Origin of the sequence: Sphingomonas sp. TDK1 (assembly GCF_001650735.1) — a bacterium.
Lineage (GTDB): Bacteria > Pseudomonadota > Alphaproteobacteria > Sphingomonadales > Sphingomonadaceae > Sphingomonas.
The window spans coordinates 54415-139461 of record NZ_LXVY01000045.1; the positions used below are offsets into that span (position 1 = coordinate 54415).

The following is an 85047-nucleotide window of genomic DNA, read 5'->3' on the forward strand; positions in this document are numbered from 1 at the left end:
GGGCGGCGTCGCCTATCGCCGCATGCTCGACGACGCTGCGGACTCGCCGATCGTGCGGATCGCCGGTTCGCGCGACCAATGGTTCGGTGCGCTCGGTCTCGCCTACACATTCTGAACGGACACACAAAATGCGCCGAACGGTTGCATTCGGACACGCTTCCGAATTGCCCCGCCCGGATCGCCACTGTAGCTAGTAGGCCGATCAGGTCTTTTTCGCTGTATCTAGTGAGTCTTCGTCGCGGAAGGGGCCGTAACAGGGGGGAAGGCATGAAACTACATGCAGTAGCTGGCGTTCTGGGTTTCGCTGCCGCATCGATCGCGACGCCGAGCCTGGCGATGACGATCGATACCACCGGTCCCTATGTTTCGCAGGTCTATTCCTTCGGTGCGGGCGCTACGCCCACCTATGGCCAGACCTTCACCGTCGGACGCGAGAACGCGCTGAACGCCTTCACCTTCTTCCTTGGCGGTGGTCCGGTCAATGTCCGCGCCTATGTCTATGCCTGGACCGGCCACCGGGCGAGCGGCGGGGCGTTCTACGCGAGTGACGTCCGCAGCTTCGGCGGCACCAAGGGCACGTCGTTCGACGCGCTCACCTTCAACGTCGGCGCGGTCGACCTTGCTGCCGGCCATCGCTATGTCGCGTTTCTTACGACGGCAGGCGTCGACCAGCCCGGCAATGCGAGCTTTGCCTGGATGCCGACCGCTGGGTCCTTGGGCAGCGACGCCTATGCCGGCGGCGATTTCGTCTACACCAACGGCACCCTGGCCCAGACGCTCGGCCGCAACTGGGACGATAGCGCAGGCGCCTATGGCGACGTGCAGTTCAAGGCGGATTTCAGCGTCGGGGCCACGTCGGGCGTACCCGAGCCGGCCGCCTGGGCGATGATGATCGGCGGCTTCGGCCTTGCCGGTGGGGCGCTGCGCCGCCGCCGTGCGCGGACATTGCTGCGCCTCGCCTGATCTTCCTAACCTTTGGTAGGCATGCGGCGCGTCGGGATTGCCGGGCGCGCCGCGGGCCTGTACACGACGAACCATTCCCCGGGGGACCGCTGATGCAGCGGTTGAGAGGAAGGCCGCAGCCTTCGACCCGCTGAACCTGATCCGGTTGACACCGGCGTAGGGAGGGAGGGTCTTGTTTCCCGAGGTCCATCTGCTCCCCGCGTACCGCCCGAAGGAGTAGACGAGCATGGCCGACATTCCCGCCAAGACCGAAATCGGCGTCACCACCGGCCCGATCCGCGGCAGCCGCAAGATTCACGTCGGCAAGCATCGCGTGGCGATGCGCGAGATCCACCTCGAGCCGGGCAGCGGCGAGGCGCCGGTGCGCGTCTACGACACCTCGGGCCCGTACACCGATCCCGATGCCCGCATCGACATCATGGCCGGCCTGCCGGCGATCCGCCGCGACTGGATCCTCGGCCGCGGCGATGTCGAAGCCTATGACGGCCGCCAGGTGAAGCCCGAGGACAACGGCCTGAAGGGCCCGGACCGCTCGGCCGGCGTGCCGCAGTTCCCGAACGTGGTGCAGCGCCCGCTGCGCGCCAAGCCGGGCATGAACGTGTCCCAGATGCACTATGCCAAGCGCGGCATCATCACGCCCGAGATGGAATATGTCGCCGAGCGCGAGAATCTCGGCCGCGAACGGCTCGCCGAATATGTCCGCGACGGGCAGGACTGGGGCGCCGCGATCCCCGATTACGTGACCCCCGAATTCGTCCGCGAGGAGGTCGCGCGCGGGCGGGCGATCATCCCGAACAACATCAACCACCCGGAAAGCGAGCCGATGGCGATCGGTCGCAATTTCCTGGTCAAGATCAACGCCAATATCGGCAATTCGGCGGTCGCCAGCGACGTGGCGAACGAGGTCGACAAGATGGTCTGGTCGATCCGCTGGGGCGCGGACACGGTGATGGACCTCTCCACCGGCCGCAACATCCACGACACCCGCGAGTGGATCCTGCGCAATTCGCCGGTGCCGATCGGCACGGTGCCGATCTACCAGGCGCTGGAAAAGGTGGGCGGCATCGCCGAGGACCTCACCTGGGAGATCTTCCGCGACACGCTGATCGAGCAGGCCGAGCAGGGCGTCGACTATTTCACCATCCATGCCGGCGTGCGGCTGCCCTATATCCCGATGACCGCCAAGCGCGTCACCGGCATCGTCAGCCGCGGCGGCTCGATCATGGCGAAGTGGTGCCTCGCGCATCACCGTGAATCGTTCCTCTACGAGCGGTTCGACGAGATCACCGAGATCATGAAGGCCTATGACATCGCCTATTCGCTGGGCGACGGCCTGCGCCCCGGCTCGATCGCCGACGCCAATGACGAGGCGCAGTTCGCCGAGCTCTACACGCTGGGCGAGCTGACCAAGCGCGCCTGGGAACAGGACGTGCAGGTGATGATCGAGGGCCCCGGCCATGTGCCGATGCACAAGATCAAGCAGAACATGGAAAAGCAGCTCGAGGCGTGCGGCGAGGCGCCCTTCTACACGCTCGGGCCGCTGACCACCGATATCGCGCCGGGCTATGACCACATCACCAGCGGCATCGGCGCGGCGATGATCGGCTGGTACGGCACGGCGATGCTCTGCTACGTCACGCCGAAGGAGCATCTGGGGCTTCCCGACCGCGACGACGTGAAGGTGGGCGTGGTCACCTACAAGCTGGCGGCGCACGCGGCTGATCTCGCCAAGGGCCATCCGGCGGCGAAGGTGCGCGACGATGCGCTGAGCCGCGCGCGCTTCGAGTTCCGCTGGCGCGACCAGTTCAACCTGTCGCTCGATCCGGACACGGCCGAGCAGTATCACGACCAGACGCTGCCGGCGGAAGGTGCGAAGACCGCGCATTTCTGCTCGATGTGCGGGCCGAAATTCTGCTCGATGAAGATCACGCAGGAGGTGCGCGACTTCGCCGCCAAGCAGAACGCGTCGGCCGATACCTTCCTGGCGGCAACGCCGGCGACGGTGGATGCCGAGACGGGCATGGCAGAGATGAGCAAGGTGTTCCGCGAGACCGGCAGCGAGCTCTACATGGGTGCCGGCGGGCGCGAGCACGACTGACCGGGACGGGGGCGGCGCAGGCTTGCCGCCCCCTTTGCCCGCTGCGTCCCGCCTTGGGACGAGAAAAATCGTTTCCTCTGGAACCCTGGGGCGATTTGCCGGTTCACGGCCGCGTGGATTAATAGAATATTAACCATGATGGCGCAGGCCGATCGGGTCCCGCGCCTCCGTATTTACACGGCGGCGGCCGGGAGAGGATGCCCCAAGGGGCACAACACAGGGGGCGACATGATGAAGGCTTGGATCGCAGCGTTTGCACTGGTTTGTCTCGCCGCGCCTGCCGCAGCGCAGACCTTTTCGAACTCCGGCACGATCAGCATTCCGGACAGGGTCGGCAACGCCAACGGCTATGCCGACAGCGTCATCAATGTGTCGGGCCTCAATGGTCGCCTTTCCGGCCTGTCGCTCACGCTGACCGGAATCAGCCACAGCTTCTCCAACGATCTCGTCTTCGGCCTGGTCGCGGAGAATGCGGGGATCGGCTTCATCTTCTGGAGCGAGGCCGGCTTCAACAACGCGCTGTCCAACGTCACGGTGAGCTTCAGCGACAGCGCCGCGGGCTTCCTGCCCTATTCGCTGGCGACGACCGCACCGATCACCGCGGGGACCTATCTGCCGTCCAACTGGGCCGGCTACGGTGTCGCCGGCGTGAACAATGCGGTGTTCTTTTCCGACTTCTACGGCATCAACCCCAATGGCGACTGGCGCCTGATCGCGCTGGATACGGGCGAAGGGGATGTCGGGTCGGTCGGCGGCGGCTGGAGCCTGACCATGTCGACCACGCCGGTCGGCGGCGCCGTGCCGGAACCGGCGAGCTGGGCGATGCTGATCGGCGGCTTCGCGCTGGCCGGCAGCGCGCTGCGCCGGCAGCGGACCAGCCGGGCCGCGCTCGCCGCCTGATCCTGCCGCGGCGCTGCCGGTGCCACCGCCTCACGGCGTGGCCGGCAGCGCCCAGTCGATCGGCTTCTGGCCGATGCACTCCAGAAACGCGTTCGTCCGGCTGAACGGACGCGACCCGAAAAAGCCGGCATGCGCCGACAGCGGCGACGGGTGCGGCGATTTCAGCACGAGGTGCCGCCCGCCCTTCTCGATCGAGTCGACAAAGGCCGCCTTTTTCTGCGCATGCGCGCCCCAGAGCAGGAACACCACCGGCTCGGGCCGGGCATTGACCAGCCGGATCACCGCATCGGTGAAGCGCTCCCAGCCCCGCCCCTGATGCGCCGCCGCGCGCCCCATCTCCACCGTCAGCACCGCGTTGAGCAGCAGCACGCCCTGCCGGGCCCAATGCTCGAGAAAGCCGTGTCGCGCGCGCGGGATGCCGAGATCGGTTTCCATCTCCTTGTAGATGTTGACGAGGCTGGGCGGCGTCCGGACACCCGGCTGGACGGAGAAGCACAGCCCGTGCGCCTGCCCTTCGCCATGATAGGGGTCCTGCCCCAGGATGACGACGCGCACCTGCTCCAGCGGCGTCAGGTCGAGCGCGCGAAACCAGTCGCTGCCGGCCGGGAAAATGCGTTTCCCGGCGGCTTTCTCGGCACGCAGATAGTCCCGCAGCGCGGCCATATAGGGTTGGGCGAACTCTTCCTCGAGCGGGGCCAGCCAGCTCGGGTGCAGCTTGATCGTGGACATGGCGCCCTCTGTCCGGTGCGCGGACAAGCGTGTCAATCACAGGCTATTGACAGCGTTGACGCAAACGATAGCTTTCGTGGACAACAAGCATGAAGCAACGACAACCAAAGAGGAGGGGTGCCATGACATCATGGCTGATCGCGTTCGCATATGGTGTCGGCATGGTCGCGTCGCCCGCGCCGGCCCAGGCGCAACCGCAGAGCGACGTTTCCAAGCAAATCATCAACGCCCCGGCGCCGGAAAGCTTCGCCGTCTATGGCCTCCCCGCGCAGCCTGCGGTGGTGAAGGACAAGAATGTGCAGGGCGGCAGGGCGCTGCGCGTCGCGATCCCGGCGGCGTCGGACCAGCCCTGGACGATCGGGCTGACCTCCACGGTCACCCAGCCCGTCAAGAAGGGCGACAAGCTGGTGGTCGCGGCATGGATCCGCGCCGCCACCCTGCCGGACGGCGCAACCAGCGCCAAGATCGCCGCGCTCCAGATCAATCTGTCGAAGGCGCCCTACACGCCGGTGTTCAAGGGCGAGGCCGAAGCGACGGCCGCGTGGAAGATGGTGCACGCCAGCGGCATCGCCGATCGCGATTATGCCGCGGGCGAACTCACCGCCTCGATGCAGCTCGCCACGGGCAAGCAGGTGCTCGACGTGGGGCCGATCCTGGTGCTCGACCTCAACAAGTGATCCGCCGCAGCGTCTCCGGATCACGGCTGCCGGCATAGAAGGCATCGAGACAGGCGGCGAAGATGCCGTCCGGCTCGATGTCCGCCGCCTCGAACAGGGTCATCGAGGAACGGACCTTCATCGCGTCGATGTCGCCGAGGATCGCCTCGGCGCGGCGTTTGCCGGCATGGGCGAGCAGCGTCCGTGTCAGGTCCCGCAACCGCGGGCCGAGCAGCGGGTGCGCCAGATAGGCGCGCGCCTCTTCCAGATCGGCAATGGCATAACGCTGCGCCATGTCGCTCCGGCCGAGCCCCGCGATCTGCGGGAAGATATACCAGATCCAGTGGCTGGTCTTGCGGCCGCGCTGGAGTTCCGCACGCGCGACCGCAAAGTCTGTCGCCTGGGCGGCGACGAAGCGGTCGAGCGGGTCCATGGCAGTCTCCTCGTCAGCTGCGGATCGCCGTCACCAGATAGTTGAGCGCCTCGTTCTCGGTCACCACGAAACCACGGGTGGGCGAGAAGCTCAGGCCCTGGCGGTCGATCACCTTCAGGCCCGAATCCGCGAGCAGCGCCTCAAGTTCCTCCGGCTTGAGGAAGCGGCTCCAGTCGTGCGTGCCCTTGGGAATCGCGCCGGCGCCTTCGGCGAGCGTAATCATCGCCAGCCGCGAGAGCGGCGTGCGGTTGGGCGTGGAAAGCACCATGAGCCCGCCCTCGGCCAGCGCGCCGGCAAGCCCGCGCACGAAGCCGGCGGGATCGCTGACATGCTCGATCACTTCCATCGAGGTGACAAGATCGAAGCTGCGACCGGCCAGATCCTCGATCCCGCCATGGACATAATCGATCGGCAGGCCGGACAGTTCGGCATGCGCGCGCGCCGCGCCGATATTTTCCGCCGCCGCATCCACCCCGGTTACCCGCGCGCCGAGGCGGGCGAGCGGCTCGCACAAAAGGCCGGCGCCGCAGCCCACATCGATGGCGGCCTTGCCGGTCAGCGGCATGAAGTCCGCCGAATCACCTGCCCAATGTTCGTCGATCGCGCGGCGGATATAGCCCAGCCGCGCAGGATTCAGCCGGTGGAGCATGGCGGAGGAACCCTTTGGATTCCACCAATCGGCCGCCAGACGACCGAAATGTTCCGCTTCTCGGGGGTCAATCGTAGCTATTGTTGCGTTCGGCATCGCTGGCTCCTATCAGGCACGCCCATCTCTCCCAAGGGCAGGAAACAAGCAACCAGCCATGGCGCGTATCGTAATGAAGTTCGGCGGCACATCGATGGCCGGGATCGAGCGTATCCGCAGCGTCGCTGCCCGCGTCAAACGCGAGTGGGAGGCGGGCAACCAGGTCGCGGTGGTCGTCTCGGCGATGGCAGGCGAGACCGATCGCCTGGTCGGCTTCTGCCGCGAGGCCTCGTCGCTCTACGACCCCAAGGAATATGACGTCGTCGTTTCCGCCGGCGAGCAGATCACCAGCGGCCTGCTGGCGATCGCGCTGCAGGCGATCGGCGTGCCGGCGCGCTCCTGGCTCGGCTGGCAGCTGCCGGTGCAGACCTCGGACGCCTTCGCCAAGGCGCGCATCGAGGAGATCGGCACCGACGCGCTGCTCGCCAGCATGGGTAACGGTGAAGTCGCCGTTATCCCCGGCTTCCAGGGCGTGCACGAGGACCGGATCACCACGCTCGGGCGTGGTGGATCGGACACCTCGGCGGTGGCGGTGGCAGCGGCGGTGAAGGCCGATCGCTGCGACATCTACACCGATGTCGACGGCGTCTACACCACCGATCCGCGCATCGTGCCCCGCGCACGCAAGCTGAAGCGCGTGACCTATGAGGAAATGCTCGAACTCGCCAGCGTCGGCGCCAAGGTGCTCCAGACCCGTTCGGTCGGCCTGGCGATGAAGGAAGGGGTTCGCGTGCAGGTGCTCTCGTCCTTCACGGGCGACGACGCGCCGATGGCAGATACATTGCCCGGGACGATGATCGTGGGCGAAGAGGAGATTCAGGACGTGGAACGCCAGCTCATCACCGGCATCGCGCACGACAAGAACGAGGCCAAGATCACCCTGACCGCAGTGCCGGACAAGCCCGGCGCGGTGGCATCGATCTTCACGCCGCTTGCCGATGCCAGCATCAATGTCGACATGATCATCCAGAACATCGCGCACCAGAGCGCCGGCAGCGCCAGCGCGACGGACGTGACGTTCACGGTGCCGGCGGCGGATCTCGCCCGCTCGCTGGAGATCCTGGCGCAGCAGAAGGAAGCGATCGGCTTCACCGGCATCAGCCACGACACGCGCGTGGCCAAGGTCTCGGTGGTCGGCGTGGGCATGCGCAGCCATGCGGGCGTCGCCGCGACGATGTTCCAGACGCTGGGCGCGCGCGGCATCAACATCCAGGCGATCACCACCTCCGAGATCAAGGTCTCGGTGCTGATCGAGGAAGACTATACCGAGCTCGCGGTGCGCGTGCTGCACACGGCCTATGGCCTCGACGCGGAAGACGTCGCGGCGTGATCCGGCGCTCGGCAAGCGGCGCGCGCCTCTTGCCGAGTCCGTACCCCGGCGGCTAGGTCCGGCGGCATGACCATCTCCTCCACGATCGGCGCCGAGCGCCTGGCGCGACGCATGGCGCGCGGTTGCGAATTCCTGGGCAGCGAGGTTGCGATCCTCTGCGGCGCGATGTCGTGGGTGTCGGAACGCAATCTGGTCGCCGCCATTTCCAATGCCGGCGGTTTCGGCATGATCGCCTGTGGCGCGATGAGCCCCGAACTGCTCGACGCGGAAATCGCCGCGACCAAGGCGCTCACCGCCAAGCCGTTCGGCGTCAATCTGATCACCATGCACCCGCAGCTGTTCGACCTGATCGAGGTCTGCGCGCGGCACGAGGTCGGCCATGTCGTGCTTGCGGGCGGCCTGCCGCCGGCGGGTTCGCTCGACGCCATCAAGGGCCGGGGCGCCAAGCTGATCTGCTTCGCGCCGGCGCTCAGCCTGGCCAAGAAGCTGATCCGCTCGGGCGTCGACGCGCTGATCGTCGAAGGCATGGAGGCCGGCGGCCATATCGGCCCGGTCTCCACCAGCGTGCTCGCGCAGGAAATCCTGCCCGAGGTGGCGGAGCAGGTTCCCGTCTTCGTGGCGGGCGGCATCGGCCGCGGCGAAGCGATCGCCGGCTATCTCGACATGGGTGCGGCGGGCGTGCAGCTGGGCACGCGGTTCGCGGCGGCGACCGAGAGCATCGCCCATCCCAATTTCAAGAAGGCGTTCATCCGCGCCTCCGCCCGCGACGCGATCACCAGCGTGCAGATCGATCCGCGCCTGCCGGTGATCCCGGTCCGCGCGCTCAAGAACGCCGGCGGGGAAGCCTTTATCGTCAAGCAGCGCGAAGTGGCGCAGGCTCTGGACGAGGGCGGCGTGGCGATGGCCGAGGCGCAGTTGCAGATCGAGCATTATTGGGCCGGCGCGCTGCGCCGCGCGGTGATCGACGGCGATGTCGAGCATGGCAGCGTGATGGCGGGCCAGTCGGTCGGCATGGTCACCAAGGAAGAGCCGGTCGCGACGATCATCGAGACGCTGATGGCCGAAGCGGCGCATGCGCTGGAGAAGCGCGCGGCGTAAGGCTCTAATTCCTCCCCCCGCCTGCTGGGGGAGGGGGACCTGGTGGTGCCCGGGAGGATACGCTTTCCGCGCTTTTGCTGCGCACCCGGCTTGGCGGGGGTGCGCACAATCTGTTACCGCTGACATATGGCCTTGACCGCAGCCGCCTCCGCCCGAGAAATCCTCACCCGCCTGCACGACCTGATGGCGAAACGGCTGCCGGTCCAGTCGAAGCTCAACGCCGTCGTCAACATCATCGGCGAAGCGCTGCACAGCGAGGTCTGCTCGATCTACCTGCTGCGCGAAGGCGTGCTGGAGCTGTTCGCGACGCGGGGGCTGGCACAGGAAGCCGTGCACGTCACCAAGCTGGGGCTGGGCGAGGGGCTTGTCGGCACGATCGCCGCGCATGTCGAGACGCTCAACCTCGACGAGGCGACCAGCCACCCCAATTTCGTCCATAATCCCGAGACGGGCGAGGACCGTTTCCACAGCTTCGCGGGCGTGCCGATCATCCGGCGCGAACGGGCGGTGGGCGTGCTCGCCGTCCAGCATGTCGATCCGCGGCGCTATGCCGATATCGAGATCGAGGCGCTGCAGACCGTCGCGATGGTGCTTTCCGAGCTGATCGCCAATGCCGAACTGATCGATGCGGCGGGCGGCACCTCGACGCGCCTTCAGCCCACCGCCTCGGGCACGATCCGCGGCTTCCGGCTTGTCGAGGGCATGGCGCGCGGCGTCGCGGTGTTCCACCAGCCGCGCATCCTCATCGAACATACCGTTGCCGAGGATACGGAGGCGGAGCGCCACCGCGTCTATGCGGCGTTCGACAAGATGCGCGAGCAGATCGAGCGCATGACCAGCCAGGCCGAATTCGGCAGCGGCGGGGAGCATGAGGAGATCCTCGCCACCTACAAGATGTTCGCCTATGACGAAGGCTGGAGCCGCCGCATCAACGAGGCGATCGATTCCGGCCTGACCGCCGAGGCGGCGATCGAGCGCGTGCAGCAGCGCACCCGCCAGCGCATGCGCGAGATCGACGATCCGCTGCTCCGCGACCGGATGCACGATCTGGAGGACCTCTCCAACCGGCTGCTGCGTATCGTCTCGGGCCAGCTCGGCACCGCCGCACAGCTCGGGTTGCGGCAGGATTCAATCCTGATCGCGCGGAACCTGGGGCCCGCCGAGCTGCTCGAATATGACCGGCGCCGGCTCAAGGGCGTGGTGCTCGAGGAAGGTTCGCTGACTGCGCACGTCACCATCGTCGCGCGCGCGATGGGGGTGCCCGTGCTGGGCCGTGTCCGCGAGGTTCGCCGGGAAGTGGCCGAGGGGGACCTGCTGCTGCTCGACGTGGGCGAGGAAAGCGTGTTCGTCCGCCCGTCGCTCGCCATGGAGGAAGCGTTCGAGGCCAAGCTGGCGCTCAGCCAGAAGCGCCGCGCCGCCTTCGCCCAGCTGAAGAATGTCGCGCCGGTGACCAAGGATGGGCACCGGGTGACGGTGATGGTCAATGCCGGGCTGCGCGATGACGTGGCAGCGCTCGACCTTACCGGCGCCGACGGCATCGGCCTGTTCCGCACCGAGTTCCAGTTCCTCGTCTCCGCCACGCTGCCGCAGCGCGAGGCGCAGCGCCGGCTGTACCGCGACGTGCTGGAGACGGCGGGCGACCGGCCGGTGGTGTTCCGCACCGTCGACATCGGCGGCGACAAGGCGCTGCCCTATCTGAACCATGACGAGGATGGCGAGGAAGAGAATCCCGCCATGGGGTGGCGCGCGCTGCGCCTCGCGCTCGATCGCGACGGCCTGATGAAGGCGCAGGCCCGCGCGCTGATCGAGGCGGCGGCGGGGCGGACGCTCAACGTGATGTTCCCGATGGTATCGGAGCCCTGGGAGTTCGACGAGGCGCGCGCGCTGTTCGAGGCGCAGCATGCCTGGCTCGCCGCGCGCGGGCGCAAGCTGCCGAACGAGATCCGCTATGGCGCGATGCTGGAAGTACCGGCGCTGGCCGAGGTGCTGGACCTGCTGCTGCCCAAGCTGCAGTTCCTTTCGATCGGTACCAACGACCTGACGCAGTTCCTGTTCGCGGCCGACCGCGCGCACCCCAAGCTCGCGCTGCGCTATGACTGGCTCAGCCCGGCGATCCTGCGCTTCCTGAAGCGCGTCAGCGACCAGGCGCGGGCTGCGAACGTGCCGGTGGCGGTGTGCGGCGAGATGGGCGGGCGACCGCTGGAGGCGCTGGCGCTGATCGGCCTCGGCATCGACCGGCTATCGATCACGCCTGCCGCCGTCGGACCGATCAAGGCAATGCTGCGCACCCTGGATCGCACCGCGCTGCTCGCGGCCATGACCGAAATGCTGCGGCACCCCGAGGCGCCGCTGCGCGAGGTGCTGACGACATGGGCGGAGGCGCAGGGCGTCGAACTGGCCTGACCAGGCAAGCCAATCATTGCGCGGCGGCGTTGACAGTGGCACGGCCGGGAGGGCATCCCCTGCACGATAAGGCGGTCGTTCCAGGGTCTAACGCGTCCGCCGGAGGAAAGAATGCAAGGCGAAACGCCCGAAGAGTCCACCTCGTCCACCGTGCGCCCCGGCGAACGCCTGCGTGCCGCACGCGAAGCCTTGGGACTGGACCTGCCCGAGATCGCCGCGCGCACCCGCATCCCGCAGCGCCATCTCGAGGCGATCGAGCAGGGCACCTATTCGGGGCTGCCGTCGATCACCTATGCGACCGGTTTCGCCAAGGCCTATGCGCGGGCGGTGAATATCGACGAAGTCGCGATCGCCCGCGACGTGCGCGGCGAGCTGGGCCAGATCGAACGCCCCGTTCTCACCCCCGAATATCCGCTGCAGGAACCGTCGCGCGCAGCACCCGGCGGTATCGTGTGGTTCGGCGTCATCGTCGCGCTGGTGCTCGTGGCGGGCATCGGCATCTGGTACGGCACCAACTGGTTCCGCGGCGGCGCGGCGCAGGGCGACGGGGTTGCCCAGCAGTTCGAGGTCGCGCCTACCCCCACGCCGAGCGCGCCTGCTCCCGCGCCGAGCCCGACGGTTCCCGCCGTCGAGCATGTGACGCTGGTCGCACGCGGCCCGGCCTGGATCCGCGTGACCGACGCGACCGGCAAGCGGCTGGCCGAAAAGGAACTGACCGCCGGCGAGCGCTATGAAGTGCCCGACGACGCCGATCATCCGCGCGTCCGCACCGGCCGCCCGGACCAGCTGCAGGTCTTGCTGAACGGCAGCGAGATCGCACCGCTCGGCACAGAGGTAAAGGTCGTCGAGGCCGAACTGACCTCCGCGGCGCTCCGAGCACGCGGCCAGCCGGGCGCCACCCCTTCGCCGACGCCGGGCGCGGCGGCCGCGGCGGCCATGCCGCTGCGCGAACGCGCGCCGCGCCGTCGCGATCGCACGTCGCCCCCTTCGGAGGGCATCGCGACCCCGTCGGCGCCCACGGGCGGCACGACACCCGGCGGCGACACGCCGAACCCCTGAGGGGGTGGCGCAAGCGGGCGCCGCTTGGCTATAGCGGCGCCACGCCTCCGTTCCCCGGGGGGCGCTGAGGGAATTATCGACGATGCGTATTGCTCTCGCAGCGGCACTGGCCTTTGCCGCGTTCGGCTTCAACGGCTCCGCGATGGCGCAAGCCCAGGACGGCAATGTCGGCCAGCGCGTCGACAAGCTGGAGCGCGAGATGCGCGCGGTGCAGCGCAAGGTCTTCCCCGGCGGTGCCGGCATGACCGTGGAGCCCCAGATTACCCAGCAGGTCGACACGACCCCGCCGGGCGTACCCGCCACGACCCCGCTCGCCGACCTGACCGAGCGCGTCGCCGCCCTGGAAAGCCAGATCCAGACCATGACCGGCCAGATCGAGCAGAACCAGTATCGCCTGCGGCAGCTCGAAGAGTCGTTCGGCGCCTACAAGGCCGCGACCGATGCGCGGGTGAAGGCACTCGAGGCGCCGCCCGTCGCGACCGACGCCGCGCCGACCGACGGCGACGTCGCGGCCTCGGGGGATTCCGGGCCGGCGCCGGCACCGGCCACATCGGCCAGGCCGACCGGCGATCGCGCGGCCAAGGTGGCGGCGGTGGAGAAGCCGAGCACGGGGGATGCGGGCGAGGACCTGTACCTCTATGGCTTCCGCCTGTGGCAGGCGAAGCTCTATCCGGAAGCGGCCAAGGCGCTGGAGCAGTACAAGGCCAAATATCCGACCGGCAAGCGCGCCAGCTTTGCGCGCAACCTGCTCGGCCGCGCCTATCTCGACGATAACAAGCCCAGCCTCGCCGCGGTGGCGCTGTACGAGAACTATACTAAGGACCCGAACGGCGAACGCGCGCCGGACAGCCTCTATTATCTCGCCCAGGCGCTGGTGAAGCTGAACAAGCCCTCCGGCGAGGTCTGCAAGGTGTATGACGAGCTGAACAAGGTCTATGGCCCCGGGCTCTCGGCAGAAATGCGCGCTGGCGTCGCCAAGGGCCGTGCGGATCAGCGCTGCAAGTAACGCGTCGCCGATCGACGCAATCGCGGGCGCGACCGTCGCCCGCTTCCTCGCCGACTGGCGCGCGGTCGCCGGGCAGACACCCGGCGCCGGGGCACCGGTCGGCGTTGCCGTTTCGGGCGGCGCGGACAGCCTCGCATTGCTGCTGCTGGCGCGCGCGGCCTTCCCGGGCGGCGTCGTCGCGGCCACGGTCGATCATGGCTTGCGCACCGAATCCGCCCGGGAAGCCGCGTTCGTCGGCATGCTCTGCGCGCGTATCGGCGTGCCGCACGCCGTGCTTCCGCTTCGCCCCGAAATGCTGGTGCGCGGCAATCTCCAGGATCGCGCCCGCGCGATGCGCTATCGCGCCCTGGCCGATTGGGCAGCGACGTGCCGCGCGCCCTGGGTCGCGGTGGCGCACCAGCAGGACGATCTCGCCGAAACCTTCCTGCTGCGAGCCCGCCGCGGGGCCGGGCTGGGGGGCCTTGCCGCGATGCTGCCCAGCCGACCGCTTCGCGTCGCCGATTCCACCCTGCTCGTCCGGCCGCTGCTCGGCTGGTCCCGCACCGAGCTCGCAGCGATCGTCGATGCCGCCGGCATCGACGCCGTCGAGGATCCATCGAACCGGCATCCGCGCTTCGATCGCAGCCGCATCCGCAGCCTGCTTGCCGACAGCCCCGACCTGCCGCCCGCACGCCTCGCGCGCGCCGCGGCCAATCTGCGCGACGCCGAGACTGCGCTCGCATGGGTCATCGATCGGGAATGGCGCGCGCGCGCGGAGACCGCGGACGCCCAACTGCTCCTCGATCTGGACGGCCTGCCCGCCGAACTGCGCCGACGCCTGGTGGCTCGGGCGCTCAAGATGGTAAACGACGTCCCGCCTCCGCGCGGTTCCGGGCTTGACCGCCTCATCGCGGCGGTCGATGCCGGAGCGGTGGCGACATTGGCCGGAGTCGTGGTGCGGCCGGGGCCCCGCTGGCGCTTCGCACCAGCCCCCCCGCACCGATCACCGTGATCGACGTTGTTCCATTGTCATTAACGCCGCCATGCCTATCTTAGGGCTGGAAAGGTACCGGGTACACGATGAGCGAAAACGGCAAGCAGCAGGGTCCGGAAAACGGGGGGAACAACCCCTGGATGAAGAGCCTGCTCATCTGGGTGGGAATCCTCGCAGCCCTGGCGTTGTTCGTCACGCTGTTCGACACCCGCACCGCGCAGCCCACGGGCAATGCGATCCCCTATTCGACCTTCCTCGACAAGGTGCAGTCGGGCGATGTGAAGGACGTCAACATCTCGGTTGGCTCCGGCGTCATCACCGGTACCACCAGCGAGGGCAAGTTCCGCACGAACAACCCCGGCGACGCCAAGCTCGTCGAGACGCTGCGCGCCAAGGGCGTGGTGATGAACGCGCGTCCGGAAGATTCGCCGTCGATCTGGCAGTATATCCTCGTCCAGTCGCTGCCCTTCCTGCTCTTCCTCGGCATCGCCTTTTTCGTGCTGCGCCAGATGCAGAAGAATTCGGGCTCCGGCGCGATGGGCTTCGGCAAGAGCCGCGCCCGCCTGCTGACGCAGAAGGAAGGCAAGGTCACCTTCGACGACGTCGCGGGCATCGACGAGGCGCGCGACGAGCTGCAGGAAATCGTCGAGTTCCTCAAGGACCCGTCGAAGTTCGCACGGCTCGGCGGCAAGATCCCCAAGGGTGCGCTGCTGGTCGGCTCGCCCGGTACCGGCAAGACGCTGCTTGCCCGCGCGATCGCGGGCGAGGCGGGCGTGCCCTTCTTCACCATTTCGGGTTCGGACTTCGTCGAGATGTTCGTCGGCGTCGGCGCGAGCCGCGTCCGCGACATGTTCGAGCAGGCCAAGAAGTCGGCGCCGTGCATCGTCTTCATCGACGAAATCGACGCGGTCGGCCGTTCGCGCGGCGCAGGGCTGGGCAACCAGAATGACGAGCGCGAGCAGACGCTGAACCAGCTGCTGGTCGAGATGGACGGCTTCGAGGCGAACGAAGGCATCATCATCGTCGCCGCGACCAACCGCCCCGACGTGCTCGATCCGGCGCTGCTGCGTCCGGGCCGCTTCGACCGCCAGGTGCAGGTGCCGCGCCCCGATATCGAGGGCCGCGTGAAGATCCTGCAGGTCCATATGAAGAAGGTGCCGATCGCGCCCGACGTCGATGCCCGCGTAATTGCGCGCGGCACGCCGGGCTTTTCGGGTGCCGATCTCGCCAACCTCGTCAACGAGGCGGCGCTGCTCGCGGCCCGTCGCGGCAAGCGGCTGGTGGCGGCGCAGGAATTCGACGATGCCCGCGACAAGGTGCTGATGGGTGCCGAGCGCCGCAGCATGGTGATGACCGACGACGAGAAGCGGATGACCGCCTATCACGAAGCCGGCCACGCCCTGGTGTTCGCGCACGAGCCGACCGCCGATCCGATCCACAAGGCGACGATCATCCCGCGCGGCTTTGCGCTGGGCATGGTGCAGCCGCTGCCGGAGCGCGATTCGTACAGCTATCACCGCGACAAGATGCACGCCGATATCGCCGTGGCGTTCGGCGGCCGCGTCGCCGAGGAACTGATCTTCGGCTATGACAAGGTCAGCTCGGGCGCCTCGAACGACATCATGCAGGCGACCCGTCTCGCCCGCGCGATGGTCACCAAATGGGGCCTGTCGGACACGCTGGGCCCGCTCGACTTCTCCGAAAGCGAGGACAGCTTCACCGGCTATTCGGTGCAGCGATCCAAGCCGATGTCGGACGAGACGGCGCGCATGATCGACGCCGAGGTGAAGCGCTTCGTCGAGAAGGGCCTTAACCGCGCGCGGCAGATCCTGGGCGACCATACCGACCAGCTCCACACCATCGCGCTGGCGCTGCTCGAATATGAGACGCTGACCGGCGAGGAGATCAAGAAGCTGATCGCCGGGGAGACGCTGGATCGCGGCGATCCCACCGGCACGCCGGGCATGCCGGCGGTGGGCGGCACCTCGATCCCCAAGACGCGCAAGCTCAAGGATCCGTTCGGCAATCCGGCACCGCAGGGGGCGTGAGCCCTCCGGCAGCGCTAGGGCCAGCGTCGCTAGGATAGAAAACGCTCCCGGGACCCCTTCCCGGGAGCGTTTTTCCTATGCGACGACGGTTTCTGGCCGCGGGCGGACGGATGCTCATGGCGGCGCCCGCGCAGACGATGAGCGTGGCCGAGTTTCTCGCCAAGGGGCACGCGCTCCAGGCCAAGGGTGCGATGGCGATGGTCTCGTCGGACATCGGCCTGCTGAAGCAGGAGATCAACGGCGCTTCCACCGCCTATCGCGGCAACCTTGCGGCGGCGGCCGCGGCGGGCAGGAAGCCGAGCAGCTGCCCTCGCCCAAGGGCACGGTGAAGATGGGCAGCAACGACCTGATCGCAGCGTTCGAGAAGATACCGCCGGCGCAGCGGGGGACCAGCGTCAGGGCCGCCTTCGCTGCCATGATGCAGCAGCGTTTCCCCTGCGCCTGATCCGTCAGGCGTGCGACTCCATCCGCCTTGCCTCAGGTGCCTGCACAGGGCTGCGCGGTTACAGCAGGCCGAGCCCCGCCAGCTCTCCCATCAGCGACGCGGGCAGCGTGTCGACGCCGCCGTCCGAATCGCTCAGGTCCGGCGGCGCATCGGTTGCTTCCAGATAGCGCCAGCCCTGGTGCGCGCGCTTCGGTCGCGCCTGGACGAGGATCAGCTGCGGTTCGAGGAGGATGGCGGTGCGCCCCCCTTCCGCTTCGCCGAAGCCCAGGATCGGCGAGCGGCCGATCAGCTGGTGCTTGAGGATCCAGAATAGCGAGCCGCCGTCGATTTCCGCATGCCGCTTCGGCAGATAGCGCGTGGTGAGGGCGACGCCCCCGAGGGCGGCACGCGCCTCCAGCCGGGCACGAAGGACGTCGACGCTGTCGCAGGCAAAGGCGACCTTGGTGAGATGGAGTGGCACGCAGGGGATTTGGGCGGTCCGTGCCCCGCGATCAAGTCAGCTGCCGAGGCCGACAAGCGTCGCGAGACCCAGGAACGAGAAGAACCCCATCACGTCGGTCATCATCGTCACGAACACCGCCGAGGCGACCGCCGGATCGACGCGCAGCCGATCGAGGGTCACCGGGATCAGCACGCCTGCCATGCCGGCGATCAGATTGTTGATCACCATCGCCATCGCGATCACCGCTGCCAGCCAGGGGATGCCGTAGATCAGCATGGTACCCGCGCCGATCGCCAGTCCGAGCGACAGGCCGTTGGCCGCGGCGATGCGCAGCTCGCGCAGGATCATGCGAATGGTGTTCGATTCGGTCAGCTGGTTCGTCGCGATCGCCCGCACCACCACCGCCAGCGTTTGCGTGCCCGCATTGCCGCCCATGCCGGAGACGATCGGCATCAGCACCGCCAGCAACGCGAACTTGGCGATCTCCCCCTGGAACAGCCCCACCACCGATGCCGCGAGGATCGCGGTGCCGAGGTTGACGAACAGCCAGGTCAGGCGCGTCTTGACCGTCAGCAGCACCGGCTCGTTGATGTCGCCCTCGCCGGCGCCGGAGAGGCGGAGAATATCCTCGCCGGCTTCCTGCGAGATGATGTGGACGATGTCGTCCACCGTGATCATGCCGACCAGCCGCCCGCTCAGATCCACCACCGCCGCCGAGATCAGCGCGTATTTCTGGAAGCGCAGCGCGACTTCCTCCTGGTCCATGTCGACCGGGATCAGGGTCTGCTCGCGCTTCATCACGTCGCTGATCGTGATGCCGCGCGGGGTGCGCAGGATCCAGGAGAGCTCGCAGGTGCCGATCGGCTTGTGCGAGGGATCGACGACGAAGATTTCCCAGAAGTCCGTGGTCAGCGAATCATTGCCGCGCAGGTAATCCAGGACATGACCGACGGTCCAATGCTCGGGCACCGCGATCAGCTCGCGCTGCATCAGGCGGCCGGCGGACTCCTCGGGGTAGGACAGCGCCTCTTCGATCGCGGCGCGATCGTCGGGGTCGAGCGCGCGGAGCACCTCGCGCTGGTCCTCGACATCCATGTCCTCGATGATCGCGACGGCGTCGTCGGTATCGAGCTCGGCGGCGAGGTCGGCGACCTGGTGCGGCTCCAGCGCGTCGACCAGCGCCTCGCGCACCCAGTCGTTCATCTCGGCGAGCACGTCGCCGTCGATCAGGTCGGAGATGGCGGTAACGACGTCCGCGCGCTGCTCCGACGGGACCAGCTCGATCAGGTCGGCGATATCGGCGGGGTGGAGCGGCGCGACCAGCGCATGCGCGGCCTCGTTGTCGCCTTCGTCGACCGCGTCCAGAACCGCGCTGACGAATTCGGGCTTCAGCCGATCGTCCTCGTCCAGCTGGCTCTCTGGCGCGGTGGCCTCTTCGTGCAGTTCGGTCTCGCTCACCGTCCGACCTCCCGTGCTGCGGCTCTTGTCGCGGCGCTGCCATCCCCAGCGCGGATTTGCAAGTCGGCAGCGCACCGCTTAGGGCTTCGTTCCAGTTTTAGAGAAGAGGTGCCCCATGGCCGAACCCACGACGCTCATACTCACGCTCGATACCGGCGATGTTCGCATTCGCCTTCGTCCCGACCTGGCGCCCAAGCATGTGGAGCGCATCGCCGGCCTTGCTGACGAAGGCTTCTATGACGGCGTGGTCTTCCACCGCGTGATCGACGGTTTCATGGCGCAGGGCGGCGATCCCTCGGGCACCGGCATGGGCGGTTCGGACAAGCCGGATCTCGCCCAGGAATTCTCGAAGGAGCGCCATGCGCGCGGCGTCTGCTCCATGGCGCGTACGATGAACCCGAACAGCGCCAACTCGCAGTTCTTCATCTGCCTCGACGATGCCAGCTTCCTCGACGGCCAGTACACCGTCTGGGGCGAAGTGGTCGAAGGCATGGAGCATGTCGACGCGCTCCCCAAGGGCGAGCCGCCCGCGAGCCCCGGCAAGATCGTCAAGGCGCGCACCGAGGCTTGATGCTGCAAGACCCTCTTCTCGCCGGGGAGGGGGGGCCCGTCGGCGCGGGCGGGGCGGGAGCGGGGCAATCGTCTATTGCCTCGCTTCACGCATCATCGAATGGCGCGCCCGACGAGCCCCGCGGTGCGCGCTCCCTCCGAATGACGCTCATCTTGCAAACCATTCGCAATCTCAATAATCCCTAAAAGGGTGGATTTCGCGCGCGCGCTGTGCTTATGCGGGCGCGATCCTTTCCCCGTTCCCTTGAAAAGGCGGACTGCTCCCATGAACATCCACGAATATCAGGCCAAGGAACTGCTCGCGAAGTTCGGCGTGCCCGTGCCGGCCGGCTTTGCCGCGATGAGCGTCGAAGAGGCCGTCGAAGCCTCGAAGAAGCTGCCTGGGCCGCTCTATGTCGTGAAGGCGCAGATCCATGCCGGCGGCCGCGGCAAGGGCAAGTTCAAGGAACTGCCGGCCGAAGCCAAGGGCGGTGTCCGCCTCGCCAAGACCGAGGACGAAGTCCGTCACGCCGCGACCGAGATGCTCGGCAACACGCTGGTGACGATCCAGACCGGCGCTGCCGGCAAGCAGGTCAACCGCCTGTACGTCACCGACGGTGTCGACATCGCCAAGGAATTCTACCTCGCGCTGCTGGTCGATCGCGCCACCGGCCGCGTCGCCTTCGTCGTCTCGACCGAAGGCGGCATGGACATCGAAACCGTCGCGCATGACACGCCGGAGAAGATCCACACCTTCGACGTCGATCCCGCGACCGGCTTCATGCCGCACCACGGCCGCGCCGTCGCCAAGGCGCTCGGCCTTGAGGGCGATCTCGCCAAGCAGGCGCAGAGCCTGGCCGGCAAGGTGTACGACACCTTCCTCGGCACCGATGCCTCGCAGATCGAGATCAACCCGCTCGCCGTCACCGACGACAACAAGCTGATGGTGCTCGACGCCAAGGTCGGCTTCGATTCGAACGCGATGTACCGTCACAAGGACCTGATGGAGCTGCGCGACGAGACCGAAGAGGATCCGATGGAGCTCGAGGCGTCGAAGTACGACCTCGCCTATATCAAGCTCGACGGCGACATCGGCTGCATGGTCAACGGCGCCGGCCTGGCGATGGCGACGATGGACATCATCAAGCTGAACGGCATGTTCCCGGCCAACTTCCTCGATGTCGGCGGCGGCGCCAACAAGGAGAAGGTCACCGCGGCGTTCAAGATCATCCTGAGCGATCCGGCGGTGAAGGGCATCCTGGTCAACATCTTCGGCGGCATCATGCGCTGCGACATCATCGCCGAGGGCATTGTCGCGGCCGCCAAGGAAGTGAACCTCTCGGTGCCGCTGGTCGTCCGCCTCGAAGGCACCAACGTCCAGCAGGGCAAGGACATCCTGGCCAATTCCGGTCTGCCGATCGTCGCCGCCAACGACCTGGGCGATGCCGCCCAGAAGATCGTGGCGGAGGTCAAGAACGCGGCGTGAGCGACGCGGCCGCCTCGGCTGTGAAGACGGTCGATGGCGGCTGCCGCTGCGGCCGCGTGCGGTTCCGGGTGACGGGCGATGCGCTCGTCACCATGGCCTGCCACTGCACCGGCTGCCAGCGCATGACCGCCAGCGCCTATTCGCTGAGCGGCCTCTACCCGGCGGAAGCGTTCGCGGTGACGCAAGGCGAACCCGTACTCGGCGGCCTGCACGGCGCCACCCGGCATTTCTTCTGCGAGCATTGCAAAAGCTGGCTGTTCACCCGGCCCGAGGGTCTGGACGCCTTCGTGAACATTCGCACGACGATGCTCGATGCGCCGATGTCCGCCCCGCCCTTCCTCGAGACCTGGACCGAGGAGGCGCTGCCCTGGGCCGAGACTGGCGCTTCGTACAGCTATCCAAAATTCCCGCCTCCGGAATCCTTCGGCACGCTGATCCCTGCGTACGCCGAATCGCTTGCGAGCGGTTGACGTTCGCGTAAACGTAACCCAATTGGCAGGGGATAGCCCTGACAGACAGGAAGGATGCGAATGAAGGTCCTGGTACCGGTCAAGCGCGTGCTTGATTACAACGTGAAGCCCCGCGTGAAAGCGGACGGGACGGGCGTCGATCTGGCGAACGTCAAGATGAGCATGAACCCCTTCGACGAGATCGCGATCGAGGAAGCGGTGCGGCTGAAGGAGAAGGGCGCGGCGACCGAGATCGTCGTCGTCACGATCGGGGTCGCCAAGGCGGAAACCGATGTGCTGCTGACCGCGCGCGCGATGGGTGCCGATCGCGGCATCCTGATCCAGACCGACGAGACGGTGGAGCCGCTGGCGGTGGCCAAGCTGCTCGCCAAGGTCGCGGAAGAGGAGCAGCCCGGGCTGATCATCCTCGGCAAGCAGGCGATCGACGACGATTCGAACCAGACCGGCCAGATGCTCGCCGCGCTGCTCGGCTGGGCGCAGGGCACCTTCGCCTCGAAGGTCGAGATCGCCGGTGACCGCGTGCATGTGACGCGCGAGATCGACGGTGGGCTTGAGACCGTGGACCTCAAGCTGCCCGCGATCGTCACCACCGATCTGCGCCTCAACGAGCCGCGCTATGCGACGCTGCCGAACATCATGAAGGCGAAGACCAAGCCGGTCGCGAAGAAGACCGTCGCCGACTATGGCGTCGACATCACGCCGCGCCTCACGACGCTGAAGGTCGTCGAGCCGGCCAAGCGCCAGGCCGGCATCAAGGTGGGTTCGGTCGACGAACTGGTCGAGAAGCTCAAGGGCATGGGAGTCGCGTGATGAAGACGCTGGTTTGGGTCGAACACGACAATCAGAGCGTCAAGGACGCGACGCTCTCCACCGTCACCGCAGCTGCCAAGCTGGGGGAAGTGCATCTGCTCGTCGCCGGCAAGGGCGTTTCGGGCGTGGCGGAAGCCGCCGCGCAGATCGCCGGCGTGGGCAAGGTCCATGTCGCCGATGATGCCGCGTATGAGCATTTCCTCGCCGAGAATGTCGCGCCGCTGATCGTCCAGCTGATGGATGCCCACGACGCCGTGCTGTTCCCGGCGACCACCACGGGCAAGAATGTGGCACCGCGCATCGCCGCCGCGCTCGACGTGATGCAGATCTCGGACATCCTCTCGGTCGAGGGTGCGGACACCTTCACCCGGCCGATCTATGCCGGCAACGCGATCGCTACCGTGCAAACCAGCGACAAGAAGCTGGTGATCACCGTGCGCGGCACCGCGTTCGACAAGGCGGCGACGACCGGCGGCAGCGGCACGGTGGAAGCCGTCGCAGTCGCAGGCGACAAGGGTCTCTCGACCTTCGTCGGCGCCGAGATCGCCGCCTCGGAGCGGCCGGAGCTGACCAGCGCCAAGATCATCGTCTCGGGCGGTCGCGCACTCGGCTCGTCGGAGCAGTTCCACGCGCTGATCGATCCGCTGGCCGACAAGCTCGGTGCCGCGGTCGGTGCCAGCCGCGCGGCGGTCGACGCGGGCTATGCGCCGAACGACTATCAGGTCGGCCAGACCGGCAAGATCGTCGCGCCGCAGGTCTATGTCGCGGTCGGCATCTCGGGGGCGATCCAGCACCTCGCCGGCATGAAGGATTCGAAGACGATCGTCGCGATCAACAAGGACGAGGACGCCCCCATCTTCCAGGTGGCGGATATCGGCCTGGTCGGCGACCTGTTCACGCTGGTGCCGGAGCTGACCGACAAGCTCTGAGCCGGTGACCTTCAAGGAAAAGGGCGGTCCACCGATGGTGTGACCGCCCTTTTTCGTAGGTTGGTTGAGGTGATAGGCCCGCCGGCAAGAAGGGTCGCCGGCGGGCCGGGGCCTCGCCCAAAGGGGGGAGCGCGCGAGACCCCTCGACAGCCTCAGGGCATGAGGACGCTGTCGATCACGTGGATCACGCCGTTCGACTGGTTGACGTCGGCGATGGTGATCTTGGCCTTGCCGCCCTTGGCGTCCTGGATCCACCAGCCGCCGCTCGGGCCCTTCATGATCGTGATCGGCTCCCCCTCGACCGTGGTCAGCGTCGCCTTGCCGCCATGCGCCTTGGCGTTCGCGGCGATCTGCGCCGCGCTCATCTTGCCGGCGACGACATGGTAGGTGAGGATCTTGGTCAGCGTCGCCTTGTTCTCGGGCTTCACCAGCGTGTCGACGGTGCCGGCGGGCAGCTTGGCGAAGGCGGCGTTGGTCGGCGCGAAGACGGTGAAGGGGCCCGGACCCGACAGCGTCTCCACCAGGCCGGCAGCCTTCACGGCGGCGACCAGCGTGGTGTGGTCCTTCGAGTTCACCGCATTCTGGACGATGTTCTTGGTCGGATACATCGCGGCACCCCCGACCATCGGGAATTTCTGCACGGCGGCAACCGCGCCGGTGGCGAGCAGCGCGGCACCGACGATTCCGGTGACCGAGGCGAGACGGGTCTTGCGCATCTTCTAGCTTCCTCTTGCTACGCACCCCTCTTTTGCGGAGATGCGTGGGAGCTACGGGGGGCGCCGCCCCCCGGATGCAGCGACTCTTAAAGAATCGTGATTTTTCCTGCCGCGACCGGCGGGCCGCTGGGGCCGGCATGCGGCGCGGTGGCGGCGTCTTCCATCGTCACCGCCAGCGTAGCGCCCTCGGCAAGCAGCTGGCGATGCGCCGGCGCCACCGCCATGTCGCGATTGCCCTGCGAAGCGACCAGGCCCAGCGACACCGGCTTGCCCCCCGCCGGGATCACCCACAGCTCGGGCGCGCGGCGGCTGGACGGCATCGCCTCGGTACGGACGTGGAGCATGCCCTGCTCGGCATCATAGCGCGCCGCAAAGGCCGCGCCCGCCGTGCCGGTGATCTGCGCGACGACGACCGGCGGCGGCGGCAGCACCACCGGCTGCGGCACCGGGCGGAGCAGCAGGATCGCGAGCAGCACCGCCGCGGCCGCGCTCGTGGCGATCGCCGTCGCGCGCCAGCGCCGCAGCGCGACGACCGCGCCGTGCGCCTCGCCGGGCAGTCGCGCCTCGATCCGCTCCCACAGCCCGGCCGGGGCGGCCACGTCGACCCCGCCGAGCGCCAGCGGCGCGAAATCGAGCACCCAGCGCTCCACCGCTACGGCGAATGCAGGGTCCGCGAGCTGGCGCCGACGCGCGGCGGCGAGATCGTCTCCCTCCAGCAGCCCCAAGGCCAGCTCGGCAGCAAGCGCGATATCTTCCTCTTCGGGGCGCAGCGGCTCAGCCATCGCCGAGGCACCCGCGCAATTGCAGCAGTCCGCGCCGGATCCAGCTCTTCATCGTGCCCAGCGGCACCGCGGCAGCGGCGGCGAGTTCGGGATAGGTGCGGCCCTGGAAGAAGGCGGCGCGGATCGCCCCACGCGGCTTTTCGTCCAGCGCTTCGATACAGTCGAAGATACGCGCCTGCGTCTCCCCCGCTTCGAGCAGCGCCTCGGCGGTAGGGCGGCCATCGGCAAGCTCCAGCGCCGCCTCGACCGGGGCGGTCTCGCGCAACCCGCGCGCACGACGCCAGTCGATCGCGGTGTTGCGGGCAATCGTGCACAGCCAGGTGATGGGGCTGGCGCGCGACGCATCAAAGCGCCCTGCCCGATCCCAAACCTTCAGATACACGTCCTGCATCACATCCTCTGCGGCCTCGCGGTCCTGGCAGATACGGAGGCAGACGCCCATCAGCTTCGCCGCTGTCAGATCATAGACGGTTTTTAGCGCCTTGCGGTCACCGCCCGCGACCTCGCCAAGCGCGTGAGCGAGCCGGGCTCGCGCGCCGTCGCCGGCCGAAGGGATGGGAGAAGCCACGCGCGCAACCTAGCGTATCGCGCAGGCAGGGCAAGCCGGCGTGATTGACGACATCATGCCGTACCGCCACGCTCCACGCCCAGGGGGACCGATGACCGATCCGAAGACGCAGCTCGACCGCAGCCTGGGTACCGCCGGCGTGCTGTTCCTGACCCTGTCGATCACCACGCCCGCCTCGTCGCTGTTCGTGATCGTGCCGGGGATGTTGCAGATCGCCGGCACCGGCGCGCTGATCGCGCTGGGGATTGCGGGGCTGGTCTGCCTTTGTACCGCGCTGATCTATGCCGAGCTGTCCTCCGCCTTCCCTGTGGCGGGCGGCGAATATGTGATGGTCGGGCAGACGCTCGGGCCCGGGGCGGGGTTTGTGATGCTGGGCGTCAACGCCTGCAACAATCTGCTCTTCCCGCCCGTCGCCGCACTGGGCATCGCATCGGTGGCATCCACCGTGCTGCCTGGGTTGCCGGCCGTGCCGCTCGCGATCGCGGTGCTGATCGCCTCGACGCTGCTGGGCGTCCTCAACGTCCGGTTCAACGCGGTGCTGACCGGCAGCTTCCTGGCGGCCGAGGTCGCGGCGGTGCTGGTGATCCTGGCGCTCGGCCTGCACGCGCCGTTGCGCGACCTCGCCACGTTGCTGCTGCACCCGGTGGCGCCCGTCGGCACGGCGCTGGTGCCCGCCACGGCGGCGAATATCGGCCTTGCGACCTCGATCGCGGTTTTCGCGCTCAACGGCTATGGGGCCGCCGTCTATTTCGGCGAGGAAATGCACGCAGCGCCGCAGCGGATCGCCCAGTCGATCCTCCTGGCCCTGCTCGGCGCACTGCTGCTGGAGGTGGTGCCGATCCTCGCCGCGCTGATCGCCGCGCCCGATCTCGCCGGCTTCCTCACCGCCGAGGATCCGTTCGGCGGCTTCGTCCGGGCTCTGGGCGGCGCCGTTCCCAGCCTGTGGGTGACGATCGGCATCGCCATCGCGATCGTCAACGCGGTGATCGCCTGCATCCTCGCCAACGGCCGTTTCTTCTTCGCCACCGCGCGCGACGACAGCTGGGGCCGGCCGCTCGATGCCTGGCTGGCGGCGATCCACCCACGCTTCGGATCACCCGCGCGCGCGACGCTCGCCTCGGGGGCGATCGGCATCGCGGCCTGCTTTCTGCCGCTCCGGCTGTTGCTGGTACTGAGCGGCACCGGCCTTATTGCCATCTATGCCGGCCTCGCCTTTGCCGCGATCGCCGGGCGACGCCGCGCGACCACCGCGCATGCGCCGTATCGCATGCCGCTCCACCCGATCGCCGCGGTGGTGACGCTGCTGGTGCTGGCGGCCATCGCGTGGCTGAACTGGCTGGATCCGGAGGAAGGGCGGCCCGCACTGCTCGCTACCGCCGCGCAAATCCTCGCCTCCCTGCTCTATTACGCGCTGGTCCTGCGGCGACGGGGCTGGGTCGCACGCCTTTCTGCCCGTCCTTGATTGCGCGCAAAGCATTTGCACTTGCACGGCTTTTCGATTGACGCTGCACTGCAGCAAACCCATTTGCGAACCGTGCACGCTCCCGTTCAACGCTCCGCCACCCGCGCGCCGGGTCTGGTCCACTTTGCGCTCGCCATGGGCGGATTCGCCATCGGCACCACCGAATTCGCGACGATGAGCCTCGTGCCCTATTTCTCCAAGGGTCTTGGCATCGACGAGCCCACCGCGGGCCATGTGATCAGCGCCTATGCGCTGGGCGTGGTGGTCGGCGCACCATTGCTGGCGGTCGCGGCGGCGAAATGGTCGCGGCGGACGTTGCTGATCGCGCTGATGGCCAGCTTCGCGCTGTTCAACGCGCTGAGCGCGCTGGCGCCGACCTATCACTGGATGCTGCTGTTCCGCTTCCTGAGCGGCCTGCCGCACGGCGCCTATTTCGGCATTGCCGCCCTCGTGGCGGCGTCGCTGGTGCCCTATGACCAGCGCTCGCAGGCCGTCGGGCGAATCATGCTCGGGCTGTCGGTCGCCACCGTATTGGGGGTGCCGGCGGCCAACTGGCTGGGGCAGGCTGTGGGTTGGCGCTGGGGCTTTGCGGTTGTCGCTGCGCTGGCGCTGCTGACCGTCGCGCTCGTCGTCTGGCTGGCACCGAAGGACCGTCCGGAGCAGGGCGCAAGCCCGCTGCGGGAGCTCAGCGCCCTGGCGAACGGACAGGTGTGGCTGACGCTCGGCGTCAGCGCGATCGGGTTCGGTGGACTGTTCTGCGTCTACACCTATGTCGCCTCGACGCTGATGCACGTCACCGGCACGCCGCCCTGGGCGGTGCCGCTGGTGCTGGGCGTGTTCGGCATGGGAATGATCGCCGGCAATATCGTCGTGCCGCGCTTTGCCGATCGCGCGCTGATGCCGACGGGCGCCGCGCTGCTGCTCGCCAGTGCCGTCGCGCTGTCGCTCTATCCGCTGGCGGCGCACTCGCTGGTGTGGATGTCGATCGACGTGTTCGCGATCGGCTTTGCCGGGGCGCTGGGCCCGGTGCTCCAGACCCGGCTGATGGACGTCGCCGGCGAGGCGCAGGCGCTGGCGGCCGCGCTCAACCACTCCGCATTCAACACCGCCAACGCGCTCGGCCCCTGGCTGGGCGGGCTCGCGATCGCCGCCGGTTACGGCTGGACGTCGACCGGCTGGGTCGGCGCGCTGCTGGCGCTGGGCGGGTTGGCGATTTTGGGCGTGGCGGTGCTGGTCGATCGCAGGACCGCGTAACCCGCCACCGCGGACAGGACCGAGCCGAGCAGCACGCCGATCTTCACCTCGTCGACGAGCAGTTCGTTGCCCGGAAAGGCGAGGCCGCCGATGAACAGGCTCATCGTGAAGCCGATGCCGGCGAGCAGCGACACGCCGTAGATCTGCCGCCAGCCGGCATTGCCGGGGCGCTTGGCGATGCCCGTCTTCACCGCCAGCCAGATGCTGCCGAAGATGCCGAGCTGCTTGCCGAGGAACAGCCCCGCGGCGATGCCGAGCGGCAACGGCTCCAGCAGGATCGAGGGCGACAGCCCCTCGAACGACACGCCGGCGTTGGCGAAGCCGAACAGCGGCACGATCAGGAACGCCGACCAGGGATGCAGCGCATGCTCCAGCCGGTGGAGCGGCGAGTCCACCGCGTCAGGCGCGGCGGGGGACTTGACGAGCGGGATGGTCATCGCCGCGGCGACGCCGGCGATGGTCGCATGCACGCCCGACTGGAACACGAGCACCCACAGCACCACTGCCAGCGCCAGATACACGGCAAGGTGGCGCACGCCGAAGCGGTTGCAGGCGATCATCACGCCGAGGACCACGGCTGCGCCGGCGAGCGCGATCAGGTCGATATGCGCGGTGTAGGCCACTGCGATGATCGCGACGGCGCCCATGTCGTCGACGATCGCCACCGTCGTCAGGAACAGCTTGAGCGCGGCGGGTGCGCGGCTGCCGAGAATCGCCAGCACGCCGATCGCGAAGGCGATGTCGGTCGCAGCCGGAATCGCCCAGCCGCTGGTCACGCCCGGCGTACGGCCGGCGATCAGCAGATAGACCAGCGCCGGCACCGCCATTCCCGCGGCAGCGGCAATCACCGGCAGGCGACGGCGGTCCCAGCTCGCCAGTCGCCCGTCGACGAACTCGCGCTTTATCTCGAGCCCGACGAGCAGGAAGAACACCGCCATCAGGCCGTCGTTGATCCACAGATGGACCGTCATCGGACCGTAAAGCGGCGCGATCACCGGGCCGGTCTGCAGGTGCAGCGTGTGGAAATAGATTTCGGAGACGCCGGACAGATTCGCAGCCAGCATCGCCAGCGCCGCGGCGGCGATGAGGGCGATACCCCCCGCAGCCTCACCATGGAGGAAGGCACGCGTCGCCGATCGGATATGGCGGATTCGGCGTCGCATCAATTCGGACCTCCCTGACAGTCAGCGTATCCTCCCCCCGCCAGGGGGAGGTGGCCCGCGCGAGCGGGTCGGAGGGGGAGGATGCCAGCACAGAGGCCGTCGTGCTTCCTCCCCCTCCGTCGCCTTTGGCGCCACCTCCCCCTGGCGGGGGAGGAAACGCTTATCTTACGCGCCCAATCAGGCCACCTTCGCCAGCGCCTCGGCGATCAGCTTGCGGCTGTTCGCGATGCCGTACAGCGCGATGAAGCTGCCCATGCGCGGGCCCTGTTCGGAGCCGAGCAGCGTCTCGTACAGCGCCTTGAACCAGTCGCGCAGGTTCTCGAAGCCGCCGGTCTTGCCGATCTCGTACACCTGGTCCTGGATCGCTTCCGCGGTCGCGTCGGCGGGCAGGGCAGCGAGTTCGGCGTCGAGTCGCTTCAAGGCGTCGATCTCGACCCCCACCGGCGCACGCTTCTTGAGCGTCGGGGCGACGAAATCGCGGGCATAGGCAAGCGCATAGCCGATCAGACGGTCGAGCGCCGGATAGGTTTCCGGATTCGCGTCCGGGACATAGTTCGTAAGATAGCCCCAGACCTGCTCCTTGGTCGCCTCGCCCATCACGCCGACCAGGTTGAGCAGCAGCCCGAAGGTGACCGGCAGCGTCTCCGCCGGCGGCTCGCCATTGTGGATATGGTGGACCGGGTTGCCCAGCCGCTGCTCCACCGCCTGGCCGGCATAATTGCCACGGAACTGCCAATATTCATCGATCGCGCGCGGGATCACGCCCAGATGCAGCTGCTTGGCCTTTTTCGGCTCGCGATAGGCGTAGAAGGCGATGCTTTCCTCCGGGCCATAGGTCAGCCATTGTTCGAGGCTGAGGCCGTTGCCCTTGGACTTGGAGATCTTCTCGCCCTTCTCGTCGAGGAACATCTCATAGTTGAAGCCTTCGGGCGGACGGCCGCCGAGCACGCGGGCGATCTTGCCCGACTGGGTGACCGAATCGATCAGGTCCTTGCCCGCCATCTCGTAATCGACGTCGAGCGCGACCCAGCGCATCGCCCAGTCGACCTTCCACTGGAGCTTGGCCTTGCCGCCGAGCACCGACTGGACGATCCGCTCGCCCTCATCCTCGAAGGCGATCAGGCCCGCCTCGGCATCGACCACCTCGACCGGCACCTGCAGCACGATGCCCGACTTGGGGCTGATCGGCAGGACGGGCGAATAGGTCGCCTGGCGCTCGGCGCGGAGCGTCGGCAGCATCACGTCCATGATGCCCTGATAGTGCCGCAGCACGCCCTTCAGCGCGTCGTCGAAGCGGCCGCCGGTGTAATAGTCGGTCGAGGAGGCGAACTCATAGTCGAAGCCGAACTGGTCGAGGAATTCGCGCAGCCGCGCATTGTTGTGATGCGCGAAGCTTTCGTACTTTTCGAACGGATCGGGCACCTCGGTCAGCGGCTTGCCGAGATGTTCGCGCAGCATCGCCTGGTTGGGCACATTGTCCGGCACCTTGCGCAGGCCGTCCATGTCGTCGCTGAACGCGATCAGGCGGGTGGGGACGTCGCACAGGCTCTCGAAGGCGCGGCGGACCATGGTGGTGCGCAGCACTTCGTTGAACGTGCCGATATGCGGCAGCCCCGAGGGGCCATAGCCGGTCTCGAACAGCACATGGCCTTTCTCCGGCGCGCCACCCTCAGCAATCTGGGGATAGCGTTTCAGCAGCTTGCGCGCCTCTTCATAGGGCCAGGCCTTGGAGACGAGCGCAGCTGCGCGGAGTTCGGGGGTTATGGTGCTCATAGTCCCCTGCCTCTGCCGTTTTCAGCCCGGGGATGCAATTCCTGCGATCCTCCCCCGCCAGGTGGAGGATCAGGTCAGAGGCCCAGGCCCACCGCGCTCCAATAGGTGATCCCCGCCGCGACATAGGCGAGCGCGAACAGATAGCCGATCATGAAGGCCGGCCATTTCCACCCGTTGGTCTCGCGCCGGGTGACCGCGATCGTCGAGATGCACTGCGGCGCGAACACGAACCACATCAGGAAAGCGAGCGCGCTCGGCAGGCTCCAATGCTTCTGGAGCTGTTCGCGGATCGACTCCTCCCCCGCTGCGTCATCGGGATTGTCGACGGCATAGACGGTGCCGATCGCCGCGACCGCGACTTCGCGCGCCGCCATCGCCGGGATCACCGCCAGCGCCATGTCGCGGTTGAAGCCGATCGGGGCGACGATCTTCTCCAGCCCGCTGCCGATCCGCCCGGCGATCGAATAATCGACCTTGGAGATACCGCTGCCTTCAGGCGGCTTGGGGAAGCTCAGGAGCGCCCACAGGATGACTGTGGTGTAGAGAATGATCGTGCCGGCACGCTTCAGGAAGATCAGCGCCCGCTGCCAGAGCCCGAGCAGCACGTCGCGCGCGCTCGGCCATTGGTATTTCGGCATCTCCATCATGAAGCCCGAGGTCGCGCCCTTGGTCACCGTGCGCCGCAGCACCAGCGCGACGACGAAGGCGCCGAGGATACCCAGGATATAGAGCGCGAACAGCACGAGCCCCTGCAACCCCATGCCGGGCAGCACCGCGCGATCGGGGATCAGCGCGCCGATGATGATGGTGTAGACCGGCAGGCGCGCGGAGCAGGTCATCAGCGGCGCGATCAGGATCGTGGTCAGCCGGTCCTTCTCGTCGGATATGGTGCGCGTCGCCATGATCCCCGGCACCGCGCAGGCGAAGCTGGAAAGCAGCGGGATGAACGCACGGCCCGAAAGCCCCACGCTCGCCATCACCCGGTCCATCAGGAAGGCGGCGCGCACCATATAGCCGGTCGCCTCCAGCACCAGGATGAAGGCGAACAGGATCAGGATCTGCGGCAGGAACACCACCACCGCGCCGACGCCGGCGATCACGCCGTCGACGATCAGCGAACGGAATATGCCGTCGGGCAGTGCGGTGCCGACTTCGGCGCCGAGCCACTTCATCCCGTCCTCGATCCAGCCGATCGGCACCTGCGACCAGGCGAACACCGCCTGGAACATCAGGAACATCGTGCCGAGCAGGATGATCGGCCCGGCGACCGGATGGAGGAACAACGCGTCGAGCCGGTGCGTCCAGCGACGCGCGGCGGTTTCCGACACGGTGACGGCGGTGGCGATCTGGCGAGCGCGGCGCTGGAGCAGGACGATGTCGTGCTGCACGCCTGCCGAGGGGCGGATCTTGGTCACGCCCTTGACCATCTCGCCCATCCGTTCCTTGAGCGCATCGAGCCCGCGACGGCGCACCGCGACGGTGGCGACGACGGGGACGCCAAGCTCGCGTTCAAGCGCTTCCGCGTCGAGCTTCAAGCCGTCGCGCTCGGCAAGATCGACCATGTTGAGCGCCACCACGATCGGCAGGCCCAGCGCGATCAGCTGGAGGGTGAAGCGGAGATGGTTGTCGAGATTGGACGCGTCGACCACGGTGAGGATCGCGTCGGGCAGCCGCTCGCCCTGCTGGCGGCCGAGCAGCACGTCGCGGGTCACCTGCTCATCGGGACTGCCGGGGTCCAGGCTATAGGCGCCGGGCAGGTCGACCAGCTCGATCGGGCGGCCATCGGGCAGCGCCATGCGCCCCGAATGGCGCTCGACGGTGACACCGGGATAATTGCCGACCTTTTGCCGCGCGCCGGTCAGCGCATTGAACAGCGCGCTCTTGCCGGCATTGGGATTGCCGACCAGCGCAACCAATGGCGTGGTGTTCATGCGTGCTTGGCCAGCGGCGTCACATGAATCGCGGCGGCGACATGGCGGCGGAGAGCCACAGTCATGCGGCCGATCCGGCAGGCGAGAGGGCCCCCGAACAGCCCGGAACGGTGGAGCAGCTCCACTTCCACCCCTTCATCGAGACCCAGTTCGCGCAGGCGGCGCGCTTCGGGTTCAGCAAGTCGATCCCAGTCGACACCGGCAACGGTGCCGGGGGCATGGCGATGCAGCTGGGCAAGACGTACGGGCACGGGGATCGCAGCAGGGGCGTTCATGCTGCGAGTGATTATCAATTACGCAGCCGCTTGGCTAGACCTTGAACGCCATGGGATCAGGCCCAACATCGGGGGCAGGGTGTAGCGCGGTATACCCCGCAGCCACGCCCGAACGCCGTTATTGATAGCCGCCTTCTTCCTCGCGCTCTTCGGCGGCGTCCTTCTGCGCCTCTTCCATTGCCTCGGCTTCGTCGTCCTGCGGCTGCTGCTGTTCCGGATCGTGAATCATGCGGGGCCTCCTGGGGTTGCCCATGATCAACGAAGTGCCGCCGTAAAGGGTGCTTCGGTCATTCGAGTCGACGGATGAGCGCTTGGGCACCTGCCGGCGCGCGCACCTTGCCGCCATGGATGAAGAAGACGAAGGTTTCGCGCGGCTGCACCGGGGCGGGCTCGGGCGCGAAGGTGGGCAGTCCTTCGGGCTGGCCGCCCGCCGCCCAGCGTTTGGCGGCCTCCACCCAACGCGGCAGATCCGCCTCGGGGTAGCAGAAGACATTGTCGTCTTCGCCTGCTTCCAGCCGCGCATAGACGAAGTCGCCGCTGACATCCGCGATTGCCGGATATTGCGGCGAGTCGGCAAAGACGATTCCCACGCCCGCCGCACGGCACAACGCGACGAACTCGGGCGTGTGGAAACTGTCGTGCCGCACCTGCACCGCGTGGCGCAGCTTCACACCGTCCTGCGCGGCCGGCAGCAGCTTGAGGAAGGCGCCGAAATCCTCGGCATCGAATTTCTTGGTCGCCATGAACTGCCAGAAGATGGGCCCGAGCTTGTCGCCCAGCTCGGTGACGCCCTGGCCGCAGAAGCGCGCGATCGATTCGCCCGCCTCGGCCAGCACCTTGCGATTGGTGACGAAGCGCGATCCCTTCACCGTATAGACGAAGCCCTCGGGCGCCGCCGCCGCCCAGCCCGCGAAGCTGGCGGGCTTGAAGGTGGAGTAATAGGTGCCGTTGATCTCGATCGCGGTGAGCGCCGCCGCGGCATATTCCAGCTCGCGCTTCTGCGGCAGCTTGTCCGGATAGAAGGTGCCGCGCCACGGCTCGAACGTCCAGCCGCCGATGCCGACGCGGATAGGGGCGGGGGTGGCGGACATCGGCTTCTCCTAAGACCATGGCACGACTCGCCATTTTTCCCGGCCTTAGTATCGTGCCGCCCTATGCTGCGAAACCACGCACCTGCCGACCAGCGCCTTGCCGACCGCGCCTATTCCCGAATCTTCGAGATCATCCTTGGCGGGCTGAACATCGGCGACCGACTGCCCTCCGAATCGCGGCTGGCGGAAAGCTTCGGCATGTCGCGCACGGTCGTCCGCGAGGCGCTGGTGCGGCTGGCGGCCGACGGCATCACCGAGGCGCGGCGCGGCGCCGGCTCCTATGTGATGCGGCGCCCGTCGCTCCGGCTGGGCGCACATATGGCATTCGACGAACTCTCCGCGACGCTCGGCACCTATGAGGTGCGATTCGCGCTGGAATCGGAAGCCGCACGGCTCGCCGCGCGCCGCCGCTCGCCCGAGCAGCTGGCGGAAATCGAGGCGGCGATGGCCGATCTGCGCAGGGCGTTGCTCTCCAGCGATCCGGCGCATGACGAGGATTGGCGCCTCCACCGCGCGATCTTCCGCGCCACCGCCAATCCCGCCTTCGAGAAGGCATTCGAGCATCTCCACGAGGAAACCATGCGAATCATGCGCGCCGGCGTCGACATCGCCCGACTGCGCGAGGCCGAGCCGATCGCGGCGATGGTGCGCGAGCACGAGACGATCGTCGAGGCGATCCGCGCGCAGGACGCCGACGGCGCGGCGCTGGCGATGCGCTGGCACCTGTCGGAAGGGCGCAAGCGGCTGATGCCCTGAGCCGTCAGGGGCGGACGCGTGTCCAGGTCTGCGACTTGCACACCGCGCCGAGCAGCGCGCAGCCCTTGCCGACGATGGTATTCTCGTCGATCACCGTCACCGTACCGGAAAAGCGCTGGTGGATGTCCGGGACGAACACCGTGCCCTTCCAAAGCCCCTCGCGAACGATCTTGAAGTTCTGGAACAGCTGCGTGCCGACCAGCTGCTCGGTTCCACCCCGCCGCGCATCGGCCTTGGCCTTCTCACTGGCCCAGATCACCGTCGCGCACATTCCATTGGTACCGCATGGTGCCGCACGGACATGGACGCTGTTGCTGGGATTGCGCCAAACGCTCGGCTCCGGCTGATCGGCGGGGGCACCCAGCGCGATGGCGGCAACGAGGAACAACGACAGGGGGGGCATAGGACAACTCCCGAATCAGGGATCTGGCCTGTAGCATGCTACGCGATCGTATCCAGGACGGTGCGTCCCGATGTATCATGATGGCGGAAAACGGCGCTATCGCCGGGACCGCTGGAGCGGGCGAAGGGATTCGAACCCTCGACCCCAACCTTGGCAAGGTTGTGCTCTACCCCTGAGCTACGCCCGCTCTGGCGTCGTGGCCGGGAGCGTTTCGAAGCGCTCTCGGCGGGTGAGGCGGGCCAACTAACAGCGGGTTTCATCATGCGCAACCCCCAATTTGCACTTTTTGGAAAAGGCTTGGCGGTTTGCCCCCGAACGCCCAAATAGGGGCCAATCCGCCCGTGCGTCCGTCCGACGCGACGGCACCCGTTTCGCTAAGGAGCGCATTTTGGCCACGCTTGGTTTGAGCCCCGCCGACAAACAGGCAGTCGACGCCTTCCGCAAGGACGTCGTCGAGCCGTCGATGTCGAAGCTCGTCGTCATCGATTTCTGGGCAGAATGGTGCGGGCCGTGCAAGGCGCTGGGCCCGGTGATCGAAAAGGTCACCGACGACTATGCCCCCAAGGGCGTGATGCTGGCCAAGATCGACGTCGACAAGAACAACTTCATCGCCAGCCAATTCCAGGTCCGCTCGATCCCGACCGTCTATGCGATGTTCCAGGGCCAGCTGGTCGCCGACCTGACCAGCGCGCGCACCGAATCGCAGCTGCGCACGATGCTCGACCAGATTCTCCGTCAGCTGCCGATCAGCGGCGAAGAAGCCGAGGCAGAGGCCGAGCTTGAGCCGCTGATCGCGATGGGCGAGCAGGTGCTGGCCGACGGCGATGCCGAGCGCGCGCTCGCGATCTTCGACCAGATCGCCGAAATGGCACCGGACCATGCGGTGGTTGCCGCCGGCCGCATCCGCGCGCTTACCGCACTCGGCCGCCATGACGACGCGCAGGCCGCGCTGGACGCGATCCCGGACGACGGCGCCAAGGCCCCCGAGGTCGAGCGCGCCCGCGCTGCGCTCAGCCTCGCCCGCGAAGCCCAGCCGGTCGGCGACCTCGCCGGTCTCGCCGCGCGCGCGGCTGCGAACCCCGAGGACATGGATGCGCGCTACGAGCTCGCCGGCGGCCAGATGGCGGCGGGCGATCGCGAGGGCGCGGCCGAAACGCTGCTCGCCATGGTCCGCGACGACCGCGCCTGGAACGAGGGCGCCGCACGCCAGCGGCTGCTCAAGCTGTTCGAGGTCGTCGGGCTGGAGGACCCGTGGGTCGCGGCGCAGCGCCGCAAGCTTTCGCAGATCCTGTTCGGATGAAGACGACGCGGCTCTCGGTGTTTCCGCTGGCAGGTGCGCTGCTGTTCCCGCGCATGCACCTGCCGCTCCACATCTTCGAGCCGCGCTACCGCGCGATGGTCTCAGAGGCGCTCGCGCGCGATCGTCGCATCGGCATGGTCCAGCCGCGCGACGACAAGGACCCGCCGACGCTGTTCGATATCGGCTGCGTCGGCCGGATCGCCGATGTCGAGGCGCTCGACGACGGGCGCTACAACATCGTGCTCGAAGGGCTGACCCGCTTCACCATTGTCCGCGAACTGGAGGTGGGCACGCCCTTCCGCCAGGTCGAGGCGGCACTGGAGATAGCGGGCGAATCCGAATCACTGTCGCTGGCCGGCCGCGCCTCGATCGAAATGGAATCGCGCCGCTTCGCCGATGGCCTGGGCTATATGGTGGACTGGGAGGCGGTGACCCGGCTCGACGATGAATCGCTGGTCAACGGTATCGCCCAGATCGCGCCGTTCGACGCCGCATCGAAGCAGGCGCTGCTGGAGGCCCCCCGGCTGGAAGACCGTGCCGAGCTGATCGTCCAGCTGATGCAGTTCTTCGGCCGCCACGGCGAGGACAGCGCGACGCTGCAATGATCTGCCCGTTTTTCGGGCAGCCACGCGTCGCAAAATTCACCAGTTCGTAATATTCGGCGTCGCCAAACGCACATCTTCCCTGTGCGTTCCATTTGGCATGCCTCTTGCGAAGTGGCTCCCCGGGACAACCGCCAGAGGGGGCGACATGAAGCTCATCATCGCCATCATCAAACCCTTCAAGCTCGACGAGGTGCGCGAGGCGCTCACCACCGTCGGGGTGACGGGCATGACCGTTACCGAAGTGAAGGGGTTCGGCCGCCAGAAGGGCCAGACCGAGATCTATCGCGGCGCCGAGTACAGCACGAACATGGTGCCGAAGATCAAGATCGAGGTCGCCGTGGGCAGCGATCTTGCCGACCGTGCCGTGGAGGCGATCCAGGCAGCGGCGAGCACCGGCGCGATCGGTGACGGCAAGATCTTCGTCCTCGACATGGGCCAGGCCGTGCGCATCCGCACCGGCGAGACCGACGAGACGGCGCTGTGAGCAAGGGGGTAGCAATGAAGCAAGGATGGAAGACCGCCGGGCTTGGGCTCGGCGTGGCCGCGCTCGTCGCGGCAATGCCCGCCTGGGCACAGACCCCGGCACTGATCAAGGCGCCCACCGTCGCCCAGCAGGCGACGATGGTGAACAAGGGCGACACCGCCTGGATGCTGATCTCCTCGGCGCTGGTGCTGATGATGTCGGTGCCGGCGCTGGCGCTGTTCTATGGCGGCCTGGTGCGCACCAAGAACATGCTGTCGGTGCTGATGCAGGTGTTCATGATCGTCTCGGTCGCCGCCCTGGTGTGGGTCAGCTGGGGCTATTCGATCGCGTTCACCAGCGGTGGCGACAACCACTTCTTTGGCGGCCTGTCCAAGGCGTTCCTGGTAGGGGTGAGCGCAAGCACCTATGGCGCGACCTTCTCGAACAACGTCTACATCCCCGAATTCGCGTTCGTCTGCTTCCAGATGACCTTCGCCTGCATCACGCCGGCGCTGATCGTCGGTGCCTTTGCCGAGCGGGTGAAGTTCACCCCCCTCATCATCTTCACCGTGCTGTGGATGACGCTGGCCTATTTCCCGATCGCGCACATGGTCTGGTACTGGGCGGGCCCGGACTTCCTCGTCGACGCTCCGACCGATTACGGCTTCCTGTGGGGCAAGGGCGCGCTCGATTTCGCCGGCGGCACCGTCGTCCACATCAATGCGGGCATTGCCGGCCTGGTCGGCTGCCTCGTGATCGGCAAGCGTGTGGGCTTCAAGAGCGAACCGATGCCGCCGCACTCGCTGACCATGACCATGATCGGCGCCTCGCTGCTGTGGGTGGGCTGGTTCGGCTTCAACGCCGGTTCCAACCTCGAATCGAACGGCGTCACCGCGGTCGCCTTCATCAACACCTTCGTCGCCACCGCTGCTGCGGCGGTCAGCTGGGCGGTGATCGAGCAGGTCGTGCACAAGAAGCCCTCGCTGCTGGGTGGCGTGACCGGTGCGGTCGCCGGCCTCGTCGCGATCACCCCGGCCTCGGGCTATGCCGCGCCGATGACCTCGATCGTGCTGGGCCTGGTCGTGTCGCCGATCTGCTTCTTCTTCGTCACCACGGTGAAGAACAAGCTCAAGTATGACGACTCGCTCGACGTGTTCGGCGTCCACTGCGTCGGCGGCATCGTCGGTGCGCTCGGCACCGCGATCGTCGCCAACCCGGCGCTCGGCGGCCAGGGCATCATCGACTACACCAAGTTCCCGGCGGTCGCAGCACCCAGCTACGACACGGCCGCCCAGCTGATCATCCAGGCCGAAGCCGTGGGCATCACCCTGTTCTGGTCGGGCCTGGTCTCGGCGGTTCTCTTCTACGGCCTGAAGCTCACCATCGGCATCCGTCCTTCCAAGGAAGTGGAAGTCGAAGGGCTCGACATCAACGAGCACGGCGAGCGCGCCTACAACTATTGACGACATCGGGCGCCGCGCAGGTCTCTCCTGGCGCGGTGCCCCACCGAGGTTCCTCCTGCGGACGCCTGGGCTGGTGGGCAACCACCAGCCCATTTTTTGTGTTCGGGAGAAGCCGGCGCACCGCGACCAGAAGACGTTCGCCTCCCGCTTGCGGGAGGGAAGCGTTAGGGTGGAAGGCTTACTTCCCCGACAGCTGCTCGAGCGCGGGGCGAATGCTGGAAAGGTCGTAGCCCGCACCCGCGCCCTTCGCGACCAGCGCGTCGGGCTCGCCGCCCTTGTAGGCGCTGGCCAGCGCCCAGAGATTGCACGACCGCGTGCCCGAGCGGCAATAGGCCAGCACCGGCCCGTCCACCGAGCCCAGCGCCTCGGCCATCGCCTCGACCTGCGCCATCGAGAAGCCGCCGGGAGTCACCGGGATCTCGGTATAGCCCAGCCCCGCCGCTTCGGCCGCTTCGGCGATCTCACCACCGGTCGGCTGGCCGAATTCCTCGCCTTCGGGGCGATTGTTGATGATGTGCACGAACCCCGCTGCCGCGAGTGCCGGTACGTCCTCCGGCCGGATCTGCGGGGCCACCGAGATGCGGTCGTCGATCTTGTTGGGCATGGCAGGTCCTCCTTCTGATTCCAGCGCGAGGCTGTAGCGCGGGGCGCTGTCCCTAGGAAGCCGATCAGAACTGGCGGAGGACGTCCAGGAAGTCCTGTCCATAGGCATCGAGCTTGCGCGCACCCACGCCCGAAAGCTGCCCCATCTCCGCCAGCGACGACGGGCGCACCATCGCCATGTCGCGCAGCACCGAGTCATGGAAGATCACATAGGGCGGCAACCCGGTCTCCTGCGCGATCTCGCGACGCTTGGCGCGCAGCGCTTCGAACAGCGGGTTGCCGACGGGATTCGGGACCGTGCCCTTGGCCCCGCGGCGACGCCGCTCGCGTTTGGGCGGCAGGACCAGCTCCAGCTTCGCCTCGCCCTTGAGGATCGCGCGCGCCTCGGGGCCGAACTCCAGCCCGCCATGCTCGTTGGTGCGCAGCGCATCGCGGAGCAGCAGCGCGCGCGACACGGGTTTCAGCATCGCCACTTCGTCGCCGTCGACGATCCCGAACACCGAGAGCTTCTCGTGCCCGTTCATCAGGCTGCGTTCGGTCGAGACGCCGGTGAGGATGCCCTCGATATAGCCAATGCCGTAGAGCATGCCGGTACGAAACACCGCCGAGAGGAATTTCTGGGCGGTCACGCTGACGTCGATCGCCGCCGGGGGATTGAGGCAATTGTCGCAATTGCCGCAGGTCTCGGGTGCATCCTCGCCGAAATGCCTGAGCAGGATGCGGCGGCGGCACCCCGCCGTCTCGACCAGCGCGCCGAGCGCGGTCAGCCGGGTGCGCTCGCCGGGCTGGCGGGCGGGCTCGACCTCGCCGATCCGCTGGCGGGCGCGGGCGAAATCGTCGGCGCCCCAGAAGAGATGCGCGACAGACGGGTCCCCGTCACGACCGGCGCGGCCGGTTTCCTGATAATAGGCCTCGATCGACTTGGGCAGCCCGGCATGCGCGACGAAGCGCACGTCGGGCTTGTCGATCCCCATGCCGAACGCGACCGTGGCCACGACGACCATGTCCTCGCTCGCGACGAACTGCGCCTGATTACGCCGGCGCACGTCGGGATCGAGCCCGGCATGATAGGGCAGCACCGGCCGCCCGGTTTCGGCCGCCAGCTTCTCGGCGAGCTGCTCCACGCCCTTGCGCGTCTGGGCATAGACGATGCCGGGGCCCGGATTTTCGGCGACGATGTCGATGATCTGCCGCGTCGTGTTTTCGCGCGGGGCGATATGGTAGCGGATGTTCGGCCGGTCGAAGCCGGCGACGATCAGCCCGTCTTCCGGAATACCCAGCTGCTCGAGGATGTCCGCACGGGTATGCGCGTCGGCCGTGGCGGTCAGCGCGAGACGCGGCACGTCCGGGAAGCGATCGAGCAGCGGGCGCAGCAGCCGGTAGTCGGGGCGGAAATCATGCCCCCATTCGGACACGCAATGCGCCTCGTCGATCGCGAACAGGCTGAGCGGCGCCTGGGTCAGCAGGTTGCGGAAGCCCTCGCCCGAAGCCCGCTCCGGCGCGATGTACAGCAGGTCGAGCTGTCCGGCGCGGAAGCGCTCGATCGTCTCGGCACGATTGTCGTCGACGGAAGTCAGCGTGGCCGCGCGGATGCCAACGGCCTCGGCCGCACGCAGCTGGTCGTGCATCAGCGCGATCAGCGGGCTGACGACGACGCAGGTGCCCTCCAGCATCACCGAGGGCAGCTGGTAGGTGAGCGACTTGCCCGCGCCGGTGGGCATCACCGCAAGCGTACGCTGCCCCGCCATGACCCGGTCGACCACCGAGCCCTGCACGCCGCGAAAGGCGTCATAGCCGAAAACCCGGCGGAGATGTTCAATGGGATCGGGGTGCATGGCTGCCATCAGACTGCTCGGCACCTGCTTGTGCTGTCGAGCAAATGTTAACTTGTCCTACCGTATTAGCCCGAATGTGCCGGGGGGCGCAAACGCAGGAAGACGAACGATGCCACTGGATCCCTCGGATGAACCCGCCCGCCTCTCCGAGCTCAAGGGCTATGGCGTACTGGACACCCCTAACGAAGCCGAGTTCGACGCGATCGTCCGCGAGGCCGCCGCTGCGCTGGGCGTGCCGATAGCGCTGATTTCGCTGATCGACGAGAACCGGCAATGGTTCAAGGCGCGCGTCGGGCTGGAGCCGCAGGAGACGCCGCGCTCGATATCCTTCTGCACCCATGCGATCCGCGGGCCCGACGTGTTCGTGGTCAACGATGCCAAGGCCGACCCGCGCTTTGCCGAAAACCCGCTCGTCACCGGCGACCCGAACATCCGCTTCTATGCCGGCGCACCCTTGCGCACCGCCAGCGGCAAGCGGATCGGTACCTTGTGCGTGATCGACAGCACCGCCCGCCCGCAGCTGACCGAGCAGGATACTGCCCGGCTGACGCTGCTCGCCGAGAAGACGATGGAAGCGCTCGAACGCCGCCGCCAGCGCCGCAATGCCGCCCACGCGGCCTGAAGCGAAACAAACACCCACAGTTTTCGGCAGCGCGGCCCTTGCCGCTGCCCCCCTTGATCCGGCAAAGCGGCGGCGATGACCGTCAGCGTGGACATGGGCGTCGACGGCACGGGCGGACCCGTGCCGGTCGATCTGGAGGAGTTGCTTGCGACCCGATTGCTCGTCCAGGGCAATTCGGGCTCGGGCAAGTCGCACCTGCTCCGCCGCCTGCTCGAACAATCCGCGGGTCACGTCCAGCAAGTGGTGATCGACCCGGAGGGCGATTTCGTCACCCTCTCCGATCGCTACGGCCATCTCGCGATCGAGGCAGTCGACCATAGCGAGCGCGACGTCGCCCGCTTCGCAGCGCGCATCCGCGAACATCGCGCTTCGGTAGTACTGAGCCTCGAGGGGCTGGAGGCGGAAGGCCAGATGCGCTGCGCCGCCACCTTCCTCAACGGCCTGTTCGATGCGCCGCGCGACCATTGGTATCCGGCCCTCGTCGTGGTCGACGAGGCCCAGCTGTTCGCCCCTGCCGGCGGCGGCGAAGTGGCGGAGGAAGTGCGCCGCGCCTCGCTCTCGGCGATGACCAACCTGATGTGCCGCGGCCGCAAGCGTGGGCTGGCGGGCGTGATCGCGACGCAGCGCCTGGCCAAGCTCGCGAAGAACGTCGCGGCGGAAGCCTCGAACTTCCTGATGGGCCGCACCTTTCTCGACATCGACATGCAGCGCGCCGCCGACCTGCTCGGCATGGAACGCCGCCAGGCCGAAGCGATCCGCGATCTCCAGCGCGGGCATTTTCTGGGGCTGGGCCCGGCGATCACGCGCCGTCCGGTGGCGATCCGCATCGGTGCGGTGGAAACCAGCGCGCGCAGCTCGAGCCCCAAGCTGACCCCGCTGCCCCAGGCACCGACGGGCGAGATCAAGGATCTGTTGCTTGCCCCCGCCGAGCCCGAATGGGTGCCGCCGGCCCCGCCGCCCGCGCATGCCTATGCCCAGCCGGAAACCGTGCTCGAGCAGCTTGCCCGCTCCGCCCCGGCGCCGATGGAAATCGAGCCCGATCACGATCCCGAGGAAGTCGCCGGCCTCGTCGCCGACGTGCTGCGCGCGATCGTCGAGGACGAGCAGTCGACGCTCCGTTCGCCCGCCGTGCTGTACCAGGATTTCCAGGTGCGCTGCCGGATGGTGGGACTGACCCGTCCGCCGCTCGACCTTTCGGGCTTCGTCCGTCGCCTTTCGGCGGCGCGGGCGGGCATCCATGGCGACCCCGACGACGAGTGGGCACAGGCGCTGGAAGCGGCGCGGGCACTGCCCGACGACATGCTCGCCCCGTTTCTGCTCGTTGCCAAGGCGGCGCGCGAGGGCCAGCCCTGCCCGAGCGACACCGATATCGCGACCAGCTACGGCACCAGCTCGCTCGGCCGCGCGCGGCGGCTGATGCAGTATATCGAGAGCAAGGGGCTGTTCGTCACCCGCGTCGACCTGTCGGGCAAGCGTTCGATCACGATTCCCCGGCTCGGCTGGACGACGCAGGCCTCGGACGGTTGATTGCTAGCGGCGGTGCAGCCGGGCGTTGAGCGCGAACATGCACAGCGCCCAGATCGCGCCGAAGCACCAGCCGGCCAGCACGTCCGACGGCCAGTGCACGCCCAGGAACACCCGGCTGCAGCCGATCAGCAGCACCAGCAGCACCGAAAAGCCGAGCAGATAGGCACGCGCCCAGCGGCTGGTCTGCGTCTGCGCGACCATCATGCCGAGGGTAAGATAGACGGCGGCCGAGATCATGGCATGGCCGCTCGGGAAGCTGGCACTGGACACATGGGCGAGGTGGGGGACCACATCGGGCCGCGGACGGTGCAGGAAGATCTTGAGCAGCGCGTTGATCGTCGACGCGCCGACCAGCGATCCGCCGAGCAGCAGCGCTTCGGACCGCTTGCCGAACGCGAACAGGAAGATCAGCGTGCCGGCACCTGCGAGCCACAACACGGTATAGCCGCCGAGCGCACTGATATCGATTGCCGACTGGAGCAGCCAGGCGGGGCCGATCGGCGTCGCAAGGTCGTTCGGCGTACGAAATGCCAGCAGCAGGGCAGGATCGAAGGCAAAGCCGCTGGCGAAGCGCAGGCAGAGGAAGGCGGCGAGCCCCGCCAGCGACAGGCCCAGCAGGGCGAGCGCCGGCCAGAGCCATTGCCGGTTGGATTGCTGAAGCGGGTTGGAATCGGTCATGCTGCTCGCGGGAAAAAGAAAAGGCCGCCGACCACGCCATGGTCGTCGGCGGCCTTGGGTGCGGCAGCTTAGCCCTTCGGCCCGCGGCCTTCCAGCATGCCGGGCGCGATGAAGCCGATCGGCTGGATGGCCGAGGCCTGCTGCTTCAGCTTGCCCTGCATCGCCGCATAGTCGCTCTCCATCTCCGGCGTGACGGTCGCACGCGAGTCCGTCAGCGCTTCCTCGAAATGCGCCATCGTCACTTCGCGCGTCTCCAGCGACTGGCGGAGCGCGACCAGGCCGGCGCGGCGAACAACGTCTTCCAGATCGGCGCCGGTATAGCGCTGGGTCTGCTCGGCGATCGAACCCAGGTCGACATCGGCCGCGAGCGGCATCTTGTCGGTCTGGATGCGCAGGATGCGCTCGCGCCCGGCCTTGTCGGGCACGCCGACATAGACCAGCTCGTCGAACCGGCCCGGGCGAAGCAGGGCAGGGTCGATCAGGTTCGGCCGGTTGGTCGCGCCGATCACCACCACCGACTGGAGCTCCTCCAGCCCGTCCATCTCCGCAAGGATGGTGTTGACCACACGCTCGGTCACCTGCGGCTCACCCATCGCACCGCCGCGGGCGGGGACCAGCGAGTCGAGCTCGTCGATGAAGATCACGCAGGGCGCGACCTGGCGGGCACGGGCGAACAGCCGGGCGATCTGCTGTTCGCTCTCGCCATACCATTTGGAGAGCAGGTCGCTCGACTTGGTGGCGATGAAGTTCGCCTCCGCCTCGCGCGCCACGGCCTTGGCGAGCAGCGTCTTGCCGGTGCCCGGGGGCCCATAGAGCAGGAAGCCCTTGGCGGGCCGGATGCCGAGGCGCCGGAACGCATCCGGATCCTTGAGCGGCAGCTCGACGCCTTCCTTCAACCGCATCTGCGCATCGTCGAGCCCACCGACATCTTCCCAGCGAACCGTCGGCGCCTGCACCATCACTTCGCGCATCGCCGAGGGCTGGACGCGTTTGAGCGCCTCCAGGAAATCGTCGCGGGTGACCGACAGCGTGTCGAGCACGTCCGCGGGAATCGTGCCTTCCTCGAGGTTGAGGCGCGGCATGATCCGCCGCACCGCCTCGATCGCGGCCTCGCGGGTCAGCGCCGCAAGGTCTGCGCCGACAAAGCCATAGGTGGTGCGCGCAAGCTCGGCGAGATCGACGTCCTCGCTCAGCGGCATGCCGCGCGTGTGAATGCCCAGGATCTCGCGGCGCCCGCGATCGTCCGGCACGCCGACGACGATCTCGCGATCGAACCGGCCCGGACGGCGCAGCGCCTCGTCGATCGCCTCGGGGCGATTTGTCGCGGCGATCACGACGATGTTGGCGCGCGCCTCCAGCCCGTCCATCAACGTCAGCAGCTGGGCGACGAGACGCTTTTCGGCCTCGCCGGTCACTTGGCCGCGCTTCGGGGCGATCGAGTCGATCTCGTCGATGAACACGATAGACGGCGCGTTCTTCGCCGCTTCCTCGAACACCTGCCGCAGCCGCTGCTCGGATTCGCCATAGGCCGAGCCCATGATCTCCGGCCCGTTGATCAGGTGGAAGCTGGCGTCGCTTTCGTTGGCGACCGCGCGGGCGAGTCGCGTCTTGCCGGTGCCGGGGGGCCCGTGCAGAATCACGCCCTTGGGCGGATCAACGCCCAGGCGCTGGAACAGCTCAGGGTAGCGCAGCGGCAATTCGACCATCTCGCGCAGCTGGTCGATCGTGCCGGCCATGCCGCCGATATCGTCATAGGTCACATCGGCGCGGCGGCTTTCCTTGGCCTCCTCATACTCGGCGCGCAGTTCGACCTCGGTATTTTCGTCGATATGCACCACGCCGCGCGGGACGGTGGAGAGCACCGTCAGCCGGATCTCCTGCAGCGCATAGGCCGGGGCGCGGACAAACTGCTGAACATTGGGCGGTACATCCGCGCGCTGGTGACCGACGGTCGCGATCGTGTCGCCGGACGTGAGGGGACGCGTGAAGAAGGTACGCTTCAGCGCCTCGCCGGTGCCGCGCAGGCGCAGATTGGCTTGGGCGGGACCAAACACGACTCGAGTCGCGGGCTTCGAATCGGCACGGCGCACCTCGACGAAGTCGCCCGAGCCGACACCGGCATTGGCACGCTGCAGGCCATCGATACGGAGCAGCTCCAGGCCTTCGTCTTCGGAATAGGGGAGAACGGCGCGCGCAGGGGTGCTGCGCTTGCCGACGATCTCGATCACATCACCCTCGGTGATGCCGAGCGCGGCCATCAGGCTGCGCGGGATATGGGCCAGTCCGCGGCCGCTGTCTTCCGGGCGCGCATTGGCGACCTGGAGCCTGCGGGTGCGGGATTCGTCATCGGCCATTCTGGGTTCCTTCGTGGCTAGGCACGAAAGCTAGGAACGGCGAAGGCAAAAAAAAGGGCCGCCTCAAAAAGGGCGGCCTTGGAAAGTTTTAGGAGAGGATGCCTGAAAGGCCTGCTCTATGTGCAGCGCGGTACGGTTTTGTGCAAGTGCGAAAATTACACCGCGTAGATGCATGGGTTGCAATCGCGATTGTCCGGAGCGATATTCCTCGCCACCGGGAATGGGTTGTTTGAGGGTTGATTGCCCTTGGGAACCTCTTGCTGCACCGCACCAAAGAAGAGAGTCGGATCGATGCGACGCCTTCCGCCGCTCACCGCGATAGAAGCCTTTGTCCAGGTCGCCCGCCTGGGCTCGATCAAGGCCGCCGCCGAGGAACTGGCGCTGTCCTCGCCCGCGCTCAGCCGGCGCGTGCAGGCGCTCGAGCGCTTTATCGGCAAGCCGCTTTTCGAGCGGCGGCACCAGTCGCTGCGGCTTAACGACGATGGCGATCGGCTGCTCAGCCTGATCGCGCCGGCGCTAGACACGATGACCGACGCTATCGAGACCATGACCAGCGGCAGCGAACTGCTGCGGCTGCGCCTGGGCGTGCTACCGCTCTATGCGACGCAGCAACTGTTGCCGCGCTTGCCGGAACTGAAGCAGCGCCACCCCGAACTGCATCTCGACGTCGATACGGGCAGCCACGGCATGGCCCGACTGGGCGACGGCCTCGACGCGGCGATCGTCATCGCCCGCGACATCGACCCCGGCTATTATTCGCGGCGGCTGGACCGCAACCGCGTGCACGTCATCGGCGCGCGGACACTGGTGGAGGGGCCCAATCCGGTGCGCGATCCCACCGACCTTTCGCGCCTTACCGCGCTGGTCCACCGCGAAATGCCCGAGACCTTTACCGCCTGGCGGATGGCAGCCGGTTATCCCGATCTGGAACCGGCGGCGATCGACCTGTTCGATTCGGGCAATCTGATGCTCGAAGCGGCGGCCCAGGGGCTTGGGGTCGCCTTCATGCTCGAATCGCACTACCAGTCCGCTCGTGACGAGCGGCTGGTGCAGCTGTTCGACCTGACGGTGGAAAGCCATTACAGCTACTGGTTCGTCTGTCGTCCCCGCGCGCTCACGCTTCGGCCGGTACAGATTTTCCACGACTGGCTGATCTCGGCGATGGGGGCGGATCTTCTGGATATGCCGCAAGGCTGACCCTGCCTCTTTGGGCAAAGTCAATGGAATGCCGCGGCAGGATCGCCTACATGGGGCCCATGTCGACGCTCAACGCCGTCCTGATCTTCTTCGCTACCGTGCTGGGCATGGAGTTGTTCGCCTATGCGGCACATCGCTGGATCATGCATGGGCCCGGCTGGTTCCTGCACGAAAGCCACCATCGCCCGCGCACCGGCAATTGGGAGCTGAACGATCTGTATGCCGCGATCTTCGCGGTGCCGTCCTTCGTGCTCCTCCTGGGCGGCGTCCAGCTCGGCTGGTGGCCAGGCTATACCTGGATCGGCGCGGGCATCGCTGCCTATGGTGCGATCTATTTCGGCTTCCACGACCTTATCGTGCACAAGCGGATCCGGCACCGGTACATTCCGCGGTCCAGCTATATGAAGCGGATCGTTCAGGCGCACCGCCTGCATCACGCGGTGAACACGCGCGAAGGCACGGTGAGCTTCGGTTTCCTGTACGCGCCCAAACCAGAGGACCTGAAGGCCCAGCTGCGCAAGAGCGGCGCGATCGTCCAGCGGGTGACCATCCCGGATTGAGCCTTTCTCCGGATTGACGGAGGGCCGCCCCGAACCCACATTTCGGGCCTATGGAACAGCTGAATCTCCCCGAATCCGAATGGCGGAAGCGCCTCACCCCCGAGCAGTTCCACGTGCTGCGCGAAGCGGGCACCGAACGTGCCTTCTCGGGCCGTTACAATGACAACAAGGCCGACGGCATCTATCGCTGTGCCGCCTGCCAGCTCGAATTGTTCGACAGCGTCGACAAATATGACTCCGGATCGGGCTGGCCGAGCTTCACCCAGCCGGTCGCTCCGGATCATGTTTCCGAACATGCCGATACCAGCCACGGCATGCGCCGGATCGAGGCGCGGTGTGCGCGGTGCGACGGACATCTAGGCCATGTTTTCCCCGACGGGCCGCCGCCGACGGGTCTGCGCTACTGCATGAATTCGGTCAGTCTCGAGTTCCGACCGCGCGCTGCGGGCGCATCGGCCGCCTGATCCTTGTGGGAAGCCCCGCGAGCCTGTAATCGACCACGCCGTACATGGCCGTGAAATCGAAAACCGCAGCTGCGCCCTGGTGGCGCCGGGGCTCCTTCTGGAAGAAGTTCTTCGTCTGGTCGCTGATAAGCGGCGTGACGTTGGCGCTGATCGCCTTCGTCTCGCTCGCGATCGCGGTCTATTCGGCGCGGTCGACGCTGCCGAGCTTCGACCAGATGAAGTCGTCGCCCAACGGCCAGATGATCCGCGTCCATGCGGTGGACGGCACGGTGCTGGTCTCTCTCGGGCCGAGCTATGGCGAGTGGATCAAGTACGACCAGATCCCGCAGGTGATGAAGGACGCGATCATCGCGACCGAGGATCGCCGCTTTGAATCGCACTGGGGTGTCGACCCCATCGGCGTGCTCCGCATCCTGTGGGTCGCCAAGCGACTGCATGACGAGGGCCGCCGCCTGCAGGGCGGATCGACCATCACCCAGCAGGTGGCGCGCACGATCTTTCTCTCGAACAAATACAGCGTCGGCCGCAAGATTCGCGAGGCGATCCTGGCGCTGGCGCTGGAGCGCAAATTCTCCAAGCAGGAGATTCTCGAGCTTTACCTGAACAAGGTCTATTTCGGCGGCGGCGCCTATGGCATCGACGCGGCGAGCCGCAAGTTCTTCGGCCATTCGGCGACCAATCTCACGCTGGGCGAATCCGCGATCGTCGCGGGGCTGGTGAAGGCGCCGTCGCACTACTCGCCCACCGCCGATGCCGAAGCCGCGGTCGATCGTGCGACGGTGGTGCTGAAGGTGATGGCGGAAGCCGGCAAGATCAGCGAGGCGCAGGCCAACGCGACCGATCCGCACGCCGTGCAGCTAGCGCCCGAGCCGAAACAGAACAGCGTCCGCTATTTCACCGACTGGGCGTTGCCGCAGCTGGAAACCCTGATCGACGAGACCGAGGCGCCGCTCGACGTGTGGACGACGCTCGACCTCAACATGCAGCGCAGCGCCGACCAGGCGATCCGCGCCAATGCCCCGGATGGCGCGCAAGGTGCGCTGGTTTCGATCGATCGTGACGGCGCAGTGCGGGCGATGGTGGGCGGCAAGGACTATGTGTCGTCGATCTACAATCGTGCGACCCAGGCGCAGCGCCAGCCAGGTTCGTCGTTCAAGCTGTTCGTGTATCTCGCCGCGCTGGAAGCCGGACATAAGCCCGACGATATCGTGGTCGACGAGCCGGTGACGATCGACGGCTGGAGCCCGCGCAACGATTCGCGCCGCAACAGCGGACCGATCACGATCCGCACCGCTTTCGCCTATTCGGTCAACACGATCGCGGCGAAGCTCGGCCAGGAGGTGGGCTTCACGACGGTGGCGGACATGGCGAAGCGGTTCGGCATCACCACGCCGATCAACACCCAGCCGGCGATGGTGCTCGGCACCTCCAACGTCCGCCTGATCGACATGACCCGCGCCTTCGCCTCGGTAGGCAACAACGGCGTGGCGGTGACGCCCTATGGCATCACCCGCGTCACCGCGAACAACCGCGTGATCTACCAGCACGAGGTGGACACCAGCCACGTGCTGGTTGCCAACTATGTCGCGGCGCAGATGATCGATCTCATGCAGACGGCGGTGGCAACCGGCACCGGTCGCGCCGCGCAGATCGGGCGGCCGGTGGCGGGCAAGACCGGTACCACGACCTCGAACAAGGACGGCTGGTTCATCGGCTTCTCCAGCGGTCTCACCACCGGCGTGTGGATGGGCCGCGATGACGCCAAGGTGGTGCCGGGCCTGCAGGGCGGTCGTGCACCCGCACGCGCGTTCCACGACTTCATGATCCAGGCGGTCGCCAATCGCCCGATCGAGCAATTCGAAACGCAGCTGACCCCGCCGGACAACATGCTGGAGCCCGACGAGGATGCCTATGGCGCCCCCGACAACGGGATGATGGTCGACCCCGACGGCAACCCCATCGCACAGCCCCCGCAGGTGCCGGTGGAACCGCAGGACGGCGAAGACATGGATGCCGCCCCCGCACAGCCGGGTGGCCGCCCGGCACCGGTCCAGCAACAGGGCGACAAGCTCGATCGCGACTGGATCAATCGGATGACGGGGCGCGCGCCGGGCCAGCAGCAGCAACCCGGCCGCCCGCCGCAACGACAGCCGGCGCAGCAGGATCGCCAGCGACCCAACGACGAATATTGACGATCGCCTGGGAGCCTCCGCTCCCGTCGTCCGGGAGGGCGGCACGCGGGCGGAAGGCTATTCCCGCCCGAACCAGTGCAGGCTGGAACCATGGTTGCGCAGCCAATGCCGGTGCGGTGTAGGGTCCGCACCGTAGAGCTGCTCTACCAGCGCATGAAAATCGGGGCCGTGATTCATGTGCACCCGGTGTGCCACCTCATGCGCCACCGTTGCCCGACGCACTTCGCTCGGCGCGAGGATCAGCCGCCAGCTGTAGCGAATTACCCCCGTCGATGCGCAGCTGCCCCAACGGCTGCGCGCGTCGCCAATCGCGACCTTGGTGACCCGCACGCCGGCCCGCACGGCATAGTGCGCCGTCTCTTCGCTCAGCACCCGCAGCGCCTCCGCACGGAGCCAGCGTTCGACGCGGCGGCCCAAGCCCTCCGCAGAGCCGCCGCAGAGCAGCTGGTCGCCCTCGCGTCGAACCCCGCGCACGCCGGCGGCGGGCCAGACGATCGTCAGCTCGCTGTCGCCGAACGGCAGACGTGCGCCGGGCACGAACGGACGTCCGCCCGGCAGGCGGTCGCGCTGGGCAGCGATCCAGCCCTGCTGTTCGCCCACCCATTGCATGGCCTTCGCCAGCGAGGCGCGCGGCGGGAGTGTCAGGCGCACCTTGCCGTCACGGGGATCGATCGCGAGCCGCATCCGCCGGGCGCGGGGATGGCGGATTACTTCGAGCCCTTCGATCAAAGGCGACGGTCCGTCATATGATGCTCAAGATCGCCTGCGTCATCCTCGGAGATGGTCCAGCCGCGCGTCGATTCGCCCGCCTTGTGCACCGCCTCCCGGTCGCCCGACACGAGATAATGCCACGCCGGCAGTTTCTCGCCATTGGCCCGCAGCCGATAGGCGCAGGTGCTGGGCAGCCATTCGATGTCGCGCACATTGCGCGTCGTCAGCCGCACGCATTCCGGCACATAGGCCCGACGGTGCTTGTAATCCTTGCAGAGCCCCATCCGCCGGTCGAGCAGTTTGCAGGCGACGTTGGTCGCGAACAGCTCTCCGGTTTCCTCATCCTCCAGCTTGTGCAGGCAGCATTTGCCGCAGCCGTCGCACAGGGCTTCCCACTGCGCGCGATCCAGGGCCTCCAGCGGCAGATCTTCCCAGAATTTGATGGTCAATGCACCCAATGCTCAAGCTCGGCGACGATCGCCGGGGGATCCTTCTCCAGCGGCAGGCTGGTAATCGGCTTGCCGTCCGGGCCCATCAGATAGGCCACTTCGGTATGGCCCATCAGATAGCCCGACGGTGTCGGCTCCTTCATATAGGCGACGGCATATGCCTTCGCCACCTGCGCGATCGCTTCCGGCTTGCCGGTGAGACCGATGAGGCGCGGGTAGAAGTTGCCGACATATTGCTTGAGCTGCGCCGGCGTGTCGCGTTCGGGATCGACGGAGATGAACAGCGGCACGATCTTCTGCGCCGTCCGGGGCGCCTGCTTGTCCAGCGTGCGCAGCGCCGCGCCTATCTTGGTCAGGTCCGTGGGGCAGATGTCCGGGCAATAGGTGTAGCCGAAATAGACGATGCGATACTTGCCGGCGAAATCGGAATCGGTGACGGCCTTGCCGTCCTGGTCGACAAGCGAGAAGGGACCGCCGATCCGCGCGCCGGCCAGCGGTGGCGCCTCGCTGCCGCCCGTGCCGCATGCCGACACCGCCAGAAGCGCGACGCAGCTCAACGCCCGAAACATGCTGTTCATGGTATCCATCGTCACTCTTTGCTACGGGAGACGCAGCATCCGTCGCCAGTATCGAAGGTACCGACCCAGCAATGACGTTCCGTCTCGCCTCCGCCGCCGCCGCGGCCCTGTTTCTCCTGCCGCTTCCGGCGCTCGCCCAAGGCATGGGCCAACCGCGCGAGAGCATCCAGTTCCTCGATGCGATCCGTAAGCAGGACGGGAACAAGGTCAACGAGTTCCTGCGTGACAAGTCGGCGTCGATGATCAACGTGAAGGATCCGTACGGCACCGGCGAGGCGGCGCTGCACATCGTCGTGAAGCGCCAGGACCCGACCTATCTCTCGGTGCTGATCAACCAGCCGGGGGTGAATGTGAACATCCAGGATCGCGAGGGCAACACGGCGCTGATCTTCGCCGCCGGCCTGGGCTGGGGTCCCGGCGTCGACGCACTGCTCGCCAAGAAGGCCAATGTGAACTTGGCGAACAATGGCGGCGTGACCCCGCTGATCCGCGCCGTGCTGGCCCATGATCCGGAAATCGTGAAGAAGCTGCTCGACGCGGGTGCGGACCCGGACCGTGCCGATTTCGGCGGCGGCCTTTCCGCGCGGGAATATGCCAAGCGCGAAACCCGCTATCCGACGATCGCGAAGATGCTGGCCGATGCACCCAAGGTCGGCCGCGCGCCCACCGCCGCCGGGCCGAAGCTCTGAACGATCTGAACGCTCAGAACCCGTCGGCGACGTCGGGATCGAGCATGCCCAGCAGCCTTCGCCCCGCACGCCGGGCGAAGGCGAGCGTGGCCTTACGCCGCGCCTGAGCGGACAAGGGAATCGTCGCCGCCTCTCGCGCAACCGCCGCGTCGTAGCGATCGGCGACGATCAGCCCGGTACGTTCCGGTAGGAAATGGGGCTGATCAAGCGGTCGCAGGTCGAACCCCTGCGGTACTGCCCAGAAGAAGCGGTCACAATGGCCAAGATATTCCTGCCATTTGCCGTCGCCGAGCAGATCCGCGCGCGATACCTTGATCTCGACGATGACGATGTTGCCGCGAGCATCCAGCGCCATCAGGTCGACGCGCCGGCCGCCCTCCAGCGGCACTTCGGCGATTGCCACGCAATCGTGGCGGAGCAGCATCCTGCAAACGCCCCGTACCACGTCGGCAGAGACCATCGCGTCCGCTTCTGGAGGAAGAGTCGGGGGCAGGGGCTGATGCGCGTTCATCGAGAGAATATAGAACATTCAGCGAACACAAAAAAGCCGCCGAATCGCTCCGGCGGCTTTTGATACAGCGATCGGCCGAACCGATCAGCGATAGAAGATATGGTTGCCCACGGTCGCGATCGAGGCGCGGCCGAGATTGGCGTTGGCATACCGCGCATGGAAATACAGCGCGTCACCGGCCGGGCTTTCCCAAAGATTCTTGCGGGCCACCTGGGCCACCGCCAGGGCCCGACGCCACTGGGCGTTGGCCGGCGGGGTGGGCAACTTGCCGTGACGCACGAACGAAAACTGGCCCTTCTGGGTGACTACCGAGCAGACCGAGCCCGGGAAACGGCCCGAGGTGCTGCGATTCAGGATCACGTCCGCAACGGCCAGCTGACCCGACAGCGGTTCGCTGCGCGCTTCGAAATAAATACCGGTGGCGAGGCAGCGCAAATCGCGATCCTCTTCGAGCGCGGCGATGTCCTCTTGCGCGGCTACCGCGTCCGAGAGGGTGGCATATTCCGGGCTGGTATCGTTGTCATCGTCAGCTTCCTGCTGCTCGACCGCTGCCTGGGGCGCGGGAACCTGCTGCGAAGCAAGGACGTTCTGTACCTGAGCCGGTGCCGACTGCACCGTCGCCTGAAGCTTCGCTTCCTGCTGCGGGAGCGGGCTCAGGTTGAGCGTGGCGGCATTCGCTAGTGCGCCAGCGCAAAAAGTCACAGCTGCGAAAGTCGCAGCCCGTGGCAGAAACTTCATTTCAAATCTGTATTGTGCGGTTGGCGTGCGATCGGCCGCTGCTCGCAGGGAGACTGGACCGCCGGACTAACCCCCCGACTGCGTAACCGATCGACTTCACACCCCGAACGGCACAACGCGAATGAACGTGGAGATCCCTTTCGCGGGCGAGGCCCGGAGTGTCAACAAAGGTTCATCGTTTCAGCGGCGAACCGTTCGGCGCCTGCGATATCCAGTTCAACGACCCATAGATCGGGGTCGCGCTCGCGCCGCCGCCGCCAATAAGCGCTGGCTTCCGCCTCGTCGACCATTTCCCTGGGTCCGGAGGGTAGGAGCGTCGGCGTTCCATCGGGGCCGATGCCCCGTTCGACGAAGCGCGGGTTCGCGCCGCGATCCAGCAGCAGGAGCAGGATTGCACCCGAAGTAGCATCCCCCTTGGCCAGCACCATCGCCGACCCGGCGGCAGCATCGGCCCGTCGCACCAGCGCACTCGCCAGCATCGCGCTGGTCAGCCGCGGGGTCATGCGGTGCGATAGCCGGGCAGGGTGGCGAGCGCGATTCGCGAGCGCATGAAGGTACCGGTACCGCGCGCCGCTTCCTCGCCATGCGCGTCGATCAGCCGCGCCTCGGCGACGAACACCCGGCGCTGGCCACTCACCCAGCGGCCCTCGGCGATCACCGGTCCCTCGGGCAGCGGTCTGGTCAGCAGCAGGTTGAAGGCGGTGGTCAGCAGGAAGCGATCGGTGACCAGGCTATTCGCTGCATAGAAGGCGGCATCGTCGAGCATCTTGAAATAGCTGGTGCCGTGGGTCGCCCCGGCGGCGTGGAAGTAGCGCGAATCCACGTCGAAGCGGATGCGCGCGATCCCCGCCTCGGGAATCTCGAGCACCGAGGGGAAGAGCTGGTTGATCGGAGCCGCGGCGTAGAGCGATTCGAGCGCCCGGTAATGCGCCTCGGCACCCGTCGGCGCCGATTCAGGCGGCGTCACGCGCCTCGACTCCGGTGAGCAGCACGTAGAGCGCATCCTTCGAGCCCGCGCCGCGCAGCTTCTCCGCGAACGGCCGCTCACGCAGCCGCCGCGATACCGAGGCCAATGCCTTCAGATGGTCAGCCCCGGCATTGGTCGGCGACAGCAACATGAACACGAGGTCCACCGGCAGATCGTCGACCGCGCCGAAATCGAGTGGCTGCTCCAGCCGGGCGAACACGCCGCACACGCGCGGCAGGTCGTCCAGCCGCGCGTGTGGGATGGCGATTCCGCCGCCGAAGCCGGTGGAGCCCAGCCGCTCGCGCTCGGCCAGCCGCTCGGCGACCAGCTTGGCTTCGACCCCGTAGGTCGCCGCCGCACTGGCACCAAGCTGCTGGAACAGCGCCTTCTTGTTACCCGCGGTCACGCCGGCGAGCACCGCCTCCGGCACGAGCAAATCGCTCAGATCAGTCATCAACTCGTTCCAAAGAAGCGGTGCTGCCCGCAGGCGGCCTGGCCTTACGCCGGTGCGCGGTTGGGCTCAACCCAGCCAATCGTTCCATCCCCACGACGATAGACCATATTATAGGCCCCCGTGCCGCTGTTGCGGAACAGCAGTGCGTTCGTATTCCGCAAGTCGAGCATCATCACCGCGTCCGAAACCGTGGCATCCGGCACGTCCACCCGCGTCTCTGCGATCACCAGCGGTGCATCGGCGACTTCTTCCTCGTCGCGCGCTTCCTGGAACAGGGTGTAGCCGGCATTGTCGAAGCCATTGTCATAGGCCCCACCCTCGGCCAGCGCGATCACTTCGGTCGGGCGTCGATCCTTGAGGCGTCGGACATAGCGGCGGAGCTGCTTGTCGATCCGGTCTGCCGCGCCGTCGAAGGCGCCATGCGCTTCCATGCCGCTGTTGGTCGCCTTGAGCACCAGCCCCTGCGTCACGTGCATCACGATGTCGCAGGTGAAGCCGTTGTCGTGCGGCCCCTTGCCGAAGGTGATCTGCGACGAGATGGCGCGGGAGAAATATTTGTCGGCGATACCCTGGACCCGATCCGTCACCTGCGTCTTGAGCGCTGCGCCCGTATCGACCTGATGCCCCGAGATCCGGATATCCATAATGTACCTCCACTTCGCAATTAGGGACGAGCGACCTAGGGCTGCGCCGGAACCGCGTCGATTGTGGGAACACCCCATAGCGGCTCGTCCAGGGACTTCAGAAACGCTGCGTGCCGTTCAAGTTCCAACGGACTCGCGGTGAAACGTCGCGCGGGCCGGACGTGTACCCGAGTCGGCGCCTCGGCGACGGTCTCCGGCATCACCGGCACTTCCTCCGCCAGGCCCAACGTGATCTGGCGGCCACCGGTAAGCTCGACATAGACCTGCGCCAGCAGTTGCGCATCGAGCAGGGCGCCGTGCAGCGTACGTGCGCTGAGATCGACCCCGTAGCGGCTGCATAGTGCATCGAGCGTGTGCTTCGCACCGGGATGCTTGGTGCGCGCGAGCACCAGCGTGTCGACCATGCGGCTCAGGTCGACGAGCGGCCGGCTGCACTTGCCGAGCTCGCCGTTGAGGAAGCTAAAGTCGAACCCGGCATTATGCGCGACCATCGGCGAATCGCCGATGAAGGCCAGAAGATCCTCGACGACATCCTCGAACAGCGGCTTGTCGGAAAGGAATCGCTCGGACAGACCGTGGACGTTGAACGCCTCCACCGGCATCGGTCGCTGCGGATTGATGTAGGCATGGAAATGGTTGCCGGTGGCAACCCGGTTCACCAGCTCGACACAGCCGATTTCGACGAGGCGGTCTCCGCCTGAGAAGCTGAGTCCCGTCGTTTCGGTGTCAAACACGATTTCCCGCATGAAGCGCTTATCCACCCGCAGGCGGCGTGAGGCAAGCGATGACCGTGCGTACGCAATCTTCCGTAACCTGCAGGCCTTCGCCGGTGGGAATCACAAAATCGGCACGGGCGCGCTTTTCCGCGTCGGGCATCTGGCGGGCGAGAATGGCATCGAAGCGTTCGGCGGTCATACCAGGACGAGCGAGGACGCGGTCGCGCTGCACCTCGGCCGGCGCGGAGACGACGGCGATCTTGTCGACATGCCGCCAGCCGCCGGCTTCGAACAGCAAGGGTACGTCGAGAACGACCAGCGGCGCGTCGGCATGCGCGGCCAGAAACGACTCGCGTGCCTCGGCGACGGCGGGGTGGAGGATCGCCTCGAGTCGGGCGAAGGCGGTGGGGTCGGCCATCACCGCCTCGCGCAGCAGCGTGCGATTCACGCCTAGTTCGGTGGTCGTGTCCGGAAACTCGGCCTCGATTGCCGCCACCGCCGCACCGTTCGGGCCCTGGAGCTGGTGGACGGTTGCGTCCGCATCGAACACCGGCACCCCGTCGGCGGCGAACATTGCCGCGACGGTCGACTTGCCCATGCCGATCGAGCCGGTGAGGCCCAGCACGATCGACCGCCTGCTCATGCGGTGAGCAGCGCGCGCAGTTCCTCGTCGCGGTCGCGCGGGGGCTCGGCGCCGAAGAAGAGCTCGAAGGCGAGCGCGGCCTGCCCGACCAGCATTTCGAGCCCGTCGACCGTATCCAGCTCGCGGTCCCGCGCCTGGGCGAGCAGCGGCGTCTCCAGCGGGGCGTAGACGATGTCGTACACCACCGCATGCTCGGGCAGCGGATCGAGATCCAAGTCAAGCGGGGGCTGGCCGTCCATGCCGAGCGGACTCGCGTTCACCAGCAGGTCGGCAGCGGGCAGGGGGGCGCCGATCGGCAGCGCATCGCCTTTCACTCCGAAGCTGGAAAGCAACGCGGCGGCCTTCAGTACGTTGCGGTTGAGGATGGTCACCCGGCCGATGCCGACCCGCGACAGCGCGAACAACACCGCACGCGCCCCGCCGCCGGCGCCGATGACCACCGCATGGCGGCCTTCCAGCTCCAGCCCGGCGATCGGCGAGAAGAATCCGCCGGCATCGGTATTGGTACCGATCAGCGCGCCGTCCTCGCCGCGGATGACGGTGTTCATCGCGCCGATCGTGTTCCGTACGCCGCCCGGATCGCCGACAAGGTCCATCACCGCCAGCTTGTGCGGGATGGTGACGTTGCAGCCGCGCCAATCGCCATTGTCCTTGGCGCGGGCGAAATAGCCGGCAAGGTCGTCGCCCAGCACATGGGTGCGGCGATAATCGCCTTCGATCCCCAGCGCATCGAGCCAGAATTTGTGGATGATCGGCGATTTGGAATGGGCGATCGGATCGCCGATCACCTCGGCATAGCGAGTCACTTGGGCATCACTCCCCGGGTGCGCAGATAGTCGAGTATCGGCAGCAGCGGCATGCCGAGGATGGTGAAATGGCTGCCCTCGGTGCGGCTGAAGAGCTGCACGCCCGGGCCCTCGATACGGAAACAGCCGACACAGCCAGCTATTGCCGGCCATTCGAGGTCGAGGTACGATTCGATGAACGCCTCGCTCAGCGGGCGGACGTGCAGCCGCGCGCGATCGACGTGCCGCCACACCGGGCGGCCACCCTCCGCGATCACCGCTGCGCTGAAAATGTCGTGAGTCTTGCCCGACATGCGCTGGAGATGATCGCGCGCCTGTTCGCGGCTCTCGGGCTTGTCGAGCAGGCTGCCATCGTCGAGCGCGACCAACGAATCGCCGCCCAGCACCAGCGCCTGCGGGGCCATCCGCGAGACCTTGAGCGCCTTTAGTTCGGCGAGCGCATCGGCGAGATCACGGGGGCTCGTACCCTCGGCGAGCAGCGATTCCTTGGCGCTTGCTTCATCCACCAAGGCCGGCAACGCCTCGTGCACCACGCCCGCGGCATCGAGCATCGCGCGACGCGAGGCGCTCTGGGAGGCGAGAACGAGAGTCGGCATTATCGGCGGTCCATTTCACGATCGTTGCACAGCTGGATGATCGCGGCGGCTGTTTCCTCGATCGAACGCCGGGTAACGTCGATCACCGGCCAGCCATTGTCGGCGAACATACGGCGCGCGAAGGCGATTTCGCGCTGTACCGCTTCCTGATCGACATAGTCGGTCTCCGGCGCCTGGTTGAGCGAGAGCAGCCGGTTGCGGCGGATCTGCACCAGCCGATCGGCGCTGGTGGTGAGCCCGACGATCAGCGGCCGTTGCAACTGAAACAGCTTGGCCGGGGGCGGGGACTCCACCACCACAGGAATGTTCGACACCTTGTAGCCGCGATTGGCGAGATAGATCGAGGTCGGCGTCTTGGACGAGCGCGACACGCCTGCGAGCAGGATGTCGCTCTCTTCCCAATCCTCCCAGCCGATGCCGTCGTCATGCGCAATGGTGAACTGGATCGCATCGACCCGGGCGAAATAGGCCGCGTCGAGCATATGCTGCCGCCCCGGCCGGGCCTTGGCTTCCTGGCCGAGCAGGTTGGACAGCGCATGGCTCACCTGGTCGAGCGGCGCGATCGCCGGCAGGCCCAGCGCGCGGCAGCGCGTCTCCAGCATGCGGCGGATGTCGCGATTGACAAGCGTGTAGATGACCAGCCCCGGATTCTGCGCGATTTCCTGCAGGATGCGCTCGAGATGCGCTTCGCTCCGCACCATCGGCCAGAAATGGCGCAGCGGCTCGACGTCGTCGAACTGCGCCAGCGCCGCCTTGGCGATATTTTCCAGGGTCTCACCGGTGGAGTCCGAGAGCAAATGGAGGTGCAGCCGCATCAGGCTGGGGACCGATCTGTGCATAACATGGCGAACAAGCGGTAGCGTAACCCGGTCACCCGGCCAACCCGCCGAGATTCGGGATTCGCCGCGTGATTCGTCCACAGCGGCGTCCCCAGCTTGTACTTTCCATTCACAGCCTGTGAGTCTTGTGGACAGATTTCCCGAATCCGTGCGATTCCGGATAGCCGCAGGAGTCAAATTGTTGGCAACTGACTCACATCGCCATAAGCCCCGGCTTTCACCGGCCAACAGACTCCAACATCCTGAGAATCGAATCTTATAGTAGTGGGGATCCCGGCTCTGACTCTTCGTGCACCCAAGCCGCTGCTCGCGACCCTCCAGGGGACTCGCCAGCCCATTCCGCCCGTCTGGCTCATGCGCCAGGCCGGCCGGTATCTGCCCGAATACCGCGCGCTCCGTGCCGAAAAGGGCGGGTTCCTCGCGCTCGCGATGGATTCCGACGCGGCAGCGGAAGTGACGCTGCAACCGATCCGCCGCTTCGGCATGGACGGCGCGATCCTGTTCTCGGACATCCTCGTGGTACCGATGGCGCTCGGCCAACAGCTTTGGTTTGAGACCGGCGAAGGCCCCAGGCTTGCCCCGACGGTGACCGCGCGGGACGTGCTCGATGGCTTCGATGCCGATTCCAGCGTGCTGGAGCCCATCTACGGCACGATTCGACGGGTGAAGGCGGCGTTGGACCCCCAGACCACCTTCCTGGGCTTTGCGGGCTCTCCGTGGACCGTGGCGACGTACATGATCGCCGGGCAAGGTAGCCGCGAGCAGGCCGAGGCCCGTCGCCTCGCCTATCGCGACGAGGGCCTGATGCAGGCGCTCGTCGATCGGATCGCCGACCAGACCATCGCCTATCTGCGCAACCAGGCCGAAGCGGGGGTCGAGGCCGTGCAGCTGTTCGACAGCTGGTCGGGTAGCCTCAGCCCCGCCCAGTTCGAACGCTGGGTAATCGCGCCCAACGCACGGATCGCGGCTGCGGTTCGGGATCTGGTGCCCGTGATCGGATTCCCGAAGGGGGCAGGGGGCAAACTCGCCGCCTATGCCCGCGAAACGGGGGTCGATGCGATCGGACTCGACGAGACGGTCGACCCCGCCTGGGCGAACGCCGTGCTGCCGGAAGGGCTGCCGGTGCAGGGCAATCTCGATCCGCTGGCGCTGATCACCGGGGGCGCGGCGCTGGACGGCGCGATCGACCGGATCCTCGCGGCTTTTCCGGAGCGGCCGCATGTGTTCAACCTGGGCCACGGCATCCTGCCCGACACGCCGATCGCGCATGTTGAGCAGCTCCTGGCCCGCGTGCGGGGAACGGCGGCATGATCGGCTGGCTGGGCGGTGCCTATCTGTGGGTAAAGGCGTTCCACGTCATCTTCGTGGTGTTCTGGATGGCGGGGCTGTTCCTGCTCCCGCGCTACCTGATCCACCATCAGGAGGCGCTGGGCACGCCCGAGGCGGCCGCCTGGGCGAAGCGCGAGGCGCTGCTGAAGCGGATGATCCTCACGCCCTCGATGGTCATCGTGTGGGTGCTGGGGCTGGCCCTCTCGGCCAATATCGGGCTGTTCGACGGGCAGGCGGGCATCGGCTGGCTCCACGCCAAGCTGCTGCTCGTCGTGCTGCTCAGCGGCTATCATGGCTGGGCGGTCGGCTATGCGAAGAAGCTAGGCCGCGGGCAGGCACCGATCGCCATCCGCACGCTGCGCTTCCTCAACGAAGTGCCGGCGCTGGCGCTGGTCTTCATTGTAATTCTTGCCGAAGTGAAGCCCTTTTAAGAATCGCTGCGATTCGGCGGGGTGAATCTGCGCCGAATCGCAGTTGACTTGGGGGAAGCCGCTACCTAATTTTGCGAGCGTGTACCGAACCCCGGTGCATCCTTCCTCCAAGCATCGACTCCTGCGCGGACCTATCGCCGATCGACGCTCTCCCCCTTAGAATTTCCGGACCTTCCATGCATCTCAAGGACCTCAAGAAGACCGCCCCCGCCGAACTGGTCACCATGGCCGAGGCACTGGGCGTCGAGAGCGCGTCGACGCTGCGCAAGCAGGACCTGCTCTTCGCCATCCTCAAGGCCCAGGCCGAGCAGGGCGACCAGATCATGGGCGAAGGCACGATCGAAGTGCTGCCCGACGGTTTCGGCTTCCTGCGCTCGCCCGAGGCCAACTATCTCGCCGGCCCCGACGACATCTATGTCAGCCCCAACCAGGTCCGAAAGTTCGGCCTGCGTACCGGTGATACGGTGGAGGGCGAGATTCGTGGGCCGAAGGACGGCGAACGCTATTTCGCCCTCACCAAGCTGGTGAAGGTCAATTTCGACGATCCGGATGCGGTCCGCCACCGCGTCAATTTCGACAACCTGACCCCGCTCTATCCTGAGCAGAAGCTTCGCCTCGATACCCTCGACCCCACGGTCAAGGACAAGTCGGCCCGCGTGATCGACATCGTCGCCCCACAGGGCAAGGGCCAGCGCGCGCTGATCGTCGCCCCGCCGCGCGTCGGTAAGACGGTGCTGCTCCAGAACATCGCCAAGGCGATCACCGACAACCATCCCGAAGTCTTCCTGATCGTGCTGCTCATCGACGAGCGCCCGGAAGAAGTCACCGACATGCAGCGTTCGGTGAAGGGCGAAGTGATCAGCTCGACCTTCGACGAACCGGCGACGCGCCACGTGCAAGTTGCGGAAATGGTGATCGAAAAGGCCAAGCGCCTGGTCGAGCACAAGAAGGACGTGGTGATCCTGCTCGACTCGATCACTCGCCTCGGCCGCGCCTACAACACCGTGGTGCCCAGCTCGGGCAAGGTGTTGACCGGCGGTGTCGACGCCAACGCCCTGCAGCGCCCGAAGCGCTTCTTCGGCGCCGCGCGCAACATCGAGGAAGGCGGTTCGCTCTCGATCATCGCCACCGCGCTGATCGATACCGGCAGCCGCATGGACGAAGTGATCTTCGAAGAGTTCAAGGGCACCGGCAACTCGGAAATCGTCCTCGACCGCAAGGTGGCGGACAAGCGCATCTTCCCGGCGCTCGACGTCGGCAAGTCGGGCACCCGCAAGGAAGAGCTGCTGGTCGAGAAGGCCAAGCTCACCAAGATGTGGGTGCTGCGCCGTATCCTCATGCAGATGGGCACCATCGACGCGATGGAGTTCCTGCTCGACAAGATGAAGGATTCGAAGACCAACGAAGACTTCTTCGACAGCATGAACCAGTAACCCGAGCCGTCGTTCTCGTGATTTCGGCAAGGCCGGGCCCGTGTGCCCGGCCTTTTTGCGTCTGGCGGCAGGGAACGTCCCGCGTCGGGCAAGCGTAGGCGTTGCGTGCGCCGATGGGGGCGCTAGGGTTTTGGCATGATCGATCTTCTTCTCAGCGCCGCGGCAGGCGGTATCGGCTCGCCGCTCGACATCTGGCAGCACATCGTCGCCGATTTTTCCAATCTCGGCGATCCTGCGGCGCTGGCCGCGTTCGGCTCGGTGCTGATGATCGACCTGGTGCTGGCGGGCGACAATGCGATCGTCGTCGGAGCGCTGGCGGCCGGCTTGCCGGCGGACCAGCGCAAGAAGGTGATCCTGATCGGCATCGGCGCGGCGCTGATCCTTCGGATCGCCTTCGCGCTCATCGTGAGCTGGCTGATGGGGATCGTCGGGCTGATCTTCGCAGGCGGGCTGCTGCTGCTCTGGGTCAGCTGGAAATTCTGGCGCGAGATCCGCCACGGCGGCGAGAGCGCTGGCTCGGAAGAAATCGAGGGTGACGAGCGCTCGGGCGTGCGCGCCGCACGTAGCTTCGCGGGCGCTGCCTGGGCGGTTGCCGTCGCCGACGTCTCGATGAGCCTCGACAATGTGCTGGCCGTCGCCGGGGCGGCGCGCGAGCATCCCGGCATCCTCGTGGTCGGGTTGCTGCTGTCGGTCGTGTTGATGGGGCTGGCGGCGAACCTGATCGCCAAACTGATCGATCGCCACCGTTGGATCGCCTATTTCGGCTTGGCGGTGATCGTCTTCGTTGCGTTCAAGATGATCTACGAGGGTTGGGTGGGTACGCCCGGCACGGCGGGCATCACTAGCCTGTTCTGAGCCCCAGACCCCTCCCTGCGCGGCAGGGAGGGGCGGGCATGACCTCAGCCCAGGTTCGCGGCGAAGAAGTCTGCGGTGCGCTTGTCAGCCAGCTGTGCGGCCTCTTCCGAGCGCCGCTTGCCGAGTTCGGCCGCGAAGCCATGGTCCTCGCCCGGATAGTCGAACAGCGTGACCTTGGGGTGGTCGTCCAGCCCCTCGTGCATCTTGGCCTGCACTTCGGGCGAAACGAAGTGATCGGCGACCGGGATGTGGAGCATCAGCGGCTTGGCGATGGCATGCTTCTCGCCGAGCAGCCCGTCGATGCCCACCGCATAATAGCCGACGCTCGCATCGATGTCGGTCCGCGCCGCGGTCATGTAGGCAAGGCGGCCGCCGAGGCAGAAGCCGACCGCGCCCACCTTGCCGCCGCCGAGCTCGGCGCGCGCCACCTGGATCGTCGATTCGATGTCGGCGATGCCCTTGTCCTGGTCGAACTTGCCGAACAGGTCGAAGGCCTGCTGCATCTCCTCGGGCACGTCAGCGTCGAGTTCAATGCCCGGCTTTAGGCGCCAGAACAGGTCGGGCGCGATCGCGAGATAGCCTTCTTGCGCGAAGTCTTCGCATTTCTGACGGATGCCGTCGTTCACGCCGAAGATTTCCTGGATCACGATGATCGCGGCGCGCGGGGTGCCCTCAGGGCGCGCGACATAGGCAGAGAAGCTGCCGCTCTCGTCCAGGGCGTCGATCGTCAGAGTGCTCATAGCAGATAGTCTCCGGTTAAGCGCCGCTCATGATCGAGCAGCCAGGATTTGGTGGCCGGCCCTTGCCCGGCCGAATAGGCGCCGAGCCCGCCGCCCTGGTTCAACACGCGGTGGCAGGGCACGATGAGCGGAAACGGGTTTCGTGCACATAGTTGGCCGATCGCGCGAGCGCTTGAACCCAATGCGCGCGAAAGCTCACCATAGCTGATGGTCTGCCCGAACGGGACCGCGATCAAGCCATCTCGAAGGATAGCGCCCCTCGGCGTGGCGGGCGGCGCCAGCGTAAGGTCGAAGCCGCGCCGCTCTCCGGCGAACCATTGATCGATCTGTTCGGCTGCGGCTCGGACGATTGCCGTCACGCCACGTGTCGGCGTGCCTTCCGCGCCGATGAGGATGCGCTCCAGCTGCCCCTCCTTGCCTTCGATCCGGATCGGGCCGATGGGCGTTGCGATCAGGGCATGGTCGCGCGCATACATGCGCTTGGCCTAGCAGGGGGCCGGGCATGCGCTCAAGCGCGGAAGGGATCACATGAAGATCAACGTCGAAGTCGAGTGCACGCCGGAAGAGGCGCGCCGGGCCATGGGCTTGCCCGACCTGACCCCCGTACATGACCGCTATGTGCAGTTGATGGTGAAGGCGATTGAAAACCACGGTACGCCGGAAGGCTTCGAGCAGATGATGCGCAGTTGGGCACCCATGGGTGAAGCGGGTATGAACTTCTGGCGCGGACTGTTCGACGCCGCGACAAAGAAGCCTGGGAGCTGACGACCGCGCCCATGGATACGATCTTCGCGGTCTCTAGCGGCGCGCCGCCCGCGGCGATTGCGGTGCTCCGCATCAGCGGTGCTGCGGCCTTTGCTGCGGTGCAGCAGCTTGCAGGCGCTGTTCCCGCACCGAGGCGAGCCGCGCTGCGGATGTTGCGCGACAGGGAGGGCGAGCCGCTCGACCAAGCCCTGGTACTGTGTTTCCCCGGGCCACGATCGGCGACGGGCGAGGATCTCGCAGAGCTGCATCTGCACGGGGGCCGCGCGGTGGTGCGGGCGGTGGAGGCGGCGCTCGCGGAACTTCCCGAACTGCGCGCAGCCGAGGCAGGGGAGTTTACCCGGCGGGCGCTGCTCCACGGTCGGCTGGACCTCAGCGAGGCCGAGGGGCTGGGCGATCTGTTGATGGCGGAGACCGAGGCGCAGCGGCGCGCCGCCATCCGCAGCGCGGGGGGCGCGGTGCGGCGCCATGCGGAGGATTGGACGACGCGGCTGCTTGGTCTTGCTGCCCGTATCGAAGCGGAACTCGATCATGGAGACGAGGAGGATGTCGCGGGCGCAGATCCGCTACCGGCGCTGCGGTCTGGCGCCGCGGCGCTGGGCAACGACATTGCGGCCGTTGCCGCGCGGCCGCCGGTGGAGCGGCTGCGCGACGGGTTGCGGGTAGCGCTGGGCGGTCCGCCCAATGCCGGCAAGTCGACCCTGTTCAATGCCCTGGCCGAACGCGACGCCGCTATCGTCTCGCCGATCGCCGGCACGACGCGCGATCGCATCGAGGTGCCCGTCGTCCGCGACGGCATTGCCTGGCTGCTGATCGACACGGCGGGGCTAGCCGAGGGCACGGACGATCCGATTGAGGCAATCGGTGTGGCGCGCGCCCGCGATGCGCTGGCTGAAGCGGATTTGCTGCTGTGGTTGGGTGACGATCCGCCACCGCCGCACACCTGCACCTTGTGGGTGCAAGCCCGCGCCGATGCCGAGGGCCGCGCCCCGGCACAGCCTGAGCAGTTGGTCGTGTCGGTGCATGAGGGCAGGGGCGTGGACGCACTTTGGCAGCGTATGGCGGAGGTCGCATCCGATCTGCTCCCGCCGCCCGATGTTGTTGCGCTCAACGCGCGCCAGCGCGGCTGGTGCATCGCCGCGGCCGATGCGCTGGCGCGCGCGTCGCTGCTCGACGATGCTTTGCTCTTTGCCGAGGAGCTGCGTGCGGCGCGTCGCGCACTGGATGCGATAACGGGTCGGGCGGGCGTCGAGGATGTGCTCGATGCGTTGTTCGGGAAGTTCTGCATCGGTAAATAAAGTGTTCCACGTGGAACACAAACGGGGCGTTCCGTCGCTCCCCACTGGACAAGCGCGCGCCGAACGCGTTTAGCGATGCCATGCAATTCGACGTGATCGTGATCGGCGGCGGCCATGCCGGTACCGAGGCAGCGGCTGCGGCAGCACGCCGCGGCGCCCGCACTGCGCTGCTCAGCTTCGATCTGGAAAAGCTCGGCGCGATGTCGTGCAACCCGGCGATCGGTGGGCTCGGCAAGGGGCATCTCGTCCGCGAGATCGACGCGCTCGACGGGCTGATGGGACGTGCGGCCGACGCCGGCGGCATCCACTATCGCATGCTCAATCGCTCCAAGGGCACCGCGGTGCAGGGTCCGCGGGTGCAGGCGGATCGCAGGCGGTACGCGGCCGCGATCCAGGCAATGTTGCGCGCGCAGGAGACACTGACGCTCGTTCAAGGCGAGGCCGAAGCCTTGATCCTTGCGGGCGGCCGGATCGCGGGCGTGCAGCTCCGAGACGGCGCCAGCCTAACCGCACCCGCGGTCGTGCTCGCTACCGGCACCTTCCTGGGCGGCCGGCTGTTTCGCGGCGAGGAGCGGTTCGAGGGCGGGCGGGTAGGGGAGGCCTCTGCACGCCGCCTTGCTGCACAGCTGCGAGAATTGGCACTACCGATGGGGCGGCTCAAGACCGGCACGCCGCCTCGGCTCGACGGCCGCACGATCGACTGGGCGCGGACCGAAGAGCAGCCTTCGGATGCCGAGCCCTGGACCATGTCGGCAATGACGCCTGCGCGGCCACTCCCCCAGCTCCATTGCGCGGTCACCCGGACGACGCAGGCGACCCACGATGCCATTCGCGGCGGGCTCAATCGTTCGCCGCTGTTCACCGGCGCAATCGAAGCACAGGGGCCGCGTTATTGCCCCTCGATCGAAGACAAGGTGCATCGCTTCGGCGACCGTGACGGGCATCAGATCTTCCTTGAGCCCGAGGCGCTCGACCATCACTGGATCTATCCCAACGGCTTGTCGACCTCGCTGCCCGTTGATGTTCAGGCGGCGATGATCGCGTCGATCCCCGGGTTGGAGCAAGCCGAGATCACGGTACCCGGCTATGCCGTGGAATATGACTATATCGATCCGCGCACGCTCGATTCGATGCTGGGTCTGCCGCAGATTCCGGGCCTGTTCTTCGCAGGCCAGATCAACGGAACGACGGGCTATGAGGAGGCCGGGGGCCAGGGGCTTGCGGCAGGCGCCAACGCCGCGGCGCTGGCCTTGGGGAGCGCACCGTTAGTACTGGACCGGGCGACATCCTATCTCGGCGTGATGATCGACGACCTGGTGTTGCAAGGGGTGACCGAGCCCTATCGCATGCTCACCGCCCGTGCCGAGTTCCGTCTGCGGCTGCGCGCGGACAATGCTGAGACCAGGCTGGGCCCGATCGGCGATGCCCTAGGCTTGCTTGGGACCGAACGTCGTGCGCGAGGAGAGGCTCGACGCGAAGGTCGCGCGTTGCTCGACTCTCTCTTCGCAGTGGAACGAACCGCGCATGAGATCGGCGCGCGTGGCGCTCCCGTCTCGCAGGATGGCGCACGCAGGCCCGCGCGGGAGTGGCTCCGTTTTCCCGGCGTCACGCTGGAGCAGGTGCTGGACAGCTCCCCCGACGTCGATGCGGCGTTGCTCGCGGAGTATGTTGAGGATGCGCGTTATGCGCCGTACCTCGAACGGCAGGATGCGGAGGTTGCGCAACTTCGCGCGAACGATGCCGTGCGTCTGCGCCCGGATATGAACTATGCGGAGATACCGGGCCTCTCCAACGAGATGGTCGAGCGTCTCGGCGCGGCCGCCCCGGAGACACTGGGAGCCGCCGCGCGTATTCGCGGGATCACGCCGGCAGCGCTTTCCGCAATTCTTCTACACGCACGAAAGACAGTCGCATGACCGAAGACGAGGCGCGGTCTTGGGTGCGCGAGCACTTCGGTGTTTCACGTGAAACAGCGGTGGAGCGATTCGGTGCGTTGCTGACAGCGGAGGCCGAGCATCAGAATTTAATTGCTCGCTCGACCTTGGACACGCTCTGGTCACGGCATTTGACGGATTCGGCGCAGCTTGTTCCGCTAGCCGATTCCGCGGGTACCGGCGTATGGCTCGATGTTGGGAGCGGCGCGGGCCTGCCTGGCATCGTTGTAGCGTTGTTGACCGACCGTCCCGTCGTGTTGGTCGAGCCGCGTGCGAAGCGCGTTGCATTTCTTCGCGACGCCGCGGAGCATGTCGGTGCCACGGATCGCGTCACCGTGATCGGCAGCAAGGTGGAATCCTATCGTCCCGCGCAGCCCGTGGCCGTCGTATCCGCTCGCGCCGTCGCGGAGCTGTCGGCGCTGATGTTATCCACAGTACACTGCACCGATTCGTCCACAGTCTGGTTGCTGCCAAAGGGACGAAGCGCGCAATCGGAGGTGGATGCCGCGCGCGCGAAATGGCAAGGTCAGTTTCACGTGGAACCCAGCATCACGCAGCCGGACTCGGGCATCGTGGTCGCAACACAGATAGGCGCCAGATGATCACCATCACGATCGCCAATCAGAAGGGCGGGGTGGGCAAAACCACGACCGCCATCAATGTCGGCACCGCCCTTGCTGCCACCGGCAAGCGGGTGCTGCTGATCGATTTCGATCCACAAGGCAACGCGTCGACCGGCCTTGGCATTGGCCGTAGCGATCGCGAGCATTCGAGCTATGACCTACTGGTTTCGGATGCGAACCTCGAAGACGTCGCGGTCCCGACCGATGTGCCGGGGCTTGATGTCGTGCCGGCAACGCAGGATCTGTCGGGCGCTGAAATCGAGCTGATCGAGTTCGACGCGCGGACCCATCGGCTCGATGCGGCGATCCGCCGGCACAGTGCCGAGCGCTGGGACGTCATCCTCGTCGATTGCCCGCCCTCATTGGGCCTGCTGACGGTGAATGCCATGGTGGCGGCGCATGCGCTGCTGGTGCCGTTGCAGTGCGAGTTCTTTGCGCTGGAAGGACTGAGTCAGCTGCTGAACACGGTGGAGCGCATCCGCACCCGGTTCAACCCGGGCCTGTCGATCCTGGGCGTGGCCCTTACCATGTATGACCGCCGCAACCGCCTGACCGACCAGGTCTCGGACGATGTGCGCGCGGTGCTGGGCAGGGTGGTGTTCGACACGGTCATCCCTCGCAATGTCCGCCTGTCGGAGGCGCCGAGCCACGGCGTCCCGGCGCTCATTTATGATCATCGTTGCGCCGGCTCTGAAGCCTATATCGCGCTTGCGCGCGAAGTGATCGAACGTCTTCCCAAGTTGCAGAAAGCCGCATGACCGATTCCCCCGCCGCCGCCCGCAAGCCTCGCCCCGGTCTTGGCCGGGGTCTCTCCGCGCTGCTCGGCGACAGCCTTCCAGAGGAGCCGATCAAGGGTAACCCCACGAGCAATTCCGGCGTGCGGATGTTGCCGATCAGTTCGCTCGTCGCTGACCCCAACCAGCCGCGCCGTCACTTTGACGAGGAGGCATTGGAGACGCTGGCGGAATCGATCCGTACGCGCGGGCTGATCCAGCCGATCTTCGTGCGGCCCCATGGCCAGAGCTTCCAGATCGTCGCCGGCGAGCGTCGTTGGCGTGCGGCGCAGCGTGCGCGTCTGCACGAGGTGCCGGTGATCGTTCGCGAGCTGAGCGACGCCGAGACGCTCGAAATCGCGCTGATCGAGAATATCCAGCGTCAGGATCTGAACGCGATCGAAGAAGCGGAAGGCTATGCCCGTTTGATCCGTGAATTCGGTCACACCCAGGAGGCGCTGGGGAAGATCGTACACAAATCGCGTAGCCACATCGCCAACCTGCTTCGACTGCTTGATCTGCCTGAGCCGGTGCGGGAGATGGTTGTCGATCGCTCGCTGGAGATGGGCCATGCCCGCGCATTGATCGGTGCACCGGATCCGGAGAAGCTTGCTCAGGAGGTGGTCACAAAGGGGTTGTCCGTTCGGGATACGGAGAAGCTGGCGCGGACCGCCAAGCCGGCCCCCAAGCGCAAGGCGAGCAGCGCGCCGACGGCGGAGCGCGACCCCGATATTGCTGCACTGGAGCGGCATCTGGGTGATGTGCTCGGCCTCAACGTGCGGATCGCGCATGCGGAGAAGGGCGGCACACTCACGGTGGGGTATTCCACGCTCGACCAGCTCGACATGGTTTGCCAGCGGCTTACCGGCGAGCGAATCTGACTAGGTTCCGCTGCCCTTAGTGGCAGGTTTGAGGGGGGCAGGGCGCATGGCAGCATGATGCCATGCTGCGCACTACCTCCGACCGGACTGCCATATTGTCGTTTGATTTCCCGCTATCGCGGGCTGCTGCATGGTCGCGGCTCGAGGCATTTGTGGCCCAGGCTGGTGCTACCTATGCAGAGCGGCGCAATTTCGATGCGGGGCCCGGGCGGCACGATGCCGTATCGCGTCTGTCGCCCGCGCTGCGCCGTCGATTGATCAGCGAGGAGGAAGTCGCCCGCGCGGTGATCGAGCGCCATGGCCGAGAGGCGGCGTCCAAGTTTCTCTCCGAATTATTCTGGCGCACCTATTGGAAGGGCTGGCTGGAACAGCGCCCCTCGGTCTGGGCCGATTGGCGGCACGCCTGCCAGATGCTGCACGAGGCGGGCGCTCCCGCCGGCTATGCTGCGGCGATTGAGGGGCGGACCGGGATCGATGCCTTTGACGGCTGGGTCCGGGAGCTCTGTGAAACCGGCTATCTCCACAACTGGGCCCGGATGCAGCTTGCATCGATCTGGATCTTTACCTTGGGCCTGCCGTGGGAGCTCGGCGCGGAGTTTACCTTCGCGAAGCTGCTGGATGCCGATCCTGCCTCGAACACGCTTTCCTGGCGCTGGGTGGCTGGGCTGCATACAGCGGGCAAGGCGTATCTAGCGAATGCCGAGAACATCAATGTGCGTACCGGTGGGCGCTTTCGTCCGGACGGGTTGGCGATGGTGGCAGATGTTCCACGTGGAACAGAGGCGCCGGAACGTAGTGCGCTTCGGATGCCGACCGATCCGTCGCAACGTCCTGCGCTACTGTTGCTGACGCCCGAGGACCTGTCCCTCGAAACGGAGGGACCGCTACAGCGCCTGGATGTGCGTCGGGTTGTCGCTTGCCGCGCGCATTGCCAGCGACCGGCGGACATCGCCGCAGTTGCGGATGGCCTGCAACGCGCCGCCGCCCATTGGCGGGTGGGCAGTGTGTGGCTTGATGATCTGGACGCCGTGGCCGCCTTGGCGAGAGAAAGCGGCTGCGAGCAGGTCGTAACCGGCTATGCGGCAGTAGGCCCGGTGCGCGACAGTTTCCGCAAGATGGCGCAGTGTGAAGGTGTCCATTTCACCGAGCATCGTCGCGCATGGGATGCGCGGGCGTGGCCACAGTGCGGGAAAGGCTATTTCGCCTTTGCCAAGCACATTGCCGAGCTACTTACAGCGGCAGGTATGTAGCGCTGCAACATCAAGCAATAGTATGATCATGGTAAAGATTTCGTGAACTCCCGCTGCGCCGCAGCGTTTTGGCTTGCGGTGCCAGCGGGAGGTGCGTGTGATTGAAAGAACGACGGAGGGTCTCTGGCAAAGCCAGGACGCAGCGCTTTCGCGCCCGACCTGGCACGATGCGGCGCGCGATGCGATCCGCCAGCGGCTCGTGACGCCGCCCCACGCGCCTCAGCGTTTGCTCGCGAAGGTTAGGTTCTCGCTGAAGAAGGGCAGGACATAGTTCTGGAAGCGATCGGCGATGGCGCTGGTATGATCGCCCGGGTAAAGGGTGAAGCTGTTCGTCACGCCATAGCGGTCGAGCGTCTCGTGCAGCTTCTGCGCGTCGAACCGGAGCCCGTCCTTGTCGCCCACGTCGATCGCGATCGCCCGATAGCGGCGTAGCGCGCCGATATACTGGTCCACAAAGGCCAGGGGAGCGTTGGCGGCCCATTTCGCCAGCACCTCCGGTTGCTGCTTCCCGTCCTTGATCGGCAAGTCGAGGTAGAGCGGCGACGCCTTCGGATTGGGGGACCATGCCGCAGCGGCGGCAAGCGTGGCCCGCAGCCCCCAGGGGAGCGTGGTCGCCGCCTCGCGCGTGTTGAGGCCCTCAAGCTGTCGAACCGCAGCCTCGTCCAGCATGCTGGCATCCCGTGCGGAGAGGCAGCAGGGGCTCATCATATAGACGGCGCCGAACACGTCCGCGTGTTTCATGCCAATCCGGCTGGCGCCATAGCCCCCCATCGAATGCCCCGCGAGGCCGCGGCTCTCGCGTCGTGCCAGCGTGCGGTAATGCGCGTCGATATAGGCGACGAGGTCGTGCGAGACGAAGCGCTCGAAATCACCCGTGGTCGGCGAGCTGGAGTACATAGATCCGTTGTGCAGCGTCTTGCTGTCCGGCAGCACGAGGATCAGCGGCTGCGCCCCCAGCGCGAACGCGCCTTCCACCACCTGCGGAACATGGATCTCCTTGATCCATTGCTCCACCCCGATCGAATAGCCGTGCAGGGCATAGACGACCGGGTAGCGCTTGCGTGGGGAAGTGGCGTAATCAGGCGGCAGCACCACGATGACGTCGCGATCGGCGGAATCGCCTTCCAGATTGCCGTCGATCGCCGGGGAATGGACCTTGATCCGCTGAACCGTCACCGGCTTCGCGCCGGAGACGACAGCAGGCACCTGCGTCTGCACTTGCGCTTGTGCCGCCGGCATCAGCAGGGCTGCCAACCAGCCTGCACCTGCGATCCATCTGCGTTTGTCCATCGCTTCCTCTCCTGTTCGTCGGGCAATGCCCGTACGGCTTTTACCGCAATGTGCAGGCGCTATCGGTAGCGCTAACATCTCTTGGAATATCGTAGTGCCGGTGGGTTGGGAAGCCCGCGTCGCTTGCATCGCTAGGCTGCATCTCGCACGAAGCGACCATGACCTCCGCTTTCCCCGTCGACGGACTCACGCTCGTCCAGCACCCGCTCGTCCAGCATCGCCTGACCAGGCTGCGCACACGGGATACGCCGCCCGAGCGGTTCCGCGCCGAGCTGCGGGCCGTGTCGCTGCTGCTCGGCGCTGCCGCACTCGCCGACTTGCCGCTCGAGGATCGGACCATCGCGACACCGGTCGCGTCGATGGAGTCCGCTGTGCTCGCCTGCGCACCGCCCGTGGTGGTACCGGTGCTCAGAGCCGGGCTCGCGATGGCGGATGGAGTGCTCGACCTGCTGCCCGAGGCGTCGCTGGCGCATCTGGGGCTGTATCGTGATCCGGAGACGCTGGAGGCGGTGGAATATTATTTCAAGGCGCCGGCCGATCTGGCGGAGCGCCCGGTACTGCTGGTGGATCCGATGCTCGCCACCGGACACAGTGCGATTGCGGCGCTGGATCGGCTCAAGGCAGCCGGCGCGCGCGATCTTCGATTCCTGTGCCTGCTAGCCGCGCGTCCCGGCGCCGTGGCGGTGCGGGCGGCGCATCCCGACGTTCGCATCTGGACGGCGGCGTTGGATCCGGCGCTCGACGCGAAGGGCTATATCGTGCCAGGCCTGGGCGACGCCGGCGACCGCGCGTTCGGCACCGACCACGACTGAGGGCGCTCAGCCGCCGCGTAGCAGTTGCATGACGAAGGCGCGGATTCGGCCCCGGTTCTCGCGCGAATCGCCAAGGATACCGTGTTGCGCCGCCGGCAGATGCGCGAGCGGGTGGCCCTCGGGGCGGAAGGCGTAATGGTCGAAGAACGCCCGCCACGCCGTGCGCTCTGCCGCGGGCCGATCGGCCAGCGTGGTCATTGCCAGCAACAGTGCCGTGTAGGGGGAGTCGGGGCTGCTTGCGAAGTCGTCCCACCAATAATTCATCAGCAGGTTGAACGGGGCCGTAGCTTCCACCTGATGCCACCAGAGCTTCGGCAGGTACAAGGCATCGCCCGCCCTCAGGGTAACGGACAGCGCGCGCGCCTGCGCGGCGGCAAAGCGGGGATAGCGGGAATCGCCAGACCCGGCGCCGGCGGCCAGGCTTACCGGCTGCCCTGCCATGGTATGGTCGATCGGGCCGACATAGAGGTCGCCGATCGTGTCCGGCGGGTAGAGGGTGAACCGCCGCTCCCCGGCGATCACGCAGGCGAGATTGTCGAACCGGTCGTAATGGCAGGCGATCGTCGAGGCATTGCCGATCCATAGTCGCGGCAGCACGCCCGCAGGGACCAGCGGCATGCGATTGGCCTCGGCAAGGCCCGGCAGATGGTCCTCGGCAGGCAGGGAGCCGCAATAGATGCTGGGCGCGCCGGCATCGGCAGCGGCGCGCAGGATGCGCTCCAGGACCGCAGCCAGACCGAGCGTCTCGCGCGCGAAGTTGAACCCATCGCTTCGGTCGCCATAGTTATAGCGTCCGCCGATCGCGGCATCCCCGACAAAGGCCTGTGCCGTCCTGCCACTGTCGAAACCCAACAGATAGGCCGACAGGTTCGCGCCGTCCTGGGCGACCCGGGTTATCGGGAGATCGGCAGCAACACCGCGCAGGACCATCGGCACGCAGTCCCGACGTGCTTCCGCGAAGGCGGCGGGTGCGATGTCGGCACCGATGTCGCGCAGCATTGCCGATCAGGCCGCGAGACGACGATTGCGGCGCGCCGCGAGCACGGTGATCTGTCGCAGCGAACCCGCCACCGCATAGGCGAGTTGCAGGTGCCCGGCACGAAAGAGCGTGAGCACCGCAGCATCGTCGAGCTCGTGCAGCGCATCTAGGCTCACGGTGTAGAGCCCGGCCAGGTCCAGCGAGGTGCCGTCGTCGAAGCGCAACGTCACGTTGATCGGCTCGAGCAGCTTGTGGGCGAGCAGCGCGTCGACGAAAGCCTGGGTCGCCTCTACGCCGTGGTGGAGCTGGGCGAGCGTCTGCTGGATGCCCCGCAAGGCGGGCGCGGGCGCACCGTCTTCGGCGAACAGCGCTTCGCCCTCATGCGGGGTGAAGCGGGAATCGCTCGGGTCGATCGCGATCGAATCCCCTGCGATAAAGAAGCCCTGGCGCTCGACATGGAGCGGCCAGAATCCTTCACCCGCACGCAACTCGACCAGCGACTCGCCGGGTTCGAAGCCGAGCATCGCGCCGGCATAGAATCGGCCGGTCTCCGCATCCTTGGTCAGCAGCACCGGGCAGGCGGCGGCCGCGGCGGCAAATTCGGCGGCGACGACGGGGACGAAATAGGGAAGGGGGCCGGCGGGCGCCCGTACGCGCAGATCGCGATGCTCCACTGAATCGAGCAACGTCATGTCCTGAGTCATCGCATCCTCCCGCTATCGCCGCTGCTGTCCGCGCGACCAGGTGCCCTGCATATCGGCTCGCGCCGTGGGCGCCAATGCCCTGACTAAAGCAAAAGAATACGCCGACAAAAACCTGTTGATAGCGCTAACGCGAACGGCTACAGTTCACTACAGATTCGCAAAGAAGAATGAATCGGGGAGGATGTTGTGCCGCTGTCTGTGCGGATGCGAAGGCTTGTGCCTACTCTCCAGAGTTATACTGTGCTGCACTGCGGTGTAGTGCGTGCGGATCTGTATCGATCCCAACAATAAATCCGGAGGGGGTATGCACATGCCGAAGTTTGTCGGAATGGGTTCATCGCAGCGGCACGCGCGTCTTGCGCGGCATGTACTTGCGGGCGCAACTAGTCTGTTGGCGCTGAGCTTCGTAGCGCCGGCGCACGCGCAGGATGCGGCGCCGTCTACCAGCCAGACGCAGGACGAAGAGATCATCGTCACCGGTATTCGGGGCTCGCTGCAACGCAACCTCGACGCAAAGCGCAACGCATCGGGCGTGATTGAGCAGATCTCGTCCGAGGACATCGGCAAGTTCCCGGATTCCAACGTCGCGGCTTCGCTGCAGCGCCTGCCCGGCATCTCGATCCAGCGCGACGGGCCGCGCGGCGAGCCGAACGGGGTGACTGTCCGCGGCTTCGGCGGCGACTTCAATGAAACGCTGGTCGATGGCCGTCGTCTCTCGACCGCGACCGGCGGTCGCTCGATCGACTTTTCGACGGTCGGTTCGGACTTCGTCGGCGGGCTGACCGTGCTCAAGACGCCCGACGTGTCGCTGTCGTCGAGCTCGATCGGTGCGACGATCAACGTGTCCTACCCCAAGCCGTTCGACCGGCCGGGCTTCCACCTCGCGGTCTCGGCCTCGGGCTCGATCCAGGACGATGCCGGCAAGGTGGTGCCGACCGGCGGCGTGCTGATCAGCAAGACCTTCGCCGACGATAGCTTCGGCATCCTCGCCAACGCGATCTATACGCGGCACGATACCCAGACGAACAATGTGTTCGTCCATGGCTGGCCGGGTGGTCGCTATGCGCCGTGCCAGCTGGCGGGCAGCACGGCGACAAGCTGCAACCCGACCAGCGACAACAAATCGGCCGCTTGGGCGCAGGAAAGCAACCGCCAGACGGTGGTAGGCTGGTTCGAGCAGCAGTTCGGTGCAACCCAGAACTATACGCGCGACGAGCGCGTTGACGGGCGGATCGCGCTGCAATGGAAGCCGGCGGACAATGTGCTGCTGACGCTCGATGACAATTATTCCGAACAGCGCGTCAACACCGATAATTTCGGCTTTGGCATCTGGTTCAACCAGGGCAGCCTGCGCAACGTCAAGCTCGACAAGAACGGGACGACCACCGACTTCACCCAGGCGGGTTCGCAGACAGACTTCACGGCCGGTACCGACAGCAACCTCCGCCGCACCAACCAGACGGGCCTCAACGTCAAATGGGACGCGACCGAAAATCTGCAGGTGGAGGCCGATGGGAGCTGGTCGAAGAGCTGGCTAAACCCTGATGGGCGGATCAATTCCAAGGGCGCGGACGTCGGCTATGGCTTCGGCATCGGTCCGTCGATCGGCATCGCGGTCAATGGCGACAGCAAGGACGTAATTCCGGTCCTCCACGATTACGGCGTCAACGGCACGGGCAGCCGCTGGGCGGATCTGGCGGCGATCGGCAGCCACGTCACCGTCAATATCGCCAACAAGAATACCGACGAGATCAAACAGGCGCGGTTCGGGTTGAAGTGGCAACAGGACGACCTGACGCTGCGCTTCGGCGGTTCTTATCTGGACGACCAGTTCAGATTTCGCAGTGCGAACACCTTCGCCAATAATTTCTGGCAGGCCTATTCGGGCTACGGTCCTGCCTCGGGCACCAATGGCGGCGTCGCACTGCCGGCAAGCCTGTTCAAGGGCACCGTCAGCACGACCAATTTCCTGCCGGGCTATACGGGCGCGCTGCCGCCGGTGCTGCTCAACTTCCGCGCGGCGGACTATCAGGCTTATCTCACCGGCCTCGGCAACCCGCAGACCAAGACGATCCCGGGCTACAACACCAGCTGCTGCAACAACGCGTTCAACGGCCAGTTCGCGGTTGCGGACGATGTCGGCAGCACACGCGACATCGGCGAACAAACCTGGGCGCTTTATGTCTCGGCAAACTTCAAGAGCGAAATCGCCGGCATGCCGTTCTTCTTCAACGCCGGCGTCCGTGAGGAAGTGACTCACGTCACGTCCACCGGCATCGGTCGCCTGCCGACTTCGATCACCCCCAGCACCACCGATCCGACGCTGTTGACGGTCAATTTCGGCAACCAGCAGGCGATCACCACCAAGTCGAACTATTCGTACCTGCTGCCGTCGATGGATCTGAAGCTGGAGCTCACCGACGCGCTGCACCTGCGCCTCGATGCCTCGCGCACGCTGACCCGGCCAACGCTCAACCTGCTGACCCCGGCGCTTAATATCGGCGTCGGCCAGCGCATCGGCGCGCTGACCGCGGACGGCGGCAATCCCACGCTGCAGCCCTATCTCGCGGACAATTTCGATGCCGCGCTCGAATGGTATTACCAGCGCAATTCCTACGCCGCGGTGAACTTCTTCCTGAAGGATGTGCGCAACTTCATCGTCCAAGGCGTGCAGCGCCAGTCCATCAACGGCGTGGTCGACCCGTCGACCGGAACGCTGGCGCAGTTCGCGGTGTCGCAGCGGGTCAATGGTCCCAAGGCGACGGTGAAGGGCGTCGAGCTCGCCTGGCAGAACACCTTCGGCAACAGCGGCTTCGGCTTCATCGCCAACGCCACCTTCGTCGAAACCAACCGGCCCTATGATCCGAGCGACATCAGCCAGAGCGGCTTCGCGGTGACCGGTCTCGCCAATTCGGCCAACTTCGTCGGCTTCTACGACAAGAACGGTATCGAATTCCGCGCGGCGGCCAACTGGCGCGACAAATATCTGCTTCAGTTCGGCCAGGCGCAGAATACCGGATCGTTCGGTGCCGAGCCGACCTTCGTCAACTCCAGCCTGCAGATCGACCTGAGCGCCAGCTACCAGATCACCAAGGCGATCAACATCTTCGGCGAAGCGCTCAACATCACCGACGAGGTGCAGAGCACCCATGGCCGCTTCTCCAACCAGCTACTCGACGTGTTCGCCTATGGCCGGCGCTTCACGGCGGGTGTGCGCTATCGCTTCTGAAGTCTCTTCCCACGACTGGGGATGCCGGTATCGTCCGGCATCCCCTTCTTTTTGCATGGGTCGGCGCGCGTGAAACGGGTTCGGAACATCGTCATCGTCGGCGGCGGCACCGCCGGTTGGCTTACTGCGGGCGTGATCGCCGCCCGGCACCAGGGGCGGATGCCCGGCGGCTTCACCGTTACCCTGGTCGAATCGCCCAACACGCCGATCATCGGGGTGGGTGAGGGGACGTGGCCGACGCTGCGGACGACGCTCGCCAAGATCGGCGTCTCCGAAACAGACTTCTTCCGTGAATGCGATGCCGCGTTCAAGCAGGGCGCGCTGTTCGCCCGCTGGACCACCGGCGCCGAGGACGATGCCTATTATCACCCGCTGATGCTGCCCCAGGGCTTCCACCAGCTGAGCCTGGTGCCGCACTGGATCACGGACTCGAAGGGCCGCAGCTTCTGCGACACGGTCACGCCGCAGGGCCGGATCTGCGACGCGGGCCTCGCCCCCAAGACCATCGCCACGCCCGAATATGACGGGCAGGCCAACTATGCCTATCACCTCGACGCCGGCAAGTTCGCGCCCTTCCTGACGCGCCACTGCACCACCAAGCTGGGCGTGCGCCACGTGCTCGCCGATGTCCGCGCGGTCGAACGGGCGGAGAATGGCGACATCGTAGCGATCGACACCGAGCAGGCCGGGCGGATCGAGGGCGACCTGTTCGTCGACTGCACCGGTTTCCGTTCGCTCCTGCTCGGCGAAACGATGGGGGTGGGCTTCAAGGACTGCGGCGACGTGCTGTTCTGCGACGCCGCGCTCGCCGCGCAGATTCCGTACTCGGAAGAAAACGCGCCCATCGCCACGCACACGCTGTCGACCGCGCAGGATGCGGGCTGGATCTGGGACATCGGCCTGCCGACCCGGCGCGGCACCGGCTATGTCTATTCCACCCGCCACACGAGCGACGACCAGGCCGAGGCGACGTTGCGCGCCTATCTCGGCCCCGCCGGGGCGGACGTGCCCGTCCGCCGCATCCCGATCCGTTCGGGGCATCGCGAGATCTTCTGGAAGAACAATGTCGTCGCGGTCGGCCTCGCCGCGGGATTTCTCGAGCCGCTGGAAGCCTCGGCGATCGTGCTGATCGAGCTTTCCGCCAAGCTGATCGCCGAGCAGATGCCGGCGGTGCGCGAGGTGATGGACGTCGTCGCCAAGCGCTTCAACGCCACCACGCTTTATCGCTGGGGCCGGATCATCGACTTCCTCAAGCTCCATTACGTCCTGACCAAGCGCACAGATTCCGCCTTCTGGCGCGACAATCTGCGGCCCGAGACGATTCCAGAGCGACTCCAGGAGCTGCTCACCCTGTGGCGCTACCAGCCGCCCTGGTTCCATGACGAGTTCGACCGGGTGGAAGAGGTCTTCCCGCCCGCCAGCTACCAATATGTCCTGTACGGGATGGGCTTCCACAGCGAGGTGGAGGCCGAGGCGCTTTCGGGCGACCAGCGCCTTGCCGAGCGGGCGATGCGCGAGAATGCCGCGCAGACCGAAAAGCTTTGCGGGGGACTGCCGCGCCACCGCGACCTGATCCGCAAAATTCACGAACACGGGCTGCAGCCCGTCTGACGCCCTGGGGGAGAACATCATGAACCGCACCATCCGCGCCGCGCTGCTGGCCGCCGCGCTCACGCCGCTGCCCGCCTTCGCCCAGAGCGCTCCCGACGTGCGGCAGGAGGCCGACACCAAGGCAGCCGCTATCGTTGCCCAGCTGACTCCGGAGGAAAAGTTCGGTCAGCTGCTCAACGTCGCCCCAGCCATCCCGCGCCTCAATATCCCGCGCTACAATTGGTGGACGGAGTCGCTCCACGGCGCGCTCGGTACGCTGCCGACCACCAACTTTCCCGAGCCGATCGCGCTCGCCGCCAGCTTCGATGCCCCGCTGGTGCATGACGTCGCCGCCGCGATCAGCGGCGAGGTGCAGGGGCTGCACGCGCTCGCCCGCGAGACCGGGCGGATGGGCAGGATCGGCACGGGGCTCGACACCTGGTCGCCCAACATCAACATCTTCCGGGATCCGCGCTGGGGGCGGGGGCAGGAAACGTACGGCGAGGACCCCTATCTCGCCGCACGACTGGGAGTCGCCTTCATCCAGGGCATGCAGGGGCCAAACCCGGATCTGCCCAACGTGATCGCCACGCCGAAGCACTTCGCCGTACACAGCGGCCCGGAATCGACGCGGCATGCGGCGAACGTCTTCGTCTCGCGTCACGACCTCGAGGATACCTATCTGCCGGCGTTCCGTGCCGCGATCGTCGAGGGCAAGGCGGGGTCGGTGATGTGTGCCTATAACCGCATCGACGGCCAGCCTGCCTGCGCAAGCGACGAACTGCTCAAGGACCATCTGCGCGGCGCCTGGGGCTTCAAGGGCTATGTCGTCTCCGATTGTGATGCGGTGAAGGACATTAGCGACAACCATCATTATGCCCCCGACGGCGCCGCGGCGGTGGCGGCGGCGCTACGGGCCGGTGTCGACAACGAGTGCAACGGCGCGACGCTGACCGACACCGCCGGGCTGGGCGACCGCTACCGCGATGCACTGGCCAAGGGGCTGATTACGCAGACCGAGATCGACCGCACGCTGGTGCGCCTCTTCTCCGCCCGCCTGCGCAATGGCGACCTGCCGGGTATTCGCGTTGCAACCGGCAAGCCCGGCGACGTCGGCGCGCCGGCACACCGCGCGCTCGCACTCGACGCCGCAGAGAAGAGCCTGGTGCTGCTCAAGAATGACGGCCTGCTTCCGCTCAAGCCCGGCAGCCGTATCGCGGTGATCGGCCCACTGGGCGACGCTACGCGCGTGCTGCGCGGCAACTACTCCTCCTCACTTTCGGGCCCACCGGTTTCGGTCGTTGAGGGTCTGCGCCAGGCCTTCCCTGCGGCGAACGTGACCTATGCCCCGTTCGGCGCTTCGGTAACCGATGGCGACCGGGTGCCCGGCGTGGCGCTCCGCACGCCGGACGGCCAGCCCGGCCTGATCGCGCGCTATTACAACCCCGTCACGCCGCCCCCGGCGAGCTTCGCGCCCGGCAGCTTCCGCGAGATCACCGCGAAGATGCAGTTCGCGGACGCCCCGGTCGTGACGCGCGTTGAGGCCGATGTTTCTGCCCGCAGCCTCGATCTGCCGACCGTCTCCGAGCATCACCGCACCGTCTGGACCGGCTTCCTCGTCGCACCCGAAACCGGCACCTATCGCCTGGGTCTGACCGGCTTTGGCGGTTCGATGACCTTTGACGGCAAGCCCTTTGTCGATCTCAGCAAGGCCGGCTGGGGCAGCCTGCCGACGATGCACGAGGTCCAGCTCGTCAAGGGGCAGCGCTACCCCATCGAGGTGCGCACCGACGAGCATGTGCTGTCCGGCATCGATCTCGTCTGGAAGCGGATCAGTGCGGATCCGATCGCCGCTATGAAGGCAGCCGCGGCCAAGGCCGATGTGCTGGTGGCGGTGGTGGGCATCACCTCGGACCTGGAAGCCGAAGAATCGCCGGTCCAGGTTCCCGGATTCAAGGGAGGCGACAAGACCAGTCTCGACCTGCTGCCGGACCAGCAGGCACTGCTGGAGGCTGCCCGGGCGACAGGCAAGCCGCTTGTCGTGGTGGCAATGAACGGCAGCCCGATCAACCTGAGCTGGGCCAAGGACCATGCCGCCGCCATTCTGGAAGCCTGGTATCCGGGCGAGGTGGGGGGCACCGCCATCGCCAATGTACTGTCCGGCAAGACCAGCCCCTCGGGCCGCTTGCCGCTCACTTTCTATCGGAGCGTCGACGATCTGCCGCCGTTCGGCGACTACAGCATGAAGGGCCGCACCTACCGCTACTTCGCCGGCACGCCGGTCTATCCGTTCGGCCATGGGCTCAGCTACACCCGCTTCGCCTATGCCGCCCCGGTCGTAAGCCGCTCGCCGGACTCGGCGGAAGTCGGGCTGACTGTCACCGCGGAGGTGCGCAATACCGGCGCCCGTGCCGGCGACGAGGTGGCGCAGCTCTATCTCAACTTTCCCGAGGATCCCGGTGCGCCCAAGGTGGCGCTGCGCGGTTTCCAGCGCGTGTCGCTCAAGCCGGGCGAAGCGCGGAAGCTGCGGTTCACCTTGTCGCTGCGCGATCTGAGCACGGTGACGGTGGATGGGCAGCACCGGGTGCTGGCGGGCACCTACCGCGCCACCGTCGGCGGCGGCCAGCCGGGCAGCGGCGCGGCGGGCGCTTCGGTGGAGTTCAAGATCGAGAAGCCGGTCGATCTGCCGCAATAAGGTGGAGCCTGTGCCATCCGCGTGCATTTCCGCTTCATCTCGGCTAGCGCCGGGGCAACGATGAGGGGGATTTGATGGCGGGTGGCCTGGTTGCGCTGCTGGACGATATCGCGGCGTTGGCAAAACTGGCGGCAGCGTCCCTGGACGACGTCGCCGGGGCGGCGGGGAAGGCTGGCGCCAAGGCGGCGGGCGTGGTGATCGACGACACGGCGGTCACGCCCCGCTATGTCGTGGGTCTCACGCCGGACCGAGAGCTGCCGATCATCGGCAAGATCGCGCTGGGTTCGATCGCGAACAAGCTGGTGGTGATCCTGCCGCTCGCGCTGCTGCTCAGCGCCTTCGCGCCCTGGGCGCTGACGCCGATCCTGATGCTCGGCGGCACCTATCTCTGCTTCGAGGCGGCCGAGAAGATCCTTGAGGCGCTGCTCGGCGAGCATGCCGCCGACCAAGTGGCTGCGATCACGGACGCCAAGGCGCTGGAGAAGCGCCAGGTGCTCGGCGCGATCCGCACCGACCTCATCCTTTCGGCCGAGATCATGGTCATTGCGCTGGCGCAGCTGCCCGCCGACATGGCGTTCGTGACGCGGGCCGGCGCACTGGTGCTGGTGGCGTTCGCGATCACCATCGGCGTCTACGGTGTCGTCGCGCTGATCGTGAAGATGGACGATATCGGCCTGCATCTCAGTCGCGGCGGCGGGCAGGGCGCGGTTGCCGGGTTCGGGCGAGGACTGGTCAAGGCGATGCCGGTTCTGCTCACCGCACTCTCGCATATCGGTGTCGGTGCGATGGCGTGGGTCGGCGGGGGAATCCTGCTGCACGGGCTGGAGGAATTCGGGTTCGGTACCCTGCCGCATGCGTTGCATGGCTGGTCCGAAGCGGCCGGGGCCGCCACCGGCGCGCTGGGCAGTGTGGTCGAATGGCTGGTCTATGCGCTGGGTTCTGCCGTGGCTGGGCTGGTCGTGGGCGGGGTGATCGCGGGCTTGCTCCACCTGATTCCGCGCAAAGTGCACTAGCGCGGATCGACATTCACC

The 85047-nt window shown here is 66.8% G+C and carries 84 protein-coding genes, 1 tRNA gene, 1 pseudogene and 1 riboswitch (1 of these 87 only partly in view); of the genes and pseudogenes, 48 read left to right on the top strand and 38 right to left on the bottom strand.

Annotated features, from left to right (window positions below):
* The 4 genes and pseudogenes from A7X12_RS21850 to A7X12_RS26505 all read left to right on the top strand — a co-directional run.
* Positions 1–115: the final stretch of a MipA/OmpV family protein gene (locus A7X12_RS21850; protein ID WP_064313569.1), read on the top strand. 743 nt of this gene lie to the left of the window's left edge; the window shows 115 of its 858 coding nt (coding positions 744–858); its start codon lies off the left edge, out of view; the stop codon is at positions 113–115.
* 728 nt (positions 116–843) lie between these two features.
* Positions 844–963, top strand: a pseudogene (locus tag A7X12_RS26825) (PEPxxWA-CTERM sorting domain-containing protein); the annotation flags it as partial.
* A 69-nt stretch (positions 964–1032) separates the two neighbouring features.
* Positions 1033–1143, top strand: a riboswitch (TPP riboswitch).
* Between the two features lie 46 nt (positions 1144–1189).
* A complete protein-coding gene (thiC, locus tag A7X12_RS21860; protein WP_064313571.1) occupies positions 1190–3061 on the top strand; it encodes a phosphomethylpyrimidine synthase ThiC in 1872 nt (623 codons plus the stop codon).
* Positions 3062–3289: 228 nt separating this feature from the next.
* Complete coding sequence (locus tag A7X12_RS26505) at positions 3290–3961, top strand: PEPxxWA-CTERM sorting domain-containing protein (protein ID WP_064313572.1); 672 nt, start codon at positions 3290–3292, stop codon at positions 3959–3961.
* 30 nt (positions 3962–3991) lie between these two features.
* On the opposite strand, the gene ung is transcribed toward A7X12_RS26505, so the two are convergent.
* A complete protein-coding gene (gene ung, locus A7X12_RS21870; RefSeq protein ID WP_064313573.1) occupies positions 3992–4690 on the bottom strand; it encodes a uracil-DNA glycosylase in 699 nt (232 codons plus the stop codon).
* Between the two features lie 122 nt (positions 4691–4812).
* Between ung and A7X12_RS21875 the strand changes: the two genes are divergently transcribed.
* On the top strand, positions 4813–5367 hold the full coding sequence (locus tag A7X12_RS21875; protein ID WP_064313574.1) for a hypothetical protein: 555 nt from the start codon (positions 4813–4815) through the stop codon (positions 5365–5367).
* Here A7X12_RS21875 and A7X12_RS21880 read toward each other — a convergent pair.
* The gene (locus tag A7X12_RS21880; RefSeq protein WP_064313575.1) at positions 5357–5779 is read right to left on the bottom strand and encodes a DUF1810 domain-containing protein; all 423 of its coding nucleotides are present in this window, start codon (positions 5777–5779) and stop codon (positions 5357–5359) included. The two genes, A7X12_RS21875 and A7X12_RS21880, sit on opposite strands and share 11 nt — an antisense overlap.
* A 13-nt stretch (positions 5780–5792) precedes the next feature.
* Complete coding sequence (ubiG, locus tag A7X12_RS21885; protein ID WP_064313576.1) at positions 5793–6524, bottom strand: bifunctional 2-polyprenyl-6-hydroxyphenol methylase/3-demethylubiquinol 3-O-methyltransferase UbiG; 732 nt, start codon at positions 6522–6524, stop codon at positions 5793–5795.
* Between the two features lie 58 nt (positions 6525–6582).
* Here ubiG and A7X12_RS21890 point away from each other — a divergent pair, with 58 nt between their 5' ends.
* The 8 genes from A7X12_RS21890 to A7X12_RS21925 all read left to right on the top strand — a co-directional run bounded on the left by A7X12_RS21890 (position 6583) and on the right by A7X12_RS21925 (position 16770).
* Positions 6583–7854 (top strand): aspartate kinase, encoded by a 1272-nt coding sequence (locus A7X12_RS21890; protein ID WP_064313577.1) that lies wholly within the window; start codon positions 6583–6585, stop codon positions 7852–7854.
* A 66-nt stretch (positions 7855–7920) separates the two neighbouring features.
* Positions 7921–8952, top strand: coding sequence for an NAD(P)H-dependent flavin oxidoreductase (locus A7X12_RS21895; protein WP_198162147.1), 1032 nt, complete (start codon positions 7921–7923; stop codon positions 8950–8952).
* Positions 8953–9078: 126 nt separating this feature from the next.
* Positions 9079–11355 (top strand): phosphoenolpyruvate--protein phosphotransferase, encoded by a 2277-nt coding sequence (ptsP, locus tag A7X12_RS21900; RefSeq protein WP_064313578.1) that lies wholly within the window; start codon positions 9079–9081, stop codon positions 11353–11355.
* A gap of 111 nt (positions 11356–11466) precedes the next feature.
* On the top strand, positions 11467–12414 hold the full coding sequence (locus A7X12_RS21905) for a helix-turn-helix domain-containing protein (RefSeq protein WP_064313579.1): 948 nt from the start codon (positions 11467–11469) through the stop codon (positions 12412–12414).
* An 82-nt stretch (positions 12415–12496) separates the two neighbouring features.
* Positions 12497–13420, top strand: coding sequence for an outer membrane protein assembly factor BamD (locus A7X12_RS21910; RefSeq protein WP_064313580.1), 924 nt, complete (start codon positions 12497–12499; stop codon positions 13418–13420).
* A complete protein-coding gene (tilS, locus tag A7X12_RS21915; RefSeq protein WP_084445917.1) occupies positions 13398–14411 on the top strand; it encodes a tRNA lysidine(34) synthetase TilS in 1014 nt (337 codons plus the stop codon). The genes A7X12_RS21910 and tilS overlap by 23 nt, the downstream gene beginning before the upstream one ends.
* 68 nt (positions 14412–14479) lie before the next feature.
* A complete protein-coding gene (gene ftsH / locus A7X12_RS21920; protein ID WP_064313581.1) occupies positions 14480–16441 on the top strand; it encodes an ATP-dependent zinc metalloprotease FtsH in 1962 nt (653 codons plus the stop codon).
* A 77-nt stretch (positions 16442–16518) separates the two neighbouring features.
* Positions 16519–16770 (top strand): hypothetical protein, encoded by a 252-nt coding sequence (locus A7X12_RS21925; protein WP_232318644.1) that lies wholly within the window; start codon positions 16519–16521, stop codon positions 16768–16770.
* Between the two features lie 174 nt (positions 16771–16944).
* On the opposite strand, the gene A7X12_RS21930 is transcribed toward A7X12_RS21925, so the two are convergent.
* Positions 16945–17346, bottom strand: coding sequence for a DUF1489 family protein (locus A7X12_RS21930; protein ID WP_064313582.1), 402 nt, complete (start codon positions 17344–17346; stop codon positions 16945–16947).
* A gap of 36 nt (positions 17347–17382) precedes the next feature.
* Positions 17383–18786, bottom strand: a complete 1404-nt coding sequence (mgtE, locus tag A7X12_RS21935; RefSeq protein WP_064313648.1) for a magnesium transporter — start codon at positions 18784–18786, stop codon at positions 17383–17385.
* A gap of 115 nt (positions 18787–18901) precedes the next feature.
* Here mgtE and A7X12_RS21940 point away from each other — a divergent pair, with 115 nt between their 5' ends.
* From A7X12_RS21940 to A7X12_RS21960, 5 genes are all read left to right on the top strand, one after another.
* Positions 18902–19357 carry a peptidylprolyl isomerase gene (locus A7X12_RS21940; RefSeq protein WP_064313583.1) on the top strand — a complete coding sequence of 152 codons (456 nt, stop codon included), beginning with the start codon at positions 18902–18904 and terminating at the stop codon, positions 19355–19357.
* A gap of 264 nt (positions 19358–19621) precedes the next feature.
* Positions 19622–20821, top strand: coding sequence for an ADP-forming succinate--CoA ligase subunit beta (gene sucC / locus A7X12_RS21945; protein WP_064313584.1), 1200 nt, complete (start codon positions 19622–19624; stop codon positions 20819–20821).
* Positions 20818–21291 (top strand): GFA family protein, encoded by a 474-nt coding sequence (locus tag A7X12_RS21950; protein WP_064313585.1) that lies wholly within the window; start codon positions 20818–20820, stop codon positions 21289–21291. Before sucC ends, A7X12_RS21950 begins: the two co-directional genes overlap by 4 nt.
* A gap of 60 nt (positions 21292–21351) precedes the next feature.
* Positions 21352–22101 carry an electron transfer flavoprotein subunit beta/FixA family protein gene (locus A7X12_RS21955; protein WP_064313586.1) on the top strand — a complete coding sequence of 250 codons (750 nt, stop codon included), beginning with the start codon at positions 21352–21354 and terminating at the stop codon, positions 22099–22101.
* Complete coding sequence (locus tag A7X12_RS21960; protein ID WP_064313587.1) at positions 22101–23030, top strand: electron transfer flavoprotein subunit alpha/FixB family protein; 930 nt, start codon at positions 22101–22103, stop codon at positions 23028–23030. Before A7X12_RS21955 ends, A7X12_RS21960 begins: the two co-directional genes overlap by 1 nt.
* Before the next feature lie 152 nt (positions 23031–23182).
* Here the strand turns inward: A7X12_RS21960 and A7X12_RS21965 are convergent, their stop codons facing one another.
* From A7X12_RS21965 to A7X12_RS21975, 3 genes are all read right to left on the bottom strand, one after another.
* Positions 23183–23746, bottom strand: coding sequence for a fasciclin domain-containing protein (locus A7X12_RS21965; protein WP_064313588.1), 564 nt, complete (start codon positions 23744–23746; stop codon positions 23183–23185).
* Positions 23747–23832: 86 nt separating this feature from the next.
* Positions 23833–24528: an anti-sigma factor gene (locus tag A7X12_RS21970; protein ID WP_064313589.1), complete on the bottom strand. Its 696-nt coding sequence runs from the start codon at positions 24526–24528 to the stop codon at positions 23833–23835.
* Complete coding sequence (locus A7X12_RS21975) at positions 24521–25096, bottom strand: sigma-70 family RNA polymerase sigma factor (RefSeq protein ID WP_064313590.1); 576 nt, start codon at positions 25094–25096, stop codon at positions 24521–24523. Before A7X12_RS21975 ends, A7X12_RS21970 begins: the two co-directional genes overlap by 8 nt.
* 91 nt (positions 25097–25187) lie before the next feature.
* Between A7X12_RS21975 and A7X12_RS21980 the strand changes: the two genes are divergently transcribed.
* Both A7X12_RS21980 and A7X12_RS21985 read left to right on the top strand, forming a co-directional pair.
* Positions 25188–26558, top strand: coding sequence for an APC family permease (locus A7X12_RS21980; protein ID WP_064313591.1), 1371 nt, complete (start codon positions 25188–25190; stop codon positions 26556–26558).
* 135 nt (positions 26559–26693) lie between these two features.
* Positions 26694–27812: an MFS transporter gene (locus tag A7X12_RS21985; RefSeq protein ID WP_064313592.1), complete on the top strand. Its 1119-nt coding sequence runs from the start codon at positions 26694–26696 to the stop codon at positions 27810–27812.
* On the opposite strand, the gene nhaA is transcribed toward A7X12_RS21985, so the two are convergent.
* The 5 genes from nhaA to A7X12_RS22010 form a co-directional block, all read right to left on the bottom strand.
* A complete protein-coding gene (gene nhaA, locus A7X12_RS21990; protein ID WP_064313593.1) occupies positions 27713–28975 on the bottom strand; it encodes a Na+/H+ antiporter NhaA in 1263 nt (420 codons plus the stop codon). The genes A7X12_RS21985 and nhaA overlap by 100 nt on opposite strands.
* 177 nt (positions 28976–29152) lie before the next feature.
* Positions 29153–30748, bottom strand: coding sequence for a lysine--tRNA ligase (locus tag A7X12_RS21995; RefSeq protein ID WP_064313594.1), 1596 nt, complete (start codon positions 30746–30748; stop codon positions 29153–29155).
* Positions 30749–30822: 74 nt separating this feature from the next.
* Entirely contained in the window at positions 30823–32679 is a 1857-nt protein-coding gene (gene feoB, locus A7X12_RS22000; RefSeq protein WP_064313595.1) for a ferrous iron transporter B, read from the bottom strand.
* Positions 32676–32954, bottom strand: coding sequence for a FeoA family protein (locus A7X12_RS25290; RefSeq protein WP_084445919.1), 279 nt, complete (start codon positions 32952–32954; stop codon positions 32676–32678). The genes feoB and A7X12_RS25290 overlap by 4 nt, the downstream gene beginning before the upstream one ends.
* A gap of 287 nt (positions 32955–33241) precedes the next feature.
* Entirely contained in the window at positions 33242–34045 is an 804-nt protein-coding gene (locus tag A7X12_RS22010; RefSeq protein WP_064313597.1) for a DUF72 domain-containing protein, read from the bottom strand.
* A 63-nt stretch (positions 34046–34108) separates the two neighbouring features.
* Here A7X12_RS22010 and A7X12_RS22015 point away from each other — a divergent pair, with 63 nt between their 5' ends.
* Positions 34109–34801, top strand: coding sequence for a FadR/GntR family transcriptional regulator (locus A7X12_RS22015; protein ID WP_064313598.1), 693 nt, complete (start codon positions 34109–34111; stop codon positions 34799–34801).
* Between the two features lie 4 nt (positions 34802–34805).
* Here A7X12_RS22015 and A7X12_RS22020 read toward each other — a convergent pair whose 3' ends face one another.
* Together A7X12_RS22020 and A7X12_RS22025 are read right to left on the bottom strand one after the other, a co-directional pair.
* Entirely contained in the window at positions 34806–35204 is a 399-nt protein-coding gene (locus tag A7X12_RS22020) for a DUF2147 domain-containing protein (protein ID WP_064313599.1), read from the bottom strand.
* Between the two features lie 112 nt (positions 35205–35316).
* Positions 35317–35391, bottom strand: a tRNA-Gly gene (locus tag A7X12_RS22025).
* 216 nt (positions 35392–35607) lie between these two features.
* Here A7X12_RS22025 and A7X12_RS22030 point away from each other — a divergent pair.
* The 4 genes from A7X12_RS22030 (at position 35608) to A7X12_RS22045 (ending at position 39035) form a co-directional block, all read left to right on the top strand.
* Entirely contained in the window at positions 35608–36504 is an 897-nt protein-coding gene (locus tag A7X12_RS22030) for a tetratricopeptide repeat protein (RefSeq protein ID WP_064313600.1), read from the top strand.
* Positions 36501–37109, top strand: a complete 609-nt coding sequence (locus tag A7X12_RS22035; protein WP_064313601.1) for an LON peptidase substrate-binding domain-containing protein — start codon at positions 36501–36503, stop codon at positions 37107–37109. The genes A7X12_RS22030 and A7X12_RS22035 overlap by 4 nt, the downstream gene beginning before the upstream one ends.
* A gap of 145 nt (positions 37110–37254) precedes the next feature.
* Positions 37255–37593 carry a P-II family nitrogen regulator gene (locus A7X12_RS22040; RefSeq protein WP_010542740.1) on the top strand — a complete coding sequence of 113 codons (339 nt, stop codon included), beginning with the start codon at positions 37255–37257 and terminating at the stop codon, positions 37591–37593.
* 14 nt (positions 37594–37607) lie between these two features.
* Positions 37608–39035, top strand: a complete 1428-nt coding sequence (locus A7X12_RS22045) for an ammonium transporter (protein WP_064313602.1) — start codon at positions 37608–37610, stop codon at positions 39033–39035.
* Between the two features lie 178 nt (positions 39036–39213).
* Here the strand turns inward: A7X12_RS22045 and A7X12_RS22050 are convergent, their stop codons facing one another.
* Positions 39214–39639 (bottom strand): TIGR01244 family sulfur transferase, encoded by a 426-nt coding sequence (locus A7X12_RS22050; protein WP_064313603.1) that lies wholly within the window; start codon positions 39637–39639, stop codon positions 39214–39216.
* 64 nt (positions 39640–39703) lie between these two features.
* Positions 39704–41473 (bottom strand): DNA helicase RecQ, encoded by a 1770-nt coding sequence (gene recQ, locus A7X12_RS22055; protein ID WP_064313649.1) that lies wholly within the window; start codon positions 41471–41473, stop codon positions 39704–39706.
* A 109-nt stretch (positions 41474–41582) separates the two neighbouring features.
* Here recQ and A7X12_RS22060 point away from each other — a divergent pair, with 109 nt between their 5' ends.
* Both A7X12_RS22060 and A7X12_RS22065 read left to right on the top strand, forming a co-directional pair.
* Positions 41583–42095: a GAF domain-containing protein gene (locus A7X12_RS22060; protein WP_064313604.1), complete on the top strand. Its 513-nt coding sequence runs from the start codon at positions 41583–41585 to the stop codon at positions 42093–42095.
* A 75-nt stretch (positions 42096–42170) separates the two neighbouring features.
* On the top strand, positions 42171–43622 hold the full coding sequence (locus A7X12_RS22065; protein ID WP_064313605.1) for an ATP-binding protein: 1452 nt from the start codon (positions 42171–42173) through the stop codon (positions 43620–43622).
* A gap of 3 nt (positions 43623–43625) precedes the next feature.
* On the opposite strand, the gene A7X12_RS22070 is transcribed toward A7X12_RS22065, so the two are convergent.
* Positions 43626–44300 carry a phosphatase PAP2 family protein gene (locus A7X12_RS22070; protein ID WP_064313606.1) on the bottom strand — a complete coding sequence of 225 codons (675 nt, stop codon included), beginning with the start codon at positions 44298–44300 and terminating at the stop codon, positions 43626–43628.
* Between the two features lie 68 nt (positions 44301–44368).
* Positions 44369–46654, bottom strand: a complete 2286-nt coding sequence (locus A7X12_RS22075) for a CDC48 family AAA ATPase (protein WP_064313607.1) — start codon at positions 46652–46654, stop codon at positions 44369–44371.
* Between the two features lie 291 nt (positions 46655–46945).
* Between A7X12_RS22075 and A7X12_RS22080 the strand changes: the two genes are divergently transcribed.
* The 4 genes from A7X12_RS22080 to A7X12_RS22095 are packed head-to-tail and all read left to right on the top strand — an operon-like array spanning position 46946 to position 51067.
* Positions 46946–47851, top strand: a complete 906-nt coding sequence (locus tag A7X12_RS22080) for a LysR substrate-binding domain-containing protein (protein WP_064313608.1) — start codon at positions 46946–46948, stop codon at positions 47849–47851.
* A gap of 59 nt (positions 47852–47910) precedes the next feature.
* The gene (locus A7X12_RS22085; RefSeq protein WP_064313609.1) at positions 47911–48411 is read left to right on the top strand and encodes a sterol desaturase family protein; all 501 of its coding nucleotides are present in this window, start codon (positions 47911–47913) and stop codon (positions 48409–48411) included.
* 50 nt (positions 48412–48461) lie between these two features.
* A complete protein-coding gene (msrB, locus tag A7X12_RS22090; RefSeq protein WP_064313610.1) occupies positions 48462–48875 on the top strand; it encodes a peptide-methionine (R)-S-oxide reductase MsrB in 414 nt (137 codons plus the stop codon).
* A 44-nt stretch (positions 48876–48919) separates the two neighbouring features.
* Positions 48920–51067: a transglycosylase domain-containing protein gene (locus A7X12_RS22095; RefSeq protein ID WP_064313611.1), complete on the top strand. Its 2148-nt coding sequence runs from the start codon at positions 48920–48922 to the stop codon at positions 51065–51067.
* Positions 51068–51124: 57 nt separating this feature from the next.
* On the opposite strand, the gene A7X12_RS22100 is transcribed toward A7X12_RS22095, so the two are convergent.
* From A7X12_RS22100 to A7X12_RS22110, 3 genes are read right to left on the bottom strand one after another with little or no spacing between them, the layout of a single operon-like run.
* Complete coding sequence (locus A7X12_RS22100; protein WP_064313612.1) at positions 51125–51796, bottom strand: M48 family metallopeptidase; 672 nt, start codon at positions 51794–51796, stop codon at positions 51125–51127.
* Positions 51793–52236 (bottom strand): YcgN family cysteine cluster protein, encoded by a 444-nt coding sequence (locus A7X12_RS22105; RefSeq protein WP_064313613.1) that lies wholly within the window; start codon positions 52234–52236, stop codon positions 51793–51795. The genes A7X12_RS22100 and A7X12_RS22105 overlap by 4 nt, the downstream gene beginning before the upstream one ends.
* A complete protein-coding gene (locus A7X12_RS22110) occupies positions 52224–52805 on the bottom strand; it encodes an SCO family protein (protein WP_064313650.1) in 582 nt (193 codons plus the stop codon). Before A7X12_RS22110 ends, A7X12_RS22105 begins: the two co-directional genes overlap by 13 nt.
* Positions 52806–52876: 71 nt before the next feature.
* On the opposite strand from A7X12_RS22110, the gene A7X12_RS22115 reads away from it, so the two are divergent.
* Positions 52877–53494 (top strand): ankyrin repeat domain-containing protein, encoded by a 618-nt coding sequence (locus A7X12_RS22115; protein ID WP_064313614.1) that lies wholly within the window; start codon positions 52877–52879, stop codon positions 53492–53494.
* 13 nt (positions 53495–53507) lie between these two features.
* On the opposite strand, the gene A7X12_RS22120 is transcribed toward A7X12_RS22115, so the two are convergent.
* The 11 genes from A7X12_RS22120 to A7X12_RS22170 all read right to left on the bottom strand — a co-directional run bounded on the left by A7X12_RS22120 (position 53508) and on the right by A7X12_RS22170 (position 60384).
* Entirely contained in the window at positions 53508–54005 is a 498-nt protein-coding gene (locus A7X12_RS22120; protein WP_064313651.1) for an MmcB family DNA repair protein, read from the bottom strand.
* Between the two features lie 84 nt (positions 54006–54089).
* Positions 54090–54743, bottom strand: coding sequence for a cell wall hydrolase (locus A7X12_RS22125; RefSeq protein WP_064313615.1), 654 nt, complete (start codon positions 54741–54743; stop codon positions 54090–54092).
* A gap of 161 nt (positions 54744–54904) precedes the next feature.
* Complete coding sequence (locus A7X12_RS22130; protein ID WP_064313616.1) at positions 54905–55246, bottom strand: DUF1491 family protein; 342 nt, start codon at positions 55244–55246, stop codon at positions 54905–54907.
* Entirely contained in the window at positions 55243–55746 is a 504-nt protein-coding gene (locus A7X12_RS22135) for a PaaI family thioesterase (RefSeq protein WP_064313617.1), read from the bottom strand. The genes A7X12_RS22130 and A7X12_RS22135 overlap by 4 nt, the downstream gene beginning before the upstream one ends.
* Complete coding sequence (locus tag A7X12_RS22140) at positions 55697–56164, bottom strand: PTS sugar transporter subunit IIA (RefSeq protein ID WP_064313618.1); 468 nt, start codon at positions 56162–56164, stop codon at positions 55697–55699. The genes A7X12_RS22135 and A7X12_RS22140 overlap by 50 nt, the downstream gene beginning before the upstream one ends.
* Positions 56165–56208: 44 nt before the next feature.
* Positions 56209–56808, bottom strand: a complete 600-nt coding sequence (hpf, locus tag A7X12_RS22145) for a ribosome hibernation-promoting factor, HPF/YfiA family (RefSeq protein ID WP_064313619.1) — start codon at positions 56806–56808, stop codon at positions 56209–56211.
* A gap of 35 nt (positions 56809–56843) precedes the next feature.
* Positions 56844–57554, bottom strand: a complete 711-nt coding sequence (gene dnaQ / locus A7X12_RS22150; RefSeq protein ID WP_064313620.1) for a DNA polymerase III subunit epsilon — start codon at positions 57552–57554, stop codon at positions 56844–56846.
* 7 nt (positions 57555–57561) lie between these two features.
* Complete coding sequence (gene coaE, locus A7X12_RS22155; RefSeq protein WP_064313621.1) at positions 57562–58167, bottom strand: dephospho-CoA kinase; 606 nt, start codon at positions 58165–58167, stop codon at positions 57562–57564.
* Positions 58164–58973 (bottom strand): shikimate dehydrogenase, encoded by an 810-nt coding sequence (gene aroE, locus A7X12_RS22160; RefSeq protein ID WP_064313622.1) that lies wholly within the window; start codon positions 58971–58973, stop codon positions 58164–58166. Before aroE ends, coaE begins: the two co-directional genes overlap by 4 nt.
* Positions 58970–59524, bottom strand: a complete 555-nt coding sequence (locus tag A7X12_RS22165) for a Maf family protein (RefSeq protein WP_064313652.1) — start codon at positions 59522–59524, stop codon at positions 58970–58972. Before A7X12_RS22165 ends, aroE begins: the two co-directional genes overlap by 4 nt.
* Positions 59525–59568: 44 nt before the next feature.
* Complete coding sequence (locus tag A7X12_RS22170) at positions 59569–60384, bottom strand: pyruvate, water dikinase regulatory protein (protein ID WP_198162148.1); 816 nt, start codon at positions 60382–60384, stop codon at positions 59569–59571.
* 378 nt (positions 60385–60762) lie between these two features.
* Here A7X12_RS22170 and hemE point away from each other — a divergent pair, with 378 nt between their 5' ends.
* The 4 genes from hemE to A7X12_RS22190 all read left to right on the top strand — a co-directional run bounded on the left by hemE (position 60763) and on the right by A7X12_RS22190 (position 64456).
* Positions 60763–61719: a uroporphyrinogen decarboxylase gene (hemE, locus tag A7X12_RS22175; protein WP_232318648.1), complete on the top strand. Its 957-nt coding sequence runs from the start codon at positions 60763–60765 to the stop codon at positions 61717–61719.
* Positions 61716–62168: a CopD family protein gene (locus A7X12_RS22180; protein ID WP_064313624.1), complete on the top strand. Its 453-nt coding sequence runs from the start codon at positions 61716–61718 to the stop codon at positions 62166–62168. Before hemE ends, A7X12_RS22180 begins: the two co-directional genes overlap by 4 nt.
* 176 nt (positions 62169–62344) lie before the next feature.
* Positions 62345–63601: a transcription termination factor Rho gene (gene rho, locus A7X12_RS22185; RefSeq protein WP_064313625.1), complete on the top strand. Its 1257-nt coding sequence runs from the start codon at positions 62345–62347 to the stop codon at positions 63599–63601.
* A 135-nt stretch (positions 63602–63736) separates the two neighbouring features.
* Positions 63737–64456 carry a YjbE family putative metal transport protein gene (locus tag A7X12_RS22190; RefSeq protein WP_064313626.1) on the top strand — a complete coding sequence of 240 codons (720 nt, stop codon included), beginning with the start codon at positions 63737–63739 and terminating at the stop codon, positions 64454–64456.
* 44 nt (positions 64457–64500) lie between these two features.
* Here the strand turns inward: A7X12_RS22190 and A7X12_RS22195 are convergent, their stop codons facing one another.
* Together A7X12_RS22195 and A7X12_RS22200 are read right to left on the bottom strand one after the other, a co-directional pair.
* Positions 64501–65196, bottom strand: coding sequence for a dienelactone hydrolase family protein (locus tag A7X12_RS22195; protein ID WP_064313627.1), 696 nt, complete (start codon positions 65194–65196; stop codon positions 64501–64503).
* Positions 65193–65672 carry a methylated-DNA--[protein]-cysteine S-methyltransferase gene (locus A7X12_RS22200; protein ID WP_064313628.1) on the bottom strand — a complete coding sequence of 160 codons (480 nt, stop codon included), beginning with the start codon at positions 65670–65672 and terminating at the stop codon, positions 65193–65195. Before A7X12_RS22200 ends, A7X12_RS22195 begins: the two co-directional genes overlap by 4 nt.
* A 52-nt stretch (positions 65673–65724) precedes the next feature.
* Here A7X12_RS22200 and A7X12_RS22205 point away from each other — a divergent pair, with 52 nt between their 5' ends.
* The 7 genes from A7X12_RS22205 (at position 65725) to A7X12_RS22235 (ending at position 72717) form a co-directional block, all read left to right on the top strand.
* On the top strand, positions 65725–65961 hold the full coding sequence (locus A7X12_RS22205; protein WP_064313629.1) for a DUF6489 family protein: 237 nt from the start codon (positions 65725–65727) through the stop codon (positions 65959–65961).
* Between the two features lie 11 nt (positions 65962–65972).
* Positions 65973–67256, top strand: a complete 1284-nt coding sequence (gene mnmE / locus A7X12_RS22210) for a tRNA uridine-5-carboxymethylaminomethyl(34) synthesis GTPase MnmE (protein ID WP_064313630.1) — start codon at positions 65973–65975, stop codon at positions 67254–67256.
* An 80-nt stretch (positions 67257–67336) separates the two neighbouring features.
* The gene (mnmG, locus tag A7X12_RS22215; protein WP_064313631.1) at positions 67337–69172 is read left to right on the top strand and encodes a tRNA uridine-5-carboxymethylaminomethyl(34) synthesis enzyme MnmG; all 1836 of its coding nucleotides are present in this window, start codon (positions 67337–67339) and stop codon (positions 69170–69172) included.
* Positions 69169–69792 (top strand): 16S rRNA (guanine(527)-N(7))-methyltransferase RsmG, encoded by a 624-nt coding sequence (gene rsmG / locus A7X12_RS22220; protein WP_064313632.1) that lies wholly within the window; start codon positions 69169–69171, stop codon positions 69790–69792. The genes mnmG and rsmG overlap by 4 nt, the downstream gene beginning before the upstream one ends.
* Positions 69789–70571: a ParA family protein gene (locus A7X12_RS22225; RefSeq protein ID WP_064313633.1), complete on the top strand. Its 783-nt coding sequence runs from the start codon at positions 69789–69791 to the stop codon at positions 70569–70571. The genes rsmG and A7X12_RS22225 overlap by 4 nt, the downstream gene beginning before the upstream one ends.
* Positions 70568–71467 (top strand): ParB/RepB/Spo0J family partition protein, encoded by a 900-nt coding sequence (locus tag A7X12_RS22230; protein WP_064313634.1) that lies wholly within the window; start codon positions 70568–70570, stop codon positions 71465–71467. Before A7X12_RS22225 ends, A7X12_RS22230 begins: the two co-directional genes overlap by 4 nt.
* Positions 71468–71751: 284 nt before the next feature.
* Entirely contained in the window at positions 71752–72717 is a 966-nt protein-coding gene (locus tag A7X12_RS22235) for an FAD-binding domain-containing protein (protein WP_232318645.1), read from the top strand.
* 219 nt (positions 72718–72936) lie between these two features.
* Here A7X12_RS22235 and A7X12_RS22240 read toward each other — a convergent pair whose 3' ends face one another.
* The gene (locus A7X12_RS22240) at positions 72937–74007 is read right to left on the bottom strand and encodes an alpha/beta hydrolase (RefSeq protein ID WP_064313636.1); all 1071 of its coding nucleotides are present in this window, start codon (positions 74005–74007) and stop codon (positions 72937–72939) included.
* 158 nt (positions 74008–74165) lie between these two features.
* Here A7X12_RS22240 and upp point away from each other — a divergent pair, with 158 nt between their 5' ends.
* Positions 74166–74819 carry a uracil phosphoribosyltransferase gene (gene upp, locus A7X12_RS22245; protein ID WP_064313637.1) on the top strand — a complete coding sequence of 218 codons (654 nt, stop codon included), beginning with the start codon at positions 74166–74168 and terminating at the stop codon, positions 74817–74819.
* Positions 74820–74825: 6 nt separating this feature from the next.
* Here the strand turns inward: upp and A7X12_RS22250 are convergent, their stop codons facing one another.
* The gene (locus tag A7X12_RS22250) at positions 74826–75818 is read right to left on the bottom strand and encodes a cupin-like domain-containing protein (RefSeq protein WP_064313638.1); all 993 of its coding nucleotides are present in this window, start codon (positions 75816–75818) and stop codon (positions 74826–74828) included.
* 6 nt (positions 75819–75824) lie between these two features.
* Positions 75825–76502: a SapC family protein gene (locus A7X12_RS22255; protein ID WP_064313639.1), complete on the bottom strand. Its 678-nt coding sequence runs from the start codon at positions 76500–76502 to the stop codon at positions 75825–75827.
* A 304-nt stretch (positions 76503–76806) separates the two neighbouring features.
* On the opposite strand from A7X12_RS22255, the gene A7X12_RS22260 reads away from it, so the two are divergent.
* From A7X12_RS22260 to A7X12_RS22275, 4 genes are all read left to right on the top strand, one after another.
* Positions 76807–79731 carry a TonB-dependent receptor gene (locus tag A7X12_RS22260; RefSeq protein ID WP_443029317.1) on the top strand — a complete coding sequence of 975 codons (2925 nt, stop codon included), beginning with the start codon at positions 76807–76809 and terminating at the stop codon, positions 79729–79731.
* Positions 79732–79800: 69 nt separating this feature from the next.
* On the top strand, positions 79801–81342 hold the full coding sequence (locus A7X12_RS22265; protein ID WP_064313655.1) for a tryptophan halogenase family protein: 1542 nt from the start codon (positions 79801–79803) through the stop codon (positions 81340–81342).
* Positions 81343–81361: 19 nt separating this feature from the next.
* On the top strand, positions 81362–84016 hold the full coding sequence (locus A7X12_RS22270; RefSeq protein WP_064313640.1) for a glycoside hydrolase family 3 C-terminal domain-containing protein: 2655 nt from the start codon (positions 81362–81364) through the stop codon (positions 84014–84016).
* Between the two features lie 74 nt (positions 84017–84090).
* Positions 84091–85029, top strand: coding sequence for a DUF808 domain-containing protein (locus A7X12_RS22275; protein ID WP_064313641.1), 939 nt, complete (start codon positions 84091–84093; stop codon positions 85027–85029).
* Positions 85030–85047 lie beyond the last annotated feature (18 nt).

Excerpts from the sequence above, each read along its gene's own strand:
- thiC (WP_064313571.1), top strand. The coding sequence starts at position 1,190 with ATGGCCGACATTCCCGCCAAGACCGAAATCGGCGTCACCACCGGCCCG.
- A7X12_RS26505 (WP_064313572.1), top strand. The coding sequence starts at position 3,290 with ATGATGAAGGCTTGGATCGCAGCGTTTGCACTGGTTTGTCTCGCCGCG.
- ung (WP_064313573.1), bottom strand. The coding sequence starts at position 4,690 with ATGTCCACGATCAAGCTGCACCCGAGCTGGCTGGCCCCGCTCGAGGAA.
- A7X12_RS21875 (WP_064313574.1), top strand. The coding sequence starts at position 4,813 with ATGACATCATGGCTGATCGCGTTCGCATATGGTGTCGGCATGGTCGCG.
- A7X12_RS21880 (WP_064313575.1), bottom strand. The coding sequence starts at position 5,779 with ATGGACCCGCTCGACCGCTTCGTCGCCGCCCAGGCGACAGACTTTGCG.
- ubiG (WP_064313576.1), bottom strand. The coding sequence starts at position 6,524 with ATGCCGAACGCAACAATAGCTACGATTGACCCCCGAGAAGCGGAACAT.
- A7X12_RS21890 (WP_064313577.1), top strand. The coding sequence starts at position 6,583 with ATGGCGCGTATCGTAATGAAGTTCGGCGGCACATCGATGGCCGGGATC.
- A7X12_RS21895 (WP_198162147.1), top strand. The coding sequence starts at position 7,921 with ATGACCATCTCCTCCACGATCGGCGCCGAGCGCCTGGCGCGACGCATG.
- ptsP (WP_064313578.1), top strand. The coding sequence starts at position 9,079 with ATGGCCTTGACCGCAGCCGCCTCCGCCCGAGAAATCCTCACCCGCCTG.
- A7X12_RS21905 (WP_064313579.1), top strand. The coding sequence starts at position 11,467 with ATGCAAGGCGAAACGCCCGAAGAGTCCACCTCGTCCACCGTGCGCCCC.
- A7X12_RS21910 (WP_064313580.1), top strand. The coding sequence starts at position 12,497 with ATGCGTATTGCTCTCGCAGCGGCACTGGCCTTTGCCGCGTTCGGCTTC.
- ftsH (WP_064313581.1), top strand. The coding sequence starts at position 14,480 with ATGAGCGAAAACGGCAAGCAGCAGGGTCCGGAAAACGGGGGGAACAAC.
- A7X12_RS21925 (WP_232318644.1), top strand. The coding sequence starts at position 16,519 with ATGCGACGACGGTTTCTGGCCGCGGGCGGACGGATGCTCATGGCGGCG.
- A7X12_RS21940 (WP_064313583.1), top strand. The coding sequence starts at position 18,902 with ATGGCCGAACCCACGACGCTCATACTCACGCTCGATACCGGCGATGTT.
- sucC (WP_064313584.1), top strand. The coding sequence starts at position 19,622 with ATGAACATCCACGAATATCAGGCCAAGGAACTGCTCGCGAAGTTCGGC.
- A7X12_RS21955 (WP_064313586.1), top strand. The coding sequence starts at position 21,352 with ATGAAGGTCCTGGTACCGGTCAAGCGCGTGCTTGATTACAACGTGAAG.
- A7X12_RS21960 (WP_064313587.1), top strand. The coding sequence starts at position 22,101 with ATGAAGACGCTGGTTTGGGTCGAACACGACAATCAGAGCGTCAAGGAC.
- A7X12_RS21965 (WP_064313588.1), bottom strand. The coding sequence starts at position 23,746 with ATGCGCAAGACCCGTCTCGCCTCGGTCACCGGAATCGTCGGTGCCGCG.
- A7X12_RS21970 (WP_064313589.1), bottom strand. The coding sequence starts at position 24,528 with ATGGCTGAGCCGCTGCGCCCCGAAGAGGAAGATATCGCGCTTGCTGCC.
- A7X12_RS21980 (WP_064313591.1), top strand. The coding sequence starts at position 25,188 with ATGACCGATCCGAAGACGCAGCTCGACCGCAGCCTGGGTACCGCCGGC.
- A7X12_RS21985 (WP_064313592.1), top strand. The coding sequence starts at position 26,694 with ATGGGCGGATTCGCCATCGGCACCACCGAATTCGCGACGATGAGCCTC.
- nhaA (WP_064313593.1), bottom strand. The coding sequence starts at position 28,975 with ATGCGACGCCGAATCCGCCATATCCGATCGGCGACGCGTGCCTTCCTC.
- A7X12_RS21995 (WP_064313594.1), bottom strand. The coding sequence starts at position 30,748 with ATGAGCACCATAACCCCCGAACTCCGCGCAGCTGCGCTCGTCTCCAAG.
- feoB (WP_064313595.1), bottom strand. The coding sequence starts at position 32,679 with ATGAACACCACGCCATTGGTTGCGCTGGTCGGCAATCCCAATGCCGGC.
- A7X12_RS25290 (WP_084445919.1), bottom strand. The coding sequence starts at position 32,954 with ATGAACGCCCCTGCTGCGATCCCCGTGCCCGTACGTCTTGCCCAGCTG.
- A7X12_RS22010 (WP_064313597.1), bottom strand. The coding sequence starts at position 34,045 with ATGTCCGCCACCCCCGCCCCTATCCGCGTCGGCATCGGCGGCTGGACG.
- A7X12_RS22015 (WP_064313598.1), top strand. The coding sequence starts at position 34,109 with ATGCTGCGAAACCACGCACCTGCCGACCAGCGCCTTGCCGACCGCGCC.
- A7X12_RS22020 (WP_064313599.1), bottom strand. The coding sequence starts at position 35,204 with ATGCCCCCCCTGTCGTTGTTCCTCGTTGCCGCCATCGCGCTGGGTGCC.
- A7X12_RS22035 (WP_064313601.1), top strand. The coding sequence starts at position 36,501 with ATGAAGACGACGCGGCTCTCGGTGTTTCCGCTGGCAGGTGCGCTGCTG.
- A7X12_RS22040 (WP_010542740.1), top strand. The coding sequence starts at position 37,255 with ATGAAGCTCATCATCGCCATCATCAAACCCTTCAAGCTCGACGAGGTG.
- A7X12_RS22045 (WP_064313602.1), top strand. The coding sequence starts at position 37,608 with ATGAAGCAAGGATGGAAGACCGCCGGGCTTGGGCTCGGCGTGGCCGCG.
- A7X12_RS22050 (WP_064313603.1), bottom strand. The coding sequence starts at position 39,639 with ATGCCCAACAAGATCGACGACCGCATCTCGGTGGCCCCGCAGATCCGG.
- recQ (WP_064313649.1), bottom strand. The coding sequence starts at position 41,473 with ATGCACCCCGATCCCATTGAACATCTCCGCCGGGTTTTCGGCTATGAC.
- A7X12_RS22060 (WP_064313604.1), top strand. The coding sequence starts at position 41,583 with ATGCCACTGGATCCCTCGGATGAACCCGCCCGCCTCTCCGAGCTCAAG.
- A7X12_RS22065 (WP_064313605.1), top strand. The coding sequence starts at position 42,171 with ATGACCGTCAGCGTGGACATGGGCGTCGACGGCACGGGCGGACCCGTG.
- A7X12_RS22070 (WP_064313606.1), bottom strand. The coding sequence starts at position 44,300 with ATGACCGATTCCAACCCGCTTCAGCAATCCAACCGGCAATGGCTCTGG.
- A7X12_RS22075 (WP_064313607.1), bottom strand. The coding sequence starts at position 46,654 with ATGGCCGATGACGAATCCCGCACCCGCAGGCTCCAGGTCGCCAATGCG.
- A7X12_RS22080 (WP_064313608.1), top strand. The coding sequence starts at position 46,946 with ATGCGACGCCTTCCGCCGCTCACCGCGATAGAAGCCTTTGTCCAGGTC.
- A7X12_RS22085 (WP_064313609.1), top strand. The coding sequence starts at position 47,911 with ATGTCGACGCTCAACGCCGTCCTGATCTTCTTCGCTACCGTGCTGGGC.
- msrB (WP_064313610.1), top strand. The coding sequence starts at position 48,462 with ATGGAACAGCTGAATCTCCCCGAATCCGAATGGCGGAAGCGCCTCACC.
- A7X12_RS22095 (WP_064313611.1), top strand. The coding sequence starts at position 48,920 with ATGGCCGTGAAATCGAAAACCGCAGCTGCGCCCTGGTGGCGCCGGGGC.
- A7X12_RS22110 (WP_064313650.1), bottom strand. The coding sequence starts at position 52,805 with ATGAACAGCATGTTTCGGGCGTTGAGCTGCGTCGCGCTTCTGGCGGTG.
- A7X12_RS22115 (WP_064313614.1), top strand. The coding sequence starts at position 52,877 with ATGACGTTCCGTCTCGCCTCCGCCGCCGCCGCGGCCCTGTTTCTCCTG.
- A7X12_RS22120 (WP_064313651.1), bottom strand. The coding sequence starts at position 54,005 with ATGAACGCGCATCAGCCCCTGCCCCCGACTCTTCCTCCAGAAGCGGAC.
- A7X12_RS22125 (WP_064313615.1), bottom strand. The coding sequence starts at position 54,743 with ATGAAGTTTCTGCCACGGGCTGCGACTTTCGCAGCTGTGACTTTTTGC.
- A7X12_RS22130 (WP_064313616.1), bottom strand. The coding sequence starts at position 55,246 with ATGACCCCGCGGCTGACCAGCGCGATGCTGGCGAGTGCGCTGGTGCGA.
- A7X12_RS22135 (WP_064313617.1), bottom strand. The coding sequence starts at position 55,746 with ATGCGCTCTACGTGCTGCTCACCGGAGTCGAGGCGCGTGACGCCGCCT.
- A7X12_RS22140 (WP_064313618.1), bottom strand. The coding sequence starts at position 56,164 with ATGACTGATCTGAGCGATTTGCTCGTGCCGGAGGCGGTGCTCGCCGGC.
- hpf (WP_064313619.1), bottom strand. The coding sequence starts at position 56,808 with ATGGATATCCGGATCTCGGGGCATCAGGTCGATACGGGCGCAGCGCTC.
- dnaQ (WP_064313620.1), bottom strand. The coding sequence starts at position 57,554 with ATGCGGGAAATCGTGTTTGACACCGAAACGACGGGACTCAGCTTCTCA.
- coaE (WP_064313621.1), bottom strand. The coding sequence starts at position 58,167 with ATGAGCAGGCGGTCGATCGTGCTGGGCCTCACCGGCTCGATCGGCATG.
- A7X12_RS22165 (WP_064313652.1), bottom strand. The coding sequence starts at position 59,524 with ATGCTCGATGCCGCGGGCGTGGTGCACGAGGCGTTGCCGGCCTTGGTG.
- A7X12_RS22170 (WP_198162148.1), bottom strand. The coding sequence starts at position 60,384 with ATGCGGCTGCACCTCCATTTGCTCTCGGACTCCACCGGTGAGACCCTG.
- hemE (WP_232318648.1), top strand. The coding sequence starts at position 60,763 with ATGCGCCAGGCCGGCCGGTATCTGCCCGAATACCGCGCGCTCCGTGCC.
- A7X12_RS22180 (WP_064313624.1), top strand. The coding sequence starts at position 61,716 with ATGATCGGCTGGCTGGGCGGTGCCTATCTGTGGGTAAAGGCGTTCCAC.
- rho (WP_064313625.1), top strand. The coding sequence starts at position 62,345 with ATGCATCTCAAGGACCTCAAGAAGACCGCCCCCGCCGAACTGGTCACC.
- A7X12_RS22190 (WP_064313626.1), top strand. The coding sequence starts at position 63,737 with ATGATCGATCTTCTTCTCAGCGCCGCGGCAGGCGGTATCGGCTCGCCG.
- A7X12_RS22195 (WP_064313627.1), bottom strand. The coding sequence starts at position 65,196 with ATGAGCACTCTGACGATCGACGCCCTGGACGAGAGCGGCAGCTTCTCT.
- A7X12_RS22200 (WP_064313628.1), bottom strand. The coding sequence starts at position 65,672 with ATGTATGCGCGCGACCATGCCCTGATCGCAACGCCCATCGGCCCGATC.
- A7X12_RS22205 (WP_064313629.1), top strand. The coding sequence starts at position 65,725 with ATGAAGATCAACGTCGAAGTCGAGTGCACGCCGGAAGAGGCGCGCCGG.
- mnmE (WP_064313630.1), top strand. The coding sequence starts at position 65,973 with ATGGATACGATCTTCGCGGTCTCTAGCGGCGCGCCGCCCGCGGCGATT.
- mnmG (WP_064313631.1), top strand. The coding sequence starts at position 67,337 with ATGCAATTCGACGTGATCGTGATCGGCGGCGGCCATGCCGGTACCGAG.
- rsmG (WP_064313632.1), top strand. The coding sequence starts at position 69,169 with ATGACCGAAGACGAGGCGCGGTCTTGGGTGCGCGAGCACTTCGGTGTT.
- A7X12_RS22225 (WP_064313633.1), top strand. The coding sequence starts at position 69,789 with ATGATCACCATCACGATCGCCAATCAGAAGGGCGGGGTGGGCAAAACC.
- A7X12_RS22230 (WP_064313634.1), top strand. The coding sequence starts at position 70,568 with ATGACCGATTCCCCCGCCGCCGCCCGCAAGCCTCGCCCCGGTCTTGGC.
- A7X12_RS22240 (WP_064313636.1), bottom strand. The coding sequence starts at position 74,007 with ATGGACAAACGCAGATGGATCGCAGGTGCAGGCTGGTTGGCAGCCCTG.
- upp (WP_064313637.1), top strand. The coding sequence starts at position 74,166 with ATGACCTCCGCTTTCCCCGTCGACGGACTCACGCTCGTCCAGCACCCG.
- A7X12_RS22250 (WP_064313638.1), bottom strand. The coding sequence starts at position 75,818 with ATGCTGCGCGACATCGGTGCCGACATCGCACCCGCCGCCTTCGCGGAA.
- A7X12_RS22255 (WP_064313639.1), bottom strand. The coding sequence starts at position 76,502 with ATGACTCAGGACATGACGTTGCTCGATTCAGTGGAGCATCGCGATCTG.
- A7X12_RS22260 (WP_443029317.1), top strand. The coding sequence starts at position 76,807 with ATGCACATGCCGAAGTTTGTCGGAATGGGTTCATCGCAGCGGCACGCG.
- A7X12_RS22270 (WP_064313640.1), top strand. The coding sequence starts at position 81,362 with ATGAACCGCACCATCCGCGCCGCGCTGCTGGCCGCCGCGCTCACGCCG.
- A7X12_RS22275 (WP_064313641.1), top strand. The coding sequence starts at position 84,091 with ATGGCGGGTGGCCTGGTTGCGCTGCTGGACGATATCGCGGCGTTGGCA.